The organism is Streptantibioticus rubrisoli (assembly GCF_024436055.1).
In the GTDB taxonomy this organism is placed as follows: domain Bacteria; phylum Actinomycetota; class Actinomycetes; order Streptomycetales; family Streptomycetaceae; genus Streptantibioticus_A; species Streptantibioticus_A rubrisoli.
On the sequence record NZ_JANFNH010000015.1, the window covers coordinates 1 to 115,343 of the forward strand.

Genomic DNA, 115,343 nt, shown 5'->3' on the forward strand with positions numbered 1-115,343 from the left:
CTGCCGCGCTGCGGCTGCGTGGGTGGGGGTTTCCCGCTCGCCCACCCGTTTGCCCTGGGCCTTCGCGGTGCCGTTGCGCTCGGTGGGGGCGGGTTTGGGGTCCCTGCTGCGCTGCGGGTGCGCGGGTGGGGGTTCCCGGCCGCCCGATTTTGGGGAGTGACCCGGCGGTCGTTCCCTGCGATGATCCTCCCGTTTACGATCGTTAACACTTGGCCGGGAGGGCGGACGCATGACGGAGCAGCGGTACGGGGAATGGGTGGCCGTGCGGCCGTACGGAGAGCACGTCGCCGAGCTGGTGCTGGACCGGGTCAAGGCGATGAACGCCATCTCCACCCAGATGGCACGCGGCCTCACCGAGGCCTGCGCGGCGCTCGCCGCAGACCAGGGGGTACGGGCGGTGGTGCTCACCTCCACGCATGAGCGGGCGTTCTGCGTGGGCGCCGACCTGAAGGAGCGCAACTCGCTCACCGACGCCGAACTGGTCCGGCAGCGCCCGGTCACCAGGGCCGCCTACACCAGCGTCCTTGAGTTGCCGATGCCGACGATCGCCGCGGTGCACGGCTTCGCGCTGGGCGGCGGGTTCGAACTGGCGCTGTCCTGCGATGTGATCGTCGCGGACAGCACGGCGGAAGTCGGGCTTCCGGAGGTCTCGGTCGGCGTCATCCCCGGTGGCGGCGGCACACAGCTCCTGCCGCGCCGGGTCGGTGCCGCCCGCGCCGCCGAGCTGGTCTTCACCGCCCGCCGGGTGGGCGCCAAGGAGGCCGCCGAGCTGGGCCTGGTCGACGTGCTGAGCGAGGAGGGCGGCGACCGCCAGGACGCGCTGGCGCTGGCGGAGCGGATCGCCGCGAACTCCCCGGTGGGCCTGCGCGCGGCCAAGCGCGCGCTGCGGCTGGGGCAGGGGCTGGGGCTGCGTGAGGGGCTTGAGGTGGAGGACGCGGCCTGGCGTTCGGTCGCCTTCTCCGCGGACCGGGCGGAGGGGGTGCGGGCCTTCAACGAGCGGCGCAAGCCGGTGTGGCCCGCGTCGTAGCCGCCGGGCGGGTGGGCGAAACCCACCCGCCAGCGCCAGCGGAACCGGAGGACCGGCCCCCCGAACGCCAGCGCGGGCGCGCTGTAAGTGGGCAGGAGTGCGAGGCTGGGCCCAGCACAGCGCACGGGACGCGAGAAGCCCCCAACGCCAGCGCGAGCGAAGAGGCGGGAGGATGGGCGCACAGGCCAGTGCCAACCACCGGTTGATGGCCGTAGTCGGGATAGCCCAGGCGGTGGCCACCGCACAGACCCCCCTGGACGTGGCGCGCGCGTCGATAGGACGCGCCCGCACCGCCCTGGGCGGCTCGTTCGCCGCCGTCTCGGTCTGGGAGCGCGAATCCGGCTGGCTGCGCGTCCTGGTCAACGACGGCGACCTCGCCCCCGGCGAGGAACCGCTCCCGCGGCACGAGACCTACCCCGTACGCGACTTCCCCGAAGTCGTCGAGTACCTGCACCGGGAGTGGGCCAGCGGCGGCGAACCGCACGCCTGGGTGGAGACCGCGGGCCGTCCCGCCCGCACCGGCCCGTACGAGCACCAGCGGATGGCCGACCTACGGCGCAGGGGCCGGGGCTGCTGCATAGTCGCGCCGATCGTGCTCCACCACCGCGCCTGGGGCGAGCTGTACGTCGCCCGCCGCGCGGGCGACCCCGTGTTCGGCCGCGCCGAAGCCGACTTCGCGACCGTGCTCGCGGCGGTGATCGCCGCCGGGGTGGCGCAGACCGAGCGCCTTGAGGAGGTGCGTCGGCTGGCGTTCACCGATCCGCTGACCGGACTGGCCAACCGCCGCGCGGTGGACGCCCGGCTGGAGGAGGCGCTGGAACGGCACCGGAGGCTGGGCGCCGTGGTGAGCCTGGTGGTCTGCGACCTCAACGGACTGAAGCGGGTGAACGACAGCCTCGGCCACGAGGTCGGCGACCGGCTGCTGGTGGGCTTCGGCTCGGTGCTGTCGATGTGCGGCGAGCGGCTGCCGGGAAGCCTCGCCGCCCGGCTCGGCGGCGACGAGTTCTGCCTGCTGGCCGAGGGCGCGAGCGCGGCCGACGTGGAGCGGGCCGCGGAGGAGCTGTGCGCCCGGGCGAGGTGGCTGGGCCTGGGCGACGGGGTGGCCGTCGGCATCGCCTCCACGGACACCGAAGCAGGCCCCGTGCGCACCGCCCGGCGGCTGTTCCGGCTGGCCGACGCGGCCCAGTACCGGGCCAAGGCGCAGCGGTCCGCCAAGCCCGTGGTGGCCGGACGCGCGGTGGCCGAGCTGGCCGACGCGCCACCCCGTACGCCCGCGGAGCGGCGCAGTTTCCGCGGCCGTCGGCAAACCGAGTCGTGACAGCTGGCGATTCACTCTTTAGGGTGCGTGAATATGAATATGCACAACGTGGTCTTGGGGCCGTCCGGAACAACCGCTGACGACGTGCTGGCCGTGGCCCGTGGCACGGCCAGGGTCGAGCTGTCGCAGCAGGCGCTGGCCGCAATCGCCGCCTCGCGCGCGGTGGTTGACGCACTGGCCGCCAAGCCGGATCCGGTCTACGGGGTCTCCACCGGCTTCGGCGCGCTCGCCGTCATGCACATCGGCCCCGATCTGCGGGCCCAGCTCCAGCGCTCCATCGTGCGCTCGCACGCCGCGGGGATGGGCCCGCGGGTGGAGCGCGAGGTGGTACGGGCGCTGATGTTCCTGCGGCTGAAGACGCTGGCGTCCGGGCACACCGGGGTGCGGCCGGTGGTCGCCGAGACGCTGGCGGCGCTGCTGAACGCGGGGATCACGCCCGTTGTCCACGAGTACGGCTCGCTGGGCTGCTCCGGCGACCTGGCGCCGCTGTCGCACTGCGCGCTCACCCTGATGGGCGAGGGCAGCGCCGAGGGGCCCGACGGTGTGGTCCGGCCGTCCGCCGAACTGCTCGCGGAGCACGGCATCGAGCCGGTGGAGCTGCGCGAGAAGGAGGGCCTGGCGCTGCTCAACGGCACCGACGGCATGCTCGGCATGCTGCTGATGGCCTGTGCCGACCTGGCCCGGCTGTTCACCTCCGCCGACATCACCGCCGCCCTGACTCTTGAGGCACTGCTCGGCACCGACAAGGTGCTGGCGCCCGAACTGCACGCCATCCGCCCGCACCCCGGGCAGGCGGCCAGCGCCGAGAACATGCGCCGGGTGCTGGCCGGGTCCGGGTTGACCGGACACCACCAGAGCGGCTTCGCCGGGGAGTCGGCGGCCCCGCGGGTGCAGGACGCGTACTCGGTGCGGTGCGCGCCGCAGGTCGCCGGTGCCGGACGGGACACCCTCGCGCACGCCCGGCTGGTGGCGGAACGGGAGTTGGCGGCCGCGGTCGACAACCCCGTTGTGCTGCCGGACGGACGGGTGGAGTCCAACGGCAACTTCCATGGCGCGCCGGTGGGTTACGTCCTCGACTTCCTCGCGATCGCCACGGCCGACCTGGGCTCGATAGCCGAACGGCGCACCGACCGGCTGCTGGACAAGAACCGTTCGCACGGCCTGCCGCCGTTCCTCGCCGACGACCCGGGCGTCGACTCCGGACTGATGATCGCCCAGTACACGCAGGCCGCGCTGGTCAGCGAGAACAAGCGGCTGGCGACGCCCGCGTCCGCCGACTCCATCCCCTCGTCGGCGATGCAGGAGGACCACGTCTCGATGGGCTGGTCCGCGGCGCGCAAGCTGCGGCACTCGGTGGACAACCTGGCCCGCATCCTGGCGGTGGAGCTGGTCGCGGCCACCCGCGCGATCGAACTGCGCGAGCACGCCGGTACCGGGCTGACCGCCGCGCCCGCCTCTCGTGCGGTGCTGGCCGCCGCCCGCGAGGCAGGCGTCCAGGGACCGGGCGAGGACCGCTTCCTTGCCCCCGACCTGGCCGCCGCCGAGGCCTTCGTACGCTCCGGCGCACTCGTCCGCGCCGCGGAGTCCGTCACGGGACCGCTGGCGTAGCGCCCTTCCGGCGGATCAACCGGCGGTCGCGGTCAGTTCGGCACCGCCGGTCCTCGCCGTCTCTCGTTGTTCGTCGTCGCGGCGCAGACACCTCCCGCCGGGACGGCGAGCGCTTCACGGCGCGCGACAGCGGCCCTCAAAGGAGCGAGACCCTCAAAGGAGCGAGACCCCGCGCCGCCGCGAGGCCACCAGCAGCGCCGCACCGGCGGCGAGGAAGGTCGAACCGCCCACCAGGTAGGGCGTCGTGTTGATGCTCCCGGTGTCCGCCAGGTTCATGGCGCCCGCTGACCTGCGCTCACCCACAGCGGCCGTGCGCGCCGTGGCCGTGTGGTGATGCGTGACCGCGTGCCCGACCGGCCCCGTGGCCGACGCCGACGGGACGAAACAGAGGGCCGCGAGCAACCCGCCCGCGACGGCCGTGGTGGTGGTGAGCGATCGGCGCGAGGCCATGGAACCCCCTTGCGAATACGGTGACTTCACCGTGGGCACCGATGGTAGTGAGATTTCCCGACCGCAGAAAAGTGCCGTGGTGATACCTGGCCGCCCCTCGCCGTGTCCGACCACGCTCCGCTGCCGGGCCGCCTACTCTCCGTCGCATGACTACGGAGTACGACAGCAGCGGCAACGGCGAGGCCCCGGCCCGGTACATCCGCCTCCAGGTGGACCTCGTCATGGAGATCACCGACACCGACGAGCTGACCCGGGCAGCCGTTGAGCAGATCGACGGCGACGAGTTCATGCCGGACGACGAGCGCGCCCACGCCAGGGACGCCGTGCAACGCGACGAGGCCGAGGCGCTGGCCTATCTCATCGACCCGTTCGGCCTGGTCAACGGCGTCTCCGGGGTCGAACTCGTCCAGGCGTCATGGAGCAGCGCGCATGCCGAGTACGACCCGGAGTCCGACGAGTGGGACCTGTACGAGGAGGAGATGGGCGAGGAGTAGCGACCCGTTCCGGGACGACCGGCGGTTGCCCCGGAACGTGTCATTCCTCACAGTGCCTTGTGGGGCGGAACGGACTTAACGGGGGTAGGTGTCCCCATCCGTACGAGAGGTATGAACGGATGGAGATACGTGTGAAGTCGCCGCAGAGCGGTACCGATGCCACCCTTGAGCAGCACCGCGGGTGCGGTGCGCGCCGTCGGCTGGCCGCGGTGTCCGTGATGGTCGGCGGTGCGCTGCTGCTCACCGCGTGCGGGGGGCCCGGCTCCGCGGAGTCCAAGACGGCCGCGGCGGACGCGGCCGCCGCCAAGGACGCCTCGACCGCCAGGATCGCCATCTCGCCCAAGGACAACGCGACCAACGTCGGCATCAACAACGACGCCAAGGTCGCGGTGAGCGACGGCACCCTGACCAAGGTGTCGATGACCGAGGTCGACAGCGGCAAGACGGTGCCGGGCAAGATAGCCGCCGACGGCAGGAGCTGGAAGCCGGACGGCCAGTTGGCCCGGGCCACCGCGTACCGGATATCCGCCGCCGCCAAGGACGCCAACAACCGTCCGGCGACCGCCAATTCGACGTTCACCACGGTCTCGCAGGCCAACAGCTTCATCGCGTACTACACGCCGGACGGTGGCTCCACCGTCGGTGTGGGCATGCCGGTCTCGATCAACTTCGACAAGGCGATCAGCAACAAGAAGGACGTCCAGTCCCACATCAAGGTCAGTTCGAGCAGCGGCCAGCAGGTGGTCGGCCACTGGTTCGGTGACCAGCGGCTGGACTTCCGCCCGCAGGACTACTGGAAGGCCGGTTCCACCGTCACCCTGAAGCTGAACCTGGACAACGTGCCGGGCGCCAAGGGGATCAGCGGCGTGCAGAACAAGACCGTCACGTTCAGGATCGGTCACTCCCAGGTCTCCACGGTCGATGTGAACACCCAGACCATGACGGTGGTCCGGGACGGCAAGACCATCAAGACCATTCCGGTGTCCACCGGCAGCCCCGAACACCCCACGTACAACGGGCAGATGGTGATCTCGGAGAAGTTCGAAACGACCCGGATGGACGGCAAGACGGTCGGCTTCGGCGGTGAGTACGACATCCCCGACGTGCCGCACGCGATGCGGCTGAGCACCTCGGGCACGTTCATCCACGGCAACTACTGGTCCGACAAGTCCGTCTTCGGCTCCACGGCCACCAGCCACGGCTGCATCGGCCTTGGTGATGTGCGCGGTGGCGGCGACCCGGGCACGGACGCGTCGTGGTTCTACAACAACTCCCAGGTCGGCGACCTGGTCGTGGTGAAGAACTCGCACGACAGCACCGTCGCCCCCGACAACGGCCTCAACGGCTGGAACATGTCCTGGGCGAACTGGAAGGCCGGAAGCGCGCTGTAGCCCTCCCGGCGGGCCGTCGAGAACGAGGGACGCTCCTGCTCGCTACGGCGAGCAACCTCCACGTTGCGGTCCGGCGGTCGGGCGAGGGCCGGATGTTCTTCACCTACCTACGGCGTGAGTCGCGATCGCGCTGGGGCTCGCCCTCGGCATCGGCCCGCTGGTCACCGTCTCCTGCCTCGCCACCGGCACCAGGCAGGCGAAGGGCCGGGTCGTCCAGTCCCTCTACGGCCGCGGCACCGACCGACCGCGACGTTCGGTCAGTCGGTGAGCTTGCCGATGTAGAGCTCGCAGAACGCCGTCGCGGCGCTGGGCGAGTCCAGCAGCCGCCGCAGTCGGGCCTCGGCGGTTCGGGCCTGGAACGGATCGGGGTGCGTCGCCCCGTGCAGCACGTCGGCGAACCACTGGGAGAACTCCTGGTACTGCCACACCCGGCGAAGGCACCGCGCCGAGTACTCGGCGAGCCCGCGCTCGTCACCGTCCCGCAGCCGCGCGGTGAGCGCCTCGCTGAGCGCGAACGCGTCGTTGAGCGCGAGGTTCATGCCCTTGGCGCCGATCGGCGCCACCAGGTGGGCGCTGTCCCCGGCGAGGTGCAGCCTGCCGTGGGACATGGGCTCCACGACGTAGTTGTGCATGCCGAGCACCTGCCGCTCGATGATCCGGCCCTCGCTGATCGGCGCGCCCGGCACCGCCAGCCGCGCGTGCAGCTCGCGCCAGACGCGTTCGTGGCTCCAGTTCGCCGTGTCGTCGCCGGGCGGGCACTGCAGGTAGAAGCGGGTGACCTGCGGGGTACGGGCCATATGGGCGGCGAAACCGCGCGGATGCAGGCCGAAGACGACCCCGTCGGCGGACGGCGGCGCCTCAACGAGCAGCGCCAGCCAACCGATTCCGTACTCACGGCTGGCGACCACATGCTCCCCGGCCGGTAGGTGGCGGCGGCTCACTCCGCGTGCGCCGTCGCAACCGGCGAGGTACGCGCACTCGACACGGTGCCGCTGCCCGGTGTTCGCGTCGGTGTACGTGACGGAGGGGCGGTCGGTGGTCAGGTCGTGCAGTCGCACGTCGTCGACCTCGAACCGGATGTCGCCGCCGAGCGCGTCGGCGTACTGGGCCACCAGGTCGGTGACCAACTCCTGCTGCGGGTAGACGAAATGGTGCTGCCCGGTCAGCTCGGCGTAGCGGACCTGGTGTCGGCGCGCGTCGAAGCGGAACTCGAACGAGCCGTGCCGACCGGCCAGTTGGAGCAGCCGTTCGGCGAGCCCGTACCGCTCCAGTTCGCGTACCGCCCACTCCTCCAGGAACCCGGCGCGCGGATGCCGTTCGATGAACTCCCGGCTGCGCGCCTCCAGTACGACGCAGTCGACGCCCCGCTGGCGCAGCAGGTTCGCCGTGCACAGCCCGGCGGGACCGGCACCGATGACCGCGACCTGAGTGCGGGTGGTTACCGTGGTCATCCGTATGCCAGCCTTCACTTTGGTCGGGGCATGTCAGCGGGGAAGTATGCCGTAGAAGGGGAGACACGGTGGCGGGGAGTAGTGGGCGGGGCGTGCTGCGGACGTTGGGCGGGTTGCCCGCCGCGGCGACGGCGGTGACCGGGACGGTCGGGCTCTACATGGCGCTGGTGGCGTTCGGGAACATCACCGACTTCGGCACCAACCAGCAGTTCGTACGGCATGTCCTCGCGATGGACACCACGTTCCACGACAAGGCGCTGATGTGGCGGGCGATCACCTCGCACGCCGTCGCGGACACCGCGTATGTGGCCATCATCGCCTGGGAGACGCTCAGCGCGCTCGTGCTGATCGCGGCCACGGTGCTGTGGGCCCGCGCGGTGCTGCGCGACGGCGACCCCTCCCGTGCCCGGGGCGCGAGCACGCTGGGCCTGGTGATGGTGCTGCTGCTGTTCGGCGCGGGCTTCGTCGCGATCGGCGGCGAGTGGTTCTCCATGTGGCAGTCGAAGGCCTGGAACGGCCTGGACGCCGCCTCCCGCGACATCCTGCTGGCAGGCGTCTCCCTGATCGTGGTCCGGCTGCCGCACCGCGACGGCGACTGAGCCGCCCGCTCAGCCGCGCACTTGCCACCAACGCCAGCACCGGGCGGCCGCGTGGACGATCCCACCGATCGCCGCCGAGGCCGCCAGCCGCTGCCAGTCACCCATGTCGTCCGGCAGCGCCACCGAGCCGCCGACCCCGACCGCAAGTGCCGCCGTGGGAACGGAGTATGACGGGGCGTGGAGCTTCGCGTTCATGCGGACCACCATAGGACGAGCGCGGACCTCGGGATCCGGCCCCCTCCCGGTGAGCGGCCCGGCGCGGTTTCGACCTATCCTTGAAGGTGTACGGAGCCAGAGGGCCAGAGGAAGCGAAGCCCCATGTCCGGTCTAGTCAACAAGAGCCTTGACTCGCCTGACGAGGTGCGCCCCTTCGAAGAAGGCAAGGGACAGCTGGAACTCGTCACCGTCGAAGGTGGCGGCGCCGTCGGGCGGGCCACCTTCCAGCCCGGCTGGCAGTGGTCCAAGCACGTCAAACCGATCGCCCAGACCGAAAGCTGCCAGGCCGCGCACACCGGGTACACCGTCTCGGGACACATGAAGATCGTCATGGACGACGGCGAGGAGACGGTGATGGGCCCGGGAGACTTCACCATCATCCCGCCCGGCCACGACGCCTGGGTCGTCGGTGACGAACCTTGCGTCGTCGTGGACTGGCAGGGCTACGTCGATTACGCGAAGCGGTAGCGGGCCTCGACGCCACGGGGGCTGGCAAGGTCGACCAGCTGGCCTACCAGACGTTCAACTTCCGCCACCACATGGGCGGGCACGCCGCTCGCGACGGGCTCGTGATCCGGATCGTACTCCCAGCGCCAGTCCGTGCTCACTGGGCTGTGAGGCCGATGGCCGCATGGGCCTCGTCCAGGATGCGTCCGATCTCAGAGGCGGCCTGCCGTGCCTGGGCCGCGTCGCCTGACTCGGCGGTGTCTTCCCAGCGGCGGGGTCTGCCGCCAGTTTCGGCTGTCGCTGGATGTGGACATAGACGGCCCATTGGGCGATGAACCGCTGGAGCGGCGCCAGAGCAGAGCCCTGCCGGGACTGGTCGGCCGCTTGGTCCAACTCCCGGGTGAACGCCGGTAGTGTGGCAGGCGCGATCTGGCTGATGGCCTGCCGCAGCGCTGCGACAGTGGCAGGGGGCTGGGGGATGAGCGGGTGCCCAGCGGCGGAGGTGGTCATGGTTACTCCCACGGGCGCGATCCTGAGCCCAGGCGTCAGCTCATCGGCCATGAACGACTTCTCCCCGCTCGAACGAGTGAGGCAGAAGCGATACAGCTGCTCACGTAAACCGCTCGGGCTCACGCCTCGTTGGGTGGCTTGGACGAGGCCGACCCCGGCTCCGGGCGGGTGACACGGCAGGCGCCCGGCGACGGGGGCGGTCTACTTGTCCGTAGCTTCCGGGGCGGGCGCTACACCCACCGGGCACGAGACCCCCGTCCCCCCGATCCCGCAGTAGCCCGCCGGGTTCTTGTCCAGGTACTGCTGGTGGTACAACTCCCCTCCAGGCAACAATAGTTGTGAGAGGGGAGCCGCTATGGCCGAGGCAGCACAGTCCGTCCCCGTAGTGTCCTACGCACGCATATCCGCCGACACGGCCAGGGACGGCCACGGGGTCGAAGATCAGCACAGGGTGAACGACGAGACGGCCGCGCGCCTGGGCTGGACCATCGTCCACCGCTACACGGACAACGACTTATCCGCAGCGAAGGCGAGCGTTGTACGACCGAGCTTCGAAGCGATGTTGAAGGCGCTCAAGGTCGGGCAACTACCGGACGGTCAGCAAGTACGAGGCGCGATCGTTGTTGCGGACGACCGCCTCACACGGCGAGCGGGCGACTATGAACGCTTCGTGGACGCCCTCACCTACGATGAGGGTCGCGTCTACGCAGACGCGAAGGGGCCGAAGAACCTCTACAGCGAAGACGTAGAGTCCATGGGCCTTTTCGGCGTGGTCATCTCCAAGATGGAGGTACGCAAAATGCAGCGGCGGACGCGTCGCTCACACCGGCGCCGAGCCGAGCAGGGGATTCCCGTTGGTGGAAAAAGGCCGTTCGGATGGAAGGACGACAAGCTCACGCTAGCACCGGAGGAGGCTGCTCTCCTTGCCGAGGCCGCGCGGGATTTGATTGCCGGGCGCTCCCTGCACTCCATTCAACTTGAATGGCGAGAGAAGGGGGTGCGCACGGTCCACGGTAAAGAGTGGGGAAGCCGTTCCCTCAAGTTGGCACTGTGGAACCCGCGGCTGTGCGGTTGGCGTAAGCACAATGGTGAGCTAGTCCGTGATGCCAATGGTGTCCCAGTGCAGGGGAAGTGGGAGCCTATCATCACACCGAAAGAGTGGATGGCTATTGATGCCCTCTTCTCATCGCGGGTTGGGCCGAACGCCAAGGCCGATGGCACGATCACGGACTATAGGACCCCGTCACACTTGCTGACTGGGATACTCCGGTGCGGCAAGCCCAAGGCTGATGGGCAGATCTGCAACGCGCCGCTACGGGTGAGCACCAGGCCCGACCTGTCCGGCGGGTACATCTACCAGTGTCCGAGCAAGTCCATGGGCGGATGCGGCGGGACGGCCCGTAACGGGGCGAAGGTCGATGAGTACATCACTGAAGCCGTCTTGGCCAAGCTCGAAGAGAGGGCAGCCGCCACCCGCAAGGAAGACGCCGATTGGGGTGGGGAAGAGGAGCTGAACCGGCTGGTCACTAAGCGGCAAAAGATGCTGCAAGCGTGGCAGCAGGATCTAGTTTCCGACGAACTCTTCTTCCCTGAGAACCATAAGCTTGAGACCAGGATCAAGGAGCTGCGGGCCGAGCGCACACGGCACGCGTTGCAGAGGCAGCGAGCCGCAATCGTTGATGGTGATATCCGTGCGCGCTGGAACTCTGAGAAGTTCGATATGGCGCAGAAGCGAGCGCTAATCCGAGAGGCGATGCATGCGGTGATCGTGTTGCCTGTCGGCGGAGGAGGGAGGCGGGCGTTCAACCCGGATCTTCTCGTCCCCAAGTGGAAAGAAGACTTCTAGCCGTTACAGGCAAAAGGGGCGCTGAACGATCGGCGCCCCTTTTGCTATGCGGCTTTTTTGATCTCTGGTGGCTCCGTATCTGGAGGCTCACCGCGTACCTTCGTTTCGGTTAACTCCAGGCCGAGGATCTTGGAGATGCGTTGCCAGCGCTCTTCACTCCACGCCGGAGCCTTAGCGGCTTGCATCCGGCCCCATTCGCGGGCGCTGAGGTCACTCATCCTCTGGCCACCTGCCCCCGAAGTCGGCCAGTGCTGCACGAGCCTCTTCGCGGTTGCGGGCGATGTCGTCGGCGATGCTTCTCGCCATCAGCGCTTCGCCGGGGGTGTGGCCGGAGCCGACGAACCGCCAGGACGACTCTTTGACCGCGTTGGGATCGTCGCCCACTCCGGCGGAGCGCCGCTTATGCTCGGCCCGCTCGGCGCGTAGTGCGCTGTAGGTGGTGGAGTAGCGCCGGGACTTGGTGAGGATGTGGCCCCGGTAGCCGAGGCTGTGAGCCCACAAGCGCAGCCTCAGCGGCTCCAGCTCCGGCAGGGCGCCCAGACGCCAGCAGGTAGCCATCAAGGCCCGCAGATGGCTACTCACGGGCGCCCGCTGGATCTCCTCCAGGCCGTGCACGTGGTGATCGAGCCCGGAGGCTGTATCCCCTGCCCCCTTGGTGACGTACTTCGCGACATATCCGGCGACCGCCTCATCCGACAGCCCGTCGCCATCGGCGAATTCTCCGATGGGGCGCACGTCGATCTGTTGGCCCCAACCGACGCGTTCCAGGCCGTAGGCGTCGGATTCCGGAATGGCCACGTAGGAGGACCGTGCAGCCTGATACACAGCCTCAGTGATTAATTCGGCAGTTGCCCAGCCTGGCGGAGGCGAATCAGGGCCGTCGGGACCGTCGAGGCGGACCACTGCGTGAAAGTGCACGGCCGCCCGCTTTTGGTATTCGGCAACTTTGGCGAACGACACCACGAGGTGGTGACCAAGCTCGCTACGTGGAATGCCACGCGACGCCGCCAGGTGACGCCGTACCGCCGTCGTGAAGCGGTCCCATAGCCGTCCGGCGTGAGCGTGCCAGAGCACGTGTCCCACGTAGTCATAGCAAGCAGCGCATAACGGTTTGCCGATCAGTTCATCGTTATCTGAATGTGCCAGGTTGCAGCCGAGTGGTTCGCCGTGTTCGCACAGGGGAGCACCACGTCGGAACCGGCACACCTCGCCGGGGCCGGTAGCACGGTGGACCGGACCGAAGGACGGAGCCGTCAAGGTCACGAACAGTCGAGGATGGCCGCGCACCTGTTCTGGCAGGGACTTGCCCCCGGACAGGCCCGAGCGCACCAGGTGGTACGTATCCCCGGCATGCAGTCGTGAGCACGGTTCGCACACCGAGGCACGGCGGTTGCCGCACCGCACGGCCAGGCGATCCCCCGGTTCGTCGGTCGTCGAGTAGGAGACTAGTATTTCCCCGGTCGATGCGTCACGGGTGACGCTATAGCCGGACAGGTAGACAGGGTGCGCGCACCCGCCTATGTCCCGTATCTGTTCGAGCCACCGCTGGTACCCAGGGTCGTTCGCTAGGCGAATCAAATCCCGCATGGTTTCCGGCAGTGCGCGTATGCGTGCTTCCCGCTCCAGTTCGGCGGAACGTGTAGCCGGATCGCTGAAGTGGGCGTGAGTGGGTTGAGAATCGGCATTGGATATGCCGGACACGAGGCATCCTCCAAAGCATGTAGTCGTTGACCTTACGGTGAACCATGCGAGGCATGGATAGTTCCTTCCTTGGCTTGCCGAGAGGCAGCGCGGCACCCAGCGCGGGTGACATGACTTTTCCGCTCTCCATAGTCCCACGCGCCTCTAACAATTTCAGCGAATAATCGGCTGAATTAGTTCCCCACAAAGGAACTTGACTTAGCGTCAGGATGCCGCGCGGCAGGGATGTCACCAGCCGCCGCAGGCCGCCCGCCCCAGCGCCGATGCGCAGCGACCCGACCCCAGCCGGAGCCTGGGGCGTCGTGGCGGAAACTGTCTTTACTGGATCAAGTGCGCCGCGCCTGCGGCGCGCCGCCCGCCCGCCAGCCCGCCCGGCGTGCGACCTTCGGCCGGTCCGGTCGGGCGCGGGCGGTCGGCGACCGCAGTCGCGGCCCTTGACCGTACGACCACCCGCCAGGCGACCAGGCCGACCACGGCAGGCCGTTGCATATCAGCCCGGGCCGATGGGCCATTGCGGCTGTGAGCACCTGGCCGTGCGGGATCCACGCCAGCCCGTGCCATGGGTGGCCATCTGGCCGGGGGACGCTGACAGGTCAGAGGATCGTGGCTGATGGGGCGGCCCGTGCCCCACGTGGAAGCGCGGGCGTTCTCTGAGCCGCCTATTCGCCGTGAGGACAAGCGCCGTTGGCGCCAACGGTCGAGAGCGCATCCCTCAGAGACGGGAGGAGTGGCTGGTGTGGGCGGGGGTTGCTCGCGCACACGCGTGCGTGATCGTTCGGCACCCCCGCCGTCGTGCTTGACTTTCTGTGGCTCAGGACTCAGGGGTGATACTCGTAACCGATGGTCAGCCGAGGCGGGAGACACCACTCCCCGTACTCGATTATTCCCTCGTCGTCCCCGAGACGTGTTGCTCCGGCGAGGATGGCTGTTCCAACGGCTATGCCCAGTCCGTTCGCCTCACGCTGATCAGCCGTGCGGGCGTGCTGATCGTCGCGCCCAACCGTCAACGTGCGTCCCGTGACCTCAAGGATGCGCATGAGTAGATCATCATGCTTTGCCGGTGCAGTGCTGAGTAGGTCCGGCACAAGCGCCGCGAACGAGGCGGGATACCAGTTGACCCCGAAGGAGAGTCGTACGCTTCCGCGAGCAGTGATGTACTCGCGCCGGACTACTTGATCGCCGTCCTCCAAATCGAAGATGTCGCCCACGTAAGAGGGCGGACGGACGATGGACGCAGAGGTGATCTCTACGGTCTCGCCTTCCATCAGAATCCCACGGAGACGCGTAGCGCGAGCCAAGCGGTCACGTCCGCTTGAGCCAACTGACGGAGCGTCGGAGACGAAGGTCCCGCGCGGACTGGTCCTGATCAGATTCTCGGAGGCCAGTTGTCCCAGGGCGCGCTGGATAGTCGTTACAGCGACGCCATGCTGTGAAGCCATGGCCTTGTTGCTGGGCAGTCGCGTGCCCGAGGCCAACTCTCCACCGTAGATCTGTCGCCGGTAGTGGTCAGCGATGTCTGCGTAGGTGCGCAGCGCGTCTGGCATGTCGTCTCTCCTGATCGTCACGCGTGAGGGTAGTCCGCTCACCGTTCCCCTTGTAGTCCAAGGTATCTCGCTCATACAGTGAGGTACTTCACTTGCAAGGTAGGAGGTGGGGAGACAGGTATGTCCGCACCCAGAAGCACACCGTTAGACATTGCGGAGCATGCAGCTCGCGAGCTACGCGAGGCGATCACCATGACTGGCGTTGCTGCGCCGATGCTCCTGATCGGTGGTCAAGCGAACATAGACGAACCGAGAGTTCAACTTGGTGGCACGGACGCAGATGCAGCGCTTGAGCTTGCTAAGTGGATCAGGGCGCACGCCACAGGAGAGGGGTGCGCGCGGTGAGTGCAGCAGTCTGGGCAGAGGGCTACTTCAAGAAGGATCCGATCTCGGACGGGCGTACCTCGCCACGTTCCTACCGACTGACGTATGGGGATACGGACCAGAGCTTCTATCAGGCCCGTCGCGCTCTGCTTGCCATGGCCAGGGTTGTCAGCACACTCAACCTGACACCAACCGAGCGCCACGCATGGCGGAGTTGGTACACGTTGGCCAACCACAGGGCCACGATCAAGCGCCTACATGAAGGCAAGGTGTTCGAGTTCGGTATCAGCAGCAACGGAAGGCAGATCATCTTCCGCATCACACCTACCGTTGATCAAGAGCGTGCGCAGGTGGCTAGGCGGTACATTAAGTACCACTGTGACCGCTGCTGTGCCCTAATCGACATCTCCGCCCTCAACCGCAAGCCATGCGTGCTGACCGACTTGTTCGGCAACAACGTCGAAGTGGCCACGGAGTTGGTCTGTAAGGACGAGACGGCTTGTAGGGCGCGTAGGTGCCAGAGGGAGTCCGAGGCTCAACGTCGGAAGTTGCTCTAGCAAGTCCATGAACCGCCCCGCCCGGCGCTCATCCCCCGAAGCGCCGGGCGGGGCTTATCTCTGTCCGAACCCAGCATGAGGAAGCGCCGCAAGCTACACGCACAACTCGATCTCCCTCAGCCCCGAGGCCGAACCACGTACGCCGACGCCCCCGGAAACCTCAACGGCCGGGGGCGTCGGTCTGTCCGGCATCAGCCCTCAGCCGGAGCTACGCCGATCGGGCAAGAAACGCCCGTCCCCCCAATCCCGCAGTACCCGGTTTTGTTGCGGTCGAGATACTGCTGGTGGTACGGCTCCGCCGGGTAGAAGGGGGCGGCGGGGGCGATCTCGGTGGTGATCGGGCCGTAGCCCGCCTTGGACAGGGTGGACTGGTAGGCGTCGCGGGAGGCGGTCGCGGCGGACTGCTGGGCGGGGGAGTGGGTGTAGATCGCGGAGCGGTACTGGGTGCCGATGTCGTTGCCCTGGCGGAAGCCCTGCGTGGGGTCGTGGGACTCCCAGAAGACCTTCAGCAACTGCTCGTAGGAGACCACGGCCGGGTCGAAGACGACGCGGACGGCCTCCGTGTGGCCGGTCTGGCCGCCGCAGACCTCCTCGTAGCTGGGGTTCGGGGTGTGCCCGCCCTGGTAGCCGACGAGCGTGGTCCACACACCGGGCGTCTGCCAGAACCGGCGCTCCGCGCCCCAGAAGCAGCCCAGGCCGAAGTCCGCCACCTCGAGGCCCTGCGGGTACGGTCCGGCCAGCGGGTTGCCCAGTACGGTGTGCCGCTCGGGCAGCGGGAACTGCGGCTCGGCGTGGCCGGGCAGGGCCTCCTCGGCGGTCGGCAGCTTGGTCTTGAAGCGGTTCAGGAACATCGGCTGGTCTCCTCACTGCGTGCGCTCTCCACCAGAACGTAACGCCGGGCCTGGGGATTCCGGCGAGCGCACCGGGTCCGGCGCATTACGCTCGGGCACATGAGCGACCAGCACACCGAGCGGCAGCACAGTTTCGAGACCCTCGCCATCCACGCGGGCCAGCCCGCCGACGCGCAGACCGGCGCCGTCGTCACCCCCATCTACCAGGTGTCCACCTACAAGCAGGACGGCGTGGGCGGCCTGCGCTGCGGCTACGAGTACAGCCGTTCCGCCAACCCCACCAGGACCGCGCTGGAGGAGAACCTCGCCGCCCTGGAAGGCGGTCGGCGCGGCCTCGCCTTCGCCTCCGGGCTGGCGGCCGAGGACTGCCTGCTGCGCACCGTCCTGGTGCCCGGTGACCACGTGGTGATCCCCAACGACGCCTACGGCGGTACGTTCCGCCTGTTCAGCAAGGTCGTCGAGCGCTGGGGCGTGCAGTGGTCGGTGGCCAACACCTCCGACCCGGCCGAGGTGCGCGCCCAACTGCGGCCCAACACCAAGGTGGTCTGGGTGGAGACGCCCAGCAACCCGCTGCTCGGCATCACGGACATCGCGGCGGTCGCCGACATCGCCCGCGGCGCGGGCGCGCTGCTGGTGGTCGACAACACCTTCGCCAGCCCCTACCTCCAGCAGCCGCTGGCGCTCGGCGCGGACGTGGTGGTGCACTCCACCACCAAGTACATGGGCGGGCACTCCGACGTGGTCGGCGGCGCCCTGGTCACCACGGACGCCGAACTCGGCGAGCGGCTGGCGTACCACCAGAACGCGATGGGCGCGGTGGCCGGGCCGTTCGACGCCTGGCTGGTGATGCGCGGCATCAAGACGCTGGCGGTACGGATGGACCGGCACAGCGCCAACGCCGCGCGCATCGCGGAGATGCTGGTCAACCACCCCAAGGTGACCCAGGTGTTCTACCCCGGGCTGCCCGAGCACACCGGCCACGAGGTGGCCGCCAAGCAGATGCGGGCGTTCGGCGGCATGATCTCGTTCCGGGTCACCGGCGGCGAGGAGGCGGCCGTCGAGGTGTGCAACCGCGCGAAGCTGTTCACCCTCGGAGAGTCGCTGGGCGGCGTGGAGTCGCTGATCGAGCACCCGGGTCGGATGACCCACGCCTCGGCCGCGGGCTCCGCCCTGGAGGTCCCCTCCGACCTGGTCCGGCTGTCGGTCGGCATCGAGTCCGTGGACGACCTGCTGACGGACCTCACCGAGGCCCTCGGGTAACCACGGGCGCGATCCCCCAACTCCCCAGGGGCGGCGGGGCACTTGGCGGCGTGGGCCACCGTGCCGCCACCCACACGCCCAGTGCCACCGCCGCCGCGAGCAGTACCGCGCACAGCGCGAGCCGCAGCAGTCGGCGCCGGTGCAGCACGCGGCGGCCCCGGGCCGCCGCGCGGTCCGCCAGATCGGCCGGGACCGGCGGACGCGGTGCCGCGAGCATCCGCCGGACCTCGGCCTCCTTGCGGTCCGGCAGCGGTCCGCTGACCGCCCCGCTCACGCCAGGCTCCGCACTTGGGTGTTGGCGGTGCCCGTCCCGCATGGGGTGCGCGTTTGGGCGCTGGCTGGGCCTGTGATGCCTGGGTCGCGTGTTTGGGTGCGGGTTGTGCCTGCGGTGTCTGGGTGGCGTGCCTCGGCGTTGGCCGTACCCGCCGTACCCGCCGCACACCGGCCCTGGGATCGGTCGCTGACCGCCTCGGCCGGGCCCCGGTCCCGGCGCTGCGGCGAGCGGCCCCTCACGTCCGGCTCCGCATCGCCGCCACCGCCCGCAGGCACAGCGTGCGCAGCCGCTCCGGGGGCAGCCCGAGCTGGGCCGCGGCCTGCTCCTCGGGCACGCCCTCGTAGAGCCGTAGCACCAGCACCAGCCGCTCCCGGGGCGGCAGCCGGTCCAGCAGGCCGCCGCGCGGGCGCCGGTAGCGCCAGGCGCGGTGCGCGAACCGGGCGGCCAGCTCCTGCCGGGTGTGGGCGTACGGGTCGTCGCCGCGCATCCGGAACCAGTCCGCGTAGGTCCGGGCCAGCGCCGCCACCAACAGCCGCTCGCCCTCGGCGGGGTCACCGGTCAGCAGGGTGGCGGCGTGCAGCAGCCGCCCCGCCGCGCCCGCAGTGAACGTCTCGAACTCCCGGGCCCTGCGGCGCTCTTGGGCCTCGTGGCGCGCTCCCACCATGCTTCCCCCGGCCCGGGTGCCTGCACGCTTCGCGTGCTATGGGACGGCACGTGATGCGGGGCGGTCAAGAGCCGCGCGGGGCTGTTACGACTCCCCGCCGCCGGAGGCCGTGTGGTAGTCGGACAGCGCGGTGTTGAAGCGGGCGAGCAGCTCGGTGAACTGCTCCCGCTCGTCCTGTGTCCACTCCGCGGTGACGACCTCCATCAGCGCGCACCGCGAGGCCCGCACCTCCTCCAGGCGGCCACGGCCGCGCGGGGAGAGTGCCAGCACGACGGCGCGGCCGTCCTCGGGGTGGGAGGTGCGTTTGACCAGTCCGGACTCGACCAGCGGCGCCACCTGGCGGGTCACCGTGGAGGAGTCGATTCCCATGCCCTCGGCGAGCGCCTTGACGCCCATGGGGCCTTCCCGGTCCAGCCGGTTCAGCAGCAGATAGGCCGCACGGTCCATCGAGTTGCGCGCCTTGCCCACACCACCGAGGCGGGTCTGCTCGGCGCGCCGCGCGAAGAGGGCGACCTGGTGCTGAAGGCGCTCGAAAAGCGCGGCAGATGTCATGTCAACGGAGGTCGGCATGTCGGAAGGGTACGCGGACGGGGGGTTCCCCGTACCCCTGCCGCCCAAACATATGGTCCGACAGCCGGACAGCCGCTCATTCCTACCGCATTCGTCCGTGATCCCTACTGCATCCGTACTGCGTTCGAGCCCCTGGGTGCCATGCTTGGCCGCATGGTCGACAAGTCTGCTTCCGTCACTCTCGACGACGTGCGCAACGCCCAGAAGACGCTGTCAGGCGTGGCCCGGGTGACCGCCTTGGAGGGCAGCCGCCATCTGTCCGCCCTCGTGGGCGCACCGGTGCACTTCAAGTGCGAGAACCTGCAACGCACGGGTTCGTTCAAGCTGCGCGGCGCCTATGTGCGGATCGCGGGCCTGTCAGAGGAGGAGCGCGCGGCCGGTGTGGTGGCGGCCAGCGCGGGCAACCACGCGCAGGGGGTGGCGCTGGCCGCCGCGCTGCTCGGGGTGCGGGCCACCGTCTTCATGCCGGTCGGCGCCCCGCTGCCGAAGGTGGCGGCCACCCGTGACTACGGTGCCGAGGTCCGGCTGCACGGACAGGTGGTGGACGAGACGCTGCGCGCCGCGCAGGAGTACGCGAGCGGCACCGGTGCGGTCTTCATCCATCCCTTCGACCACCCCGACGTGGTGGCCGGGCAGGGCACGGTGGGCCTGGAGATCCTGGAGCAGTGCCCGGAGGTGCGCACCGTCGTGGTGGGCGTCGGCGGTGGCGGTCTGGCGGCCGGGATCGCGGTGGCGGTCAAGGCGCTGCGGCCGGATGTGAGGGTGGTGGGGGTGCAGGCGGCGGGCGCGGCGGCGTATCCGCCGTCGCTGGCGGCGGGGCGGCCGGTGGCCGTCGAGGCACCGGCGACCATGGCCGACGGCATCCGGGTCGGGCGGCCGGGGGACGTGCCGTTCCGGATAGTGCGTGAGCTGGTGGACGAGGTGCGCACGGTCTCGGAGGACGCGCTGTCGCGGGCGCTGCTGCTCTGCCTGGAGCGGGCGAAGCTGGTGGTGGAGCCCGCGGGGGCGAGCCCGGTGGCGGCGCTGCTGAGCGAGCCGGCCGCCTTCGAGGGGCCGGTGGTGGCGGTGCTGTCGGGCGGGAACGTGGACCCGTTGCTGATGCAGCGGATCCTGACCCACGGCATGGCGGCGGCCGGGCGGTATCTGTCGCTGCGGCTGCGCCTCACCGACAGCCCGGGGGCGTTGGCGCTGCTCCTGGGGGTGTTGTCAGAGGTGGACGCTAACGTCCTGGATGTGAGCCATGTACGGACCGATCCGCGCCTGGGGCTCACGGAGGCGGAGGTGGAGCTGCATCTGGAGACGAAGGGGCCGGAGCACTGTGCGCGGGTGGCCCAGGCGCTGAGCGAGGCGGGGTACACCGTCATCGGCTGAGCGAGGGTGGGAGCCCGGACGCGTACCGACAACAGAAACGGGTTGACGCGATATATCGCGAGCTGGAATACTCGCGATGCATCGCAATGCAGCCGTGCGGGTCGTGGTACCCGGAATTCCGGGCGATAGTGGCACATGTCGCCCCGGCGGCTGACGGCGCCGCAGCGTGTGGTGCGGCGCCTTTCGATCACGTACAGCGCCGAATACGTAGCCGATCCCCAGGGGGTAACTCCTATGCCAGGTGCCATTTATGCCGAAGGTCTGGTGAAGACCTTCGGTGAGGTACGGGCGCTGGACGGCGTCGATCTCGACGTCCCGGAAGGCACCGTGCTCGGTCTGCTCGGCCCCAACGGGGCCGGGAAGACCACCGCGGTAAGGGTTCTGACCACGCTGCTGCGGCCGGACAGCGGCCGCGCCCGGGTGGCGGGCATCGACGTCCTCAAGCACCCCAACGAAGTACGCCGGTCCATCGGCCTGTCCGGTCAGTTCGCCGCCGTCGACGAGTACCTCACCGGCCGGGAGAACCTCCAAATGGTCGGCCAGCTCTACCAGATGGGTGCCAAGGCCGCCAAAGCCCGCGCCGGTGAACTGCTGGACCGGTTCAACCTCTCCGACGCCGCCGACCGGCCCGCCAAGACGTACTCCGGCGGTATGCGCCGCCGTCTCGACCTGGCCGCCGCACTCGTCGTGCGGCCGCCGGTGATGTTCATGGACGAGCCGACCACCGGCCTCGACCCGCGCAACCGCCAGCAACTGTGGGACGTGATCAAGGAGTTGGTCTCCGGCGGCACCACGCTGCTGCTCACCACGCAGTACCTGGAGGAGGCCGACAACCTCGCGCACGACATCGCGGTGATCGACCACGGCCGGGTCATCGAACGCGGCACCTCCGACCAACTCAAGGCCCGCACCGGCGGCGAACGCGTCGAAGTCGTCGTCCAGACACCTGAGATGATCGAACCGGCGGCGGCGATCCTGCACAGGTTCAGCGCCAAGGGGCTCAACAAGGCCGAGGCCACGGTCGATCGGCACACCCGGCGGGTCACCGTCCCGGTCACCGGTGGCGCCAAGCTCCTCGCGGAGGTCATCCGCGAACTCGACACGCACGGCATAGAGATCGACGACATAGGACTGCGCCGCCCCACCCTTGACGACGTCTTCCTCGCCCTCACCGGCCACGCCGCCGAGGACGCTCCCGCCACGGACGCCGAAAGCCCCGCCGCGCAGCGAGCCGAGGAGGCCGCCAAGTGACCGCCAGCACCGAGAGCTTCACCCACAGCCGTGCGCCGCGCCCCTCCGGCGGCCCGGCCCAGGCCGTACGCGACTCCCTGGTGGTCGCCAAACGGAACCTGATCCGCATGGTGCGAATACCTGAAGTGGTCATCTTCGGGCTCATCCAGCCGATCATGTTCGTGGTGCTGTTCAGCTATGTGTTCGGCGGTGCGATCCCGGTGCCCGGACATCCGGGCAACGATCCGTCGGTCTACCGCGAATACCTGATGGCGGGCATCTTCGCGCAGACTGTGACGTTCGCCACGGCGGGCGCCGGTGCGGGCATCGCCGACGACATGCACAAGGGCCTGATCGACAGGTTCCGTTCGCTGCCGATGTCCCGGGGCGCGGTGCTCACCGGACGCACCCTGGCGGATCTTGTGCAGACGGCGCTGACCATGCTGGTGCTGATCGTGGTGGCGGTGATCGTCGGCTGGCGGATCCACGACGGCTTCCCCAGGGCGCTGGCCGGGATCGGGCTGCTGCTCCTGCTGGGGTACGCGTTCTCCTGGATCGGCGCGCTGATCGGGCTGTCCGTACGGACGCCGGAGGCGGCCACCTCCGGGGGGTTGATCTGGCTGTTCCCGTTGACGTTCATTTCGAACGCGTTCGTGCCGACCAGCAATATGCCCGCGTTCCTCCGGCACGTCGCCGACTGGAACCCGTTCAGTGCCACCGTGCAGGCGGCTCGCCAACTGTTCGGCAACCCGCAGGGGGCGGCGTCGAACGCCTGGCCGATGCAGCATCCCGCGCTGGCCTCGCTGCTGTGGTCGCTGCTGATCATCGCGGTCTTCCGCACGCTCGCGGTACGCAAGTACCGCTCCGCGACGGCCTGATGCCGGACGGGTAAGCGGAAGCCCCGGACCGCACGGGGGGTCCGGGGCTTCGGCGGGGCCGGGGGCGGCTCAGGCCGCGCCGTACGGCTTGGCGTCGAGGATCTTCACCGACGCCTTCTTGCCGTTCGGCAGCTCGTACTCGGCCTCGTCACCGGCCTTCTTGCCGTTGACCGCCGCGCCCAGCGGGGACTGCGGCGAGTAGGTCTCGACGTCCGAGGAGATGCCCTCGCGGGACCCCAGCAGGAAGGTCACGGTGTCATCGGGGTCGCCGTCGAAGGCGATCGTGACCACCATGCCGGGCGCGACCACGCCGTTGTCTGCGGGCGCCTCGCCGACCTTCGCGTGCTGGAGCAGCTGGGTCAGCTGGCGGATCCGCAGCTCCAGCTTCCCCTGGTCCTCGCGCGCCGCGTGGTAACCGGCGTTCTCCTTGAGGTCGCCCTCCTGGCGGGCTTCCTCGATCTTTGCCACGATCTCGGCGCGGGCGGGACCCGACAGGTGCTCCAGCTCGGCCTTGAGCTGGTCGTACGCCTCCTGGGTGAGCCAGGTGACGTTGTCGCTGGTCTGGGTCACAGGTGCTCCTCGTCGGTACTCGGCTTGCTGCTTACTTGTGCTGCTTGTCTTCAGTCCTACTGCCTGGCTCCGGCTCGTTCCAGCTGGTTCCAGATGCACTTAACGCCCTTCCGACAGCCTGCGGCCGTGCGGACGGGCGAAACCACGAGCGTAACAATTACCGCCGACGACCGGGAGAAGGAAGCCGTTAAATTCCGCCCCGCGCCGGTCCGGCACCGAGGGCGTCAGTGCTGGTCAGCGGCCTTGCAGCGGAGAAGTTCGGCGGTGGTTCCGCGCGCCGTGGTGCGGATCGTCACGGTGGTGTCCACCGTGGTGGCCGGACCTGCGACGGTCACGTCCTTGCGGCCCACCTCGGACTGGTCCGCACCCTGCGAGCGCAGGGTGCACACGGCGGTCTGGCCACTGTCCTTGTGGACCTCCAGATGGGCCCGCACCGCGCTGTCGGAGAGCACCTCGAAGGTGACCACCTGGCCGCTGACCGTGTTGGTGGCCAGGTACCACCAGCCACCGATGCCCACGCCCAGCAGCAGCGCCCCGCCCAGCACGCCACCCAGCAGCTTCAACCGCCGGTCGGTGGACGCGCTGTCCGCGCGCCCGTAGCGCCCCTCGGGCAACCGGTCGCGCACCGCGCTCATGATCGATCCTCCAGCGAAGGGGCCACGGAATTATTCACGCCCCCGCGTCGGTCACTATAGAGGGCGTCGCTAGACCTACTGACCCCGCTCCCGTAGCCATTCCTTCAGCGTGAGGACCTTTGCCTTGACCGATCAGCTGCGACTGATGGCCGTGCACGCGCATCCCGACGACGAGTCCAGCAAGGGCGCGGCGACGATGGCCAAGTACGTGTCCGATGGCGTGGACGTGCTGGTGGCCACCTGTACCGGTGGTGAGCGCGGCTCCGTGCTGAACCCCAAGCTCCAGGGGGACCCTTACATCGAGGAGCACATCCACGAGGTGCGGGCCAAGGAGATGGACGAGGCCCGGCAGATCCTGGGCGTCAAGCAGGCCTGGCTCGGCTTCGTCGACTCCGGGCTGCCCGAGGGCGACCCGCTGCCGCCGCTGCCGGAGGGCTGCTTCGCACTGCAGGACGTCGAGGAGGCCGCGGGCGCGCTGGTCAAGCTGATCCGGGAGTTCCGGCCGCATGTGATCACCACGTACGACGAGAATGGCGGGTACCCGCACCCCGACCACATCATGACCCACAAGATCTCCATGGTGGCCTTCGACGCCGCCGGGGACCCGGAGCGTTACCCGGGTACGGGCGAGCCGTGGACGCCGCTGAAGCTCTACTACAACCAGGGCTTCAACCGGGCACGCACCGTCGCGCTGCACGAGGGGCTGCTGGCCCGGGGCCTTGAGTCGCCGTACGGGGAGTGGCTGGAGCGCTGGGAGAAGATGGACCGCCCGGACCGGGAGATCACCACGTTCGTGCCGTGCGCCGACTTCTTCGAGATCCGCGACAAGGCGCTGCTCGCGCACGCCACGCAGATCGACCCCGACGGGTTCTGGTTCCACGTGCCGATGGACGTGCAGAAGGAGATCTGGCCGACCGAGGACTACGAGCTGGCCAAGTCCCGGGTGGACACCACATTGCCGGAATCGGACCTCTTCGCGGGTGTCCGTGAGGCGGGGTAGACAATGGTTCTCGTGAACGCTTCCTTGGCTCCGGCGGCCGCGCATCTGGTGCAGCTCGCCGACTTCGACCAGAACAAGGTGACGCCGGGCCTGATCGGGTTCGTCGTCTTCGCGGCGATCGGCGCGGCCGTGTGGCTGCTCATGAAGAGCATGAACAAGCAGTTCGGGAAGATCGACTTCGAGGAGGCGCCCTCCTCGAAGTCGATCAAGAAGGAGGGTTAGGTCTGGGGGACTTCGTCCCCCAGACCCCCGACCGACAACCTGTCGCGTGACGCGCGTGTCGGGGTCATGCCCAGACGCCACACCTCCCAGGGCTCGCCCGGCTGGAGGCCGCGTTGGAGGATCAGCGACCAGGACTGGGCGTACTCCTCCAGTGACGGGTCGCGGCCCTCGTGCCCGCTGGCCAGCAGCGCCGCCAGGTCCTCCTGGGCGGTCTTCGCGCCCGGCCCGGACAGCAGCGGCAGCACGGTGCAGCGCAGGAAGCGGGCCCAGTCCTCGCCCCGGCGGTCGCCGACGCTGACGAACAGCCGCCCGGCCTCCTCGGTCAGCTCCAGCGCCTCCTGGAACCGGCCGTTGCCCGCGTCGATCACCGCCAGCTCCAGGCAGGACCAGGCCTCTCCGTGCGGGACGCCCACCTTGCGGAAGTCCTGCCGGGCGTCCTGCAGCAACTGCCGGGCGAAGCCGCTGTTGCGCAGGTTGCCGACCTGCCGGGCGCGCTGGTCCCGGGTGAGCCGCCCCGAGTGGTGGCGGGCGCAGGCCAGCCCGTACAGATCGCGCATCCGGTTGAACATGGTGCGGGCCCGCTCCAGCGAGCGCAGCGCCTCGTCCGCGTCGCCCGCCTCCTCCTGCGCCTGGCCCAGGTAGTACAGCGTCCACGCCTCGCAGCGCGCGTCCTCGTTCTCCCGGTGCCTGCCCAGCGCCTCGTGCAGCGCCTGTACGGCCTCCGCCGCCGCGCCCCGCACCAGCAGGGCGCGGGCCAGCTGGGTCAGCGTCCAGGCGGTGCCGCGCTGGTCGTGGGTGACCTCGTACTCGCGCTGCGCCTCGTGCAGCGCCTGCTGCGCGCGCTCCACGTCGCCGAGTTGCAGATAGACCTGCCCGAGCTGCATGTGCGCCCACGCCTGGCCGTGCGTGCTCTCGCTCTCCTGGTGCAACTCCAGCGCGGTCAACAGGAGTTCACGCGCCTGTTCCACCTGCCCCATGTCGCGCAGCACCGCCGCCAGGGCGTGCTGGGTCCAGGCGCGGTCGCCGCGCAGCGCGTCGGTGTTCTGCAGCTCCAGCGCCTCGCCCAGCTTGGCCGCCGCCTCCCGCAGGTTGCCCTGGTGGTGCAGGGTGATGCCCAGGCTGCACAGCGCGCGGGCGGCGCCCGCAGGATGCTGCGCCTCGAAGTACAGGTTGACCACCGACGTCAGCGTGGAGCGCGCCCGGTCCAGCTCGCCGAGCTGCCGCGCCGCGATACCGGTGCGCCACTGCACCGACCGCACCAGCAGCCCCTGGTCGACCTCCTGCGTCAACTCGCTGATCTCGCCCAGCCGGTAGAGGTCGCCGCGCAGCAGGCAGTAGTCGCACAGCGCGCCCAGCAGATGCAGCACCGCCGCCTGGTCCACGCCCTCCGCGCGGCGCACCGTCGCCGTGATGAAGCCCGACTCGTCGTCCAGCCAGCGCAGCGCCTGGTCCAGTGAACGGAAGCCGTGCGAGCCGACCGCGCCCTTGACGAACGAGTCGGCCCGGGTGGAGGTCTTTCCGTCGACCAGCCGGATCACCGAGTCGGCCAGCTCCGAGTAGGTGCGGATCAGCCGTTCCTGCGCGGCGGTCTGCTCGTCCGGCTGCTCCTCGTCCAGCAGCCTGGCCTGCGCGAAGCCGCGCACCACATCGTGCAGCCGGTAGCGGCCGCCCCGGACGTGTTCGATCAGTCCGGCGTGTGCCAACTCCTCCAGCCTGCGCCCGGCTTCCTTCTCGTCGGTGTCCAGCAGCGCGGCGGCCGCCGCCGCGCCCAGGCTGGCCCGACCGGCCAGCGCCAGGCGGCGCAGCAGACGGCGGGAGACCTCGGACAGGTCGCGGTAGCGCAGTGCCAGCGCCCGCTCCAGCGGATCCACCGGCCCGTACACATCGAGGTCGTCGGCGAGCCCGCGCAGTGTACGCGCGCCCAGCGAGGACCCGGCGATGGTCAGCGCCAGCGGCAGCCCGCCGCACAACCGCCGCACCCGCTCGGCCGACTGCGGGTCCTCCGCGACCGCGTCGCCCGCCAACTCCCGTAGCAGCTCCCGGGCTTCCGGCTCGTCCAGCGCCTCGACCGGCAGGTCGTGCACCCACGCGGTGGTGGAGTCCAGCTCCAGCGGGGCGGCCGTGGTCACCAGGATCAGGCTCTCGGAGCGCTCCGGGATCAGGGCGCGCACCTGCTCGGCGTCGCAGGCGTCATCGAGGATGATCACCGCGGGCGTGTCGGTGAGGTGCTTTTGGTACTGCTCGCCCAACCGCCGCAAGTGCTGTTCCTGGTTGGGCCGTTCGCGGAACAGCAGTTGCTCGCGGGGCGCGCCGAGCCGGTTGAGGATGTGCAGCAGCGCCTCCCGCGTGGTCAGCGGCGGCTGGTCGACGGCTCCGCCGCGCAGCGGAACCAGGCAGGCGCCCCGGAACTGGTCCTTCAACTGCTCGGCGGCGCGCACCGCGAGCGCGCTGCGGCCGGAGCCGGTCGGGCCGCAGAGCATCACCACGGTCGGCTTGGTCTCGATGGCGGCGCGGGCCTGCTGCACCCACTGGCTGATCCGTGCCAGATGGCCGCGCCGCCCGGTGAACGGCCCGTCGCCCTGCGGCAGCAGCTCGAACGACTGGGCCAGCAGGGCGCGTTGCCGGGCGGCGGCGCTGCGGTCGCTCCGCTTGGCCTGGGCGGGAACGGAGGACTTCGCCGTCTTCTTCAGTATCGGCGTGGCGGGCGGGGCCACCCGCTGCTGCTCCAGGAACGGCCGCACCCCTCGTCGCTCCAGCGCCACCAGCCACTGCTGCCGCAACTGCTCCAGGTCGCCGGGCTGTTCGCCCCCGCGCCTCTGGACGACCGACCGGGCACCGCTGACCGCCGCGGCCGCCACGGCCACCGCCACCCCGGTCAGCAGCGAGCCGCCCGCCGACAGCCCCTGCCCGAGGTCCACCGCGAACGCGGTCACCCCGCACACCCCGGCCAGCAGCACGGGCGCCCCCGCCGTGCCGGGGCGCGGTGCCACAGCCCCGGCCTCGGCGGCGCGCCGGTACGCGGCGTACTCCTCGGCGGCGTTCGCCGCGATGTCGTCGAGCGCGGCGCGCCCCCGCTCCAGCAGCGCGTTCGCGTCCACCTGGCGCTTGGAGCGGGTGGCGCGCTGGGTCTCCTCGGTGACGGCGCGCTGGAGCAGCCGCTCCGCCTCGGCCCGGTCCGGTGCGGCGAGCGCGGGCGGCCCCCCGGCGGTCGGATTGGGTTGGTTCACCGTTCTTCCCCCTTGGTCAGCGGCCCACTTGTGTCCTGCAGTGTCCCGCCTGACGCGGGTGAACGCGACAGTCCACGAGGGTGTGTTCCGGCTCCGCGAGATCGTTGGGGTCAGGTACCGGCCAGTTCCATAAGGTAGTCGCCGTAGCCGGAGGCGGAGTTGGCGATGAACTCCTTGCCGAGCGTGGCGAGTTGCTGCTCGTCGATGAACCCCATGCGGAAGGCGACCTCCTCTATGCACGCCAGTCGTATGCCCTGGCGCTTGGCGAGGACCTGTACGAACATCGCGGCGTCCATGAGGCTTTCGTGAGTGCCGGTGTCGAACCAGGCGCAGCCTCGGCCGAGGTCGACCAGTCGGGCCTTGCCCCGCTCGACGAAGATCCGGTTCAGGTCGGTGATCTCCAACTCCCCGCGGGCCGAGGGCTTCAGCCGGGTCGCGAGGTCGGCGGCCTCGTTGTCGTAGAAGTACATTCCGGTGACCGCCAGGTTGGAGCGCGGAGCCGTGGGCTTCTCCTCCAGTGAGGTGACCCGGCCCGCGTCGTCGACGGTGGCCACGCCGTACCGTCGGGGGTCCGCCAGGCGGTATCCGAACAGGGTGCAGCCGTCGAGCCGGGTGCGCTCCCGGCGCAGCGTCTCAGTGAGCGCGTTCCCGTAGAAGATGTTGTCGCCCAGGATGAGGGCGAACCGCTCGTCGCCGATGAAGTCGCGCCCGATCCGCAGCGCGTCGGCGAGGCCGCGCGGCCGGTCCTGGACGGCGTAGCTCAGCTCAAGCCCCAACCGGCTGCCGTCACCGAGGAGTTGACGGTAACTCTCGATGTGCTCCGGGTTGCTGATGATGAGGATCTCCCGGATCTGCGCCAGCATCAGCACGGACAGCGGGTAGTACACCATCGGCTTGTCGTAGACGGGAAGCAGTTGCTTCGACGATACGGCGGTGATCGGGTGCAGCCGGGTGCCCGATCCTCCCGCCAGGAGTATTCCGCGCATGAACTGTCTCCGTTTCGGTTGCCCGCTGTGCGGGAGGCCGGGCCGCGGGGCCGCCTCAGGCCGGTTGTGCCGCGGCGGTGGCGTCGCACAGCGGCTGCCACCACTGCGGGTTGTCGCGGTACCAGGTGATCGTTTGGGCGAGTCCGGTCTGGAACGGAACCTTCGGCGCGTATCCCAGGGCCCGCAGCTTGCCGTCGTCCATCGAGTAGCGGCGGTCGTGCCCGGCCCGGTCGGGCACGTGCCGGATGCGCTCCTCGTCGGCGCCGCAGGCCTCCAGGATGAGCTGGGTGAGCCGCAGGTTGGTCAGCTCCTCACCGCCCGCGATGTTGTAGACCTCGCCCGGTTTCCCCTTTTCCAGCACGAGTTGGATGCCGCGGCAGTGGTCGTCCACGTGCAGCCAGTCGCGAACGCACAGTCCGTCCCCGTACAGCGGGACCGACCGGCCACGCAGCAGGTTCGTCACGAACAGCGGGATGACCTTCTCCGGGAACTGGTACGGCCCGTAGTTGTTGCTGCACCGGGTGATGCTCACGTCGAGGCCGTAGGTGCGGGCGTAGGAGCGCGCCAGGAGGTCGGCGCTCGCCTTCGTCGCGGCGTAGGGCGAGTTGGGCAGCAGCGGGCTGTGCTCGGTCCATGAGCCGGTGTCTATCGAGCCGTACACCTCGTCGGTCGATACATGGACCACCCGCCCGACTCCGGTCCGCCGTGCGGCCTCGAGTACGGTGTGGGTGCCGGTGACGTTGGTCCGTACGAAGTCGTCGGCGCCGGAGATCGAGCGGTCGACATGGGTCTCGGCGGCGAAGTTGACCACGGCGTCGTGGCCCGGCAGCAGTTCGGTGAGGAGCGGGCCGTCGCAAACATCACCTTGAACGAAGGTGAAGCCAGGGTGAGTTCGGACGGGGTCGAGGTTCGCCGGGTTCCCCGCGTAGGTGAGCTTGTCCAAGGCGGTCACCTGGACCTCGCCCGCGGCGGCGTAAGCGCCGGTCAGGAGCTTGCGAACGTAGTTGGAACCGATGAATCCGGCCGCACCGGTGACGAGTAGACGCACAGGGGCTCCTAAGACCTGGGTGAGCGGTTGCTTCCTGGGCGAGCGCTCCTGGCTCGCCGCCGCAGGGGGCTATCCGCCTGTGTGGTGGTAGATGCCTTGGTTGGAGGGTTGGCTACGGAATCGTGAGGCTTGTGCTGTCGCCCCGGCGCGCGCCCGGTCGGCGGATCCGATGGGCTCCGAGGGACTCCGAGGGGCTCTGATGGAAGGGGTCCGCTGGGCCGGGTGCCTGTCCGGTCACTCTGTGTGAGCAGGGAGTGGCGGCGGCCAGGGCGCCGTTTTCCGTGGTGACGGTCGCATCTCCCGGGATGCGGCGATCCGGCCCGGCGCGCGTTTCGCCAGGCCCCGAGAGCCGCTACCCCCTTTCGGCACCCTCGGGCTTCCGCTGTCGCGCGGCAACTGTCTGTGTTGGCCAATCATCATTTGGCCCGCATTCGGTTGCGTACCACACACATTAACGCTGGCGCGGCTCTCAGTGTAGGTGGGGCAGCCCCCGGGCGCGCCGGTGGACGTGGCCCTGGCGGCCCGTATGTATGTTGCGTGTGTCACTAGTCGGCCAACCGGTATTTTTTTAATCGGCCGTTCGGTCTTTTTTGATCGATTGACACCCCTGGAGGCCGCTGTTAGGGTCAAGAAGGTAAAGTTATTGGCTGCTTGGTTCTAAACGGGGGATGGTTTGACTGTGCAGACCTACGACCTTTATGCCGACCTAATGAAGAGGGTCCTGGCGAACATCATCTACGAGGATCGCCCCACATTTCCGTATGGGATGAATGTCCTCGACAAGAATCAAGCGGACACGATGAAGCCGGGCGCGGAAGGCGCGGAGGAAAAGCGCGGAACGTTTGAGGTGGACCACCGTGCGGGCGGTCTGGACGTGCCGACGGTCGCCCACACCATGATCGGAATGCGGCGCCTGAACAACATCCAGGAGTGCGTGGAGCAGGTGCTCCGCGACGGCGTTCCCGGCGACTTCATCGAGACGGGGGTCTGGCGCGGTGGCGCCTGCATCCTGATGCGCGCGCTGCTCAAGGCGCATGGTGTGACCGACCGGAACGTATGGCTCGCCGACTCGTTCGCCGGTGTTCCGGTGACCTCCGAGGGCAGCCACCCGCTCGACCAGGACATGGAATTCCACAACCTGAACTGGGTGTTGGCCTGCTCCGAGGAGCAGGTGCGGGAGAACTTCTCCCGTTATGGCCTGCTCGACGACCAGGTCAAGTTCCTGCCCGGCATGTTCGCCGACACGCTGCCGAGCGCGCCGATCGACCGGCTCGCGATCCTGCGGATCGACGGCGATCTGTACGAGTCGACCATGGACGCCCTGGTCAACCTGTACCCCAAGCTCTCCGTCGGCGGATTCGCGATCTTCGACGACTACGCGATCCCGGCCTGCAGGCAGGCCGTGCAGGACTACCGGCGTGAGCACGGCATCGACGAGCCGATCGAGACCGTGGACGTCACGGGCGTCTACTGGCGCCGCAAGCACTGATCGCGGTCCTGACCGGCCCGGCTGGGCCTGGTTCGGCCTGGTCTGATCCGCTCGCCTTGCGTTTACGGACCGTGCTGATCGTGTACAGCCTTCGCAGGTGCACGGCGGAAAGCGTCGCCGTGCATCGTGGCCACTGTACGCGGACTCCCGGTATCTTTTTCGGACCTCGTTTCCCCGTTTCCTCGTTTCCTCGATTTCTGCCCGTAGCGCGCGAAATGCGTGCCGATGGTGGCGACCGCTGCACTCGATGGCGAGTCGGCGTTCCAGCCGCATTGCGGATCGTCTGATTCCACGGGACTTCGCCTGTTTTCCTGGCCGCAGTCCGCGTATTCGAGGGCGCCGCATGATGTATTGCCTGCCATAAATGCCGCGCGTGCGCCCACGCATGCGCCGGGGGAGGTGCGACCGTGAAACGCAATATTGGCGACCTTGCTATATTCGGCGGCTCTGCGGCATTCCTGCAGCCGCTTTATGTGGGACGGCCCAACATCGGTGACCGCGCTCGCTTCTTCGACCGCATGAACTGGGCGCTGGACCACCAGTGGCTGACCAACGGCGGGCCGCTGGCGCGCGAGTTCGAGCAGCGGGTCGCGGAACTGGCCGGGGTCCGTTACTGCGTGTCAACCTGCAACGCCACCGTCGCCCTGCAACTGCTCGCCCGAGCCGCGGAGCTGACCGGCGAGGTCATCATGCCGTCGCTCACGTTCCCCGCGACCGCGCACGCGTTCCGCTGGCTGGGCCTGACACCGGTCTTCTGCGACATCGACCCGAAGACCGGCTGCATGGACCCCGCACTGGTCGAAGCGGCGATCACCCCCCGTACCAGCGCCATCGTCCCGGTCCACCTGTGGGGTCGGCCGTGCGCGGTCGACGAGTTGGCGAAGGTGGCGGCCGACCACGGCGTGAAGCTGTTCTACGACGCCGCGCACGGCCTCGGCTGCACGTCGCAGGGGCGGCCGATCGGCGGGTTCGGCCAGGCCGAGGTGTTCAGCTTCCACGCCACCAAGGTGGTCAACGCCTTCGAGGGCGGCGCGGTGGTGACCGACGACGAGGAACTGGCCAACCGGATCCGCGCGATGCACAACTTCGGTTTCGTTCAGGGCCGGGTGTCCACGGAGGCAGGCACCAACGGGAAGATGACCGAAGCCGCCGCCGCGATGGGCCTGACCTCACTCGACGCCTTCGAGGACACGGTACGCCGCAACGAGGCCAACTTCGGCACCTACCAGTCGGAGCTTGCCGGTCTCGCCGGGCTGAAGGTCGTCGACTTCGACCGCGACGAGCGCAACAACTACCACTACCTGATCGTCGAGATCGACGCCGGGATCACCGGCATCCACCGTGACCTGCTCGGCGACGTGCTCAGGTCCGAAAACGTGGTGTGCCAGCGGTACTTCTCGCCCGGGTGCCACGAGATGGAGCCCTACCGCTCCGAGCAGCCGGTGACCCTCCCACACACCGAACAACTCGCGCGGAAGGTGCTCGCCCTGCCCACCGGCCCCACCGTCTCCCGCGAGGACATCCGACGGGTCTGCGACGTCGTACGGCTCACCGTCACACGCGGGCACGAGGTGACCCGCAGGGCGAACGAACGGGCCGCAGCCGTGGTCGGCGGCGAAGGCGAGGAGGACAAATGACGACCGGCAGTGTGCCAGGGACCACCGCCCGGCCCGATGACATCGCCGTGGTCGGACTGTCCTGCCGACTGCCGGGCGCGGCCGATCCGGACGCGTTCTGGCAGCTGCTCATCGGCGGCCGGAGCGCGGTCACCGAGACCCCGTCCACCAGGTGGGACACGGACACCGCGGCGCAGGCGGATCCGGCCGTCAGGTTCGGCGCGTTCCTGGACCGGGTCGACACGTTCGACGCGTCGTTCTTCGGCATCTCTCCACGTGAAGCCGAAGCCATGGACCCGCAGCAACGGCTCATGCTGGAACTCGGCTGGGAGGCGCTCGAAGACGCGGGCATCGTGCCGCGCGACGTCCGGGGCAGCCAACTCGGCGTCTTCGTCGGCGCGGCATCCGACGACTACGCCAAACTGCTGCACCGCGGCGGTGCCGAGGGCATCACCCAGCACACACTGACCGGCTCGCACCGCAGCGCCATCGCCAACCGGCTCTCCTACTTCCTCGGCGCGCACGGCCCGAGCCTGGTCGTGGACACCGCCCAGTCCTCCGCGCTGGTCGCCGTCCACCTCGCCTGCGAGAGCCTGCGCCGCGGCGAGTCCACTGTGGCGCTTGCCGCCGGGGTCAACCTCAACCTGGCACCTGAAAGCGCCCTGGGCGCCGCCAGGTTCGGCGGCCTGTCACCGGACGGCCGCAGCTTCACCTTCGACGAGCGCGCCAACGGCTATGTGCGCGGGGAGGGCGGCGGCGCGGTACTACTCAAACCGCTCGCCGCGGCCGTCGCCGACGGCGACCACATCTACTGCGTCATCCGCGGCAGCGCCACGAACAATGACGGCGGCACCGAGAGCCTGACCGTGCCCAGCCCCGCCGCCCAGCAGGCGGTGCTGCGCGAAGCGTGCCGCCGGGCCGGAATCGCCCCGACGGACGTGCAGTACGTGGAGCTGCACGGCACCGGTACCCCAGTAGGCGACCCCATCGAAGCGGCGGCGCTGGGCGCGGTGTTCGGCGTGGACCGGCCGACCACGGAACCGCTGCTGGTGGGCTCCGCGAAGACCAACGTCGGCCACCTGGAGGGCGCCGCGGGCATCGTCGGCCTCGTCAAGGCCGTACTGAGCGTTGCCCACCGGGAACTGCCGCCGAGCCTGAACTTCCAGCAGCCGAACCCGCACATCCCGCTGGCGGAGCGGAACCTGCGGGTGCACACCGAGTTGGGCGGCTGGCCGTCGCCGGACAGGCAACTGGTCGCCGGGGTAAGTTCCTTCGGCATGGGCGGCACCAACTGCCACGTGCTGCTCACGGAGTGGGCGCCCGCGCCCGTCGAGGCCGCCGCACACACCCCTTCCGTGCTGCCCTGGGTGCTGTCGGCGCGAAGCGAGCCCGCCCTGCGGGCACAGGCGCAACGGCTGCTCACCCATCTCGACTCGACGCCCGATGCCCAACCGGCCGACGTCGCCTACTCGTTGGCGACCTCCCGTACGGCATTCGAGCACCGCGCGGTACTGCTCGGCGCGGACCGCGAGGAGTTCCGCATTGGGCTCGCCGCACTGGCCGACGGGCGGCCGACGGCCGGGGTGCTGCAGGGCAAGGCAGCCCCCGGCCCGGTCGCGTACCTGTTCAGCGGCCAGGGTTCGCAGCGAGCCGGGATGGGCCGCGAACTCTACGGCGAACTACCGGAGTTCGCCGCCGCATTCGACGAAGTCTGTGCCGCGCTGGACGCGCACCTGGACCGTCCGCTCAAGCAGCTCGTGTTCGACGGTGATGCGGAACTGCTCGACCAGACCGGTTACACCCAACCAGCGCTGTTCGCCGTCGAGGTGGCGCTGTTCCGGCTGTTCGAGCAGTGGGCACCGCGTCCCGACTACGTGGCCGGTCACTCCATCGGCGAGCTGACCGCGGCGCACGTCGCCGGTGTGCTGTCCCTGCCGGACGCCGCCGCCCTGGTGGCCGCGCGCGGCCGGTTGATGCAGGCGTTGCCCACCGGTGGGGCGATGGTGGCCGTACAGGCATCCGAGGACGAGGTCCTGCCCCTGCTGTCCCCCGAGGTGAGCATCGCCGCGGTCAACGGCCCTGCCGCCACGGTGCTCTCCGGCGCCACCGACGCGGTTGTGGAGGCCGCCGCCCAACTCGCCGCGCAAGGGCGGAAGACCAAGCGGCTGCGGGTCAGCCATGCCTTCCACTCGCCGCTGATGGACGCCATGTCGGCGGACTTCCGCCAGGTGGCCGAGGGACTGACCTTCCACCGCCCGGTGCTTCCGGTGATATCCAACGTCACCGGCCGCCCGGCCGCCGACGACGAACTGCGCTCGCCCGACTACTGGGTGCGGCATGTACGGGAGACCGTCCGGTTCCTCGACGGTGTCCGATGGCTGGCGGGCCAGGGCGTGACCACTTTCGTGGAACTCGGCCCCGACGGCACGCTCACCGGAATGGCCAGGGACTGCGCACCCGGTGCCTCCTGCGTGCCCGCGCTTCGGGCCGACCGGACCGAGCCGACCGCGCTGAGCGCCGCGATCGGCGCCCTGCACATCGGCGGCCTGGATCCGAACTGGCAAGCCGTGTTCGCCGGTTCTGGCGCACGCCGGGTCCCGCTGCCCACGTACGCCTTCCAGCGGCGCCGCTACTGGGCGGACGTGACGGCAGCCGACGCCCCGGGGCAGGTGAACCCGCCTGTCGAGCAAGAAACCGCCCCGCCGCGGCAGCGCATCGACCAACTGCCGGAGTCCGAACGTGCCCGCGCGATCCTGGACTTGGTGCGCACCCGGATCGCGGTTGTGCTCGGCCATGACACGGGCGAGGAGATCGAGGTCGATCGGCGGTTCCGGGACCTCGGCTTCACCTCGCTGACCTCCGTCGAGCTACGCGACCAGCTCAGCGCGGCAACCGGTCTCGCCCTCAGCCCGACCCTGCTGTTCGACTTCCCGACCCCGCAGGCCGTCGCGGACCGGCTCCTGGCCGAACTGTTCGGCACCGTAACCGAGACCGACGGCGCCGAGCCAACGGCGGTATCCACGGACGAACCGGTAGCGATCGTGGGAATGGCATGCCGCCTCCCCGGTGGCGTCGCATCCCCCGAGGACCTGTGGCGCCTGGTCGTCACCGACGGCGACGGGATCTCCGAATTCCCCACCGACCGCGGCTGGGACATCGAGGCGCTGTACGACACGGACCCGGACCAGCCTGGCAAGACCTACACGCGGTACGGCGGATTCGTGCATGACGCGGGCGAGTTCGATCCGGCGTTCTTCGGTATCTCGCCGCGTGAGGCGCTGGCGATGGACCCGCAGCAGCGACTGCTGCTCGAAACCTCGTGGGAGGCGCTGGAACGAGCCGGAGTCGCCCCGGCCACACTGCACGGCAGCAGGGCCGGTGTCTTCGTCGGCGCCATGTCCCAGGAGTACGGCCCCCGGCTGCACGAAGGCGCCGACGGACACGACGGCTACCTGCTCACCGGCAACACGGTCAGCGTCGCCTCCGGCCGGATCGCCTACACGCTCGGCCTCGAAGGCCCCGCGGTGACGGTGGACACGGCGTGCTCCTCGTCGTTGGTGGCATTGCACCTCGCCGCACAGTCACTACGGCAGGGCGAGTGCACCTTCGCCCTCGCCGGTGGCGCCGCGGTCATGTCCAGCCCCGGCATGTTCGTCGAGTTCAGCCGCCAGCGCGGACTCGCCGCCGACGGCCGGTGCAAGGCGTTCTCCGCGTCGGCCGACGGCACCGCCTGGGCCGAGGGCGTGGGCATCCTGGCACTGGAGCGGTTGTCCGACGCGCGTCGCAATGGGCATCCGGTGTTGGCGGTGTTGCGTGGTTCGGCGGTGAATCAGGATGGGGCGTCGAACGGTTTGACGGCGCCGAATGGTCCTTCGCAGCAGCGGGTGATCCGCCAGGCGTTGGCGAACGCCGGGCTTGGTGCGTCGGATGTGGATGTGGTGGAGGCGCACGGCACCGGCACCCGGCTCGGTGATCCCATTGAGGCGCAGGCGTTGCTGGCGACGTATGGCCAGGGTCGTGAACGTCCGTTGTGGCTGGGATCGTTGAAGTCGAACATCGGGCACGCGCAGGCCGCCGCTGGTGTGGCCGGGGTGATGAAGATGGTTCTGGCGATGCGGCATGGTGTGCTGCCCAAGACGTTGCATGTGGATGAGCCGACACCTCAGGTGGATTGGTCTGCGGGTGCGGTGTCGTTGCTGACGGAGCAGGTTGAGTGGCCGGAGACGGGGCGGCTGCGGCGGGCTGCGGTGTCGTCGTTCGGGATCAGCGGGACGAATGCGCATGTGATCCTCGAGGAGGCGCCTGTTGTTGAGGCGGCTGGGGTCGTGGTGGGCGACGCGCCTGTGCCGTGGGTGGTGTCGGGTAAGAGTGAGGCTGCGTTGCGTGCGCAGGCCGCTCGGCTGTTGGCCTTTGTGGACTCTGCTTCGGGGTTGAGTCCGGCGGATGTGGGTTTGTCGTTGGCTGTGGGTCGTGCGGTTTTTGAGTATCGGGCTGCGGTGGTTGCGGCTGACGTGGCTGGCTTGCGGGCTGGTTTGGCGGCGTTGGCGGATGCGGGTGCGGCGCCGGGTGTGGTGCAGGGCACCGCGGCGGATGAGCGTGCGGTGTTTGTGTTTCCGGGTCAGGGTTCGCAGTGGGTGGGTATGGCGGTGGGTCTGTTGGGCTCGTCGTCGGTGTTTGCGGAGTCGATGCGGGCGTGTGCGGGGGCGTTGGCGCCGTTTGTTGAGTGGTCGTTGCTGGATGTGTTGGGTGATGCGGCGGCGTTGGAGCGGGTTGATGTTGTTCAGCCTGTGTTGTTTGCGGTGATGGTGTCGCTGGCGGCGTTGTGGCGTTCGTATGGGGTGGAGCCTGCCGCTGTGGTGGGGCATTCGCAGGGTGAGATCGCGGCGGCGTGTGTGTCTGGTGCGTTGTCGTTGGAGGATGCTGCGCGGGTTGTGGCGTTGCGTAGTCGGGCGTTGCTGGCGTTGTCGGGCCGGGGTGGGATGGTGTCGGTCTCGCTGCCGGTCGCTGAGGTTACTGGGCGTGTGGAGCGTTGGGGTGGTCGGGTTTCTGTTGCTGCGGTGAACGGGCCGGGCTCGGTGGTGGTCTCTGGTGATGTCGATGCCCTTGATGAACTTCTTGCCGAAGCGGAGGCGGACGGGGTTCGGGCGCGTCGGATTCCGGTGGATTATGCGTCGCATTCGGCGCATGTGGAGGAGATCCGCGACGAACTCCTGACCGTCCTGGCCGATATCACTCCGCGTACTTCCGAGGTGCCGTTCTACTCCACGGTGAGCGTCGAGCGGATCGACACCCGTGTGCTGGATGCCGACTACTGGTACCGCAACCTGCGCCAGACGGTCCGGTTCGAGGAGACCGTTCGCTTGCTGGCGGAGCAGGGGCACCGGTTGTTCGTGGAGTCCAGCGCACACCCGGTACTGACCGTCGGCATCCAGGAAACATCGGAAGAGCTCGTGGCCCTGGGTTCGTTGCGTCGTGATGAGGGCGGCCTGGACCGCTTCTTGCTGTCGCTGGCCGAGGCCCATGTGCACGGTGCCAGCGTCGACTGGGCGACCGTCTTCCCCGGCGCCCGCCGCGTCGACCTTCCGACATACGCGTTCCAACGCCAGCGCTACTGGCTGGAGTCTCGCGGTTCGCAGGCCGTGGACGTGACATCGGTCGGACTGCGCGAGGCCGGGCATCCGCTGCTGGGCGCGGCGGTGGAGCTGCCCGATTCCGGCGGTGTGGTGTTGACCGGTTTGTTGTCCCTGGCCACCCATCCGTGGCTGGCCGATCACGGTGTGCGGGACTCGGTGCTGTTGCCGGGCACGGCATTCGTGGAGCTTGCCATCCGCGCCGGTGACCAGGTGGGCTGCGACCAGGTGGCGGAGCTGACGCTTGAAGCGCCGTTGGTGCTGCCGGAGCGTGACGGCGTCGCGATACGGGTATCGGTCGGCGCCGACGACGGAACCGGGGCACGCCCGCTGGCCGTACATGCCCGGCGCGAGGACGACTCGCTGGAGCCGCAATGGATCCGGCATGCCACCGGGGTGCTGACCAGCGGCCCGGCCGACTCCTTCGACCTCAGCGTCTGGCCGCCCACGGGTGCGGTCGCGGTGGACTGGGACGGCGGTTACGACCGCTGGACGGAGCTGGGTTACCGCTACGGTCCCGCGTTCCAGGGCCTGAAGTCGTGGTGGCGCCTGGGCGATGACGTGTTCGCCGAAGTGGCGTTGTCACCTGAACTCGCCCCGGACGCCAGCCGGTTCGGCCTGCATCCCGCGCTGTTGGACGCCGCCCTGCACGCCGTGGTGGCGCAGGGGTCGGAGTGCCGTTTGCCGTTCACCTGGAGCGGGGTGTCGCTGCAGGCGACCGGTGCCACAACGGTGCGCGTCATGATCTCTCCCACAGGACCGGACGCGGTGTCGTTGCGGTTGGCCGATGTCACCGGACGCCCGGTGGCATCGGTTGAGTCCTTGGCTCTGCGGCCCATGGCGGCCGACCAGGCGCGAACCGGGCTGCCCGACGCGCTGTTCCGGGTGGAGTGGACCGAGCTGGCGCCGCCGTCACAGCCTGTGGGCCGGACCGGGTCGTGGGCGCTGGCCGGTGCCGATGAGTTCAAGCTCGGCGTGGCGCTTGGCGCCCTCGACACCTTCCGTGACCTCGAATCGCTCCCCGATGGGGCCGCGCCGGATGTGGTGCTGGTTACCTGTGTCGGCGACTTCGGGCAGCCCGTCGCGGAGGCAACACACCGTGCCGTCGCGCGTGCGCTCGAACTGGTCCAGGCGTGGCTGGCCGATGAGCGGTTCGCCGACTCGCGGCTGGTCTTCCTCACCCGTGGCGCGGTGGCCGCTGAGCCCGGGAAGGGTGTGCTCGACCTGGTCAACGCCCCGGTGTGGGGGCTGGTCCGGTCGGCACAGGCGGAGAATCCCGGCCGGTTCGTGCTCGTCGACCTCGATGACCACGATGTGTCCGCCGCTGCCCTGCCCACCGCACTGGCCAGCGGTGAGCCCCAACTGGCCATACGAGAAGGAGCGTTGCACGCACCACGGCTGGCCCGGCCAACCGCGTACGAGACGCTGACGCCACCGCAGGACGCGGCGACATGGCGGCTGGACATCACGGACAAGGGCACGCTGGAGAACCTGGCGCTGGTTGGCCTTCCGGAGGCCGCGAGGCCGCTGGAGACCGGCGAGGTGCGCGTCGACATGCGCGCGGCCGGTGTGAACTTCCGTGATGTGGTGCTGGCCCTGGGCATGGTTCCCGACCAGGAAGTGCTGGGCAGCGAGGGTGCGGGCGTTGTGCTGGAGGTCGGGCCGGGGGTGACCGGTCTCGCTCCTGGCGACCCGGTGATGGGCCTGTTCACCGGTGCGTTCGGCCCGGTCGCGATCACCGATCGGCGGCTGGTGGTCAAGATGCCGTCCGGCTGGTCGTTCACGCAGGCGGCTTCGGTGCCGGTGGTGTTCCTCACCGCCTACCACGCGCTACGGCACGACGCCGGGTTGCGTGCGGGTGAGTCGGTGCTGATCCATGCCGCCGCGGGTGGTGTGGGTATGGCCGCGGTGCAGCTTGCGCGGCATTGGGGCGCCGAGGTGTTCGGTACCGCCAGTCCTGGTAAGTGGGATGTGCTGCGTTCACTGGGCTTCGACGACGAGCACATCGCGTCCTCGCGCACCCTCGACTTCGCGGACAAGTTCCCCTCGGGCCTGGACGTGGTGCTGAACTCGCTGGTCAGGGAGTTCGTGGATGCCTCATTGCGGTTGCTGAGGGACGGCGGCCGGTTCGTCGAGATCGGCAAGACGGATATTCGCGAAGCGGACGAGGTCGCCGCCGCGCGCCCTGGTGTCCACTACCGCGTCTACGACCTGTTGACCACCGATCCCGACCTGGTCGCCGAGATGTTGGGTGAGTTGGTGGTGTTGTTCGGTCGTGGTGTGTTGCGGCCGTTGCCGGTGCGGGTTTGGGATGTGCGGCGTGCTCCGGAGGCGTTGCGGTTTTTGAGTCAGGCGCGGCATGTGGGCAAGTTGGTGTTGACGGTGCCGCGTGCGTTGGACCCGGATGGTACGGCGTTGATCACGGGTGCGACTGGTGTGTTGGGTGGGTTGGTGGCCCGGCATCTGGTGGTTGAGCACGGTGTTCGGCGGTTGTTGTTGGTGGGTCGGCGTGGGATGGATGCGCCGGGTGCGGCGGAGTTGGCCGCGGAGCTGTCCGGGCTTGGTGCGGTGGTGACGGTGGCCGCGTGTGATGTGGCGGATCGGGAGCAGCTTGCCGGGTTGCTTGCGGGGATTCCTGTGGAGCATCGGTTGACTGCGGTGGTGCATGCCGCGGGTGTGTTGGATGACGGTGTGGTGGGGTCGTTGACCGCGGAGCGGTTGGGTGCGGTGTTGCGGCCGAAGGTGGATGCTGCGTGGAATTTGCATGAGTTGACGGCTGGGTTTGATCTGTCGTTGTTTGTGTTGTTTTCGTCGGTGTCTGGGTCGTTGGGTGGTGCTGGGCAGGCGAATTACGCGGCGGCGAATGTGTTTCTTGATGGGTTGGCTGTGCATCGTCGTGCGCGGGGTTTGTCGGGTGTGTCGTTGGCGTGGGGGTTGTGGGCTCGGTCGAGTGGGATGACGGGGCATCTTGGTGATGTTGATGTGCAGCGGATGACGCGGGTTGGTGTGGGTGCGTTGTCGGTCGCGGAGGGTCTGGCGTTGTTCGACGCGGCCATCGACCGGCCGGAAGCCACCCTCGTACCAATGCGCCTAGACACCCGGGCACTGCGGGCACAGGACCAGGTGCCAGCGCTGCTGAGCGGGATCGTCCGCGGCACCACCCGACGTACCGCCACCGTCGCGACCGAGTCGGCGGACGCCTCCTCGCTGGCCGGGCGACTGGCCGCGCTGCCCGAAGCCGACCGCCGCCAGCTGGTGTTGGACCTGGTGCGCGAGCACACCGCCACCGTGCTGGGACACGGCACCGCGTCCTCGGTGGACGCCGGTCAGGCATTCAAGGAACTGGGCTTCGACTCGCTGACCGCGGTCGAACTGCGCAACCGTCTCAACGCGGCCACCGGCCTGCGGCTGCGCGCCACCTTGGTTTTCGACCATCCCACCCCGGCCGAGCTCGCCGACCACCTGCGGGCCGAACTGCTCCCGGAGGAGGCGCCCGCAGCCGCCTCGGTGCTGACCGACCTGGACCGGCTGGAACGCGGCTTCGCCGCACTGGACCCGGACGACGGCCTCCGTGCCGAAGTGCGGACGCGACTACAGGGCCTGCTGTCGAACGCAGCGGAAGTCACCGAGGACGCGGGAGTCGCGACCCGTCTGGAGTCGGCGACCACCGATGAGCTTTTCGACTTCATCGACAGCGAACTGGGGATGTCATGACCGGCTACTGCCGGGCGGATCGGAACGTCGAGGAGTTCGGGTAGATGGCCGACGAAGAGAAGCTCGTCGAGTACCTCAAGCGGGTTACCACCGAGCTGCACCAGACCCGGCAACGGCTGCAGGACGTCGAGCAGGCACAGCACGAGCCGGTCGCCATCGTCGGAATGGCCTGCCGCTTCCCCGGCGGGATCGCGTCCCCCGACGACCTGTGGCGGTTCGTGATGTCCGGCGGCGACGCGATCTCGGAGTTCCCCTCGGACCGGGGCTGGGACGTCGAGGCGCTGTACGACGCCGACCCGGAACTGGCCGGGAAGACCTACACGCGCCACGGCGGTTTCCTGCACGACGTGGGCGGGTTCGACGCGGACTTCTTCGGGATCTCGCCGCGTGAGGCGCTGGCGATGGACCCGCAGCAGCGGCTGCTGCTGGAGACCTCGTGGGAAGCGCTGGAGCGCGCCGGGATCGACCCCGCCACGTTGCGGGGCAGCCGCACCGGTGTGTTCGCCGGTGCCATCGCCCAGGAGTACGGGCCGCGGCTGCACGAGGCCCAGGACGGCACCGAAGCCCACCTGTTCACCGGCACCACGACGAGTGTGGTGTCCGGGCGCGTCGCCTACACGCTGGGCCTGGAAGGCCCCGCCGTCACCATCGACACTGCGTGCTCGTCCTCGCTGGTCGCACTGCACATGGCCGTCCAGTCGGTGCTGCGCGGTGAGTCCTCGCTGGCGCTCGCCGGTGGTGTCACGGTGGTGTCCACGCCGGGCATGTTCCTCTCGTTCAGCAGGCAGCGCGGGCTGGCCCCGGACGGCCGGTGCAAGGCGTTCTCCGCCACGGCCGACGGGTTCGGCCCGGCCGAGGGCGTCGGCATGCTGGTGCTTGAGCGGCTGTCCGACGCCCGCCGCAACGGGCACCGGGTGCTGGCGGTGGTACGGGGCTCAGCGGTCAACTCCGACGGCGCCAGCAACGGGTTGACCGCACCGAACGGCCCGTCGCAGGTGCGGGTGATCCGGGCGGCGCTGGCGAACGCGCGGCTCTCGGCACGCCAGGTCGACGTTGTCGAGGCGCACGGCACGGGAACCACCCTCGGTGACCCGATCGAGGCACAGGCCCTCATGGACACCTACGGGCAGGATCGCGAACACCCGTTGCTGCTCGGCTCGTTGAAGTCCAACATCGGGCACTCCCAGGCCGCGGCCGGGGTGGGTGGCGTGATCAAGATGGTGCTGGCGCTCCAACACGGCGTGCTGCCCAGGACGTTGCACGTGACCGAACCCTCGACGCACGTCGACTGGTCTTCGGGTGCCGTCTCCCTGCTGACCGAGCGGACCGAGTGGCCGCGGACCGGCGAACCACGGCGCGCCGGGGTCTCCTCGTTCGGCATCAGCGGCACCAACGCCCACGTCGTGCTGGAACAGTCGCCCGCCGTCGAGGCGCCACCGGAGCCTGCTGTCTCCGGCGTACTGCCCTGGGTGCTGTCGGCGCGCAGCGAGGCGGCGCTGCGCGACCAGGTCGCCCGCGTCCTGTCCTACGTGGATGACAACCCCCGGCTGAACCCCGTGGACGTCGGCTTCTCCCTCGCCACCGGCAGGTCGTCCTTCGAGCACCGCGCGGTGCTGATGGCAGCCGACGTGGCCGACTTCCGGAAGGGCCTGGCCGGACTGGCCCGTTGCGTGACGGAACCCGGCGTGGTGCAGGGCACCGCGGCGGATGAGCGTGCGGTGTTTGTGTTTCCGGGTCAGGGTTCGCAGTGGGTGGGTATGGCGGTGGGTCTGTTGGGCTCGTCGTCGGTGTTTGCGGAGTCGATGCGGGCGTGTGCGGGGGCGTTGGCGCCGTTTGTTGAGTGGTCGTTGCTGGATGTGTTGGGTGATGCGGCGGCGTTGGAGCGGGTTGATGTTGTTCAGCCTGTGTTGTTTGCGGTGATGGTGTCGCTGGCGGCGTTGTGGCGTTCGTATGGGGTGGAGCCTGCCGCTGTGGTGGGGCATTCGCAGGGTGAGATCGCGGCCGCATGTGTGTCTGGTGCGTTGTCGTTGGAGGACGCGGCGCGGGTTGTGGCGTTGCGTAGTCGGGCGTTGCTGGCGTTGTCGGGCCGGGGTGGGATGGTGTCGGTCTCGCTGCCGGTCGCTGAGGTCGCTGGGCGTGTGGAGCGTTGGGGTGGTCGGGTTTCTGTTGCTGCGGTGAACGGGCCGGGCTCGGTGGTGGTCTCTGGTGATGTCGATGCGCTGGAGGAGTTGCTTGCCGAAGCGGAGGCGGACGGGGTTCGGGCGCGCCGGATTCCGGTGGATTATGCGTCGCATTCGGCGCATGTGGAGGAGATCCGCGACGAACTGCTGACGGTCCTGGCCGATATCACTCCGCGCACTTCCGAGGTGCCGTTCTACTCGACGGTGAGCGTGGAGCGGATCGACACCGTCTCGTTGGATGCCGACTACTGGTACCGCAACCTGCGGCAGACGGTCCGGTTCGAGGAGACCGTCCGTCTGTTGGCGGAGCAGGGGCACCGGCTGTTCGTGGAGTCCAGCGCACACCCCGTACTGGCCATGGGCATCCAGGAAACCGCTGAGCGGGCGGTGGCCGTCGGTTCGCTGCGCAGGGGCGAGGGCGGCTTCGCCCGGTTCCTGGAGTCCCTGGCCGAAGCGCATGTGCACGGCATCGGCGTCGACTGGTCGGCGATGTTCCCCGGCGGGCGCCGGGTGGAACTGCCGACGTACGCCTTCCAGCGGCGGCGCTACTGGCTGGAGAGCACGCACCCCACCACGGCGCAGGACCCGGTGGACGCCCGGTTCTGGGACGCGGTGGAGCGCGAGGACCTGGTGGAGCTGACCGCCACCCTCGGCGTAGCGGCCGAGACCCCGATGACCGGGGTCGTACCCGCGTTGTCGGACTGGCGCCGGAACCGGCACCAGTTGTCCACCGCGGAATCCTGGTGGTACCGGGTGGTGTGGCGCCCGGCCGCCGAGCCCGCGGCGGCCGCGCTGACCGGCAACTGGCTGGTGCTCGTACCGGCAGCGCTGGTCGAGGACGAACTGACCACCACCGTCCGCGCGGCACTGGCCGGGCACGGCGCCGACGTCGTGCTGCTGCCGGTGGCCGACGCCGACCGCGCCGACCTCACCGAGCGGCTGCGTACCGTACTGGCAGCCGGGGCGCCGACCGGTGTGCTGTCCCTGCTGTCCCGCGGCGGCCGACTGTGGCCGAACGTGGTCGCCGCCCAGGCACTGGGTGAGGCCACGGTGGACGCGCCGCTGTGGTGCGTGACGCAGGACGCGTTGACCACCGGACCGTCCGACCGGCTGCCCAACGCAGACCAGGCGCAGGTGTGGGGACTCGGCCGGGTCGTCGGCCTGGAGCACCCGCAGCGCTGGGGCGGCCTGATCGACCTGCCGGGGTTCGTCGACGACCGGGCGCTCGCCAGGCTGGTCGGCGTACTGGCCCGGCACGGAGGTGAGGACCAGTACGCGGTCCGCGAGAGCGGAGTGTTCGTCCGGCGCCTGGAACACGCCGGTGGATCGGCCGCCGCCCGGTCCTGGCAACCGCGCGGCACCGTCCTGATCACCGGCGGCACCGGTGCGCTTGGTACCGAGATGGCGCGGTGGCTCGCCGCCAACGGCGCCGAGCACCTCGTGCTGGCCGGACGCCGTGGACCCGACGCGCCCGGTGCGGCCGAACTCGCCGCCGAACTGGGCGACAAGGTGACGATCGCCGCATGCGACGTGGCCGACCGCGCCGCGCTGGCGGCGCTGCTCGACGGCATCCCCGCCGAGCGCCCGCTGACCGCGGTGGTGCACACGGCCGGAGTGCTGGATGACGGGCTGCTCACCGCGCTCACCCCCGAGCGGGTCGACGCCGTCCTGCGCCCCAAGGTGGCCGCGGCACGCGCACTGCACGAGTTGACCGCAGACCTCGAACTCGATGCTTTCGTCCTGTGCTCCTCGGTCGCCGGGGTCTGGGGCAACGGCGGCCAGGCGGCATACGCGGCCGCGAACGCGTTCCTGGACGCACTGGCGCAGCAGCGCCGGGCAGCGGGCCTGCCCGCCACGTCGATCGCACTGGGCCTGCTCGGCGGCGGCGGACTGGCCGACGGCACCGGCGAACAGCACCAACGGCGCCTTGGCCTGCGCCCGATGGCACCCGACCTGGTTGTGTCCGCCATGGCACGAGCGGTGGGCCGCAACGAGTCGGCGCTGCTGCTCGCCGACGTCGACTGGCAGACCTTCGTTCCGGCGTTGCGCGCCGTCCGGCCGCTGTCCCTGGTGGACGAACTGCCGGAGGTGCGACAGCTGCCCGCCGTGGAGAAGGTGGAGCTGCGCGACTGGCTCTCCGGGCTGTCGGAAGCCGAGCAGCAGCGGTTGCTGCTGGAACTGGTGCGTGCACAGGTGGCGGCCGTACTCGGACGCGCCCCGTCCGAAGTCATCGATGCCTCAAGGGCGTTCCGCGAGTTGGGATTCGATTCGCTGACCGGCGTCGAGTTCCGCAACCGGCTCGGTGCGGCCACCGGCCTGACCCTGCCCGCCACCTTGGTGTTCGACCACCCGACGCCCGCGGTGCTGGTGGACTTCCTGCGCGGCGAGATGCTCGGCCTGGCACAGCAGGCCCCGACCGCCACGCTCACCGGGTCCGCGATGGACGAGCCGATCGCGATCGTGGGCATGGCCTGCCGGTTCCCCGGCGACGTCGGCTCGCCGGAGGACCTGTGGCGACTGGTGTCCGACGGCACGGACGCGGTGACCCCGTTCCCGGCCGATCGCGGCTGGGACCTGGCCGGGCTATACCACCCCGACCCCGAGCACCCCGGCACCACCTACACCCGCGAGGGCGCGTTCCTGGGCGGCGTCGAGCAGTTCGACCCGGAGTTCTTCGGGATCTCGCCGCGTGAGGCGCTGGCGATGGACCCGCAGCAGCGGCTGCTTCTGGAGGTCTCCTGGGAGGCCCTCGAACGGGCCGGGATCGACCCGGCTTCGGTGCGCGGACGCCAGATCGGGGTGTTCGCCGGGACGAACGGTCAGGACTACGCCGATCTGCTCGCCGAAACTCCGGAAGGCGCCGACGGCTACCTCCTGACCGGCAACGCGGGCAGTGTGCTGTCCGGCCGGGTTTCGTACGTCTTCGGTCTTGAAGGCCCCGCGGTGACGGTGGACACGGCGTGTTCCTCGTCGTTGGTGGCATTGCACCTGGCGGCGCAGGCTTTGCGGCAGGGCGAGTGCGAACTGGCGCTCGCGGGTGGTGTGACGGTGATGTCCACCCCGGGGGCGTTCATCAAGTTCAGCCGTCAGCGCGGGCTCGCTCCGGACGGCCGGTGCAAGGCGTTCGCGGCGGACGCGGACGGCACCGGCTGGGGCGAGGGCGCCGGAATGCTGCTGGTCGAACGACTGTCTGACGCCCGCCGCAACGGGCATCCGGTGCTGGCCGTGGTACGTGGTTCGGCGGTGAACCAGGACGGTGCGAGCAACGGCCTGACCGCGCCCAACGGCCCCTCGCAGCAGCGGGTGATCCGCCAGGCGCTGGCCAACGCCGGGCTCACGCCGTCCGATGTCGACGCTGTCGAGGCGCACGGCACCGGGACCAGGCTCGGCGACCCGATCGAGGCGCAGGCGTTGCTGGCCACGTATGGGCAGGGTCGTGAACGCCCGTTGTGGTTGGGGTCGTTGAAGTCGAACATCGGCCACACCCAGGCCGCCGCCGGTGTGGCAGGCGTGATCAAGACCGTGCTTGCCCTGCGGCACGCCGTGCTGCCGCGCACGTTGCACGCGGACCAGCCGACACCCGAGGTGGACTGGTCTGCGGGTGCGGTGTCGTTGTTGACGGAGCGGGTTGCTTGGCCGGAGATGGGGCGGCCGCGTCGGGCTGGGGTGTCGTCGTTCGGGGTCAGTGGCACGAATGCGCATGTGATCTTGGAGCAGGCTCCTGCCGAGGACGAAGTCGCCTTGGACGAGGGGGCGTTGTCTGGTCCGGTGCCGTGGGTGGTGTCGGGTAGGAGTGAGGCTGCGTTGCGTGGGCAGGCGGCGCGGTTGGTGTCGTTCGTGGACTCTTCGCCGGGGTTGGGCCTGGTTGATGTGGGTTTCTCGTTGGCGACGACGCGTGCCGCGTTGGGGCATCGCGCGGTGGTTGTTGGTGGGGAACGTGACGAGCTCAGGCGTGGGCTGGCCGCGTTGGCGGCTGGGCGTTCGGCTGCGGATGTGGTGGTGGATCGGTCCGGTGAGGGCCGGTTGGCGTTCTTGTTCAGCGGTCAGGGGTCGCAGCGGGTGGGGATGGGGCGTGAGTTGTATGCGGCCTATCCGGTGTTCGCGGATGCGTTTGATGCGGTGTGTGCGCGGTTTGATGCCGAGCTGGCTCGTCCGTTGCGGGAGGTGGTGTTCGGGGACGATGCGGGGTTGCTGGATCAGACGGCGTATACGCAGCCTGCGTTGTTCGCGGTTGAGGTGGCGTTGTTCCGGTTGGTGGAGTCGTGGGGGCTGCGGCCGGACTTCCTGGCTGGGCATTCGGTTGGTGAGTTGGTGGCGGCGCATGTGGCGGGTGTGTTGTCGCTGGAGGATGCGTGTGTGTTGGTGGCGGCTCGTGGCCGGTTGATGCAGGAGCTGCCTTCGGGTGGTGTGATGGTGGCGGTGCAGGCGGCGGAAGATGAGGTTGCGCCGCTGCTGGTTGAGGGTGTGAGCATTGCCGCGGTCAACGGGCCGATGTCGGTGGTGGTCGCGGGGGATGAGCCCAAGGTCCTGCAGATCGCTTCCGTCTTTGAGGGGCGGGGTCGTAAGGCCAAGCGGTTGCCGGTGAGTCATGCGTTTCATTCGCCGCATATGGACGGCATGTTGGAGGCCTTCCGTGCGGTGGCGGCGGGGTTGTCGTATCAGGCTCCGCGGATCCCGATCGTCTCCAACCTGACCGGTGCTGTGGTCGGCGTCGAGGAGATCGGTACTGCGGAGTTTTGGGTTCGCCATGTCCGCGAGGCGGTGCGTTTCGCTGACGGCATTGCGGAGTTGGAGGCGCAGGGTGTCGCGACGTTCATGGAGCTGGGTCCTGATGGTGCGCTGAGTGCGCTGGTGCGGGAGTGTTGCGCCGGGGATGGTGTGGCGGCGGTGGCGGCTTTGCGCAAGGGCCGTGGTGAGGTCCGCTCGTTGCTGGCTGCGGTTGGCGCGGCGTTCGTGCGTGGTGTGGTGGTGGATTGGGCGCGGGTGTTGGGGGGTGGTCGGCGGGTTGATCTGCCGACGTATGCCTTCCAGCGGGAGCGGTACTGGCCGGATGTTCCGGTGGGGAACGCTGCGGTGCTGGAGGACTCGGTGGATGCCGGGTTCTGGGATGCGGTGGAGCAGGAGAGTTTGGCGGAGGCGTTGTCGGTTGATCCGGACGCTCCGTTGAGTGCGGTGCTGCCTGCCATGTCGGCGTGGCGCAAGGCCCGTCGGGAGAAGTCCACGGTGGACTCCTGGCGGTACCACGTCTCCTGGAAGGCCATCGCCGGAGAGACGGGCGCCACGCTGTCCGGCCGCTGGCTGGTTGTACTGCCCGTTGGCGAGGGGGAGTTCACCGCTTCTGTGGTACGCGCTCTGGCCGAGCGCGGTGCCGAAACCGTCGTGGTCGAGCTGGGCACCGACGACCGTGCCGCCATCGCGCGGCGGTTGCGGGCTGAGACCGACGGGTCCCCGGTCATCGGAGTTGTGTCGCTGCTGGCACTCGACGAAGCGCCCACCTCAACCATGCTGGTTATTCAGGCACTTGGTGATGCGGGAATCACCGCGCCGTTGTGGTGCCTGACCCGTGGTGCGGTGTCCACCGGTCCGGCCGATCGGCTGGCCAGTCCGGCGCAGGCACAGGTGTGGGGCCTCGGCCGAGTGGCGGCGCTGGAGCACGCGGACCGTTGGGGCGGCCTGATCGACCTGCCGGAAGCGTTGGACGAGCGGGCGGCCGAGTGGCTGGCGGGCGTGCTGAAGGGCACCGGTGAGGACCAGGTGGCGCTGCGCGATTCCGGCGTGTACGTGCGCCGGGTGGTGCGGGCGCCGGCCGACGACGTGCCGTTCGCGCAGTGGCGGCCGACCGGCACCGTGCTGGTGACCGGTGGCACGGGTGCGCTGGGTGCGCAGGTGGCGCGCTGGCTGGCCGGGAACGGGGCCGAGTATCTGGTGCTGACCAGCCGTCGTGGCCGTGATGCGGACGGGGCGGCGGAGCTGGAGGCCGAGCTGCTCACGCTGGGCGCCAAGGTCACCTTCGCGGCGTGCGATGTGGCCGACCGCGAGGCGCTGGCGGAGTTGCTGCGGCGGCTGACCGACGAGGGGTCCCCAATCCGTGCCGTGGTGCACACGGCAGGCGTACCCCAGTCCGGTGTCCCGCTGAGCGAGTTGACTGCGGCGGAGCTGGCCGGGGTGCTCTCGGCGAAGGTGGCCGGTGCGGCGAACCTGGATGCGTTGCTGGGCGACGAACCGCTAGATGCCTTCGTGCTGTTCTCGTCGGTCTCGGCGATCTGGGGCAGCGGCGGGCAGGCCGCCTACGCGGCGGCCAACGCGTTCCTTGACGGGCTGGCCCAGCGGCGTAGCGCGGACGGCTGGGCGGCCACGTCGGTGGCGTGGGGGCCGTGGGCCGGTGGTGGCATGGCTGCCGCGGGCGACATCGAGGAGCAACTGCGCCGCCGTGGGCTGCCCGCCATGGCGCCGGACACCGCGATCAGCGCGCTGGCCGAGGCGCTGCGGCGGCGGGACGACGTGGTCGCGGTCGCGGACGTGGACTGGGACAGGTTCCTGCCCGGCTTCACCGCGGCCAGGACCAGCCCGCTGTTCGCCGAGTTGCCCGAGGCGTCGCGGCCGACAGAAGCGGCGGCGGAGCCCGGCGAGTCGGAGCTGTCCCAGCAGCTCCAGGGACTTCCTGGGAATGAGCAACTCCGGTTGCTGCTGGAGCTGGTGCGGGCAGAGGTCGCGAACGTCCTCGGCCACGCCCGACCCGGCTCCATTGAGGCCGATCGCGCGTTCAAGGAGCTGGGCTTCGACTCGCTGACCGCGGTGGAACTGCGCAACCGGTTGTTCACCGCGACCGGTCTGAAGCTACCCGCCACGCTGGTCTTCGACCACTCGACGCCGGTCGCCCTGGCCGAGCACCTGCGGTCCGAGCTGGGTGCCGGGGACAACGGCACACCGGGACTGGCCGAACTCGACCGGCTGGAGGCCGCACTGTCCGCCGTGCCCGCTGACGGCACCGCGCGCACGGAGATCACCGAACGGCTGCGAACGCTGCTGGCCAAGTGGGAAGGCCCCGGCGAGACGGGCGAGGTCGAACAGAGGATCAAGTCGGCGACCGACGACGAGATCTTCGACTTCCTCGGTGAGGAGTTCGGCATCTCGTGACTGGGCAGCGAAACGTTTTCTTTAGGGGGCAGGCGTAAATGGCGAACGAAGACAAGCTGCGGTACTTCCTCAAGGAAGTCACCACCGAGCTTCACTCGACCCGTCAGCGCCTGCGCGAACTGGAGTCAGAGGAGCAGGAACCCCTCGCCGTCGTTGCGATGAGCTGCAGGTATCCCGGCGACGTGAAGTCCCCGGAGGACCTGTGGCGGTTGGTCGACGAGGGCCGGGACGCCATCACCGCATTCCCGGACGACCGCGGCTGGGACGTCGAGGCGCTGTACGACCCGGACAGCGAGCGGCCCCGCACGTCGTATGCGCGGGAGGGCGGTTTCGTCACCGATGTCGCTGACTTCGACGCCGAGTTCTTCGGTATCTCGCCGCGTGAGGCGCTGGCGATGGATCCGCAGCAGCGGTTGCTGCTGGAGGCGTCCTGGGAGGTCTTCGAACGCGCTGGGATTGACCCGGCTTCGGTGCGCGGCAGCCGGACCGGGGTGTTCATCGGAGTGTCCTTCTCCGGCTACGGCGCGAGCATGCACCGTGCGGCGGATGGCACTGAAGGCCACTTGCTGGCCGGGAACGTGACGAGCGTGGCGTCCGGCCGGATCGCCTACACCTTCGGCTTCGAAGGGCCTGCGGTGACCGTCGACACCGCCTGCTCGTCCTCGCTGGTTGCCCTGCACCAAGCCGGTCAGGTGCTGCGGCAGGGCGAATGCGGACTGGCGCTGGTCGGCGGGGTGACGGCGATGCCGACGCCCACCGTCTTCACCGAGTTCAGCCGTCAGGGCGGGCTCGCTCCGGACGGTCGGTGCAAGTCGTTCGCCGAGGCGGCCGACGGCACCGGCTGGGGCGAAGGCGTCGGCATGCTGCTCGTGGAACGACTTTCTGATGCCCAGCGCAACGGGCACCCGGTGCTGGCCGTGGTGCGTGGGACCGCGATCAACCAGGACGGGGCGAGCAACGGCCTGTCCGCACCGAGTGGCCCGGCCCAGCAGCGGGTGATCCGCCAGGCGCTGGCCAACGCCGGGCTCACGCCGTCCGATGTCGACGCTGTCGAGGCGCACGGCACCGGGACCAGGCTCGGCGACCCGATTGAGGCGCAGGCGTTGCTGGCCACGTATGGGCAGGGCCGTGAACGCCCGTTGTGGTTGGGGTCGTTGAAGTCGAATATCGGACACACCCAGGCCGCCGCGGGTGTGGCGGGTGTGATCAAGATGGTGCAGGCGATGCGGCATGGTGTGTTGCCGAAGACCTTGCATGTGGATGCGCCCTCGTCGCATGTGGACTGGTCTGCGGGTGCGGTGTCGTTGCTGACGGAGCGGGTTGCCTGGCCGGAGATGGGGCGGCCGCGTCGGGCTGGGGTGTCGTCGTTCGGGGTCAGTGGCACGAACGCGCATGTGATCTTGGAGCAGGCTCCTGCCGAGGACGAAGTCGCCTTGGACGAGGGGGCGTTGTCTGGTCCGGTGCCGTGGGTGGTGTCGGGTAGGAGTGAGGCTGCGTTGCGTGCGCAGGCGGCGCGGTTGGTGTCGTTCGTGGACTCTTCGCCGGGGTTGGGCCTGGTTGATGTGGGTTTCTCGTTGGCGACGACGCGTGCCGCGTTGGGGCATCGCGCGGTGGTTGTGGCGCGGGATGCTTCCGGGTTCCGGGAGGGGCTTGTCGCGTTGGCTTCGGGCGAGGTGGCGCCTGGGGTGGTGCGTGATGTGGTGTCCGAGGGCCGGTTGGCGTTCTTGTTCAGCGGTCAGGGGTCGCAGCGGGTGGGGATGGGGCGTGAGTTGTATGCGGCCTATCCGGTGTTCGCGGATGCGTTTGATGCGGTGTGTGAGCACTTTGAACTGCCGTTGAAGGATGTGCTGTTCGGCGACGATGCGGGGTTGCTGGATCAGACGGCGTATACGCAGCCTGCGTTGTTCGCGGTTGAGGTGGCGTTGTTCCGGTTGGTGGAGTCGTGGGGGCTGCGGCCGGACTTCCTGGCTGGGCATTCGGTTGGGGAGTTGGTGGCGGCGCATGTGGCGGGTGTGTTGTCGCTGGAGGATGCGTGTGTGTTGGTGGCGGCTCGTGGCCGGTTGATGCAGGAGCTGCCTTCGGGTGGTGTGATGGTGGCGGTGCAGGCGGCGGAGGATGAGGTTGCGCCGCTGCTGGTTGAGGGTGTGAGCATTGCCGCGGTCAACGGGCCGATGTCGGTGGTGGTCGCGGGGGATGAGCCCAAGGTCTTGCAGATCGCTTCCGCCTTTGAGGGGCGGGGTCGTAAGGCCAAGCGGTTGCCGGTGAGTCATGCGTTTCATTCGCCGCATATGGACGGCATGTTGGAGGCCTTCCGTGCGGTGGCGGCGGGGTTGTCGTATCAGGCCCCGCGGATCCCGATCGTCTCGAATCTGACCGGTGCTGTGGTCGGTGTCGAGGAGATTGGTACTGCGGAGTTTTGGGTTCGCCATGTCCGCGAGGCGGTGCGTTTCGCTGATGGCATTGCGGAGTTGGAGGCCCAGGGTGTCGCGACGTTCGTGGAGCTGGGTCCTGATGGTGCGTTGAGTGCGCTGGTGCGGGAGTGTTGCGCCGGGGATGGTGTGGCGGCGGTGGCGGCTTTGCGTAAGGGCCGTGGTGAGGTCCGCTCGTTGCTGGCTGCGGTTGGCGCGGCGTTCGTGCGTGGTGTGGTGGTGGATTGGGCGCGGGTGTTGGGGGGTGGTCGGCGGGTTGATCTGCCGACGTATGCCTTCCAGCGGGAGCGGTACTGGTTGGATTCGGGTGCGGATGTGGCGGGGGTGGAGTCGGCGGGTTTGGTGTCGGCGGGGCATCCGTTGCTGGGTGCGGCGGTGGAGTTGCCGGAGGGGTTGGTTTTCACCGGGCGGTTGGCGGTTTCCACGCATGGGTGGTTGGCCGATCACTCGGTGATGGGTTCGGTGTTGTTGCCGGGCACGGCGTTCGTGGAGTTGGCTGTGCATGCCGGTGCCCGGGTCGGCTGTGGCTTGGTGGAGGAGCTGACCCTCGAAGCCCCGTTGGTGCTGCCCGAACGAGGTGGCGTCCAACTACGCGTCACCATAGGCGAACCGGATGAGTCCGGCCGATGCTCGCTCCGCATCCACTCGCGTCCCGAGAACGGCGCGACGCTGTGGACCCGCCACGCCAGCGGCGCACTGAGTGCCGCCGTGCAGCCGGTGCCCGGCGAGTCGGGCGCATGGCCGCCCGCTGATGCTGAAGCCGTCGACCTCGACGGTCTCTACGACGACCTCGCCGAGGCCGGACTCGACTACGGCCCGGCGTTCCGCGGACTGCGCGCGGTGTGGCGGCACGGCGACGAGGTGTTCGCCGAAGTCGCCCTGCCGCAGGAGAACCAGGCCGACGCCCGCCGGTTCGGACTGCACCCCGCACTGCTCGACGCCGCACTGCACGCCGTCCGGCTGGGTGACTTCTTCGCCGGTTCCGACGGTGCGCGCCTGCCCTTCGCCTGGCGTGACGTGAGCCTGCACACCGTGGGCGGCAGCGCCTTACGCGTACGCATTTCGCCCGCGGGCCGGGACGCGGTGTCGCTGGCCGTTTCGGACCAACTCGGTCGGCCGATCGCCTCCGTTGAGTCGCTGGCGTTGCGGCCGATCTCGGCCGAGCAGCTTCGCGCGGCCGACGCGGCGACGCGCGATGCGCTGTTCCGCGTCGACTGGGCGGGCGTGCCGACGCCACCGGCCACGACGAGCCGTTGCGCGGTCATCGGGGCAGAGGACTTCGGGCTCGATGCCGCCCGGTACGCGGACCTGACGTCCCTGGCGACCGATGCGGCCGCGCCGGACCTGGTGTTCGTCGCGGGCGAACCGGGCGACGACGCGCATGCGGCGGCCCATCGGGCGCTGGGGGTGGTGCGGGAGTGGCTGGCCGAGGAGCGGTTCGCCTCGTCCCGGCTGGTCGTGCTGACCCGGGGCGCGGTGGCGACGGGCACCGATCGGGACGTCACCGATCTCGGCGGCGCCGCGGTGTGGGGCTTCCTCCGCGCGGCACAGGCGGAACACCCGGACCGGTTCGTGCTGGTGGACCTCGACGAGCACGATGCCTCGCGCGCCCTGCTCGCCAGCGCGGCGGTGTCCGGTGAACCGCAGCTGGCCGTGCGCGAGGGCGCGCTGTACGTTCCGCGGCTGGCCAGGGTGGCACCACCCGCGGAAGGCGTACGGCGACCGCTGAACCCGGCGGGCACCGTGCTGATCACCGGCGCCACCGGTGCGCTCGGCAGGCATGTCGCCCGGCATCTGGTGACCGCGCACGGCGTGCGGCATCTGCTGCTGACCAGTCGTCGTGGCCCAGCAGCCCCCAACGCCGCCGAACTCGCTGCGGAGCTTGCTGAGTTGGGTGCCGAGGCGCGGATCGTGGCCTGTGATGCGGCCGACCGGAACGAACTGGCCGCACTGCTCGCCGACATCCCCGAAGCGCACCCGCTGACCGCCGTCGTGCACGCGGCCGGTGTGCTGGACGACGGTGTGCTGGAGTCGCTGACCGCGGACCGGATCGACGCGGTGCTGCGGCCCAAGGCGGATGCGGCGCTGCACCTGCACGAGCTGACCCGCGACCTCGACCTGGCCGCGTTCGTGCTGTTCTCCTCCGCGTCGGCCACCTTCGGCAGCGCCGGGCAGGGCAACTACGCGGCCGCGAACGCCTTCCTCGACGCGCTGGCCGTCCGCCGCCGGGCGCTGGGCCTGCCCGCCGTGGCGCTGGCGTGGGGACCGTGGGCGGACGGCGGCATGGTCGATGGGCTGGACGAAGCCGATCGCGCCCGAATGGCACGCCTGGGCATGGTGCCGCTCTCCGCGGACCAGGGGCTCGCGCTGCTGGACGCGGCGCGGTCCGTCGACGAGGCGGTGCTGGTGCCGATCCGGCTGGACACCCCTGCCCTGCGGGCGAAGGCCGGTACGGTACCGGCGTTGCTGCGCGGCCTGATCCGCGGTCCGGCCCGGCCGAAGGCCAGCCCGGCCGAAGGCCCGTCGCTGCGAGAGCGGTTGGTCAAACTGACCGAGTCGGAACGGGACCGGCTGCTGCTCGACCTGGTACGTACGCACGCCGCCGCGGCCCTCGGGCACAGCACGTCGAACGCGGTCGACGCCGGGCGCGGATTCCTGGAGCTGGGCTTCGACTCGCTGACCGCGGTGGAGTTGCGCAACGGACTCAGCGCGGCCACCGGGCTGCGGCTGCCGGCCACCTTGCTGTTCGACTATCCGACGCCGAACGCACTGCGCGAGCATCTGCGCGCTCAGTTGGCACCGAAGGAACAGTCCGCCAGCGTGCCCGCCCTCGCCGAACTCGACCGGCTGGAAGCCCTGCTCGCGGACGTACCGGGAGACGACGACGCGCGCACCGCGATCACCACGCGGTTGCAGCGCCTGCTGTCCCACTGGAACAGCCCCGGCGAACAACCGGAACACACAACCGACGACCTCCTGTCGGCTAGCGCCGAGGAACTCTTCGACGTACTCGACCGACAGTTCGGCAGGTCCTGACGTGATCAACGCACACCGCCCCACCGCCGCAAGGAGCTGACGCCAGATGTCGAACGAGGAGAAGCTTCTCGATTACCTCAGGCGTGCCACCGTCGACCTCGGCGAGGCCCGCCGCCGCGTCCAGGAGCTTGAGGCGGGAGAACAGGAACCCATCGCCATCATCGGCATGAGCTGCCGCTACCCGGGCGGGGTGAACTCCCCGGAGGGTCTCTGGCAGTTGGTGGCCAACGGCGGCGACGCGATCTCGCCGTTCCCGACCGACCGCGGCTGGGACCTGGCCGCGCTCTACGACCCGGACCCGGACCACACCGGCACCAGCTACGTGCGGGAGAGCGGGTTCCTGCACGACGCAGCCGAGTTCGACCCAGCACTCTTCGGCATCTCACCGCGTGAGGCGGCGGCGATGGACCCGCAGCAGCGGTTGCTGCTGGAGATCTCCTGGGAGGCCTTCGAGCGGGCCGGGATCGCGCCGACCTCGCTGTCCGGCAGCCGGACCGGTGTGTTCGCCGGACTGATGTACCACGACTACGCGACCCGGCTGCACGAGATACCGGACGGCGTCGAGGGCTACCTCGGCACGGGCAACTCGGGCAGCGTCGTCTCCGGGCGGGTGGCCTACACCTTCGGCCTGGAAGGCCCCGCGGTCACCATCGACACGGCGTGCTCGTCATCCCTGGTGGCCCTGCACCTGGCCGCCCAGTCACTGCGCAAGGGCGAATGCACGCTGGCGCTGGCCGGTGGCGTCACCGTGATGTCCACCCCGGCCGCGTTCGTGGAGTTCAGCAGGCAGCGCGGGCTGGCCGCGGACGGCCGCTGCAAGTCCTTCGCAGGCGCGGCGGACGGCACCGCATGGTCCGAGGGTGCGGGGATGCTGCTCGTGGAGCGGTTGTCCGACGCCCAGCGCAACGGGCATCCGGTGCTGGCCGTGGTGCGCGGCACCGCGGTGAACCAGGACGGTGCGAGCAGCGGCCTGACCGCGCCCAACGGCCCCGCGCAGCAGCGCGTGATCCGCCAGGCCCTGGACAGCGCCGGGTTGACCGCCCAGCAGGTCGACGTGGTGGAGGCGCACGGCACCGGAACCACTCTCGGCGACCCCATCGAGGCACAGGCGATCCTGGCCACGTACGGGCAGGATCGCGAACGCCCGGTGTGGCTCGGCTCGTTGAAGTCCAACATCGGGCACTCCCAGGCCGCGGCCGGGGTGGGCGGCGTGATGAAGATGGTTCTGGCGATGCGGCACGGTGTGCTGCCGAAGACGCTGCACGTGGACGAGCCGACGCCCAAGGTCGACTGGTCGGCCGGTGCCGTCTCCCTGCTGACCGAGCCCACCGAGTGGCCGCAGACCGGCGAGCCGCGCCGGGCGGGTGTCTCTTCGTTCGGAGTCAGTGGCACCAACGCGCATGTCGTGCTTGAGCAGTCACCGGTGGCGGAGCCGGAGCCGGAACCGGAGCCGGTCGCGACCGTCGCGCCGTGGGTGCTTTCCGGCGCGACAGAGCAGGCATTGCGTGCCCAGGCCGCCCGTCTGCTGTCCTTCGCGGCCGCCACGACAGGGTTGAACCAGGTGGACGTGGGCTTCTCGCTGGCGACCGGCCGGGCCGCGCTCGAACACCGGGGCGCGGTGGTTGCGTCCGACCTGGACGCTCTCCGCGCCGGTCTTGCGGCCCTGGCGACCGGGGACGCGAACGGTGCCGTACGGGGTGTTGCCGCGGCGGATGAGCGTGCGGTGTTTGTGTTTCCGGGTCAGGGTTCGCAGTGGGTGGGTATGGCGGTGGGTCTGTTGGGCTCGTCGTCGGTGTTTGCGGAGTCGATGCGGGCGTGTGCGGGGGCGTTGGCGCCGTTTGTTGAGTGGTCGTTGCTGGATGTGTTGGGTGATGCGGCGGCGTTGGAGCGGGTTGATGTTGTTCAGCCTGTGTTGTTTGCGGTGATGGTGTCGCTGGCGGCGTTGTGGCGTTCGTATGGGGTGGAGCCTGCCGCTGTGGTGGGGCATTCGCAGGGTGAGATCGCGGCCGCATATGTGTCTGGTGCGTTGTCGTTGGAGGACGCTGCGCGGGTTGTGGCGTTGCGCAGTCGGGCGTTGCTGGCGTTGTCGGGCCGGGGTGGGATGGTGTCGGTCTCGCTGCCGGTCGCTGAGGTTACTGAGCGTGTGGAGCGTTGGGGTGGTCGGGTCTCTGTTGCTGCGGTGAACGGGCCGGGCTCGGTGGTGGTCTCCGGTGATGTCGATGCCCTGGATGAACTTCTTGCCGAAGCGGAGGCGGACGGGGTTCGGGCGCGCCGGATTCCGGTGGATTATGCGTCGCATTCGGCGCATGTGGAGGAGATCCGCGACGAACTCCTGACCGTCCTGGCCGATATCACCCCGCGCACTTCCGAGGTGCCGTTCTACTCCACGGTGAGCGTCGAGCGGATCGACACCCGTGTGCTGGATGCCGACTACTGGTACCGCAACCTGCGCCAGACGGTCCGGTTCGAGGAGACCGTCCGCCTGCTGGCGGAGCAGGGGCACCGGCTGTTCGTGGAGTCCAGCGCACACCCCGTACTGGCGATGGGCATCCAGGAAACATCGGAAGAGCTCGTGGCCCTGGGTTCGTTGCGTCGTGATGAGGGCGGCCTGGACCGCTTCTTGCTGTCGCTGGCCGAGGCCCATGTGCACGGTGCCAGCGTCGACTGGCCGACCGTCTTCCCCGGCGCCCGCCGTACCGACCTCCCGACATACGCCTTCCAACGCCAGCGCTACTGGCTCGAAGCAGGCACCCCCGCCGGGACGGTGAACGCGGGCGACGCCGAGTTCTGGCGCGCGGTGGAGCGCGAAGACCTGGAGCGTGTGGCGGACACGCTGAACGTGGACGGCGCTGACCCGCTGAGCAAGGTGCTGCCCGCCATGTCCGCCTGGCGTAGGGCCCGCGCCGAGGAGTCCACGGTGAACTCCTGGCGATACGGCGTCGCCTGGCATGCGATCGCCGAGGCGACCGCTCCGCGGCTGTCGGGGAACTGGCTCGTGGTGCGGCAGGCCGGGCGGTCCGACGAGTGGGCGTCCGCCACCGTCGCAGCGTTGACCAAGCATGGCGCGCACGTGGTTGAGGCTCATGTGGCCGATGTCGACCGGGAGGCGCTGCGAGCCGTTCTGCCGTCCGACATCGAGCTGTCCGGTGTGCTGTCCCTGCTCGGTCCGGCCGAGGAGCCGCACTCACTGCACCCCGTGTTGTCCATCGGTGTGGCCGGAACGGTCGCGCTGGTGCAAGCGCTCGGGGACGCCGGGATCGACGCGCCCTTGTGGTGCGTCACCCGGGGCGCGGTTGCCGTGGGCGGCTCCGACCGGGTGTCCAGCGCGGTGCAGGCACAGGTGTGGGGGCTCGGCCGGGTTGCGGCCTTGGAGCACGCAGAGCGCTGGGGCGGTTTGGTGGACCTGCCCGAGGCGATCGATGATCGGGCGCTGACCCGACTGGTCGGTGTGCTGGCCGACGCCGGTGACGAGGATCAGCTAGCGGTGCGCTCCGCCGGTGTGTTCGTGCGTCGACTCCGGCCCGCTCCGGTAGCGGAGCGCGCTGTCCGCAAGTGGCGGCCGTCCGGCACCGTACTGGTCACCGGCGGAACCGAACCGCTGGGTGCGCGGGTCGCGCAGTGGCTGGCCCAACAGGGCGCGGAACACCTGCTGTTGACCAGCCCCGGCCCCCGGGACACCACCGGGCTTGAGACTGAGCTGGCCGAGCTGGGTGCGAAGGTCACCGTCGCCGTCTGCGACGTGACCGACCGGGACGCGGTGGCACGGCTGCTGGCCTCGGTCCCCGCCGAGTACCCGCTCACCGCGGTGGCGTACTCCTCTCCCGCCGCGGAGATGTCCGCGCTCGCCGAGACCCAACTCGCCGACTTCGCATCGGTGTTGTCTTCCCGGGTCTCCGGCGCCACACACCTGGACGAACTGCTCGACCACGAGTCGCTGGAAGCCGTTGTCTTCTTCTCCTCGGTTGCCGGGGTCTGGGGCAGCGGCCGTCAGGGTGCGTACGCGGCGGGCAACGCGTTCCTGGATGCGTTGGCCGAGCGGCGGAGGGCCGCTGGCGCGCGGGTGATCTCGGTGGCCTGGAGCCCGTGGCAGGGCTCGGAGACCGCCGCCGACGAGGCCGGTGCGGAGTTCCTGCGCAAGCGCGGGTTGCGGGCGATGGCACCTGACCTGGCGCTCACCGTGCTGCAACAGGTTCTCGACCACGACGAGCCGTTCGTCGCGGTGGCGGACGTGGACTGGGACCGGTTCCTGCCGGGGTTCACCGCACTGCGGCCGAGCCCGTTGTTCGCCGAACTGCCCGACGTGCAGCGCATCGCGGCCGCGGCAGAACAAGGCAGCGCGGAGCAGTCAACTACCGCTTCTGAGCTGGTGCGCAGCCTGTCCGGACTGGCTGAGTCGGAGCAGCAGCGGATCGTCCTCGATCTGGTGCGCGGCCACTTGGCGGCCGTGCTCGACCACGCCACCCCGGACGCTGTGGCCGTCGAACGCGCCTTCCGCGAGTTGGGCTTCGACTCGCTGACCGCGGTGGACCTGCGCAACCGGCTCAACACCGCCACCGGTCTCAAGCTGCCCGCCACGTTGGTGTTCGACTACCCGACCCCGGTGGCGCTCGCCGAGTTCCTGCGCGCCGAACTCGTCGGTGCGGGCCGTGCGGTCGCCGCGGTGGCGACCGTCGCGCCGGTGGACGACGAGCCGATCGCGATCGTCGGCATGGCCTGCCGCTTCCCCGGCGACGTGCGCACGCCGGAGGAACTGTGGCAACTGGTGGAGGGCGGCCACGACGCGGTGTCCGGACTGCCGGAGAACCGCGGCTGGGACCTCGACGCGTTCTACGACCCAACCCGCCAGCGGCCCGCCACCTCCTACGTTCGGCACGGCGGATTCCTGCATGACGCGGATGAGTTCGATCCGGCGTTCTTCGGTATCTCGCCGCGTGAGGCGCTGGCGATGGACCCGCAGCACCGGTTGCTGCTGGAGACATCGTGGGAGGCGTTCGAACGGGCCGGAATCGAACCGGCGTTGATGCGCGGCAAGCAGGTCGGGGTGTTCGCCGGGACCAACGGCCAGCACTACATGCCGCTGCTGCAAGGTGGCCAGGAGGCCTTCGACGGCTATCTGGCGACCGGTAACGGTGCGAGTGTGTTGTCGGGCCGGGTTTCGTACACGTTCGGTCTCGAAGGCCCTGCGGTGACGGTGGACACGGCGTGTTCCTCGTCGTTGGTGGCGTTGCATCTGGCGGCGCAGGCGTTGCGGCAGGGTGAGTGTGAACTGGCGTTGGCCGGTGGTGTGACGGTGATGTCGACCCCGGACATGTTCTTTGAGTTCAGCCGCCAGAACGGGCTGTCCGAGGACGGCCGCTCCAGGGCATTCGCCGCTGAGGCGTCCGGCTTCGGTCTAGCCGAGGGCGCGGGGATGCTGCTCGTCGAGCGGTTGTCCGACGCGCGTCGCAATGGGCATCCGGTGTTGGCGGTGTTGCGTGGTTCGGCGGTGAATCAGGATGGTGCGTCGAACGGTTTGACGGCGCCGAATGGTCCTTCGCAGCAGCGGGTGATCCGCCAGGCGTTGGCGAACGCCGGGCTTGGTGCGTCGGATGTGGATGTGGTGGAGGCGCACGGCACCGGCACCTCCCTCGGTGATCCCATTGAGGCGCAGGCGTTGCTGGCGACGTATGGCCAGGATCGTGAACGTCCGTTGTGGTTGGGGTCGTTGAAGTCGAACATCGGGCACGCGCAGGCCGCCGCTGGTGTGGCCGGGGTGATGAAGATGGTCCTGGCGATGCGGCATGGTGTGCTGCCCAAGACACTGCATGTGGACGAGCCGACACCTCAGGTCGATTGGTCTACCGGTGCGGTGTCCTTGCTGACCGAGCAGGTTGAGTGGCCGGAGACGGGGCGGCTGCGGCGGGCTGCGGTGTCGTCGTTCGGGATCAGCGGGACGAACGCGCATGTGATCCTCGAAGAGGCGCCTGTTGTTGAGGCGGCCGGGGCCGAGGTGGGCGACGCGCCTGTCCCGTGGGTGGTGTCGGGTAAGAGTGAGGCTGCGTTGCGTGCGCAGGCGGCCCGGCTGTTGGCCTTTGTGGACTCTGCTTCGGGGTTGAGTCCAGCGGATGTGGGTTTGTCGTTGGCTGTGGGTCGTGCGGTTTTTGAGCATCGGGCTGCGGTGGTTGCGGCTGACGTGGCTGGCTTCCGTGCTGGTTTGGCCGCGTTGGCGGATGCGGGTGCGGCGCCGGGTGTGGTGCAGGGTGTGGCTGGTGCCGGTGACCGTGCGGTGTTTGTGTTTCCGGGTCAGGGTTCGCAGTGGGTGGGTATGGCGGTGGGTCTGTTGGGCTCGTCGTCGGTGTTTGCGGAGTCGATGCGGGCGTGTGCGGGGGCGTTGGCGCCGTTTGTTGAGTGGTCGTTGCTGGATGTGTTGGGTGATGCGGCGGCGTTGGAGCGGGTTGATGTTGTTCAGCCTGTGTTGTTTGCGGTGATGGTGTCGCTGGCGGCGTTGTGGCGTTCGTATGGGGTGGAGCCTGCCGCTGTGGTGGGGCATTCGCAGGGTGAGATCGCGGCCGCATACGTGTCTGGTGCGTTGTCGTTGGAGGACGCGGCGCGGGTTGTGGCGTTGCGTAGTAAGGCGTTGCTGGCGTTGTCGGGCCGGGGTGGGATGGTGTCGGTCTCGCTGCCGGTCGCTGAGGTTACTGAGCGTGTGGAGCGTTGGGGTGGTCGGGTTTCTGTTGCTGCGGTGAACGGGCCGGGCTCGGTGGTGGTCTCCGGTGATGTCGATGCCCTTGATGAACTGCTCGCCGAGTGTGAGGGGTTGGGGGTTCGGGCGCGTCGGATTCCTGTGGATTATGCGTCGCATTCGGCGCATGTGGAGGAGATCCGCGACGAACTGCTGACCGTCCTGGCCGATATCACTCCGCGTACTTCCGAGGTGCCGTTCTACTCGACGGTGAGCGTGGAGCGGATCGACACCGTCTCGTTGGATGCCGAGTATTGGTACCGCAATCTGCGGCAGACGGTCCGGTTCGAGGAGACCGTTCGCCTGTTGGCGGAGCAGGGGCACCGGTTGTTCGTGGAGTCCAGCGCACACCCGGTACTGGCGATGGGCATCCAGGAAACGTCCGAGCAGGTAACGGCGATTGGCTCGTTGCGTCGTGATGAGGGCGGCCTGGACCGCTTCCTGCTGTCGCTGGCCGAGGCCCACGTGCACGGCGCCAGCGTCGACTGGCCGACGGTCTTCCCCGGCGCCCGCCGTACCGACCTTCCGACATACGCGTTCCAACGCCAGCGCTACTGGCCGGAAACGGCCGCGGGCCGAGTGGGCGACGTCTCCGCCGTCGGTCTCGGTTCCGCGGATCATCCGCTGCTGGGTGCCGCGGTCCCGCTGGCCGGGGCGGACGGGTTCCTGTTCGCGGGACGGTTGTCCCTGGCCACCCACTCATGGTTGGCCGACCATGCGGTGATGGGCTCAGTGCTGTTGCCCGGCACGGCATTCGTGGAGCTTGCCATCCGTGCTGGTGACCAGGTCGGCTGCGGCCACCTGGAGGAACTGACCCTGGAAGCACCGCTGGTGCTGCCTGAGCGCGGCGGCGTCTACCTGCAACTGGTGGTTGACGCGGCGGATGAATCCGGCCGCCGAGCACTGCACGTGCACTCCCGCCACGATGACGACGGGCCGTGGACACGCCACGCCACCGGCACGCTGTCCGCCGACGAGGAGACCGTGGCCCCCGCTGAGGGCAACTGGCCTCCCGCCGGGGCGGTCGCCGTCGACCTGGCCGGACGGTACGAGCACCTGGCCGCACAGGGCTATGACTACGGCCCCACGTTCCAGGGGCTGCGCGCGGCCTGGCGGCGCGGCGACGAGGTCTTCGCCGAAGTCGCCCTGGCGCCGGAACAGCAGGACGGTGCAGGCCGGTTCGGCCTGCACCCGGCCCTGCTGGACGCCGCGGTTCAGGCGGTCGGTCTCGGTGACTTCCTGCCGGACACCGGGCGCGGCTATCTGCCGTTCGCCTGGAGCGGGGTGCGGCTGCACGCGTCCGGCGCGGGCGCGTTGCGGGTCAGGGTGTCCCGGGCCGGACAGGAGGCGGTGGCGCTCATGGTCGCCGACACCAAGGGCGAACCGGTGGCGTCGGTCGGGCGGTTGGTGCTGCGGCCGGTGACCGAGGATCAGTTGGCAGTGGCCAGTGCCACTCCGCAGGACTCGCTGTTCCGGCTGGACTGGTCGGAAATCGCGGTACCGGAGGACTCCGGTTCACACACCGGCCGTTGGGCGCTGGTCGGCGCGGACGAGCTGAAGGTCCGTGCATCACTGACCGCCGCGGGTACCGAAGTCGATGGCTACGAGGATCTGGCCGCCCTCGGCGCAGCCGATCCGGTGCCGGAGCTGGTGTTCGTGACCTTCCCGCCGAACCACGGCACCGGGCTGTCACCCGCCGAGGTGCGCGAGGCCACCGGCGTCGCGCTGGGCACGGTCCAGGCGTGGCTGGCCGACGACCGGTTCGCCGGGTCGCGGCTGGTGCTGGTCACCAGGGGCGCGGTCGCGGCCGGGGATGAGCAGGACGTGCCGGATCTTGTGCACGCTCCGCTGTGGGGCCTGGTCCGGTCCGCGCAGCTGGAGAACCCGGACCGGTTGGTGGCGCTGGATCTGGACGAGCACGACGCCTCGTACCAGGTGGTTCCGGCGGCTCTGGCCACCGGCGAACCGCAACTGGCCGTCCGCGACGGCGTGGTGTCCGCACCGCGCCTGGTGCGGCCCACCGGAGATGGTTCGCTGGTGCCGCCGAACAGTGCGGCATGGCGGTTGGACATCGCGGAGAAGGGCACCCTGGAGAACCTGGCCCTCAGCGAGTGCGCGGCCGACACCGAACCACTGGCCGAGGGCCAGGTGCGGATCGAGGTGCGGGCCGCCGGTCTGAACTTCCGCGATGTGCTGATCGCGCTGGGCATGTACCCGGACGAGGCACTGATGGGCAGCGAGGGTGCGGGCGTTGTGCTGGAGGTCGGGCCGGGGGTGACCGGTCTCGCTCCTGGCGACCCGGTGATGGGCCTGCTCTCCGGCGCCATCGGCCGGGTCAGCGTGACCGATCACCGGCTGGTGGTCAAGATGCCGTCCGGCTGGTCGTTCACGCAGGCGGCTTCGGTGCCGGTGGTGTTCCTCACCGCCTACTACGCGCTCAACGACCTGGCCGGTTTGCGTGCGGGTGAGTCGGTGCTGATCCATGCCGCCGCGGGTGGTGTGGGTATGGCCGCGGTGCAGCTTGCGCGGTATTGGGGTGCCGAGGTGTTCGGTACCGCCAGTCCTGGTAAGTGGGATGTACTGCGTTCACTGGGCTTCGACGACGAGCACATCGCGTCGTCACGCACCCTCGACTTCGAGGAGCGCTTCCGCACCGCCACGGACGGCCGTGGTGTCGATGTCGTACTGGACTCCCTGGCCAGGGAGTTCGTGGATGCCTCGCTGCGACTGCTGCCGCGCGGCGGGCGGTTCGTGGAGATGGGCAAGACCGACGTCCGGGACGCCGGGCAGGTCGCCGCCTCGCATCCCGGGGTGACGTATCGAGCGTTCGACCTGATGGATGCCGGACCTGACCGCATCGCTGAGATGTTGGGTGAGTTGGTGGTGTTGTTCGGTCGTGGTGTGTTGCGGCCGTTGCCGGTGCGGGTTTGGGATGTGCGGCGTGCTCCGGAGGCGTTGCGGTTTTTGAGTCAGGCGCGGCATGTGGGCAAGTTGGTGTTGACGGTGCCGCGTGCGTTGGACCCGGATGGTACGGCGTTGATCACGGGTGCGACTGGTGTGTTGGGTGGGTTGGTGGCCCGGCATCTGGTGGTTGAGCACGGTGTTCGGCGGTTGTTGTTGGTGGGTCGGCGTGGGATGGATGCGCCGGGTGCGGCGGAGTTGGCCGCGGAGCTGTCCGGGCTTGGTGCGGTGGTGACGGTGGCCGCGTGTGATGTGGCGGATCGGGAGCAGCTTGCCGGGTTGCTTGCGGGGATTCCTGTGGAGCATCGGTTGACTGCGGTGGTGCATGCCGCGGGTGTGTTGGATGACGGTGTGGTGGGGTCGTTGACCGCGGAGCGGTTGGGTGCGGTGTTGCGGCCGAAGGTGGATGCTGCGTGGAATTTGCATGAGTTGACGGCTGGGTTTGATCTGTCGTTGTTTGTGTTGTTTTCGTCGGTGTCTGGGTCGTTGGGTGGTGCTGGGCAGGCGAATTATGCGGCGGCGAATGTGTTTCTTGATGGGTTGGCTGTGCATCGTCGTGCGCGGGGTTTGTCGGGTGTGTCGTTGGCGTGGGGGTTGTGGGCTCGGTCGAGTGGGATGACGGGGCATCTTGGTGATGTTGATGTGCAGCGGATGACGCGGGTTGGTGTGGGTGCGTTGTCGGTCGCGGAGGGTCTGGCGTTGTTCGACGCGGCCATCGACCGGCCGGAAGCCACCCTCGTACCAATGCGCCTGGACACCCGGGCACTTCGCGCCGCGGACGTGCCGCCGTCCCTGCGCGGTCTCGCCCGCGGCCCGGCCCGCAGGGTGGTCGAGGCCGGTGCCGCCGTGTCGCACGGGCCGTCGCTGGCGCAGCGGCTGGCCGAGACACCGGAGGCGGAGCGAGGCCGGGTCCTGCTCGACCTGGTACGTATGCATGTCGCGACCGTGCTCGGACACGCCTCAGTGGCCGCGGTCGAGCCGGGGCGGGCCTTCCAGGAAGTCGGCTTCGACTCGCTGACCGCGGTCGAACTGCGCAACCGCCTGAACGCGGCCACCGGCCTGCGACTGCCGCCGACGCTGGTCTTCGACTATCCCACCCCGACCGCACTTGCCGAGCACCTGCGCACCGAACTCCTGGGCGGCGAGGCCAGTGGAGGCACCTCGTTGCTGGCCGAGCTGGACCGGCTGGAGGCGACGCTCGCCGAGATCGTGCCGGACGACGTTTCTGCCATCGCGCCGGACGAACAGGCACGCGCCGAGATCACTGCGCGTCTGAAGTCCCTGCTGTCCCAATGGGACGACGTGCGGGGTGACGTGGACGGCGGCGGGGTCGCGGAACAGATCGAGTCCGCGTCCGACGACGAGATCTTCGACCTGATCGACAGCAAGTGGGGACGTGAGTTGTGATGGCGAGCGAAGAGAAGCTTCGGGCGTACCTCAAGCGCGTCGTAACCGACCTGGACGAGGCCACCGAGCGGCTGCGCAAGGTCAAGGAGAAGGAGCACGAGCCGATCGCGGTGGTCGGCATGGCGTGCCGGTTCCCCGGTGGGGTCGCCTCACCGGAGGACCTGTGGCGGCTGGTCGTGTCCGGCGGCGACGCGATCTCGGCCTTCCCCACCGACCGCGGCTGGGACCTGGCCGCCCTGCACGCGGAGAACGCCGAGCGCGGCACCTCGTACACCAGGGAAGGCGGATTCCTCTACGACGCGGGCGAGTTCGACCCAGCGTTCTTCGGTATCTCGCCGCGTGAGGCGTTGGCGATGGACCCGCAGCAGCGACTGCTGCTGGAGACATCGTGGGAGGCGTTCGAACGGGCCGGGATCGACCCGGCCTCCCTGCGCGGCAGCCAGGTCGGTGTCTTCGCCGGGGCCTGGTACTCCGGCTATGTGGAGGGCATCCGGCGGTCCGACCAGGACCTCGACGGTTTCCTGCTCACCGGCGGCGCGAGCAGCTTCGTGTCGGGGCGGATCGCGTATGTGCTCGGCCTCGAAGGCCCCAACTTCACGGTGGACACCGCGTGTTCCTCGTCGCTGGTCGCACTCCACCTGGCGGCCCAAGCGCTGCGCAAGGGCGAGTGCACGCTCGCGCTGAGCGGCGGTGTGACGGTGATGTCAGGCCCGGACACCTTCATCGAGTTCAGCCGCCAGGGCGGGGTGGCCGCCGACGGCCGCTGCAAGGCCTTCTCGGCCGCCGCGGACGGGTTCGGACCCGCCGAGGGCGCGGGCATGCTGGTCCTGGAGCGCCTGTCCGACGCGCGTCGCAACGGGCACCCGGTGCTGGCCGTGGTGCGCGGTTCCGCGGTGAACTCCGATGGTGCGAGCAACGGGTTGACCGCACCGAACGGCCCGTCGCAGGTGCGGGTGATCCGGGCGGCGCTGGCGAACGCGCGGGTCTCGGCACGCCAGATCGACGTGGTGGAGGCGCACGGCACCGGCACCTCCCTCGGTGATCCGATCGAGGCGCAGGCGTTGCTGGCGACGTATGGCCAGGATCGTGAACGTCCGTTGTGGTTGGGGTCGTTGAAGTCGAACATCGGGCACGCGCAGGCCGCCGCTGGGGTGGCCGGGGTGATGAAGATGGTTCTGGCGATGCGGCATGGTGTGCTGCCGAAGACGTTGCATGTGGATGAGCCGACGCCTCAGGTCGATTGGTCTGCGGGTGCGGTGTCGTTGCTGACGGAGCAGGTTGAGTGGCCGGAGACGGGGCGGCTGCGGCGGGCAGCGGTGTCGTCGTTCGGGATGAGCGGGACGAATGCGCATGTGATTTTGGAGCAGGCGCCGCCGGTTGAAGAGGTCGACTCTGTGGAGTCGGCGGGTGTAGTGCCGTGGGTGGTGTCGGGTAAGAGTGAGGCTGCGTTGCGTGCGCAGGCGGCTCGGCTGTTGGCTTTTGTGGACTCTGCTTCGGGGTTGAGTCCGGCGGATGTGGGTTTGTCGTTGGCTGTGGGTCGTGCGGTTTTTGAGTATCGGGCTGCGGTGGTTGCGGCTGACGTGGCTGGCTTCCGTGCTGGTTTGGCCGCGTTGGCGGATGCGGGTGCGGCGCCTGGTGTGGTGCAGGGTGTGGCTGGTGCCGGTGACCGTGCGGTGTTTGTGTTTCCGGGTCAGGGTTCGCAGTGGGTGGGTATGGCGGTGGGTCTGTTGGGCTCGTCGTCGGTGTTTGCGGAGTCGATGCGGGCGTGTGCGGGGGCGTTGGCGCCGTTTGTTGAGTGGTCGTTGCTGGATGTGTTGGGTGATGCGGCGGCGTTGGAGCGGGTTGATGTTGTTCAGCCTGTGTTGTTTGCGGTGATGGTGTCGCTGGCGGCGTTGTGGCGTTCGTATGGGGTGGAGCCTGCCGCTGTGGTGGGGCATTCGCAGGGTGAGATCGCGGCGGCGTGTGTGTCTGGTGCGTTGTCGTTGGAGGACGCGGCGCGGGTTGTGGCGTTGCGTAGTCGGGCGTTGCTGGCGTTGTCGGGCCGGGGTGGGATGGTGTCGGTCTCGCTGCCGGTCGCCGAGGTTACTGAGCGTGTGGAGCGTTGGGGTGGTCGGATTTCTGTTGCCGCGGTGAACGGGCCGGGCTCGGTGGTGGTCTCCGGTGATGTCGATGCGCTGGAGGAGTTGCTTGCCGAAGCGGAGGCGGACGGGGTTCGGGCGCGCCGGATTCCGGTGGATTATGCGTCGCATTCGGCGCATGTGGAGGAGATCCGCGACGAACTCCTGACCGTCCTGGCCGACATCACCCCGCGTACTTCCGAGGTGCCGTTCTACTCGACGGTGACCGTCGAGCGGATCGACACCAGCGTGCTGGATGCCGACTACTGGTACCGCAACCTGCGGCAGACGGTCCGGTTCGAGGAGACCGTCCGTCTGTTGGCGGAGCAGGGGCACCGGCTGTTCGTGGAGTCCAGCGCACACCCGGTACTGGCCATGGGCATCCAGGAAACGTCCGAGCAAGTGACCGCGATTGGCTCGTTGCGTCGTGATGAGGGCGGCCTGGACCGCTTCTTGCTGTCGCTGGCCGAGGCTCACGTGCACGGTGCCAGTGTCGACTGGGCGACCGTCTTCCCCCGCGCCCGCCGCGTCGACCTTCCGACATACGCGTTCCAACACCAGCGCTACTGGCTCGAAGCAGGCAGCCCGGCGCAGTCCGATCCGTTGGACGACGAGTTCTGGGCGGCCGTCGAACGCGTGGATGTGCCAGAACTGGCCGCCGCGCTGCGAGTTGACACGGATGCCCCGCTCAGCGCGGTGCTGCCCGCCATGTCCGCGTGGCGCAAGGCCCGTCGCGAGCAGTCCACCGTGGACTCGTGGCGGTACCGGATCGAGTGGAAGCCGGTCACCGGCCCCTTGGTACCGAAGCTTTCCGGTACCTGGCTGGTGGTTACCGCCGCCGGAGAGACCGAGGCGCTCGACGCACTCACCGCGCACGGGGCGGAACTCGTCCGACTGGAACTGGATCCGGTCACGGTGGATCGGGCGACGCTCGCGGCACGGCTGCGCGAGGTGGTGGCCGATGCCGAGATCAGCGGGGTGTTCTCCTTACTCGGGCAGGCCGACGTCCCGCATCCGGCGCATCCGGTGCTGCCCGCCCATGTCGCCGCCACGGTGGCGCTGATACAGGCGCTCGGTGATGCGGAAGTGTCCGCGCCGCTGTGGATCGGCACTCGGGGCGCGGTCGCCACCGGCGCGGGCGAAGGGATCGACCCGGGTCAGGCCCAAATCTGGGGCCTCGGGCGGGTGTTCGGCCTGGAGCATCCGGACCGTTGGGGCGGCCTGGTGGATCTGCCGGAGGCGGGCGGCGAGCGGACGGCGGCCGGGCTGGCCGGGGTGCTGGCCGGAATCGGCGACGAGGACCAGTTGGCCGTGCGCCCCTCGGGTGTGCTCGCGCGCCGCCTGGCACACGCGCCGCTCGGCACCGAGGCAGCCCCGGACTGGCAGCCGCGCGGCACGGTGCTGGTCACCGGCGGCACCGGCGCGTTGGGTGCGCACGTCGCCAGGTGGCTGGCCGGTGCCGGTGCGGAGCGTGTGGTGCTGACCAGCCGCCGCGGCTTGAAGGCGCCTGGTGCGGTCGAGTTGCGGGACGAACTGGCCGCGCTCGGGCCGGAGGTGCTCGTCGAAGCCTGCGATGTCGCGGACCGGTCGTCCGTGGCGGCGTTGGTGCGGCGGCTGACCGAGCGGGGCGAACCGATTCGCGCGGTGGTGCACGCCGCTGGTGTGGGCGACGGGGCGCCGCTGGTGGACACCACGCTGGCAGAGTTCGCCGATGTGCTCGCCGCGAAGGTCGGCGGTGCGATGCACCTGGATGCCTTGTTGGATGACGACGTTCTGGATGCCTTCGTGCTGTTCTCCTCGAACGCGGGGGTCTGGGGCAGTGGTGGGTTGGCCGCCTACGCGGCGGCCAACGCGTTCCTGGACGGGCTCGCTCAGCAGCGTCGTGGCCGCGGCCTGCCCGCCACGTCGGTGGCCTGGGGCCTGTGGGCTGGTGCGGGTATGGCCGAGGGGGCCAACGAGGAGTTCCTGCGGCGCCGCGGCCTGCGGGCGATGGCGCCGGGATCGGCGGTCGCGGCGTTGCGCCAGGCGGTCGGCCAGGCCGAACCGTTCGTCGCCGTGGCCGATGTGGACTGGGCACGGTTCGTGCCCGGCTTCACCGCGGCGCGTGCCCGCCCACTGATCGCCGACCTGCCCGAGGTCCGCGACGCGGCCGGGGCGGAGACCGACGGCGCGGACTCCGGCGCGGCACTACGGCAGCGGCTGGCCGGGTTGCCGGACGGCGAACGGGACCGGATTCTGCTGGAGTTGGTGCGCGGCCAGGTCGCCGCTGTGCTCGGCCACTCCTCGACGGACACGGTAGAGGCCACCAGGGCGTTCCGCGAGCTGGGCTTCGACTCGCTGACGGCGGTGGAGCTGCGGAACCGGCTGAACGCGGCGACCGGGCTGAAGCTGCCCGCCACGCTGGTTTTCGACAACCCGACGCCCACCGCGTTGGTGGAGCGTCTGCGCGCCGAACTCACGCCGGAACGTGGTACCGAGCAGTCACTTGACCCACAGGAGGCGCGCATCCGGCAGGCGCTCGCCGCCGTTCCGCTGGCCGAGCTGCGCGAGGCGGGGCTGCTCGACGCGCTGTTGGAACTCGCCGGTGCGGCTGACGGCACAGCGGATTCGGAGCGCCAGGACGGCCGGGACCGCCTTGACTCGATCGACTCGATGGACCACGACGACCTGTTGCGGATGGCGCTGGGTGAAGCCGATTCCGCCGAACTGTGGAGCTCATGATGGCTGCCTCCAATGAGAAGGTGTTCGAGGCGCTGCGAGCCTCACTGAAGGAGACCGAACGGCTGCGGCAACAGCACCGGCAACTCACCGCCGCCGCGCGGGAGCCGATCGCGATCGTCGCGATGAGCTGCCGGTATCCCGGCGATGTGGAGTCGCCGGAGGACCTGTGGCGGTTGGTCGACGAGGGCCGGGACGCGATCACCGGACTGCCGGAGGACCGCGGCTGGGACATCGAGGGGCTGTACCACCCGGACCCTGATCACCCCGGCACGTCGTATGCGCGGGAGGGCGGTTTCGTCACCGATGTCGCTGACTTCGACGCCGAGTTCTTCGGTATCGCGCCGCGTGAGGCGCTGGCGATGGACCCGCAGCAGCGGTTGCTGCTGGAGGCGTCATGGGAGGTCTTCGAACGCGCGGGCATCGACCCGGCTTCGGTGCGCGGCAGCCGGACCGGGGTGTTCATCGGTGCGTCGTACCAGGGCTACGGACCGGGGGTACGGCAGGCGCCGGAGGGCACCGAAGGCTACGTACTGACCGGCAACGCTTCCGCCGTCCTTTCGGGTCGGGTGGCGTACACCCTCGGTCTGGAGGGTCCCGCGGTCACATTGGACACCGCATGCTCGTCGTCGCTGGTTGCCCTGCACCTCGCCTGTCAGGTGCTGCGGCAGCAGGAATGCACACTGGCGTTGGTCGGCGGTGCCGCCGTGATGGCAAACCCCGGTGCCTTCATAGAGTTCAGCCGTCAGCGCGGGCTCGCTCCGGACGGTCGGTGCAAGTCGTTCGCGGACGCGGCCGACGGCACCGGCTGGGGCGAAGGCGTTGGCATGCTGCTGGTCGAACGGCTGTCCGACGCCCGCCGCAACGGGCACTCGGTACTCGCCCTCGTCCGTGGTTCGGCGATCAACCAGGACGGGGCGAGCAACGGCCTGTCCGCACCGAGTGGCCCGGCCCAGCAGCGGGTGATCCGCCAGGCGCTGGCCAACGCGCGGCTTACCCCGTCGGACGTGGACATGGTGGAGGCGCACGGCACCGGGACCACACTGGGGGACCCGATTGAGGCGCAGGCGTTGCTGGCCACCTATGGGCAGGGTCGTGAACGCCCGTTGTGGTTGGGGTCGTTGAAGTCGAATATCGGGCACACCCAGGCCGCGTCCGGTGTGGCGGGTGTGATCAAGATGGTGCAGGCGATGCGGCATGGTGTGTTGCCGAAGACCTTGCATGTGGATGCGCCCTCGTCGCATGTGGACTGGTCTGCGGGTGCGGTGTCGTTGCTGACGGAGCGGGTTGCTTGGCCGGAGATGGGGCGGCCGCGTCGGGCTGGGGTGTCGTCGTTCGGGGTCAGTGGCACGAATGCGCATGTGATCTTGGAGCAGGCTCCTGCCGAGGACGAAGTCGCCTTGGACGAGGGGGCGTTGTCTGGTCCGGTGCCGTGGGTGGTGTCGGGTAGGAGTGAGGCTGCGTTGCGTGCGCAGGCGGCGCGGTTGGTGTCGTTCGTGGACTCTTCGCCGGGGGTGGGCCTGGTTGATGTGGGTTTCTCGTTGGCGACGACGCGTGCCGCGTTGGGGCATCGCGCGGTGGTTGTTGGTGGGGAACGTGATGAGCTCAGGCGTGGGCTGGCCGCGTTGGCGGCTGGACGTTCGGCTGCGGATGTGGTGGTGGATCGGTCCGGTGAGGGCCGGTTGGCGTTCTTGTTCAGCGGTCAGGGGTCGCAGCGGGTGGGGATGGGGCGTGAGTTGTATGCGGCCTATCCGGTGTTCGCGGATGCGTTGGATGCGGTGTGTGAGCACTTTGAACTGCCGTTGAAGGATGTGCTGTTCGGGGACGATGCGGGGTTGCTGGATCAGACGGCGTATACGCAGCCTGCGTTGTTTGCGGTTGAGGTGGCGTTGTTCCGGCTGGTCGAGTCGTGGGGTGTGGTCCCTGACTTCGTTTGTGGGCATTCGGTTGGTGAGTTGGTGGCGGCGCATGTGGCGGGTGTGTTGTCGCTGGGGGATGCGTGTGTGTTGGTGGCGGCTCGTGGCCGGTTGATGCAGGAGCTGCCTTCGGGTGGTGTGATGGTGGCGGTGCAGGCGGCGGAGGATGAGGTTGCGCCGCTGCTGGTTGAGGGTGTGAGCATTGCCGCGGTCAACGGGCCGATGTCGGTGGTGGTCGCGGGGGATGAGCCCAAGGTCCTGCAGATCGCTGCGAGTTTTGAGGGGCGGGGTCGTAAGGCCAAGCGGTTGCCGGTGAGTCATGCGTTTCATTCGCCGCATATGGACGGCATGTTGGAGGCCTTCGGTGCGGTGGCGGCGGGGTTGTCGTATCAGGCCCCGCGGATCCCGATCGTCTCGAATCTGACCGGTGCTGTGGTCGGTGTCGAGGAGATCGGTACTGCGGAGTTTTGGGTTCGCCATGTCCGCGAGGCGGTGCGTTTCGCTGAGGGTATTGCGGTGTTGGAGGCGCAGGGTGTCGCGACGTTCGTGGAGTTGGGTCCTGATGGTGCGTTGAGTGCGCTGGTGCGGGAGTGTTGCGCCGGGGATGGTGTGGCGGCGGTGGCGGCTTTGCGTAAGGGCCGTGGTGAGGTCCGCTCGTTGCTGGCTGCGGTTGGCGCGGCGTTCGTGCGTGGTGTGGTGGTGGATTGGGCGCGGGTGTTGGGGGGTGGTCGGCGGGTTGATCTGCCGACGTATGCCTTCCAGCGGGAGCGGTACTGGTTGGATTCGGGTGCGGATGTGGCGGGGGTGGAGTCGGCGGGTTTGGTGTCGGCGGGGCATCCGTTGCTGGGTGCGGCGGTGGAGTTGCCGGAGGGGTTGGTTTTCACCGGGCGGTTGGCGGTTTCCACGCATGGGTGGTTGGCCGATCACTCGGTGATGGGTTCGGTGTTGTTGCCGGGCACGGCGTTCGTGGAGTTGGCTGTGCATGCCGGTGCCCGGGTCGGCTGTGGCTTGGTGGAGGAGCTGACCCTCGAAGCCCCGTTGGTGCTGCCCGAACGAGGTGGCGTCCAACTACGCGTCACCATAGGCGAACCGGACCAGGCGGGTGCGCGCCCGGTACGGGTGCATTCCCGGCCCGCACGAGGTGAGGACCAGCCGTGGACCCGGCACGCCAGCGGGATGCTGACGTCGGCCGTACCGGCTGTGACCGGTGGGCTCGACGGCGCGTGGCCGCCCGCGGAATCGGTGGCGGTGGGCGTCGACGGCTACTACGAGCGCTTGGTCGAGTCCGGCTACGGTTACGGCCCGGCGTTCCAGGGCCTGCGCGCGGTGTGGCGAAACGGCGACGAGGTGTTCGCCGAAGTCGCTCTGCCGCAGGAACTCCAGTCCGAAGCACGCCGGTTCGCGCTGCACCCCGCACTGCTCGACGCAGCGCTGCACGCGGTCGGGAAGGGCGACTTCTTCGCCGACTCCGGCCTGGCCCGGCTGCCGTTCGCTTGGCGCGGTGTCGCGCTGTACGGCCATGGTGCGGGTGCGCTGCGGGTGCGGATCTCGCCCGCAGGGCAGGATGCGGTGTCGGTACTGGTGACCGATGTCACCGGTGCGCCGGTGGCATCGATCGAGTCGCTGGTGCTGCGCCCGTTGTCAGCGGAACAGCTGAACAACGCGAAGGCCGCACATCACGACGCGCTGTTCCGGGTGGACTGGGCCGAGCTTCCGGCTGGACCGGCCACCGGCCGGGTGGCGTTGCTCGACGCCGACGACGAACTGGTCGGCGGACTGCGGGAGAGCGGCTGCCCGGTCGAGGTCTGCCACGACCTGGCCGCTCTCGCCGCAACCGACGTTCCGGAACTGGTGCTGGTCTCGGTCGGCGGGACGGACGTACCGCGCGGTGACGCGGTGCGTGCCGCCACGCACCGGGTGCTGGAGCTGGTCCAGCGATGGCTCGCCGACGAGCGGTTCGGCGCGTCGAGGCTGGTACTGGTGACCCGTGGCGCGGTCGCCACGGGCGCGGACGACGAACTTTCCGACCTGGCGGGCGCCGCAGTGTGGGGCCTGATCCGCTCCGCGCAGTCCGAGCACCCGGACCGTTTCGTGCTGGTCGACACCGACGGCCAGGCCGACTCCTACCAGGCACTCGCATCCGGGCTGGCCACCGGCGAACCGCAGTTCGCGGTGCGCAAGGGAACCGCCCTCGCGGCCAGGCTGGCGAGGGCCGCACAGTCCGCGAAAGATGCGGCTCCGAAGCTGAACCCGACCGGCACAGCACTGGTCACCGGCGCCACCGGCACCCTCGGCCGACTGATCGCCCGGCACTTGGTCACCGCATACGGCGTCCGGCACCTTCTGCTGACCAGCCGCCGTGGCGAGGCTGCCCCCGGCGCCGCCGAACTCGTCACCGAGCTGGCCGAGCTGGGCGCCGAGGCGCGGGTGGCGCCCTGCGACGTGGCCGATCGCGACGCGCTGGCCGCGCTGCTGGCCGAAGTACCTGCGGCGCACCCGCTCACCGCGGTGGTGCACACCGCGGGCGTGCTGGACGACGGCGTACTGGAAGGCCTGACGCCGCAGCGGATGGACACCGTGCTGCGGCCCAAGGTGGACGCCGCGCTCAACCTGCACGAGCTGACCGCAGATGCGGACCTGGCGATGTTCGCGCTGTTCTCCTCGGCCGCGGCCACCATGGGCAGCGCGGGCCAGGCCAACTACGCGGCCGCCAACGCCTTCCTGGACGCGCTCGCGCGCCACCGTCACGACCACGGGCGCCCCGCGGTCTCACTGGCCTGGGGCCTTTGGACACAGGACGGCGGTATGGCGGGCGAACTCGGTGACACCGACCTGACCAGGATGCAGCGCTCCGGGGTCGCCGGGCTCACCCCCGAGCTGGGCCTGGCGCTGTTCGACGCGGCACACACCCTGGCCGAGCCGGTGGTGGTGCCGATCCGCCTGGACCTCGACGCGGTCCGTGCGCCGGTACCGGCGCTGCTGCGCGGCCTGATTCGCGGTCCGGTGCGGTCGGCGGTCAGCGCGGCCGACGGCCCCTCGCTACGGGAGCGGTTGGCCGGGCTGACCGTGGTGGAGCGTGAGGCGGTGCTGCTCGACCTGGTCCGTGCACACGCCGCCACCGTGCTCGGCCACGCGGGCGCGCAGGCAGTCGAGGAGGACAAGGCCTTCGGCGACCTGGGATTCGACTCGCTGACCGCGGTGGAACTGCGCAACGGGCTCACCGCGGCCACCGGACTGCGACTGCCCGCCACGCTGATCTTCGACTACCCGACCCCGGCCGCACTGGCCGACTACCTGCTCGCTGAACTACCCGTGGACAACATGCCGTTGGCGGTGTTGGGGGACCTCGACCGGCTGGAGGCCGCGTTGTCCGCGATCACCGCCGACGACACCCGCAGTCAGCTCGCCGCACGGTTGCGGAAGCTGCTGGCGAAGGTCGACACCCCGCGGGCGGACCGCCCGGCGGCCGTCGACAACCTCGACGAGGCGTCAGACGACGAGCTGTACGCCCTGCTGGACGGTGATCTCGGTGCGTCCTGAGCAAGCCCTCCAAACCACCGTGGATTTCCGGACGCCCCAAGGGAGTCGAAGTGTCACTGACTAATGAAGACAAGCTCCGCAGCTATCTCAAGCGGGCCATCTCCGATCTGCAGCACACACGGGAGCGCCTGGCGGAGGTCGAGGCAGGGGAGCAGGAACCGATCGCGATCGTCGGCATGGCCTGCCGCTACCCCGGCGGCGTCGGCTCGCCGGAGGACCTGTGGCGGTTGGTGACGTCGGGAACCGACGCCATCTCGGCGTTCCCCGACAACCGCGGTTGGGACGTGGATGGCATGTTCCACCCGGACCCGGACCATCCTGGCACCACGTATGTCCGGGAAAGCGGATTCCTTTACGACGCTGCCGAGTTCGACCCTGCCTTCTTCGGGATCTCCCCCAGGGAGGCCATGGCAATGGACCCCCAGCACAGGCTGCTGCTGGAGACCTCGTGGGAAGCGCTGGAACGGGCGGGCATCGACCCGGCCTCGGTGCGGGGCAGCAGGACCGGTGTGTTCGCCGGGATGATGTACCACGACTACGCGGCCCGGCTGAGTGTCGTGCCGCAGGGCCTGGAGGGCTACCTCGGCAACGGCAGCGCGGGCAGCATCGCGTCCGGCCGGGTGGCCTACACCCTCGGCTTGGAGGGGCCTGCGGTCACGGTGGACACCGCCTGCTCGTCCTCGCTGGTCACCCTGCACCTGGCCGCGCAGTCGCTGCGCAAGGGCGAATGCACGCTGGCGCTGGCCGGTGGTGTCACCGTGATGTCCAGCCCCGGCTCGTTCATCGAGTTCAGCCGCCAGCGCGGGCTCTCCCCGGACGGCCGCTGCAAGGCGTTCTCCGCCGACGCCGACGGCACCGGCTGGGGCGAGGGAGTGGGGATGCTGCTCCTGGAGCGCCTGTCCGACGCGCGTCGCAACGGGCACCCGGTGCTGGCCGTGGTGCGTGGTTCCGCGGTCAACCAGGACGGCGCGTCGAACGGACTGACCGCGCCCAACGGCCCTGCGCAGCAGCGTGTCATCCAGCAGGCTCTGGAGAACGCCCGCCTGTCGGCACACCAGGTCGACGTGGTGGAGGCGCACGGCACCGGCACCCGGCTCGGTGATCCCATCGAGGCGCAGGCGCTGCTGGCCACGTACGGCCAGGACCGTGAACGGCCATTGTGGCTCGGCTCGTTGAAGTCCAACATCGGGCACACGCAGGCCGCGGCAGGCGTGGGCGGCGTGATCAAGATGGTCATGGCGCTACAGCACGGTGTGCTGCCGAAGACGCTGCATGTGGACGAGCCGACGTCCGAGGTCGACTGGTCTGCGGGCGCGGTGTCCCTGCTGACGGAGCAAATCAAGTGGCCGCAGACCGGGGAGCCACGGCGGGCCGCGGTGTCGTCGTTCGGCGTGAGCGGAACCAACGCGCACACGATCCTGGAGCAGGCGCCGCCAGTCGAAGAGACCGAGGTCGTGGAGTCGGCGGGTGTAGTGCCGTGGGTGGTGTCGGGTAAGAGTGAGGCTGCGTTGCGTGCGCAGGCGGCTCGGCTGTTGGCTTTTGTGGACTCCGCGGCGGGGTTGAGTCCGGCGGATGTGGGTTTGTCGTTGGCTGTGGGTCGTGCGGCTTTTGAGCATCGGGCTGCGGTGGTTGCGGCTGACGTGGCTGGCTTCCGTGCTGGTTTGGCCGCGTTGGCGGAGGCGGGTTCGGCGCCTGGTGTGGTGCAGGGTGTGGTTGGCGGCCGCAAGGTTGTCTTTGTCTTCCCTGGTCAGGGGTCGCAGTGGGTGGGTATGGCGGTGGGTCTGTTGGGCTCGTCGTCGGTGTTTGCGGAGTCGATGCGGGCGTGTGCGGGGGCGTTGGCGCCGTTTGTTGAGTGGTCGTTGCTGGATGTGTTGGGTGATGCGGCGGCGTTGGAGCGGGTTGATGTTGTTCAGCCTGTGTTGTTTGCGGTGATGGTGTCGCTGGCGGCGTTGTGGCGTTCGTATGGGGTGGAGCCTGCCGCTGTGGTGGGGCATTCGCAGGGTGAGATCGCGGCCGCATACGTGTCTGGTGCGTTGTCGTTGGAGGACGCGGCGCGGGTTGTGGCGTTGCGTAGTCGGGCGTTGCTGGCGTTGTCGGGCCGGGGTGGGATGGTGTCGGTCTCGCTGCCGGTCGCCGAGGTCGCTGGGCGTGTGGAGCGTTGGGGTGGTCGGGTCTCTGTTGCTGCGGTGAACGGGCCGGGCTCGGTGGTGGTCTCCGGTGATGTCGATGCGCTGGAGGAGTTGCTTGCCGAAGCGGAGGCGGACGGGGTTCGGGCGCGCCGGATTCCGGTGGATTATGCGTCGCATTCGGCGCATGTGGAGGAGATCCGCGACGAACTCCTGACGGTCCTGGCCGATATCACTCCGCGCACTTCCGAGGTGCCGTTCTACTCGACGGTGAGCGTGGAGCGGATCGACACCGTCTCGTTGGATGCTGAGTATTGGTACCGCAATCTGCGGCAGACGGTCCGGTTCGAGGAGACCGTTCGCCTGTTGGCGGAGCAGGGGCACCGGTTGTTCGTGGAGTCCAGCGCACACCCGGTACTGGCGATGGGCATCCAGGAAACGTCCGAGCAGGTAACGGCGATTGGCTCGTTGCGTCGTGATGAGGGCGGCCTGGACCGCTTCTTGCTGTCGCTGGCCGAGGCCCATGTGCACGGTGCCAGCGTCGACTGGCCGACGGTCTTCCCCGGCGCCCGCCGCGTCGACCTCCCGACATACGCCTTCCAACGCCAGCGCTACTGGCTGGACGCGGATGCCCCGGCGGCCGAAGTGTCGGTGGACCCAGCCGATGCGCGGTTCTGGGCGGCCGTGGAAGGCGAGGACCTTCGAGCGCTGACGGACGCACTTGACGTGCGCGGCGACGACGAGGCCGCACTCGAAGCGGTGCTCCCGGTGCTGTCGGCATGGCGCCGCACCCGCCGTGACAAGTCCACCGTGGACTCTTGGCGCTACCGGATCGGCTGGCAGCGACTGCCCGAACCGGCATCCCCTGTGCTGTCCGGGAACTGGCTGGTGGTGCACCCGGCAGACGGCGCCGGTCAGTGGGGCGCCGCAACGGTGGCGACCCTGGAAGCCGCGGGCGCCGACGTCACCAGCGTCGAGCTGAACGGTGAGGCCGAACGCGGGTCCATCGTCGAGCTGTTGAGCGGTGCCATGCCGGAAGGCGTGCTGTCCTTGCTGGCGCTGGATGGAAGCCCGGCGGGAGTGGCGAACACCGTTTCGCTGATCCAGGGGCTTGGCGACGCCGGGATCGACGCGCCGTTGTGGTGTGCGACCCGTGGTGCGGTGGGCGTCGCGGCCGAGGAGGGACCGGACAGTCCGGTGCAAGCCCAGGTGTGGGGTCTCGGCCGGGTGGCCGCCCTCGAACATCCGCAACGCTGGGGTGGCTTGATCGATCTGCCGGTGGACGCGGACGAACCGGCGCGGCGGCGACTGGTCGGAGTGCTCGCCGGACATGGCGGCGAGGACCAACTCGCCGTACGCCCTGCGGGGTTGTACGGGCGTAGGTTGGAGCACACCCCACTGGCCGATCGCGCCCCGGCAAGGACGTGGCGGCCGTCCGGCACCGTACTGGTCACCGGCGGCACCGGCCCGCTGGCCGCGCAGGCCGCACGATGGCTGGCCGGGAACGGCGCGGAACACGTGGTGCTGGCCGGCCCGGTCGAGGAAGGCGCGGCCGAACTGGAGGCCGAGCTGGTCAGCGCGGGCACTCGCGTGACAATCGTGCCCTGCGAGCCCGACGACCGCACAACGCTGGAGAATCTGCTGGCGACGCCGCCCACTGCGGTGGTGCACGCGCCGACCGTGCTCGACCAGGCGCCGCTGGCCGAGACCACTCCGGCCGAGTTCGCCGAGGTGGTCGCCGCCAAGGCGGCCATGGCGGCACAGCTGGACGATCTGCTGGACCAGCACGCCCCGGACGCGGTCGTCGTCTTCTTCTCCGCGGTGGCCGGGGTATGGGGCAGTGGCCGTCAGGGCGCGTACGCGGCGGGCAACGCCTACCTCGACGCGCTGGCCCAGCGTCGGCGTGCCCGTGGACTGCCGACGACCTCGGTGGCGTGGAGCCCATGGGACAGCGGCGAGGACACCGAGGACGCCTTCCTCAACTTCCTCCGCCGCCGCGGCCTGCGTGCCATCGCCCCTGACCTGGCGATGACCGCGCTGCAACAGGTTCTCGACCACGACGAGACCTTCGTCGCTCTCGCCGATGTGGATTGGGAGCGGTTCGTCGCCGGGTTCACCGCGGTACGGCCGAGCCCGCTGATCGGCGGGCTGCCCGAGGTGCGCCGAATACTGTCGGAAGAGGACGAGCCCGCAGGCGCTGAGGGCTCCCCGCTGGCCCAGCGACTGGTCGGCAAGACCGATCTCGAACGCGACCGGATCGTGCTGGAACTGGTGCGTGGCCACGTCGCCGCGGTACTGGGCCACGCCACGCCGGAAGCGGTCGAGGTCGGCCGGGCCTTCCTGGAACTCGGTTTCGACTCGCTGACCGCGGTCGACCTGCGCAACCGGCTGAACGCGGCGACCGGTCTGAAACTTCCGGCCACCTTGATCTTCGACTATCCGACGGCCACCGCCCTCGCCGACCACCTGAAGACCGAGGTGCTCGGTGCCCCGGCGACGGCTGCAAGCGTCCGGGCCGTCTCTGTGGTGGACGACGAACCGGTCGCCATCGTCGGAATGGCCTGCCGCTTTCCGGGCGGGGTCTCCTCGGAGGAGCAGCTATGGCAGTTGATCGCCGCGGGCACGGATGCCATCAGCGAGTTCCCCACTGACCGCGGGTGGGACCTCAACCAGCTGGTGGACCAGGACGGCGAGCGCGCTAGGACCTCCTATGTTGGGCACGGCGGCTTCCTGCACGACGCGGCGGAGTTCGATCCGGCGTTCTTCGGTATCTCGCCGCGTGAGGCGTTGGCGATGGACCCGCAGCACCGGTTGCTGCTGGAGACATCGTGGGAAGCCTTCGAACGGGCCGGAATCGACCCGGGCTCCTTGCGCGGACGGCCGGTTGGCGTCTTCGCGGGGACCAACGGCCAGCACTACGCCCCACTGCTCCAGGGCGCGCCGGAGAGCCTGGACGGCTATCTGGCGACCGGTAACGGTGCGAGTGTGTTGTCGGGCCGGGTTTCGTACACGTTCGGTCTCGAAGGCCCTGCGGTGACGGTGGACACGGCGTGTTCCTCGTCGTTGGTGGCGTTGCATCTGGCGGCGCAGGCGTTGCGGCAGGGTGAGTGTGAACTGGCGTTGGCCGGTGGTGTGACGGTGATGTCGACCCCGGACATGTTCCTTGAGTTCAGCCGTCAGAACGGGCTGGCTTCGGACGGACGTTCCAAGGCCTTTGCGGCGACGGCGGACGGCTTTGCTCTAGCCGAGGGCGTCGGGATGCTTTTGGTGGAGCGGTTGTCCGACGCGCGCCGCAATGGGCATCCGGTGTTGGCGGTGTTGCGTGGTTCGGCGGTGAATCAGGATGGTGCGTCGAACGGTTTGACGGCGCCGAATGGTCCTTCGCAGCAGCGGGTGATCCGCCAGGCGTTGGCGAACGCCGGGCTTGGTGCGTCGGATGTGGATGTGGTGGAGGCGCACGGCACCGGCACCTCCCTCGGTGACCCCATTGAGGCACAGGCGTTGCTGGCGACGTACGGCCAGGATCGTGAACGCCCGTTGTGGCTGGGATCGTTGAAGTCGAACATCGGGCACGCGCAGGCCGCCGCTGGTGTGGCCGGGGTGATGAAGATGGTCCTGGCGATGCGGCATGGTGTGCTGCCCAAGACACTGCATGTGGACGAGCCGACACCTCAGGTCGATTGGTCTACCGGTGCGGTGTCCTTGCTGACCGAGCAGGTTGAGTGGCCGGAGACGGGGCGGCTGCGGCGGGCTGCGGTGTCGTCGTTCGGGATCAGCGGGACGAACGCGCATGTGATCCTCGAAGAGGCGCCTGTTGTTGAGGCGGCCGGGGCCGAGGTGGGCGACGCGCCTGTCCCGTGGGTGGTGTCGGGTAAGAGTGAGGCTGCGTTGCGTGCGCAGGCGGCCCGGCTGTTGGCCTTTGTGGACTCTGCTTCGGGGTTGAGTCCAGCGGATGTGGGTTTGTCGTTGGCTGTGGGTCGTGCGGTTTTTGAGTATCGGGCTGCGGTGGTTGCGGCTGACGTGGCTGGCTTCCGTGCTGGTTTGGCCGCGTTGGCGGATGCGGGTGCGGCGCCGGGTGTGGTGCAGGGTGTGGCTGGTGCCGGTGACCGTGCGGTGTTTGTGTTTCCGGGTCAGGGTTCGCAGTGGGTGGGTATGGCGGTGGGTCTGTTGGGCTCGTCGTCGGTGTTTGCGGAGTCGATGCGGGCGTGTGCGGGGGCGTTGGCGCCGTTTGTTGAGTGGTCGTTGCTGGATGTGTTGGGTGATGCGGCGGCGTTGGAGCGGGTTGATGTTGTTCAGCCTGTGTTGTTTGCGGTGATGGTGTCGCTGGCGGCGTTGTGGCGTTCGTATGGGGTGGAGCCTGCCGCTGTGGTGGGGCATTCGCAGGGTGAGATCGCGGCCGCATACGTGTCTGGTGCGTTGTCGTTGGAGGACGCGGCGCGGGTTGTGGCGTTGCGTAGTAAGGCGTTGCTGGCGTTGTCGGGCCGGGGTGGGATGGTGTCGGTCTCGCTGCCGGTCGCCGAGGTCGCTGAGCGTGTGGAGCGTTGGGGTGGTCGGGTTTCTGTTGCTGCGGTGAACGGGCCGGGCTCGGTGGTGGTCTCCGGTGATGTCGATGCCCTTGATGAACTGCTCGCCGAGTGTGAGGGGTTGGGGGTTCGGGCGCGTCGGATTCCTGTGGATTATGCGTCGCATTCGGCGCATGTGGAGGAGATCCGCGACGAACTCCTGACCGTCCTGGCCGATATCACTCCGCGTACTTCCGAGGTGCCGTTCTACTCCACGGTGAGCGTCGAGCGGATCGACACCCGTGTGCTGGATGCCGACTACTGGTACCGCAACCTGCGCCAGACGGTCCGGTTCGAGGAGACCGTTCGCTTGCTGGCGGAGCAGGGGCACCGGTTGTTCGTGGAGTCCAGCGCACACCCGGTACTGACCGTCGGCATCCAGGAGACATCGGAAGAGCTCGTGGCCCTGGGTTCGTTGCGTCGTGATGAGGGCGGCCTGGACCGCTTCTTGCTGTCGCTGGCCGAGGCTCATGTGCACGGTGCCAGCGTCGACTGGCCGACCGTCTTCCCCGGCGCCCGCCGTACCGACCTCCCGACATACGCCTTCCAACGCCAGCGCTACTGGCTCGACGCCCCCGCGACGGCTAGCGACGTGGCCTCGGCGGGCCTGGGCTCCGCGGACCATCCGCTGCTGGGAGCCGCCGTGGAGCTACCGGACTCCGACGGGCTGGTGTTCACCGGCAGGCTGTCCCTGGCCACCCATCCGTGGCTCGCCGATCACGCGGTGATGGGCTCGACTCTGCTACCGGGCACCGCCTTCGTGGAGCTGGCGATACGCGCCGGTGACCAGGTCGGCTGCGCCCACCTGGAGGAACTGACCCTGGAAGCGCCGCTGGTGCTGCCGGAACGCGACGGTCGCCAACTCCGGCTTTCCGTGGGCGAGTCGGACGGGTCCGGGCGACGCACGTTGGGCATCCACTCGCGGCCCGAGGAAGGCGGCGCGTGGGTGCGGCATGCCAGCGGAGTGCTGGCCGTGGATGTCCCGGCGGCCCCTGCCGACTTCGGCGGTGTCTGGCCTCCCGCGGGTGCCGTGCCGATCGAACTCGATGACCTGTACGACCGACTGGCTGGCACCGGCTACCACTACGGCCCGGTGTTCCAGGGCCTGCGCGCGGCCTGGCGGCAGGGTGACGAGGTCTTCGCGGAGGTCGCGCTGCTCGAGGAACGTCGGTCTGACGCGGGCAGGTTCGGCCTGCACCCGGCGCTGTTGGACGCCGCTGTGCAGGCGGTCGGCTTGGGCGGCTTCCTTGGCGAGTCCGGCCAAAGCAGGCTCCCGTTCCTGTGGAGTGGGGTGTCGCTGCGGGCTGTCGGCGCCGCCGCGTTGCGGGTACGGATCTCGCCCAGCGGCGAGGATTCGGTGTCCCTCGCCGTGATGGACACGCTCGGCCAGCCGGTGGCGGAGGTGGACTCCCTGGTGCTGCGGCCGGTCACCGCCGAGCAGTTGCGTGCCGCGGGGGAGGTCCGGCATGACTCGCTGTTCCGGGTCGACTGGGCCGTCGTACCGGCGCTGCCCGCAGTCGCCGAGGACCGATGGGGCGTGCTCGGCGCGGACCAGGAGAAGTTCGGCGCCGCCCTGGAGGCCGCCGCGCTTCAGGTGGACGCATTCGCCGACCTGGCCGCGTTCGACGCGGCGCCGGTGCCCGCCGTGGTGCTCGCGCCGTGCACCGTCGACTCCGTCACGGACGCCGCCGACACGGCTTCGGCTGTGCGCCTGGCGACACACAAGGTGCTGGGGCTGGTCCAACGGTGGCTTGCCGACGAGCGGTTCGCGCAGTCGCGCCTGGTGCTGGTGACCCGCGGAGCGGTGGCCACCCGCCCTGGTGAGGACGTGCCCGACCTGGCGCACGCCGCGGTCTGGGGACTGATCCGGTCCGCGCAGGCCGAGCATCCGGACCGGCTGGTGCTGCTGGACCTCGACGAGCACGATGCCTCCTACCAGGCGCTTGCGGCCGCGCTGGGCACCGATGAGCCACAACTGGCGGTGCGCGAGGGCAGGCTGTACGCACCCCGGTTGGCCAGGGCCGTGGCCTCCGACGGCGTGCCGCGTGCGTTGGATCCTGCTGGCACCGCGCTGATCACCGGTGCCACCGGTGCGCTCGGCGGGCTGGTGGCCCGGCATCTGGTCGCCGAACACGGCGTCCGGCGGCTGGTGTTGGCCGGTCGGCGGGGCATGGACGCGCCCGGTGCGGCCGAGTTGTGCGCCGAGCTGACCGAGCTGGGCGCGACAGTCACGATGGCCGCGTGCGATGCGGCCGACCGGGACCAACTCGCCGCGCTGGTCGCGAACATTCCTGAGGCGCATCCGCTGACCGCGGTGGTGCATGCCGCCGGGGTGCTGGACGACGGCATGATCGAGTCGCTGACTCCGGAGCGGGTCGACGCGGTACTGCGGCCGAAGGTGGACGCGGCTCTGCACCTGCACGAGCTGACCGAGGACATGGACCTGGCCGCGTTCATGCTGTTCTCCTCGGCGGCTTCGACTTTCGGTGGCCCGGGGCAGGGCAACTACGCGGCGGCTAACGCGTTCCTGGACGGGCTCGCCCAGCGTCGCCGGGCGAGCGGGCTGGCGGCCAGTTCGTTGGCCTGGGGCCTGTGGGCGCAGCGCGGTGCGATGACCGCCCACCTCGCGGACGAGCAGATCGACCGGCTCGAACGCGGCGGCATGGCCGCACTGTCCACGGCCGAGGGCCTGGCCCTGTTCGACGCCGCCATCGGCTTGGACGAGGCCCTGCTCGTGCCGGTGCGGCTGACACCGGCGGCGCTGCGGGCCACCGACGCCGTGCCCGCGCTGCTGCGTGGACTGGTGCGCGCCCCCGCACGGCGGACCGTCGACGCCGGTTCCGTACCGGACGCGGCCTCGCTGCGCCAGCGGCTCGGCGGCCTGGCGGAAGCCGAACGCGACCGGGTGCTGACCGACCTGGTGCGTGGCCAGGTGGCCGCGGTGCTGGGCCACGCCTCGCCAGACGCCATCGACGCCGGGCGCGGGTTCCTTGAGCTGGGTCTGGACTCGCTGACCGCGGTGGAGCTGCGGAACCGGCTGAACGTGGCGACCGGGCTGCGGCTGCCCGCAACGCTGGTGTTCGACTATCCGACGCCGGTTGCCCTCACCCGCTACCTGGCCGCGGAGATCGTGCCGGACACGGCGAACTCGGCCGCGCCGCTCCTCGCCGAACTGGCCAGACTCCAGGGCGAGTTGGCCGCGTTCACCGCGAACGACGAGGCCCGCGGTCAGATCACGGTCCGGCTCAAGGCGCTGATGGCCAGCTGGACCGACGGCGGCGAGCCCGATGCCGAGGCGGAGGCCGATCTGGACACCGCCACCGACGACGAGATGTTCGACCTCATTGGCAAGGAGTTCGGGATTTCTTGATCAACGGCGAATCCGGAACTTCCCCAGGAAAGGAACTATCTATGTCCAATGAGGACAAACTCCGTCACTTCCTCAAGCAGGTGACCGCGGACCTGCGGCAGACCAAGCAGCGCCTGCGCGAGGTCGAGGACGCCGCGGTCGAGCCGATCGCCATCGTCGGCATGAGCTGCCGCTACCCGGGCGGCATCAACTCGCCCGAGGACCTGTGGCGGTTGGTGGCCGACGGTGGCGACGCCATCTCCTCGTTCCCGCCGGACCGTGGCTGGGACGTCGACGACCTGTACGACGTGGATCCCGACAGCGCGGGCAAGTCGTACACCCGGCAGGGTGGGTTCCTGCATGACGCGAGTGAGTTCGACCCGGCGTTCTTCGAGATCTCGCCGCGCGAGGCGCTGGCGATGGACCCGCAGCAGCGGTTGCTGCTGGAGGCGTCCTGGGAGGCATTCGAGCGTGCGGGCATCGACCCCGCAACGGTACGGGGCAGCAGGACCGGCGTGTTCGCCGGGGTGATCTACCACGACTACGCGACTCGACTGGTCGATCTGCCGGAGGGCGTCGAGGGCTACATAGGCACCGGCAACTCGGGCAGCGTCGCGTCCGGACGCATCGCCTACACCCTCGGCCTGGAGGGGCCAGCGGTCACCATCGACACCGCCTGCTCGTCCTCGCTGGTGGCGTTGCACCTGGCCTGCGAGTCGCTGCGCAAGGGGGAGTGCACACTGGCGCTGGCCGGAGGCGCCACGATCATGGCCACCCCAGCGATCTTCGTGGAGTTCAGCCGCCAGCGCGGTCTCGCGGCGGACGGGCGGTGTAAGGCCTTCGCGGACGCGGCCGACGGCACCGGCTGGGGCGAAGGTGTCGGCATGCTGCTGGTGGAGCGGTTGTCCGACGCCCAGCGCAACGGGCATCCGGTGCTGGCCGTGGTGCGCGGCACCGCGGTGAACCAGGACGGTGCGAGCAGCGGCCTGACCGCGCCCAACGGCCCCGCGCAGCAGCGAGTGATCCGCCAGGCGCTGCTGAACGCCCAACTCACCGCCGAGCAAGTAGACGTGGTGGAGGCGCACGGCACCGGCACCCGGCTCGGTGATCCCATCGAGGCGCAGGCGCTGCTGGCCACGTACGGCCAGGATCGGCCCGTCGAGCGGCCGTTGCTGCTCGGCGCGGTCAAGTCGAACATCGGTCACACCCAGGCCGCCGCCGGTGTGGCCGGTGTGATCAAGATGGTGCAGGCGATGCGACACGGTGTGCTGCCGAAGACGTTGCACGTGGACGAGCCGTCCCGGCAGGTCGACTGGTCCGCCGGGGCGGTCTCGCTGCTCACCGAGCCCACCGAGTGGCCGCGGACCGGCGAGCCACGCCGCGCGGGTGTGTCCTCGTTCGGGGTGAGCGGCACCAATGCGCACGCCATTCTGGAGCAGGCGCCGCCAGTCGAAGAGGTCGACTCTGTGGAGTCGGCGGGTGTGATGCCGTGGGTGCTCTCCGCCAAGACCGAGCAGGCGTTGCGTGCGCAGGCGGCACGGCTGTTGGCGTTCGTGGACTCGACGCCGGAGTTGAGGCCCGCGGACGTGGGGCACTCGCTGGTCGCATCGCGATCCAGGTTCGAGTACCGCGCTGCGGTGGTTGCGGCTGACGTGGCTGGCTTCCGTGCTGGTTTGGCCGCGTTGGCGGAGGCGGGTGCGGCGCCGGGTGTGGTGCAGGGTGTGGCTGGTGCCGGTGACCGTGCGGTGTTTGTGTTTCCGGGTCAGGGTTCGCAGTGGGTGGGTATGGCGGTGGGTCTGTTGGGCTCGTCGTCGGTGTTTGCGGAGTCGATGCGGGCGTGTGCGGGGGCGTTGGCGCCGTTTGTTGAGTGGTCGTTGCTGGATGTGTTGGGTGATGCGGCGGCGTTGGAGCGGGTTGATGTTGTTCAGCCTGTGTTGTTTGCGGTGATGGTGTCGCTGGCGGCGTTGTGGCGTTCGTATGGGGTGGAGCCTGCCGCTGTGGTGGGGCATTCGCAGGGTGAGATCGCGGCCGCGTACGTGTCTGGTGCGTTGTCGTTGGAGGACGCGGCGCGGGTTGTGGCGTTGCGTAGCAAGGCGTTGCTGGCGTTGTCGGGCCGGGGTGGGATGGTGTCGGTCTCGCTGCCGGTCGCCGAGGTTACTGGGCGTGTGGAGCGTTGGGGTGGTCGGATTTCTGTTGCTGCGGTGAACGGGCCGGGCTCGGTGGTGGTCTCCGGTGATGTCGATGCCCTTGATGAACTGCTCGCCGAGTGTGAGGGGTTGGGGGTTCGGGCGCGCCGGATTCCGGTGGATTATGCGTCGCATTCGGCGCATGTGGAGGAGATCCGCGACGAACTCCTGACGGTCCTGGCCGATATCACTCCGCGCACTTCCGAGGTGCCGTTCTACTCGACGGTGAGCGTGGAGCGGATCGACACCCGTGTGCTGGATGCCGACTACTGGTACCGCAATCTGCGGCAGACGGTCCGGTTCGAGGAGACCGTTCGCCTGTTGGCGGAGCAGGGGCACCGGTTGTTCGTGGAGTCCAGCGCACACCCGGTACTGACCATGGGTATCCAGGAAACATCGGAAGAGCTCGTGGCCCTGGGTTCGTTGCGTCGTGATGAGGGCGGCCTGGACCGCTTCCTGCTGTCGCTGGCCGAGGCCCATGTGCACGGTGCCAGCGTCGACTGGCCGACCGTCTTCCCCGGCGCCCGCCGCGTCGACCTTCCGACATACGCGTTCCAACGCCAGCGCTACTGGCTGGAGGCAGTTGCCCCGGAGGCGGGGGCCGCCGTGGATCCGGTGGATGCGCAGTTCTGGGATGCCGTTGAGCGGGAGAACCTGGAAGCCCTGGCTAGCGCACTCAATGTGGACGGCGACGCTCCACTGAGCGCGGTGCTGCCTGCCATGTCCGCATGGCGCCGCAACCGTCGGGACCAGTCCACCGTGGAGTCCTGGCGCTACCGGGAGAGTTGGCAGCCGCTGACCGGCCCGTTGCGGCAACAGCTGGACGGTACGTGGCTGCTGGTCGCACCGGCCGGGGACGAACTCGTGGACACGGTGGCCGGAGCGCTGAGCGGGCACGGCGCGAAGGTCACCCTCCTGACCGTGGACGAGCGGTCCGACCGGCAGATACTGGCCGACCAACTGCGCGTGATCGCCGCGGAGGGCGCACCGACGGGAGTGCTGTCGCTGCTGGCCGACCGGGTGGACACCGTACTGGCGCTGGTGCAGGCGCTGGGGGACAGCGACATCGAGGCGCCGCTGTGGTGTGCCACTCAAGGCGCGGTCTCGACCGGTTCCTCGGACCGGGTGACCAGCCCGTTGCAGGCCGCGGTATGGGGCCTCGGCCGGGTCGCCGCACTCGAACGCCCGCAGCGCTGGGGCGGTTTGGTCGACCTGCCCGAGGTACTTGATGAGCGGGCGCTCGGCCGGTTGGCCGGAGTGCTGTGCGGCGCCGGTGACGAGGACCAGCTGGCCGTGCGCGGTTCGGGCGTGTTCGTACGTCGCCTGGTTCGCGCCCGCGCCGGGACGGTTGCGGGGCGGGCCTGGAAGCCGCGTGGCACGACGCTGATCACCGGCGGTACCGGTGCGTTGGGCGGCCACGTCGCGCGATGGCTGGCCAGTAGTGGTGCCGAGCATCTGGTGTTGCTGAGCCGTCGTGGCCGCGCCGCCGAGGGGGCCGCGGAACTTGAGGCCGAGCTGACCGGGCTCGGTGCCAAGGTGACCATCGCGGCCTGCGATGTCACCGACAAGGCCGTGCTCGCCTCCGTGATCCAGGCGGCCGGAGAGGTCGCGCCGATCCGGGCGGTGGTACACGCGGCTGGGGTGCTGGACTCGGGTGTGCTCGAAGCGCTCACCCCGGAACGGCTGGACGCGGTGCTGCGGCCCAAGATCCGGGGCGCGCTGAACCTGGACGAACTCACCGAGGATCTCGACGCTTTCGTCCTGTTCTCCTCGTTCGCCAGCACGCTGGGTGCGGCCGGGCAGGGCAACTACGCTGCGGCCAATGCGGCGTTGGAGGCGCTGGCGCAGCGCCGCCGGGCCGCCGGGCTGTCGGCGACCGCGATCGCCTGGGGGCCGTGGGCGGACGGCGGGATGGCCGATGACGCGGCGGTCGGTGCCCGGCTGCGCCGTGGTGGGCTGCCAGTGATGGCGCCCGCGATGGCGATCGCCGCGCTGCAACAGGCGCTGGATCATGATGAGACGCTGCTCGCGGTCGCCGATGTGGACTGGACCAGGTTCGCGCCCGGATTCACCGCCGCCCGGCCCAACCCGCTCATCGGTGACCTGCCGGAAGTCCGGGCACTCGCCGACGCGCGAATCGAGACCGGTACAGGCGATTCCGTCCTGCGTGCCCGGTTGTCCGGCATGTCTGAGGCCGAGCGGCGACGCGCCGTACTGGAGTTGGTGCGCGGCCATGTCGCTGCCGTGCTCGGGCACGGTCCGGACGAGCTGGTCGCCGCTGACCGCGCGTTCCGCGAGCTGGGCTTCGATTCACTGACCGCGGTGGACCTGCGCAACCGGCTGGCCGCCGCGACCGGGCTGAAGCTGCCGACGACGCTGGTCTTCGACTACCCGACCCCCTCGGCGCTCACCGATTTCCTGCTGGCCGAGGTGGGCGAGGCGGCCGGGACACAGGCGATCGTGCTGACCTCGGCGCCGTCAGCCACCGCACTTGGTGACGACGAGCCGATCGCCATCGTCGGAATGGCCTGCCGCTTCCCTGGCGGGGTGCGAACTCCCGACGAGTTGTGGCGACTGGTGGCCGACGGCGAGGACGCGATCTCCCTGGTGCCGATGGATCGCGGCTGGGACATCGACGGCCTGTTCGGCGACGGACAGTCGGGCACCTCGTACACCCGCGAGGGCGGGTTCCTCTACGACGTGGCCGAGTTCGACCCGACGTTCTTCGGAATCTCGCCGCGCGAGGCGCTGTCCATGGATCCGCAGCACCGACTGTTGCTGGAGGCCTCCTGGGAAGCCTTCGAACGTGCGGGCATCGATCCGTCCACATTGCGCGGCAGCCGGACCGGAGTGTTCGCGGGAGCGAACGGCCAGGACTACGCGGCACTGCTGATGTCCACCCCCGACGCCGCCGACGGCTATCTGCTGACCGGCAACGCGGGCAGTGTGGTGTCCGGTCGGATCTCCTACACGTTCGGCCTTGAAGGCCCTGCGGTGACGGTCGACACGGCGTGTTCCTCGTCGTTGGTGGCCTTGCACCTGGCCTGCCAGTCGCTGCGGCAGGGCGAGTCCACGTTGGCGCTGGCCGGTGGGGTGACGGTGATGTCGACCCCCGGGATGTTCGTCGAGTTCAGCCGCCAGCGTGGGTTGGCCGCGGACGGGCGCTGCAAGTCGTTCGCCGCCGCAGCGGACGGCACCAGCTGGGGTGAAGGCGTCGGCGTCCTCGTGGTGGAGCGGCTGTCCGACGCCCGCCGCAACGGGCACCCGGTGCTGGCCGTGGTGCGTGGCTCCGCGGTGAACCAGGACGGTGCGAGCAACGGGCTGACCGCGCCCAACGGCCCCTCGCAACAGCGGGTGATCCGGCAGGCGCTGCACAGCGCCCGCCTGTCGGCCGGGCAGGTCGACGTGGTGGAGGCGCACGGCACCGGCACGGTGCTCGGTGACCCGATCGAGGCGCAGGCGTTGCTGGCCACGTACGGCCAGGAGCGGCCTGCCGAGCGGCCGTTGCTGCTTGGTTCGCTGAAGTCGAACATCGGGCACACCCAGGCCGCCGCCGGTGTGGCAGGCGTGATCAAGATGGTGCAGGCGATGCGGCACGGCCTGGTGCCCAAGACATTGCACGTGGACCGGCCGACCTCCGAAGTCGACTGGTCGGCGGGCGCGGTCTCGCTGGTCACCGAGGCGACGCCATGGCCGGAGACCGGCGAACCGCGCCGGGCCGGGGTGTCGTCGTTCGGCATCAGCGGTACCAACGCGCACGTCATCATCGAGCAGCCAACGACCACAGTCGAAACGGTCGTTGAGGCGGCGTCTCCTGCTGATGTGGTGCCGTGGGTGGTGTCGGGTAGGAGTGAGGCTGCGTTGCGTGGGCAGGCGGCGCGGTTGGTGTCGTTCGTGGACTCTTCGCCGGGGTTGGGCCTGGTTGATGTGGGTTTCTCGTTGGCGACGACGCGTGCCGCGTTGGGGCATCGCGCGGTTGTTGTGGCGCGGGATGCTTCCGGGTTCCGTGAGGGGCTTGTCGCGTTGGCTTCGGGCGAGGTGGCGCCTGGGGTGGTGCGTGATGTGGTGTCCGAGGGCCGGTTGGCGTTCTTGTTCAGCGGTCAGGGGTCGCAGCGGGTGGGGATGGGGCGTGAGTTGTATGCGGCCTATCCGGTGTTCGCGGATGCGTTTGATGCGGTGTGTGCGCGGTTTGATGCCGAGCTGGCTCGTCCGTTGCGGGAGGTGGTGTTCGGGGACGATGCGGGGTTGCTGGATCAGACGGCGTATACGCAGCCTGCGTTGTTCGCGGTTGAGGTGGCGTTGTTCCGGTTGGTGGAGTCGTGGGGGCTGCGGCCGGATTTCCTGGCTGGGCATTCGGTTGGTGAGTTGGTGGCGGCGCATGTGGCGGGTGTGTTGTCGCTGGGGGATGCGTGTGTGTTGGTGGCGGCTCGTGGCCGGTTGATGCAGGAGCTGCCTTCGGGTGGTGTGATGGTGGCGGTGCAGGCGGCGGAGGATGAGGTTGCGCCGCTGCTGGTTGAGGGTGTGAGCATTGCCGCGGTCAACGGGCCGATGTCGGTGGTGGTCGCGGGGGATGAGCCCAAGGTCTTGCAGATCGCTTCCGTCTTTGAGGGGCGGGGTCGTAAGGCCAAGCGGTTGCCGGTGAGTCATGCGTTTCATTCGCCGCATATGGACGGCATGTTGGAGGCCTTCGGTGCGGTGGCGGCGGGGTTGTCGTATCAGGCGCCGCGGATCCCGATCGTCTCCAACCTGACCGGTGCTGTGGTCGGTGTCGAGGAGATCGGTACTGCGGAGTTTTGGGTTCGCCATGTCCGCGAGACGGTGCGTTTCGCTGATGGCATTGCGGAGTTGGAGGCCCAGGGTGTCGCGACGTTCATGGAGCTGGGTCCTGATGGTGCGTTGAGTGCGCTGGTGCGGGAGTGTTGCGCCGGGGATGGTGTGGCGGCGGTGGCGGCTTTGCGTAAGGGCCGTGGTGAGGTCCGCTCGTTGCTGGCTGCGGTTGGCGCGGCGTTCGTGCGTGGTGTGGTGGTGGATTGGGCGCGGGCGTTGGGGGGTGGTCGGCGGGTTGATCTGCCGACGTATGCCTTCCAGCGGGAGCGGTACTGGCCGGATGTTCCGGTGGGGAACGCTGCGGTGCTGGAGGACTCGGTGGATGCCGGGTTCTGGGATGCGGTGGAGCAGGAGAGTTTGGCGGAGGCGTTGTCGGTTGATCCGGACGCTCCGTTGAGTGCGGTGCTGCCTGCCATGTCGGCGTGGCGCAAGGCCCGTCGGGAGAAGTCCACGGTGGACTCCTGGCGGTACCAGGTGACTTGGCAGCCGGTGGATGCGTCGGCGATCGCTTCACTGTCCGGCCGCTGGCTGGTGGTACTGCCCACCGAGGAGCAGGAGTTCACCGCCTCCGTGGTACACGCTCTGGCCGAGCGCGGCGCCGAAACGATCCGCGTCGAGCTGCGCACCACCTATGTCGACCGAGAGCGGCTCGCCGAACGGCTACGCACCGCCGTGGGGGAGGACGCCCCGGCCGGAGTGCTGTCGCTGCTCGCGGTGACCGGGACGGTGCAGCCCAGCCTGGCGCTGCTGCAGGCCCTCGGCGACAACGGGTGGGACGCGCCGCTGTGGTGCCTGACCCGTGGCGCGGTCGCCGTCGGTGGCGCGGAGCGGCTGGCGGATCCGGCGCAGGCGCAGGTGTGGGGGCTCGGCCGGGTGGCCGCGCTGGAACACCCGCAGCGCTGGGGCGGATTGGTGGACCTACCCGGCGTGCTGGACGACCGGGCGCTGGACCGGTTGGTCGCCGTTCTGGCCGGAACCGATGAGGACCAGCTGGCGATCCGCCCGTCCGGGGTTTTCGCCCGCAGGCTGCGACGTGCCACCGCGGCACCGGCTGAGGCGTGGCGGCCGACCGGCACCGTCCTGGTGACCGGTGGTACCGGCGCGCTGGGTGCCCAGGTCGCGCGCTGGCTGGCCGGGAACGGAGCCGAGCACTTGGCGCTGATCAGCCGCCAGGGCGAAAGCGCCCCCGGCGCCGCGGAGCTGGCTGCGGAGCTGACCGGGCTCGGCATCGACATCACCGTCGCGTCCTGCGATGCGGCGGACCCCGGCGCCTTGCGCGCGCTGCTCGCCGGGCTGAGCGGCCCACCGCTGACCGCGGTGGTGCACGCCGCCGGTGTGCTGGAGCCGGAGCTGCTGGACTCGCTCACCGCCGAGCAGCTGGCCCGGGTGCTGCGGCCCAAGGTGGACGCGACGCGGAACCTGCACGAGCTGACCCGCGACCGCGGCCTGTCTGCTTTCGTACTGTTCTCGTCGTTCGCCAGCACGGTCGGCGCGGCGGGCCAGGGCAACTACGCCGCGGCGAACGCGTACTTGGATGCGTTGGCCGAGCAGCGTAGGGCGGACGGGCTGGCGGCCACGTCGATCTCCTGGGGGCCGTGGGCCGAGGCGGGCATGGCCGCGGACGGAGCGCACGAGGAGCGGCTGCGCCGTGGCGGACTGCCCGCGATGTCTCCGCAACTGGCGCTGGTCGGGCTACGGGAGGCGGTGGGGCGGACCGATCCGGCCGTCGTCATCGCGGACGTCGACTGGGCGGCCTTCGGCCCGGCGTTCACCGCACTGCGGCCGAGTCCGCTGCTCGACGGGCTGCTGCCGACCCGGCCGGTGGACGCCGCGGAGCCGGTGTCGGACGGTGTGCCGCTGGTCGAGCGCCTGGCGGGGTTGTCCGAAGCCGAACGGAGCCAAGCACTGGGCGAGGTGGTGCGCACCGAGGTGGCCGCTGTGCTCGGTTACCCGTCCGCTGATCGGGTCCAGCCGGATCAGGCGTTCTTGGAGCTGGGCTTCGACTCGCTCACCGCGGTCGAACTCCGCAACCGGATCGCCGCCGCCACCGGTCTCACGCTCCCCGCGACCCTGACCTTCGACCACCCCACCCTCGGTGCGCTGGCGGACTTCCTGCGCGCCCAACTGGCCGGGATCGGGGCCGAGGTGGCGAGGCCGGGAGGCGGGGCACCCGGGTTCCTCGGGACGCTGTACCGGCAGTCGGTGGAGCAGGGCACGCTCTCCGACTTCGTCACGCTGCTGGCGGACGCGGCCCGGTTCCGGCCGAGGTTCGACGCGACGTCGGCGCTGCGGCCGCCGACGCTGGTACGGCTGGCGGAAGGACCCGCGGAGCCGGAGCTGATCTGCTGTAGTGGTACCGCGGCCATCGCCGGGCCGCATGAGTTCGCCAGGTTCGCCTCGGCGATGCGCGGTGTGCGGGACGTCTCCGCGCTGCCGTTGCCCGGCTACGGCAGGGACGAACCGCTGCCCGCGAGCCTTGAGGACGCGCTGCGCCTACAGGCGGAGGCGGTGCGCGAGCACACCGGTGGCAGGCCGTTCGTGCTGTTCGGGCACTCCGGCGGGGCGACCATGGCCAACGCGCTCGCCTGCCACCTGGAGGAGACCGGCACCGCCCCGGCCGCGGTGGTGCTGGCCGACATCTACTCGACGGACGATCTGGAACTGCTCGTGGAATGGCAGCAGGACCTGGCACGGTGGACGTTCGAACGGGAGTCGATGTATGTGCCCATGGACGACTTCCGACTCACCGCGATGGGCGCGTACGACCAATTCCTGGCCACCAGGAAGCGGTTCGCAACAAAGGCGCCCACGCTGCTGGTCCGGGCCAGCGAGCCGATGGCCGAATGGTCCGGAGAACGTGACTGGCGATCGTCCTGGGACTTCGCTCACACAACGGTGGATGTGCCAGGAAACCACTTCACCATGATGGCGGAGTACGCTAGCGTGACAGCGGGGTCGATTAACCAGTGGTTGGCGGAATCCGTATGATGGGTCGTCCGTTCCTGATCGACCGTACAAACTCATCCGAAGCATCCGTGAACGGTTTCGCCAAGCTGTTTGCGAGTATGTGGGGAACCGGCCTGCCTAAACCGCTGGGACGGCCGGTGTGCGTTGAAACGGGGGAGCGGTGATGGCGGTTTTCGACGAGTTCACGAGCCTGTGGGTGCGGGAGTTCCATCCCGCGCCGCCGGGCGCGGCCACGCTCACCTGCTTACCGCACGCGGGTGGTTCGGCGAGCTTCTACTTCCCGGTCTCCCGGCAGCTGTCACCGGCGCTCGCGGTGCGCGCGGTGCAGTATCCGGGGCGCCAGGATCGGCTCAAAGAGCCTTGTGCGGAGGACCTGTTGGCGCTCGCGCGTAAGGTCTTCGAAGTGCTGCGCCCGATCTCGGGCGCCCGGCCCGCCCTGTTCGGGCACAGCATGGGCGCGGTGCTGGCCTTCGAGGTGGCGAGGATGCTGGAGCGGGAGGCCGGTGTCGTACCCGCTCACCTGTTCGTGTCCGGCCGTCGCGCGCCGTCGATCCACCGCCAGGAACTGGTCCACCAGCGCGATGACGCCGGGCTCATCGCAGAGGTGCGGAGCCTGGCCGGAACCGACAGCCAGGTGCTGGCCGACGAGGAAATCCTGCGGATGGCGCTGCCCGCCATCCGCGGCGATTACAGGGCGATCGAGACCTATGTCTATCAGCCGGGTCCGCCGCTGTCCTGCCCGATCACCTCGTTCATCGGCGACGTGGATCCCAGAGTGACCATCGAGGATGCGCAGGCCTGGCGTGAGCACACCTCTGGGGAATTCGACCTGAAGGTTTTCAGCGGTGGCCATTTCTACCTGAACACACATCGCGAAGCTGTTTGTGACCAGATTTCCGGGAAGCTGCTCGCGGCGGATTCCCATTGGCCGGGGGCGTAATGAGTAATCTGACGGACAGCGAACTCGGCGGCATGATGCAGCTGGTTCGCGGCACCCAGTGGTACGTCGGCATGTTCGGCGACCCTTACGCGCTGTTGCTGCGTGCCCAGGCGGACGACCCGTACCCGCACTACGAACTGGCCCGCGAACAGGGGCGGTTGTACCAGAGCCCGTTGGGCAGCTGGGTGTGCACCGGCCACGCCCTGGCCGCGCAGGTCCTGGCGGACCCGCGTTTCGACGCCCGCACGGCGGACGGCGGCACCGCGGCCCAGCACGTGCTGGCGCTGGACGACTCGTTCCTGGGGCTGGACCGCACGGCGCACGACCGGCTCCGCGAGCGCACCGCCACGCTGCTCGGGCCACAGGCGGTCGAGCGGTACCGGACGCTGACGGAGCGGGTGGGCGGCGCCCTGCTCGACGGGCTCGGCGCCGAGTTCGACCTCGCCGCGGACTTCGCGACCCCGCTCGCCGTCGGCGTGCTGGCCGAACTGCTCGCCGTCCCCACGAAGGACCGGGCGCGCTTCGCCGAGCACTGCCCGGCGCTCGGCACCGCGCTGGACGCCGAGGTGTGCCCGCAGCAACTCGCGCCCGCCCGCGCCCTGATCACCGCGCTGCGGTGGCTGCGCGGAGAACTCGCCGCCCGGCCGGACACCGGCCTGCTCGACGAGGTCGCGGCGGCCGGTGGAGACGAGGCGGCCGACGACGCGCTCGCGGTGGCGGTGCTGCTGGCCGTCACCGGCATCCCGGCCACGTCGAGCCTGGTGTGCAACGCGGCACTCGCGCTGCTGGCCGATCCCGCGCGGTGCGAGGAGGTGCGCTCCGATCCGGGCCTGCTGTCCAAGGTGATCGACGAGACGCTGCGCCACGATCCGCCGGTGCACCTGCGGAGCCTTGTCGCCCGCGAGGACGTGCGGATCGACGGCCAACTCATCGCCGCAGGAAGCCAGTTGGTGGTGCTGCTGGCCGCCGCCAACCGGGACCCGGAGGTCTTCTGCGATCCAGGACGCTTCGACCCGCACCGTGCCGAATCGGCTGCCCTGTTGGGGGGAGCGCACCACGAACTGACCGCCCCGCTAGCCCGGTTGCAGGCCGAGGTCGCGCTTCGCCTGCTGCTCGACCGGTTGCCCCGACTCCGGCAGGACGGGCCGATTGTGCGACGTAGGAGGGCACCGGTCAGCCGCGCCATTGCGCGGGTGCCGGTGACCGCCGCCTAGTCGTGCCCCTGCCGTCCGAACGTCAAAGGAGATAACCGGTGCGCGTGCTGTTCACCTCGTTCGCACACAACACGCACTTCTACACGCTGGCCCCGTTGGCCTGGGCGTTCCGCGCCGCGGGCCACGAAGTCCTGGTCGCCAGCCAGCCCGCGCTGACCGACACGATCACGCAGGCCGGACTGCCCGCGGTGCCGGTCGGCGTGGACCATGCCGTGCAGGAATTCGAGCAGCGGCAGAGCAACCGCAACAGCGAGCACCCCGAGATCAACTTCGCCGAGACCCGGCCGGAGATCGTGACCTGGGACTACGCGCTCGGCCTGCAGTCCATGATGACTCCGTTGATGTACGCCAAGGTCAACGACACCATGGTCGACGACTTGGTGGAGCTGGCCCGGCAGTGGCAGCCGGACCTGGTGATCTGGGAGCCGTTCACGTACGCGGGAGCCGTGGCCGCCCGGGTGACCGGTGCGGCGCACGCCCGTCTGCTGTGGGGTCCGGACGTGCAGTACCGGGCCAGGAAGCTGTTCCTGCAACGGCAGGCCGAGCAGCCGCCCGAGCACCGGGACGACCCGCTTGCCGAGTGGTTGACCTGGACGCTGGACCGCTACGGCTGCGAGTTCGACGAGGAGATGGTCACCGGCCAGTGGACCATCGACTCGACGCCGCAGAGCACCCGGCTGCCGCTGGGCCAGCATGTGGTGCCGATGCGCTACGTGCCCTACAACGGCGTCTCGGTCATCCCGGACTGGCTGCGCGAGCCGCCCAAGCGACCGCGGGTGTGCCTGACGCTCGGGGTGAGCGCCCGCGAGGTGCTGGGCGGGGACGCGGTCTGCGTCAGCGACCTGATCGAGGCGACCGCCGACCTGGACATCGAGTTGGTGGCCACCCTCGACTCGTCGCAGCGGGAGCTGCTGGCCACGGTGCCGGACAACACCCGCATCGTCGACTTCGTGCCGATGCACGCGCTGCTGCCCAGCTGCTCGGCGATCATCTACCACGGCGGCGCGGGAACCTGGTCGACCGCGATGCTCGCCGGGGTGCCGCACATCATGCTCGCCGAGCAGTACGACACGGTGCTGAAGGCAGAGCAGATCGAGGAGTTGGGCGCCGGACTTTTCATCCGGCCGAACACCCTGACCGCACAGGGCCTGCGCGACATGGTGATACGGGTCCTCGAAGAACCCTCCTTCCGGGCCGCGGCCGAGCGGCTGCGCCAAGAAGTGCTCGCCGAGCCGTCGCCGGGCGAACTCGTGCCGGTGCTGGAACGGCTGACCGCCGAGCACCGGACCGCCTGCTGAGCACACCACACCAAGCACCGACGAAAGGCACCTGAAGCCATGAGTAGCCCGGTGGATCTGCATTCCAAGCCGAGCGTCATTGAGGCCTGCACCCTGCCGGGGGCCGATCCCTCGTCGGCGATCGCGGCGCTGCGGCCGCTGGTGAGCGAAGCGGCCGGTACCGGCGAAACCGACGCGGAGCGGCTCGCGGGACACCTGGTCTCGCTGGCCCGCACCTACAGCACCGAGCCGTTCACCCCGCTCGAAGCGGCCCGGCACGCGCTCGGCGTCGGGCGGGGGGAGTTCCGGCTGCTGCTCGACACCTTCGCGCGGGTACCGCAGTTGCGCACCGCGGTGGAGCGGGGACCGGCAGGCAAGTACTGGACCAACACCGTCCTTCCGGTGGAGCGGGTCGGCGCGCTCGACGCCGCCCTGCACGGAAAGCCCGTGTTCCCCAACAGCGTGGGCCTGTACCCCGGGCCGACCTGCATGTTCCGCTGCCACTTCTGTGTCCGGGTGACCGGCGCGAAGTACGAGCACTCCTCGGTGGCCGGTGGCAACGAGATGTTCGCCTCGATCATCGACGAGATGCCGACCGGCAACCCGTCGGGGATGTACCTGTCCGGCGGCCTTGAGCCGCTGACCAACCCCGGCCTCGGCGACCTGATCAGCCGGGCGGCGCGCCGGGGGCTCAAACTCACCCTGTACACCAACTCGTTCGCGCTGACCGAGCAGACCTTGTCCCGCCAGCCGGGCATCTGGGACCTGCACGCCATCCGCACCTCGCTGTACGGCCTCAACGACGAGGAGTACCAGGCGACCACGACCAAGCGGGCGTCGTTCAGCCGGGTCAAGAAGAACCTGCTGCGGTTCCAGGAACTGCGCCGGGAACGACAGGACGCGCCGCGGCTCGGCCTCAGCTACATCATCCTGCCCGGCCGGGCGCACCGGCTGGTCGATCTGGTCGACTACATAGCCGAGTTGAACGCGGCGGCGCCCGACCGGCCGCTGGAGTTCCTGACCCTGCGCGAGGACTACAGCGGGCGCCCCGACGGCAAGCTGGCAGCGGAGGAACGGGCGAGGATGCAGGAGGCGCTGGCCGCCTTCGACGAACGGGTCCGCGCGTACACCCCGACGCTGCACGTCGACTACGGCTATGCGCTGGAGAGCCAGCGGATGGGCGTCGACGCGGAGCTGCTGCGGATCCGTCCGCAGACCATGCGCCCGACCGCGCATCCGCAGGTCGCCGTCCAGGTCGACCTGCTGGGCGATGTCTACCTCTACCGCGAGGCGGGCTTCCCCGACCTGAAGGGCGCCGACCGCTACATCGCCGGGCGGGTCACCCCCGACACCAGCCTGACCGAGGTCGTCGAGCGGTTCGTCACCGAGCGGCGCGAGGTCGAGTCGATGGACGGCGACGAGTACTTCCTGGACGGCTACGACCAGGTGATCACCGCCCGGCTCAACCAGATGGCCGCCGACGTGGCGGCGGGCTGGGCGGACGTGCGCGGCTTCCTGCGCTGACCCACCGTTCCACACAGAAGAACCCCAACGACTCCTCAGGAAAGGGGCGAGAGCGTGACCGACACCCACTCGGCGCCGGCGACGTTGCCGACCAGAAGAAGCGACCTCCTCAACCCACCCGAGGAGTACAGGCGGCTGCGGGAGGAGGAGCCGGTGAGCCGGCTCAGCTTCCCGGACGGCACGGTCGGCTGGCTGGTGACCCGGTACGAGGACGTCCGCGCGGTACTGGCAGACCCGAGGTTCAGCACGTATCTGGCCCGGCACTCCTCACCGGTCAGGGCGACACCGCCGGAGGAGCGCGGCGAACTGCCGCCCGGTCACTTCATCTCGATGGACGCGCCTGATCACACCCGCTACCGGCGGCTGCTCACCGGGCAGTTCACCGTCCGCCGGATGCGGGCACTGATCCCGCGGGTCGAGCAGATCGTCAACGGGCGGCTGGATGTGATGGAGCAGGTGGGCGAACCGGCCGACCTTGTCGAGGCGTTCGCACTTCCCGTCGCGGCCCTGGTCATCTGCGAGTTGCTCGGTGTCTCCTACGACGACCGGGAGTACCTCCAGGAGGTCTCGGAGACCCTGATGAGCAGCGACGCCCCGACATCGGAGCTGTACGCCGCGGTCGCGGGTCTCAGCACCTACCTGCGGGACCTGGTGCGCGCCAAGCACGAGCAGCCCGGCGACGACATCATCAGCGGCCTGGTCACCGGCGACAACGGGTTGACCGACGAGGAAATCGCCGGGATGGCACTGCCGTTGCTGCTCGCCGGTTACGACGCCGCCGCCAACATGCTCGGCCTCGGCGTCCTGGCACTGCTGCTGGAACCCGACCAACTCGCCCCGCTGCGCGGCGACGACCAGGTGGCACAGGACAACCTGGTGGAGGAGTTGCTGCGCTATCTGACGACCGTGCACCTCGGCACGATCCGGGGCGCGAAGGAGGACGTGCGGGTCGGCGGCGAACTGGTCCGCGAGGGGGAGATCGTGGTGGCCTCGCTGGCCGCCGCCAACCGGGACCCCCAGTGCTGCCCCGACCCCGACCGGCTGGACGTCACCCGCGGCCGCACCTCGCACCTGGCGTTCGGCCACGGGCCGCACCAGTGCCTCGGCCAGCAGCTGGCCAGGGTCGTGCTGAAGGTCGGCTACCGGGAGCTGTTCCGGCGGTTCCCCGGACTTCGCCTCGCCGTGCCGCCCGAGGAGATCGACACCCGTGACGACAAGGTCATGTACGGCGTGTACGCGCTGCCGGTGGCCTGGTCGGACCAGTAACTGAGCAAGGAGCAGGAAGCATGACCGAGTTGCCCACCTTCCCGATGGCACGCACGTGCCCGTTCGCGCCGCCGCAGGAGTACGCCGAACTGCGCGCCCAGGGGCCGCTGGCCAAGGCCACCTTGTGGAACGGCAAGGAGACCTGGCTGGTCACCGGGTACGACCTGGTGCGCAAGCTGTTGCAGGACCCGAGGATCAGCTCCGAGCCGCCCCGGCTGGCCACGCTGGCGGCGAGCGAGGAGGGACAGACCGAGACCTTCCGTACGTTCGTCGGGATGGACCCGCCGGAGCACGGTGTCTACCGCCGGATGCTGACCTCGTACTTCACCGTCAAGCGGGTGCAGGCGATGCGGCCTGCGATCCAGCGGACAGCCGAGGAACTGGTGGACCAGATCCTGGCCACCGAAGGCCCGGTGGACCTGGTCGAGGCGCTGGCGATGCCGTTGGCGACCATGGTGATCTGCGAACTGCTCGGAGTGCCCTACGCCGACCGGGAGTTCTTCCACAGCCGTTCGTCGGTGGCGATCCAGAGCGCCACCGCGGAGGAGACCGCGGCCGCGTTCATGGACCTCTACCAGTACCTGGACAAGCTGGTCACCGCGAAGGAGGCGGAACCGGACGAGGGGCTCATCAGCCGCTTGGTCGAGGGGCCGTGGCGTGCCGGTGCGCTGACCCACCAGGAACTGGTCAACACCTCCGTGCTGCTGCTGATCGTCGGGCACGAGACGAGCGCCAACATGATCGGCCTCGGCGCCCTGACCCTGATGCGCCACCCGGACGTGGTGGCAGAACTGCGGGCCAAACCAGAGCTGTTGCCCGCGGCCGTCGACGAGCTGCTGCGCTACCACTCCAGCGCGGACTGGCTGCGCCGGGCCGCCAAGGAGGACATCGAGATCGACGGCACGGTGATCAAGGCGGGCGACAGCGTGATCGGCCTCGCCGCCGCGGCCAACCGGGACGAGCGGTTCACGAACCCCGACGAGTTCGACATCCACCGCACGGAACGGCATCACCTCGCCTTCGGCTACGGCCCGCACCAGTGCATCGGGCAGCACCTGGCCAAGGCGGAGCTGGAGATCGCGTTCGGCACGCTGTTCGACAAGATCCCCGACATCGTGCCCGCCGTCGAGCTGGACGAGCTGCCCTTCAAACACGACGCGACGCTGTTCGGCCTCTACCGGCTGCCGGTCACCTTCGCACGACCCTGATCACACCGACAGAACGGAAAACACCCTGTGCCAGTACAACCGTGGCGAGGCGGCAGGCGGCGGTCGGTGGGGACCCGGCTGCTGGTCCTGTTCGCCGTCTGCACGCTGCTGACCGGCGGGGTGGCCGCGGCCGACCAGCGGGTCCAGCCCGACCAGCAGCTGAACCCGCTGGTCGGCAAGATGACGCTGGACGAGAAGCTGTCCTTCGTGCACTGGACGGTGACCTTCTCCGGCCCGTTCAGCGTCGGATACCTGCCCGGCGTCCCCCGGCTCGGCATCCCTGAGATACGGGCGGCCGACGGCCCGGCGGGTATCCGGCTCAACAACGGCACGGCGGCCGCCCTGCCCGCACCCGTGGCACTCGCCGCCAGCTTCGACGACCAGCTCGCGAAGTCATACGGCTCGGCCATCGGGCGGGACGGCCGGGCGCTGGGCCAGGACCTGGTGATGGGACCCATGATGAACACCATCCGGGTCCCCCAGGCCGGGCGGAACTACGAGACGTTCAGCGAGGACCCGCTGGTCTCCGCCAGGACCGCCGCCGCGGAGATCCAGGGCATCCAGAGCCAGGGCCTGATGGCCACCGCCAAGCACTTCGCGGAGAACAACCAGGAGGACAACCGGCAGACCGTCGACGTCAACGTCGACGAGCAGGCACTGCACGAGATCGAGCTGCCGGCGTTCAAGAGCGCGGCACACGCCGGGGTCAGCTCGGTCATGTGCGCCTACAACAAGGTCAACGGCACGCCGTCGTGCGGCAACGCGGAACTCCTGGACGACATCCTGCGCACCCAGTGGGACTTCAAGGGCTGGGTGATGTCCGACTGGATGGCGACGCACAGCACCGACGCGATCACCAAGGGGCTGGACCAGGAACTCGGGATCGACTGGACCGACAGCGTCAACGGCTCGGTGCCCGGCGGCAAGTACTTCGGCGAGCCGCTGAAGAAGGCGGTCGAGGACGGCCGCATCCCCATGGCCACCCTGGACACCGCGGTGAGCCGGATCGTCACCCAGCTACAGCGGTTCGGCCTGGTCGGTGCGCACCCGCCCGCCCGGCCCGCCCGCGACCCCGCGGGGGCGGCGAAGGTCGCCCAGCGGGTCGCCGAGGACGGCGCGGTGCTGCTGCGCGACAAGGACGGGGCGCTGCCGCTGACGGGTACCGCCGGCAGGAGCATCGCGGTGATCGGCCCCACAGCCAAGGACCCGAAGGTCTCCGGGCTGGGCAGCGCCCATGTGGAGCCCGACACGGCGGTCGCGCCGCTGGACACCATCCGGGCACGGGCCGGTGCCGAGGGCAGCGTGACGTACTCGACCGGTGAGGAACTCGTCGGCAGCGCCCTCCCGGCGGACGCGCTCTCGCCCGCCTTCGCGGGCGGCACGGTGCTCAAGCCCGGCACCGTCGGCAGCATCTACGACGGCACCCTCACCGTGCCCGAGGACGGCGACTACCGGCTGGCCGTACGGGTCACCGGCGGCGCCGCGACCGTGCAGGTCGACGGGGGCGCCCCGATCCAGGCCGGTGAGGCGTACGGCAAGGTGACCAGCGCGCCGATGCGGCTGACCGCCGGTGCGCACAAGCTGTCCATCTCCGGGCAGACCACCGGCACCAAGCCCCTTACGCTCGACCTGAGTTGGGTCACACCGCAGGCCGCCGAGGCCGCCATCGACCAGGCGGTCGCCTCGGCCAAGGCGGCGCGCACCGCCATCGTGTTCGCCTACGACGACGGAGCCGAGGGGGCCGACCGGACATCGCTGGCCCTGCCGGGCCACCAGGAGGAACTGATCTCCCGGGTGGCGAAGGCCAACCCCAACACGGTGGTGGTGCTCAACACCGGGTCGGCGGTGAAGATGCCATGGCTTGACGACACCGCCGCGGTGCTGGACATGTGGTATCCGGGAGAGTCGGGCGCGCAGGCGACGGCGGCGCTGCTGTTCGGCGACGTGAACCCCAGCGGCAAGCTCACCCAGACCTTCCCGGTGGACGAGCACAGTACCCCCGTCACGGGCGACCCGAAGCGCTACCCAGGAGTGGGGGACGAGGAGACCTACTCCGAGGGCATCTACGTCGGCTACCGCTGGTACGACAAGAACGAGGTGCGGCCACTGTTCCCGTTCGGCTACGGCCTGACCTACACGTCCTTCGACTACCGTGACGTGTCCGCGGTCCCGGCGGGCGACGGCTACGACATCAGCTTCACCCTGCGCAACACCGGCCAGCGCGCCGGAAAGGAGGTCGCGCAGGTGTACCTGGGGGCCAGCCCCGAGGTGCGGGCGCCGCAGGCGGACAGGGCACTCGCCGGATACGCCAAGGTCGAGCTGGCACCGGGCCAGAGCGAGCGGGTGACCGTACACATCGACGGGCAGAAGCTGAAGTACTGGAACACCGCCAGCCATGGCTGGGCCACCGGAGCGGGTGTCAGATCGGTGTTCGTCGGCCCCTCTTCGGCGATCCTGCCACTTCAGGCGAAGATCGCGGTGCCCGCCGCCTGAAGCCCCGCCCCGGGGGGAGTGCTTCGGCGCTCCCCCCGGGGTCTTTCGTTCATCCGAGCGCGTTGAGCCGGGCCAACTGGTCGTCGGAGAACACGATGTCCGACGCCGCGACGTTCTCCTTGAGGTGCACCGGCGAGCTGGTGCCAGGGATCGGGATCACCGCAGGGGAGCGGTGCAGCAGCCAGGCCAGCGCCACCTGGCTTGGGGTCACCCCCAGTTCAGCGGCGATGGCGGTCACCGGGCTGCCCTCGGCGGCGAGTTCGCCGCGGGCGATCGGCAGCCACGCTATGAACGCGATCGAGTGCTTCTCGCAGTACTCGACCACATCATCGTTGTGCCGGTCGGTGAGGTTGTACACGTTCTGCACGCTGGCCACGGTGATCTGCTCGCGGGCCTGCTCCAGTTCCTCGACGGTGACCTTGGACAGCCCGATGTGCCGGATCTTCCCCTCGTCCTGCAACTCCTTGAGCGCGCCGAACTGCTCGGCCGCGGGCACCTTCGGGTCGATCCGGTGCAGCTGGAAGAGGTCGATACGGTCAAGCCCGAGGCGGCGCAGGCTCAACTCCGCCTGCTGACGCAGGTATTCGGGGCGCCCCAACGGCACCCACTCGTTGGGGCGTGGTCGGCACTGACCGGCCTTCGTCGCGATGACCAGGCCGTCCGGGTACGGGCGCAACGCCTCGGCCAGCACTTCCTCACTGCTGCCCAGCCCGTAGGAGTCGGCGGTGTCGATGAAGGACACGCCGAGGTCGACGGCCAGCCGGGCGATGTCCAGCGCCGTTTCCCGATCGTCCGGCGGACCCCAGTATTCCGGGCCGGTCAGCCTGAGAGCGCCGAACCCCATCCGGTGTACCGGAAGATCACCGCCCAGCGTAAAGGTGGACCGTTCGCGCTGCACCATTCGATTCCTCCTCGTCCGGGTATCCGCCTGGAGACTATCGATGAACAGCGCGAACGCCTTCCGGGGCAATGTGCCACCGGCTGTCATACTGGACACATGGTGAATCGACTGGCGCGCGCCCAGTCACCGTATCTCCAGCAGCACGCCGCCAATCCCGTGGACTGGTGGGAGTGGGGCCAGGAGGCGTTCGCCGAGGCCCGGCGGCGCGGGGTGCCGGTGCTGCTCAGCGTGGGGTACTCCTCCTGCCACTGGTGCCATGTCATGGCCGAGGAGTCGTTCGAGGACGACCGGACCGCCGCCGTGCTCAACGAGCACTTCGTACCGGTGAAGGTGGACCGGGAGGAGCGGCCCGACGTCGACGCGGTCTACATGGAGGCGGTGCAGGCGGCGACCGGGCAGGGCGGCTGGCCGATGACGGTGTTCCTGACGCCGGACGGCGAGCCGTTCTACTTCGGCACCTACTTCCCGCCCGAGCCCCGGCACGGCATGCCCGGTTTCCGGCAGGTGCTGGAGGGCGTACGGGCCGCGTGGCGGGACCGGCGGGACGAGGTGGGCGAGGTCGCGGCGCGGATCGTACGGGAGCTGTCCGGCCGCCAGCTCGACTACGGCCGGGCCCCCGCGCCCGCGGAGGCCGAGCTGCACGCCGCGCTGATGGAGCTGACCCGGGAGTACGACGCGACGTACGGCGGGTTCGGCGGCGCGCCGAAGTTCCCGCCGTCCATGGTGCTGGAGTTCCTGCTGCGGCACCACGCGCGCACCGGCTCCGAGGCCGCGTTGCAGATGGCGACCGACACCTGCGAGGCCATGGCGCGCGGCGGGATCTACGACCAACTGGGCGGTGGATTCGCCCGTTACGCGGTCGACCGTACGTTCACCGTGCCGCACTTCGAGAAGATGCTGTACGACAACGCGCTGCTGTGCCGGGTCTACGCCCATCTGTGGCGGGCCACCGGATCCGACCTGGCGCGCCGGGTGGCGCTGGAGACCGCCGACTTCCTGGTCGGCGAACTGCGCACCGAGCAGGGTGGGTTCGCCTCGGCGCTGGACGCGGACAGCGAGATTCCGCAAGGGTCGCGCGAAGTGCGTCCTACGAAGGGCGGTGGCGGAGCACACGGCGAAGGCGCCTACTACGTGTGGACGGTTGACGAACTGCGCGAGGTGCTGGGTGAGGAGGACGCCGAGTTCGCCGCGCGGTACTACGGGGTGACGCCGGAGGGAAACTTCGAGGACGGCGCGTCCGTACTGCGCCTGGTGGACGGCGAGTTGGCCTCCGGTGAGCGGATCGCCTCCGTCCGGCAACGTCTGTTGGCGGCGCGGGCCCGGCGGCCGAGGCCCGGCCGGGACGACAAGGTGGTGGCCGCCTGGAACGGCCTGGCCATCGCCGCGCTCGCCGAGATCGGCGCCTACTTCGACCGCCCCGACCTGGTGGCCGCCGCGCTGGACGCGGCCGACCTGCTGGTACGGGTGCACATGGACGCGCAAGGGCGGCTGGCCCGCACCTCGCGGGAGGGGGTGGCGGGCGACAACGCGGGGGTACTGGAGGACTACGCGGATGTCGCCGAGGGGTTCCTAGCCCTGGCCGGGGTGACCGGCGAAGGCGTGTGGCTTGAGTTCGCCGGGCTGCTGCTGGACACCGTGCTACGGCACTTCGCGGGCGGCGACGGCACGTTCTACGACACCGCGGACGACGCGGAGGCGCTGATCCGTCGCCCGCAGGACCCCACGGACAACGCCGCGCCCTCCGGCTGGACGGCGGCGGCCGGTGCGCTGCTGTCGTACGCGGCTTACACCGGCTCGGCCGAGCACCGCGCCGCCGCGGAACGGGCGTTGGGCGTGGTGGGCGCGCTGGCGGCGCGGGCGCCACGGTTCATCGGCTGGGGCCTGGCGGTCGCGGAGGCCGCGCTGGACGGCCCGCGCGAGGTCGCGGTCGCCGGGCCCGGCGACGATCCGGCCACCCGGGCACTCCACCGCACCGCCCTGCTGGGCACCGCACCGGGCGCGGTGGTCGCCTGCGGCGAGCCGAACAGCGAGGAGTTCGCCCTGCTACGCGACCGCCCCCTGGTGGACGGCCGCCCGGCCGCGTATGTCTGCCGCCGGTTCGCGTGCGCGGCGCCGACGACGGAGGCGTCGGCGCTGGCGGAACAGGTGCGTTAGCTGGGGAACTCCCCGGCGTTGACGGCGGATACGACCCACTCCCGGGGGAGAAGAACAGGGCGGGGCCGTCGGGGTCTTTGGAGTCCCTTATGGGGATGGCGCCGGTGGCGTGGGCGGTCGTCGAGAGTCATCAACATCAACGCGCCACCCATCAGGGCACGTTCCCCGTGCGCATACGGCAGAAGCCGCACAGTAGTTGCGGCATTCCCGGAAGCGATGGCGAAACGCGAGTACGACCCTGACGCCCGGGGCGCTCGTCTACGACGCGGCGGCGGAGCGGGTGGGGACCTACCAGGCGAAGGCAGGCCCGTACTCAGGAACACCACTCCCATAACTGAATAATCGTTAGTTTGACTTGACCTCTTCCGCGCTATACCAAGTCATGGTACTTCTTATACCAACACATGGGGCGAGTCATCGGTGGATGCGTCAGTCATTGACCTCTCCATCGAACAGGGAAGAGGGCGCCTCGGGACGTCAGTCAAGGGAGAATTGGATGACTCTGAAACCTGCCAAGCGGAACGCAGCACGGGCCGTCGCCATAGCCGCCGCATCCTGCGGCTTCGTCGTTGCCGCCACTGTGCCGTCATCCGCCGCCGACGAGCCAACCCGTGAGGCCATCCTGGCGGACTGCGAATCCGGGTCGGGGAAGTGCACCTTCAACTCACCGCAGATGGGAGAACCTTACCTGGGCAACTTCGTGCAGGTGTCGGACACTCTCTACAACTGCAGCACGTCGGACACCACCAAGAAGTTGACCTGGACGCAGAAGGTCGGTTCGACCGATTCCGTCGGCGTATCTGTCAGCGCTGGCGGCACACTCATGGGGCTGGTGAACGTCAGTGTGACCGCAACATACGGTCACACCTGGACCAGCGAGACATCTGAATCCGACGAACAAAACGTCACGGCGAAGCCCGGAGAAGTCGCGTGGATCTCTCGCGCCCAACTCATGCAAAAGGTCTCAGGGGAATGGCAGACGCACTATGACAGCCCAAAGTGGGGGCACTACTACTGGTTTGTGCCGGACACCATCACCAGCCCGGCAAAGAACGGTACCGGCGGCAAGAGCAGTTCCATCGTGGTGAGAAGCCGTCCCATGACCGATGCTGAGAAGGCAAGCTGCGAGGCCAATCGCAGCAAGGTGCTTGTGAAACAGCGTTGATGGAGTCCAGGTGCCAGGCCGTCTCGGACACCTGTGACTTCGACAGCTGGGTCACTCCCAGACTCTCGGCTGGCTTCTCGACGCGGCGGGTGGTAGGCGCCGAGGAGGTAGGCGTGGCGACCACGCCGATGAAGGGCCTGCTCGGCCTGCCGGGCGGCGTTCGAGGAGCCAGTACGGGAGGTAACTTCCCTGTCCCAGCTCGCGGATGGCCAACTCGACGGTCCCGGCGCGGGTGTCCTACTCGTGCGGGCGTCCTGGCCGTTGCGGCAGCAACAGGGGACGGCTGTCCTTGCCGTCAACTCGCGTAGTCGGCGTCATCGCAGGAGCAGCCGTCGGTGAACGATGATGGCCCGCGATGATCGCACGGCGCCTCGTCCAGGCAAGCGATTGCCGGATGCACCGCATCGATCTTCCTCCACTTGCGGTGACTGCAGCACTCATGTGAAGCAGCTTTCCCCAGGGCAACCAGCTTGGCCTCCTCAACTGTGCCCGCCTCTACGATGATCGTTTGACTTCCGGAGACCCCAACCTCATTGTTGAACGGGAACGTGACGGACCACAGTCGCATGACCGCTTCCTCCTTCTTGAGCCGTCAATTTCCATCTGGAAGACATAAAATCGGTGACGGGCCGGTCGATGCGGGAAGGAAAGATCGTAGAATTCTGAGGGCCACCGCAGGTTGAAAAGCGGCTAACCGCCCAAGATCGGCCTGGTTCCCGATGCCGCCGACTCTGCGGCTGCCGAGATCGCCGAGGGCAGCCCTTTGGCAGGTCAGGAGGTCGAACCGGCCCCTATGTCACAGGCATTGGGCCTAGCCCACCTCCTCCTTCGTCGACATATGCCCTCAAGCCTTCTTCAATCGTAGGCTGCGGTGATCCCCCGGTCCCAGCCTCAGTAGATGTAAACGGACGTCATGCTCCCGGGGTAGGACGAGTCAGTTGATTACTCCTCAGGGAGTACCCGAGATATGGGCCACGGTCGTGACCTCGGGAATTGCCGGGTAATTTGACATGTCCATCAGCGCGCTGCTCCGACCATGGTGCGCACCATGCGGCCGACGACCTCGCCGCAGCGCGTGTCGCGCTCCCGCCGCGCGTCGAAGCTGGACATGTTGACCGGTATGGCTTTAGCTTCCGTCGTGGAGCACGATTGGCCAAGGAATGTATCGGAAAGAATCACTGTCTGGCTCCCGCCGGTAGCGACCGCGCTGCTCGTCATTGCCGACGCGATGTGGCTACACGATGGGCGCCAGAAAATCTATTCCACGGCCATCGGTTTGGCGGCAAGTGGCGCGCTTTTCTGGCGTAAATCCCGCCCTCTTCTGGTGCTCGCGCTGACGCTAGCGGCTACCGGCGCTTTTGTGGCCATGGAGGGGAGGGTGTTTCCCGTCGCGATTCAGTTGGTGATCGCGGTTTACACGATCGGGGGCGTCTGCACATTTCGGCAAACGCTGATCATCACATCCCTGGCGACAGGGCTGGTGTTTTCCGAGGCGGAACTGATCTCCCATGTTCCACAACTTCAGCTGGAAGACGGTCTGCAGTTCGGCGGCATCGCAGCCGCAGCGTCCATCGGCATCGCCCTGGCTAACCACCAAAGGTACAGGCAGGAACACCTGCAACGCGCGGCTGAGCGCCGTGCTTCCGACGAGCTTCGGATGGTGCACGAGGAAAGACTCCGCATCGCGAGAGAGCTGCACGATTCCCTCGGTCACAGCATCGCGGTCATCAACGTCCAGTCCGGCGCCGCGATTCACGCGCTGAACAAGAGACCAGAGATCGCTAAGGACACCCTCTCCAACATTCATCGAGTGAGCGCCGTAGCACTCGAAGAACTGCGCGCTACACTGAGAGTTCTCAAGAGGGAGAACCTGGGCGCATTGGCGGCCGATCAACAAAAGAGTATCCATGATCTACCGGAACTGATCGAAAACGCCCGCAGGGCAGGCCTTCCGGTGGAGTGCGTGATGACCGGCCCGCTCTGTGACGTGCCCGCGGCGGCGGGATTCGCCATCTACCGGCTTGTTCAGGAAGCTCTCACCAATGTCATCAAACATGCCGGGCCGGTGCGCAGGGTACGGGTTGAACTCGCTTTTACCGCTGGTCGGGTGATCGTGGAAGTCACTGATGACGGTAACGGTCCCGAGAGGTTGGAGGGATTCGGAACGAGAGGTGGCCTCGCCGGGATGCGCCAGCGCATCGAGGCGGTCGGAGGGCGTCTTGAGGTCGGCGCCGCCGCGGAACGTGGTTTCCGGGTCCGTGCGGAGATCCCCATGGAGGCAACGTGACCGTGCGTGTACTGCTG

53 protein-coding genes and 4 pseudogenes (1 of these 57 running past the window's edge) are annotated in these 115,343 nt (G+C 69.4%); 36 read left to right on the top strand and 21 right to left on the bottom strand.

From position 1 onward, the window contains the following. Positions 1–229 precede the first annotated feature (229 nt). From NON19_RS15350 to hutH, 3 genes are all read left to right on the top strand, one after another. Positions 230–1,027 (top strand): enoyl-CoA hydratase/isomerase family protein, encoded by a 798-nt coding sequence (locus NON19_RS15350; protein ID WP_255928392.1) that lies wholly within the window; start codon positions 230–232, stop codon positions 1,025–1,027. 172 nt (positions 1,028–1,199) lie between these two features. Then, positions 1,200–2,345: a GGDEF domain-containing protein gene (locus NON19_RS15355; protein WP_255928394.1), complete on the top strand. Its 1,146-nt coding sequence runs from the start codon at positions 1,200–1,202 to the stop codon at positions 2,343–2,345. A gap of 33 nt (positions 2,346–2,378) precedes the next feature. Further along, positions 2,379–3,953, top strand: a complete 1,575-nt coding sequence (hutH, locus tag NON19_RS15360; RefSeq protein ID WP_255928396.1) for a histidine ammonia-lyase — start codon at positions 2,379–2,381, stop codon at positions 3,951–3,953. A gap of 153 nt (positions 3,954–4,106) precedes the next feature. Here the strand turns inward: hutH and NON19_RS15365 are convergent, their stop codons facing one another. Then, positions 4,107–4,403: an LAETG motif-containing sortase-dependent surface protein gene (locus NON19_RS15365; protein ID WP_255928398.1), complete on the bottom strand. Its 297-nt coding sequence runs from the start codon at positions 4,401–4,403 to the stop codon at positions 4,107–4,109. 146 nt (positions 4,404–4,549) lie between these two features. Here NON19_RS15365 and NON19_RS15370 point away from each other — a divergent pair, with 146 nt between their 5' ends. Together NON19_RS15370 and NON19_RS15375 are read left to right on the top strand one after the other, a co-directional pair. After that, positions 4,550–4,897: a hypothetical protein gene (locus tag NON19_RS15370; RefSeq protein WP_255928400.1), complete on the top strand. Its 348-nt coding sequence runs from the start codon at positions 4,550–4,552 to the stop codon at positions 4,895–4,897. Positions 4,898–5,115: 218 nt separating this feature from the next. Next, on the top strand, positions 5,116–6,288 hold the full coding sequence (locus NON19_RS15375; RefSeq protein ID WP_255928503.1) for a L,D-transpeptidase: 1,173 nt from the start codon (positions 5,116–5,118) through the stop codon (positions 6,286–6,288). A gap of 257 nt (positions 6,289–6,545) precedes the next feature. Here the strand turns inward: NON19_RS15375 and NON19_RS15380 are convergent, their stop codons facing one another. Beyond that, a complete protein-coding gene (locus tag NON19_RS15380; protein ID WP_255928402.1) occupies positions 6,546–7,739 on the bottom strand; it encodes a 4-hydroxybenzoate 3-monooxygenase in 1,194 nt (397 codons plus the stop codon). 68 nt (positions 7,740–7,807) lie between these two features. Between NON19_RS15380 and NON19_RS15385 the strand changes: the two genes are divergently transcribed. Next, positions 7,808–8,338, top strand: coding sequence for a DUF2165 domain-containing protein (locus NON19_RS15385; RefSeq protein ID WP_255928404.1), 531 nt, complete (start codon positions 7,808–7,810; stop codon positions 8,336–8,338). A 9-nt stretch (positions 8,339–8,347) separates the two neighbouring features. Here the strand turns inward: NON19_RS15385 and NON19_RS15390 are convergent, their stop codons facing one another. Beyond that, positions 8,348–8,533 (bottom strand): hypothetical protein, encoded by a 186-nt coding sequence (locus NON19_RS15390; RefSeq protein WP_255928406.1) that lies wholly within the window; start codon positions 8,531–8,533, stop codon positions 8,348–8,350. 123 nt (positions 8,534–8,656) lie between these two features. Here NON19_RS15390 and NON19_RS15395 point away from each other — a divergent pair, with 123 nt between their 5' ends. Next, a complete protein-coding gene (locus NON19_RS15395; protein WP_255928408.1) occupies positions 8,657–9,022 on the top strand; it encodes a cupin domain-containing protein in 366 nt (121 codons plus the stop codon). A 136-nt stretch (positions 9,023–9,158) separates the two neighbouring features. Here NON19_RS15395 and NON19_RS15400 read toward each other — a convergent pair. Together NON19_RS15400 and NON19_RS15405 are read right to left on the bottom strand one after the other, a co-directional pair. Next, a pseudogene (locus NON19_RS15400) lies at positions 9,159–9,511 on the bottom strand (hypothetical protein). A gap of 201 nt (positions 9,512–9,712) precedes the next feature. Beyond that, a pseudogene (locus NON19_RS15405) lies at positions 9,713–9,829 on the bottom strand (peptide-methionine (S)-S-oxide reductase MsrA); the annotation flags it as partial. Positions 9,830–9,866: 37 nt separating this feature from the next. On the opposite strand from NON19_RS15405, the gene NON19_RS15410 reads away from it, so the two are divergent. Then, positions 9,867–11,357: a recombinase family protein gene (locus NON19_RS15410; protein WP_255928410.1), complete on the top strand. Its 1,491-nt coding sequence runs from the start codon at positions 9,867–9,869 to the stop codon at positions 11,355–11,357. A gap of 44 nt (positions 11,358–11,401) precedes the next feature. Here the strand turns inward: NON19_RS15410 and NON19_RS15415 are convergent, their stop codons facing one another. From NON19_RS15415 to NON19_RS15425, 3 genes are all read right to left on the bottom strand, one after another. Then, the gene (locus NON19_RS15415) at positions 11,402–11,575 is read right to left on the bottom strand and encodes a hypothetical protein (RefSeq protein ID WP_255928412.1); all 174 of its coding nucleotides are present in this window, start codon (positions 11,573–11,575) and stop codon (positions 11,402–11,404) included. Next, positions 11,568–13,058, bottom strand: coding sequence for a replication initiator (locus tag NON19_RS15420; protein WP_372514143.1), 1,491 nt, complete (start codon positions 13,056–13,058; stop codon positions 11,568–11,570). The genes NON19_RS15415 and NON19_RS15420 overlap by 8 nt, the downstream gene beginning before the upstream one ends. 818 nt (positions 13,059–13,876) lie before the next feature. Then, on the bottom strand, positions 13,877–14,602 hold the full coding sequence (locus NON19_RS15425) for a GntR family transcriptional regulator (protein ID WP_255928414.1): 726 nt from the start codon (positions 14,600–14,602) through the stop codon (positions 13,877–13,879). 341 nt (positions 14,603–14,943) lie between these two features. Between NON19_RS15425 and NON19_RS15430 the strand changes: the two genes are divergently transcribed. After that, a complete protein-coding gene (locus NON19_RS15430) occupies positions 14,944–15,483 on the top strand; it encodes an LssY C-terminal domain-containing protein (RefSeq protein ID WP_255928416.1) in 540 nt (179 codons plus the stop codon). 191 nt (positions 15,484–15,674) lie between these two features. Here NON19_RS15430 and msrA read toward each other — a convergent pair whose 3' ends face one another. Continuing rightward, positions 15,675–16,334: a peptide-methionine (S)-S-oxide reductase MsrA gene (gene msrA, locus NON19_RS15435; protein WP_255928418.1), complete on the bottom strand. Its 660-nt coding sequence runs from the start codon at positions 16,332–16,334 to the stop codon at positions 15,675–15,677. Positions 16,335–16,433: 99 nt separating this feature from the next. On the opposite strand from msrA, the gene NON19_RS15440 reads away from it, so the two are divergent. Beyond that, positions 16,434–17,594, top strand: a complete 1,161-nt coding sequence (locus tag NON19_RS15440; protein WP_255928420.1) for a cystathionine gamma-synthase — start codon at positions 16,434–16,436, stop codon at positions 17,592–17,594. Here the strand turns inward: NON19_RS15440 and NON19_RS15445 are convergent. The 3 genes from NON19_RS15445 to NON19_RS15455 all read right to left on the bottom strand — a co-directional run bounded on the left by NON19_RS15445 (position 17,575) and on the right by NON19_RS15455 (position 19,102). After that, positions 17,575–17,868, bottom strand: a complete 294-nt coding sequence (locus NON19_RS15445; RefSeq protein ID WP_372514144.1) for a hypothetical protein — start codon at positions 17,866–17,868, stop codon at positions 17,575–17,577. The two genes, NON19_RS15440 and NON19_RS15445, sit on opposite strands and share 20 nt — an antisense overlap. Before the next feature lie 235 nt (positions 17,869–18,103). Next, positions 18,104–18,529 (bottom strand): sigma factor-like helix-turn-helix DNA-binding protein, encoded by a 426-nt coding sequence (locus NON19_RS15450; protein WP_372514148.1) that lies wholly within the window; start codon positions 18,527–18,529, stop codon positions 18,104–18,106. Positions 18,530–18,616: 87 nt separating this feature from the next. Continuing rightward, a complete protein-coding gene (locus tag NON19_RS15455; protein ID WP_255928424.1) occupies positions 18,617–19,102 on the bottom strand; it encodes a MarR family winged helix-turn-helix transcriptional regulator in 486 nt (161 codons plus the stop codon). Positions 19,103–19,255: 153 nt separating this feature from the next. On the opposite strand from NON19_RS15455, the gene ilvA reads away from it, so the two are divergent. The 3 genes from ilvA (at position 19,256) to NON19_RS15470 (ending at position 22,581) form a co-directional block, all read left to right on the top strand. Beyond that, complete coding sequence (ilvA, locus tag NON19_RS15460) at positions 19,256–20,473, top strand: threonine ammonia-lyase (RefSeq protein ID WP_255928426.1); 1,218 nt, start codon at positions 19,256–19,258, stop codon at positions 20,471–20,473. 234 nt (positions 20,474–20,707) lie between these two features. Next, complete coding sequence (locus NON19_RS15465; RefSeq protein WP_255928428.1) at positions 20,708–21,724, top strand: ATP-binding cassette domain-containing protein; 1,017 nt, start codon at positions 20,708–20,710, stop codon at positions 21,722–21,724. Then, positions 21,721–22,581, top strand: coding sequence for an ABC transporter permease (locus NON19_RS15470; RefSeq protein ID WP_255928430.1), 861 nt, complete (start codon positions 21,721–21,723; stop codon positions 22,579–22,581). The genes NON19_RS15465 and NON19_RS15470 overlap by 4 nt, the downstream gene beginning before the upstream one ends. A gap of 69 nt (positions 22,582–22,650) precedes the next feature. Here the strand turns inward: NON19_RS15470 and greA are convergent, their stop codons facing one another. Beyond that, positions 22,651–23,151 (bottom strand): transcription elongation factor GreA, encoded by a 501-nt coding sequence (gene greA / locus NON19_RS15475; protein WP_255928432.1) that lies wholly within the window; start codon positions 23,149–23,151, stop codon positions 22,651–22,653. 224 nt (positions 23,152–23,375) lie between these two features. Continuing rightward, the gene (locus tag NON19_RS15480; RefSeq protein WP_255928434.1) at positions 23,376–23,786 is read right to left on the bottom strand and encodes a DUF4307 domain-containing protein; all 411 of its coding nucleotides are present in this window, start codon (positions 23,784–23,786) and stop codon (positions 23,376–23,378) included. A 124-nt stretch (positions 23,787–23,910) separates the two neighbouring features. Here NON19_RS15480 and mca point away from each other — a divergent pair, with 124 nt between their 5' ends. Then, positions 23,911–24,786: a mycothiol conjugate amidase Mca gene (mca, locus tag NON19_RS15485; protein WP_255928437.1), complete on the top strand. Its 876-nt coding sequence runs from the start codon at positions 23,911–23,913 to the stop codon at positions 24,784–24,786. A 3-nt stretch (positions 24,787–24,789) separates the two neighbouring features. Then, positions 24,790–25,008 carry a hypothetical protein gene (locus NON19_RS15490; protein ID WP_255928439.1) on the top strand — a complete coding sequence of 73 codons (219 nt, stop codon included), beginning with the start codon at positions 24,790–24,792 and terminating at the stop codon, positions 25,006–25,008. On the opposite strand, the gene NON19_RS15495 is transcribed toward NON19_RS15490, so the two are convergent. The 3 genes from NON19_RS15495 to rfbB all read right to left on the bottom strand — a co-directional run bounded on the left by NON19_RS15495 (position 25,005) and on the right by rfbB (position 30,269). Then, entirely contained in the window at positions 25,005–28,235 is a 3,231-nt protein-coding gene (locus tag NON19_RS15495; protein WP_255928441.1) for a tetratricopeptide repeat protein, read from the bottom strand. The genes NON19_RS15490 and NON19_RS15495 overlap by 4 nt on opposite strands. Before the next feature lie 110 nt (positions 28,236–28,345). Then, positions 28,346–29,221, bottom strand: coding sequence for a glucose-1-phosphate thymidylyltransferase RfbA (gene rfbA, locus NON19_RS15500; protein ID WP_255928443.1), 876 nt, complete (start codon positions 29,219–29,221; stop codon positions 28,346–28,348). Positions 29,222–29,276: 55 nt separating this feature from the next. Continuing rightward, entirely contained in the window at positions 29,277–30,269 is a 993-nt protein-coding gene (gene rfbB / locus NON19_RS15505) for a dTDP-glucose 4,6-dehydratase (RefSeq protein ID WP_255928445.1), read from the bottom strand. Between the two features lie 709 nt (positions 30,270–30,978). Between rfbB and NON19_RS15510 the strand changes: the two genes are divergently transcribed. The 17 genes from NON19_RS15510 (at position 30,979) to NON19_RS15590 (ending at position 108,819) form a co-directional block, all read left to right on the top strand. Beyond that, the gene (locus NON19_RS15510; protein ID WP_372514145.1) at positions 30,979–31,758 is read left to right on the top strand and encodes a TylF/MycF family methyltransferase; all 780 of its coding nucleotides are present in this window, start codon (positions 30,979–30,981) and stop codon (positions 31,756–31,758) included. 407 nt (positions 31,759–32,165) lie between these two features. Beyond that, a complete protein-coding gene (locus NON19_RS15515; RefSeq protein WP_255928447.1) occupies positions 32,166–33,395 on the top strand; it encodes a dTDP-4-dehydro-6-deoxyglucose aminotransferase in 1,230 nt (409 codons plus the stop codon). Beyond that, a complete protein-coding gene (locus NON19_RS15520; protein ID WP_255928449.1) occupies positions 33,392–42,718 on the top strand; it encodes a type I polyketide synthase in 9,327 nt (3,108 codons plus the stop codon). Before NON19_RS15515 ends, NON19_RS15520 begins: the two co-directional genes overlap by 4 nt. Positions 42,719–42,762: 44 nt before the next feature. Beyond that, positions 42,763–52,035: a type I polyketide synthase gene (locus NON19_RS15525; protein WP_255928451.1), complete on the top strand. Its 9,273-nt coding sequence runs from the start codon at positions 42,763–42,765 to the stop codon at positions 52,033–52,035. Between the two features lie 38 nt (positions 52,036–52,073). Continuing rightward, a complete protein-coding gene (locus NON19_RS15530; RefSeq protein WP_255928453.1) occupies positions 52,074–57,500 on the top strand; it encodes a type I polyketide synthase in 5,427 nt (1,808 codons plus the stop codon). A gap of 46 nt (positions 57,501–57,546) precedes the next feature. Continuing rightward, positions 57,547–68,589, top strand: coding sequence for a type I polyketide synthase (locus tag NON19_RS15535; RefSeq protein ID WP_255928455.1), 11,043 nt, complete (start codon positions 57,547–57,549; stop codon positions 68,587–68,589). Continuing rightward, entirely contained in the window at positions 68,589–73,427 is a 4,839-nt protein-coding gene (locus NON19_RS15540) for a type I polyketide synthase (protein ID WP_255928457.1), read from the top strand. The genes NON19_RS15535 and NON19_RS15540 overlap by 1 nt, the downstream gene beginning before the upstream one ends. Next, positions 73,427–78,880, top strand: coding sequence for a type I polyketide synthase (locus tag NON19_RS15545; RefSeq protein ID WP_255928459.1), 5,454 nt, complete (start codon positions 73,427–73,429; stop codon positions 78,878–78,880). The genes NON19_RS15540 and NON19_RS15545 overlap by 1 nt, the downstream gene beginning before the upstream one ends. Positions 78,881–78,930: 50 nt before the next feature. Then, entirely contained in the window at positions 78,931–88,938 is a 10,008-nt protein-coding gene (locus NON19_RS15550; RefSeq protein ID WP_443729340.1) for a type I polyketide synthase, read from the top strand. A gap of 41 nt (positions 88,939–88,979) precedes the next feature. After that, the gene (locus tag NON19_RS15555; protein WP_255928461.1) at positions 88,980–98,918 is read left to right on the top strand and encodes a type I polyketide synthase; all 9,939 of its coding nucleotides are present in this window, start codon (positions 88,980–88,982) and stop codon (positions 98,916–98,918) included. A 142-nt stretch (positions 98,919–99,060) separates the two neighbouring features. Continuing rightward, positions 99,061–99,837: a thioesterase II family protein gene (locus NON19_RS15560; protein ID WP_303653786.1), complete on the top strand. Its 777-nt coding sequence runs from the start codon at positions 99,061–99,063 to the stop codon at positions 99,835–99,837. Next, the gene (locus tag NON19_RS15565; protein ID WP_255928463.1) at positions 99,837–101,051 is read left to right on the top strand and encodes a cytochrome P450 family protein; all 1,215 of its coding nucleotides are present in this window, start codon (positions 99,837–99,839) and stop codon (positions 101,049–101,051) included. The genes NON19_RS15560 and NON19_RS15565 overlap by 1 nt, the downstream gene beginning before the upstream one ends. 38 nt (positions 101,052–101,089) lie before the next feature. Continuing rightward, the gene (locus tag NON19_RS15570) at positions 101,090–102,349 is read left to right on the top strand and encodes an activator-dependent family glycosyltransferase (RefSeq protein ID WP_255928465.1); all 1,260 of its coding nucleotides are present in this window, start codon (positions 101,090–101,092) and stop codon (positions 102,347–102,349) included. 51 nt (positions 102,350–102,400) lie between these two features. Next, on the top strand, positions 102,401–103,852 hold the full coding sequence (desII, locus tag NON19_RS15575) for a dTDP-4-amino-4,6-dideoxy-D-glucose ammonia-lyase (RefSeq protein WP_255928467.1): 1,452 nt from the start codon (positions 102,401–102,403) through the stop codon (positions 103,850–103,852). 54 nt (positions 103,853–103,906) lie between these two features. Further along, the gene (locus tag NON19_RS15580; protein ID WP_255928469.1) at positions 103,907–105,118 is read left to right on the top strand and encodes a cytochrome P450; all 1,212 of its coding nucleotides are present in this window, start codon (positions 103,907–103,909) and stop codon (positions 105,116–105,118) included. A 20-nt stretch (positions 105,119–105,138) separates the two neighbouring features. After that, positions 105,139–106,326: a cytochrome P450 gene (locus tag NON19_RS15585; RefSeq protein WP_255928471.1), complete on the top strand. Its 1,188-nt coding sequence runs from the start codon at positions 105,139–105,141 to the stop codon at positions 106,324–106,326. A gap of 66 nt (positions 106,327–106,392) precedes the next feature. Continuing rightward, entirely contained in the window at positions 106,393–108,819 is a 2,427-nt protein-coding gene (locus NON19_RS15590) for a glycoside hydrolase family 3 C-terminal domain-containing protein (protein WP_255928473.1), read from the top strand. A gap of 49 nt (positions 108,820–108,868) precedes the next feature. Here NON19_RS15590 and NON19_RS15595 read toward each other — a convergent pair whose 3' ends face one another. Then, positions 108,869–109,720: an aldo/keto reductase gene (locus tag NON19_RS15595; protein ID WP_255928475.1), complete on the bottom strand. Its 852-nt coding sequence runs from the start codon at positions 109,718–109,720 to the stop codon at positions 108,869–108,871. Positions 109,721–109,816: 96 nt separating this feature from the next. Between NON19_RS15595 and NON19_RS15600 the strand changes: the two genes are divergently transcribed. Next, the gene (locus NON19_RS15600) at positions 109,817–111,874 is read left to right on the top strand and encodes a thioredoxin domain-containing protein (RefSeq protein WP_255928477.1); all 2,058 of its coding nucleotides are present in this window, start codon (positions 109,817–109,819) and stop codon (positions 111,872–111,874) included. Between the two features lie 46 nt (positions 111,875–111,920). Here the strand turns inward: NON19_RS15600 and NON19_RS33695 are convergent. Beyond that, positions 111,921–111,974, bottom strand: a pseudogene (locus NON19_RS33695) (DUF397 domain-containing protein); the annotation flags it as partial. A gap of 396 nt (positions 111,975–112,370) precedes the next feature. Between NON19_RS33695 and NON19_RS15605 the strand changes: the two are divergent. After that, a complete protein-coding gene (locus NON19_RS15605; RefSeq protein ID WP_255928479.1) occupies positions 112,371–113,039 on the top strand; it encodes a hypothetical protein in 669 nt (222 codons plus the stop codon). A 4-nt stretch (positions 113,040–113,043) separates the two neighbouring features. On the opposite strand, the pseudogene NON19_RS33930 reads toward NON19_RS15605, so the two are convergent. Then, positions 113,044–113,276: pseudogene (locus NON19_RS33930) on the bottom strand (transposase); the annotation flags it as partial. A 58-nt stretch (positions 113,277–113,334) separates the two neighbouring features. Continuing rightward, entirely contained in the window at positions 113,335–113,607 is a 273-nt protein-coding gene (locus tag NON19_RS15610; protein ID WP_255928481.1) for a hypothetical protein, read from the bottom strand. Between the two features lie 468 nt (positions 113,608–114,075). Here NON19_RS15610 and NON19_RS15615 point away from each other — a divergent pair, with 468 nt between their 5' ends. Both NON19_RS15615 and NON19_RS15620 read left to right on the top strand, forming a co-directional pair. Further along, a complete protein-coding gene (locus tag NON19_RS15615; RefSeq protein WP_255928483.1) occupies positions 114,076–115,326 on the top strand; it encodes a sensor histidine kinase in 1,251 nt (416 codons plus the stop codon). Next, on the top strand, positions 115,323–115,343 hold the start of the coding sequence (locus tag NON19_RS15620; protein WP_255928485.1) for a response regulator. The gene runs 645 nt beyond the window's last position; the window shows 21 of its 666 coding nt (coding positions 1–21); the start codon lies at positions 115,323–115,325; its stop codon lies beyond the right edge, outside the window. Before NON19_RS15615 ends, NON19_RS15620 begins: the two co-directional genes overlap by 4 nt.

Coding starts and splice junctions, on each gene's coding strand:
- NON19_RS15595 (WP_255928475.1), bottom strand. CDS start 109,720: ATGGTGCAGCGCGAACGGTCCACCTTTACGCTGGGCGGTGATCTTCCG.
- hutH (WP_255928396.1), top strand. CDS start 2,379: ATGAATATGCACAACGTGGTCTTGGGGCCGTCCGGAACAACCGCTGAC.
- NON19_RS15555 (WP_255928461.1), top strand. CDS start 88,980: ATGTCCAATGAGGACAAACTCCGTCACTTCCTCAAGCAGGTGACCGCG.
- NON19_RS15370 (WP_255928400.1), top strand. CDS start 4,550: ATGACTACGGAGTACGACAGCAGCGGCAACGGCGAGGCCCCGGCCCGG.
- NON19_RS15380 (WP_255928402.1), bottom strand. CDS start 7,739: ATGACCACGGTAACCACCCGCACTCAGGTCGCGGTCATCGGTGCCGGT.
- NON19_RS15520 (WP_255928449.1), top strand. CDS start 33,392: ATGACGACCGGCAGTGTGCCAGGGACCACCGCCCGGCCCGATGACATC.
- NON19_RS15455 (WP_255928424.1), bottom strand. CDS start 19,102: ATGCCGACCTCCGTTGACATGACATCTGCCGCGCTTTTCGAGCGCCTT.
- rfbA (WP_255928443.1), bottom strand. CDS start 29,221: ATGCGCGGAATACTCCTGGCGGGAGGATCGGGCACCCGGCTGCACCCG.
- NON19_RS15565 (WP_255928463.1), top strand. CDS start 99,837: ATGAGTAATCTGACGGACAGCGAACTCGGCGGCATGATGCAGCTGGTT.
- NON19_RS15365 (WP_255928398.1), bottom strand. CDS start 4,403: ATGGCCTCGCGCCGATCGCTCACCACCACCACGGCCGTCGCGGGCGGG.
- NON19_RS15615 (WP_255928483.1), top strand. CDS start 114,076: ATGGTGCGCACCATGCGGCCGACGACCTCGCCGCAGCGCGTGTCGCGC.
- NON19_RS15530 (WP_255928453.1), top strand. CDS start 52,074: ATGGCGAACGAAGACAAGCTGCGGTACTTCCTCAAGGAAGTCACCACC.
- NON19_RS15490 (WP_255928439.1), top strand. CDS start 24,790: ATGGTTCTCGTGAACGCTTCCTTGGCTCCGGCGGCCGCGCATCTGGTG.
- ilvA (WP_255928426.1), top strand. CDS start 19,256: ATGGTCGACAAGTCTGCTTCCGTCACTCTCGACGACGTGCGCAACGCC.
- NON19_RS15415 (WP_255928412.1), bottom strand. CDS start 11,575: ATGAGTGACCTCAGCGCCCGCGAATGGGGCCGGATGCAAGCCGCTAAG.
- NON19_RS15350 (WP_255928392.1), top strand. CDS start 230: ATGACGGAGCAGCGGTACGGGGAATGGGTGGCCGTGCGGCCGTACGGA.
- NON19_RS15540 (WP_255928457.1), top strand. CDS start 68,589: ATGGCGAGCGAAGAGAAGCTTCGGGCGTACCTCAAGCGCGTCGTAACC.
- NON19_RS15465 (WP_255928428.1), top strand. CDS start 20,708: ATGCCAGGTGCCATTTATGCCGAAGGTCTGGTGAAGACCTTCGGTGAG.
- NON19_RS15585 (WP_255928471.1), top strand. CDS start 105,139: ATGACCGAGTTGCCCACCTTCCCGATGGCACGCACGTGCCCGTTCGCG.
- NON19_RS15560 (WP_303653786.1), top strand. CDS start 99,061: ATGGCGGTTTTCGACGAGTTCACGAGCCTGTGGGTGCGGGAGTTCCAT.
- NON19_RS15390 (WP_255928406.1), bottom strand. CDS start 8,533: ATGAACGCGAAGCTCCACGCCCCGTCATACTCCGTTCCCACGGCGGCA.
- NON19_RS15525 (WP_255928451.1), top strand. CDS start 42,763: ATGGCCGACGAAGAGAAGCTCGTCGAGTACCTCAAGCGGGTTACCACC.
- NON19_RS15375 (WP_255928503.1), top strand. CDS start 5,116: ATGGTCGGCGGTGCGCTGCTGCTCACCGCGTGCGGGGGGCCCGGCTCC.
- msrA (WP_255928418.1), bottom strand. CDS start 16,334: ATGTTCCTGAACCGCTTCAAGACCAAGCTGCCGACCGCCGAGGAGGCC.
- NON19_RS15545 (WP_255928459.1), top strand. CDS start 73,427: ATGGCTGCCTCCAATGAGAAGGTGTTCGAGGCGCTGCGAGCCTCACTG.
- NON19_RS15605 (WP_255928479.1), top strand. CDS start 112,371: ATGACTCTGAAACCTGCCAAGCGGAACGCAGCACGGGCCGTCGCCATA.
- NON19_RS15425 (WP_255928414.1), bottom strand. CDS start 14,602: ATGCCAGACGCGCTGCGCACCTACGCAGACATCGCTGACCACTACCGG.
- NON19_RS15395 (WP_255928408.1), top strand. CDS start 8,657: ATGTCCGGTCTAGTCAACAAGAGCCTTGACTCGCCTGACGAGGTGCGC.
- NON19_RS15600 (WP_255928477.1), top strand. CDS start 109,817: ATGGTGAATCGACTGGCGCGCGCCCAGTCACCGTATCTCCAGCAGCAC.
- NON19_RS15410 (WP_255928410.1), top strand. CDS start 9,867: ATGGCCGAGGCAGCACAGTCCGTCCCCGTAGTGTCCTACGCACGCATA.
- NON19_RS15535 (WP_255928455.1), top strand. CDS start 57,547: ATGTCGAACGAGGAGAAGCTTCTCGATTACCTCAGGCGTGCCACCGTC.
- NON19_RS15440 (WP_255928420.1), top strand. CDS start 16,434: ATGAGCGACCAGCACACCGAGCGGCAGCACAGTTTCGAGACCCTCGCC.
- NON19_RS15355 (WP_255928394.1), top strand. CDS start 1,200: ATGGGCGCACAGGCCAGTGCCAACCACCGGTTGATGGCCGTAGTCGGG.
- NON19_RS15510 (WP_372514145.1), top strand. CDS start 30,979: ATGAAGAGGGTCCTGGCGAACATCATCTACGAGGATCGCCCCACATTT.
- NON19_RS15610 (WP_255928481.1), bottom strand. CDS start 113,607: ATGCGACTGTGGTCCGTCACGTTCCCGTTCAACAATGAGGTTGGGGTC.
- NON19_RS15480 (WP_255928434.1), bottom strand. CDS start 23,786: ATGAGCGCGGTGCGCGACCGGTTGCCCGAGGGGCGCTACGGGCGCGCG.